The sequence below is a fragment of the Pectobacterium nicotianae genome (assembly GCF_023272715.1).
Lineage (GTDB): Bacteria > Pseudomonadota > Gammaproteobacteria > Enterobacterales > Enterobacteriaceae > Pectobacterium > Pectobacterium brasiliense.
In genome coordinates this window covers 57,672-173,014 of the sequence record NZ_CP096821.1, presented here as the reverse complement: position 1 = coordinate 173,014, position 115,343 = coordinate 57,672, and the positions used below count along the sequence as shown (strand labels likewise).

Sequence of the window (115,343 nt, the reverse complement as noted above, 5' to 3'; positions counted from 1 at the left end):
CGTATCAGGCTGATGGGCAGCTGATGAATCAGCTCTTCGGGGATAAAAGCCCGTGCGCTATCGATGACCGCCAGCGGCGAAGGCAGGATCTGTTCAGACATCCATCCGTGACGGCTGGCAAGCCACCAGCCAGCAAGGACCAGCAGTGGAACGACTAATGAAATGACCAACGCGGAATATCCCGCCGACAGCGTGGCAGTCAGCGAAACGTCAGGGGCGGAGCGTATCCGCGACGGGTATTTGGGCATCATGATCGTCGGTATCCGGCTACGTTATTTCTGCGTTAGCAGGGATAAACGCGTAATCCCCGCCTGCTCGACATCGGCCAGCAGCGCGGCGACAGCACCGTAATTCGCGTCTTTATCCGCCTGCACCTGCACCACCAAGTCCGCATTACTCGCTTTAGCCTGTTGCAGGCGCGGCACCAGCTGTTCGCGTGCCAGACTTTCTTTATTGATGAAGACGCGCTGCTCGCCATCAATGCTAATCACCACCGGATCGGCGCGATCGGCCGGAGCCACCGCCGACGTTTTCGGCAACTGAATCGGAATAGCATTCGTCAACATCGGCGCGGTAACAATAAACACCACCAGCAGCACGAGCATGACATCCACGAGCGGCGTGATATTCATTTCACTCATGACGTCTTCATCATTACGCGAGGTAAACGCCATATCAGACCACCTCTCTCAGGTTCTTCACGGAGAAGGCGGCAGGCGATGGCTCCGCGTTGACGTGGAACGAGCCGACGTGAAAATCGTGCGCCTGCATCACGCTGTAAACGTCATGGGCGAAATCATCCATATCTGCAACAGCCAGCTTGAGGCGACGTAAAAAGTAGTTGTAGATCAGTACCGCAGGAACCGCGACGACAATCCCGATTCCGGTCGCAATCAGCGCGTTGCCAATCGGCCCTGCGACGGTGTCGAGGCTGGCAGAACCAGAAAGCCCAATTTCCTGCAACGCCGCCATAATGCCCCAGACGGTACCAAACAGACCGATAAACGGCGACGTGCTGCCGATACTGGCCAGCACCGCCAGCCCGCTTTCCAGCGAGCGGCGTTCACGCTGAATCTGCTGTTGCAGCGCGCGCTCAACCCGATCGGGCAGATGAATATTCAGCGCAAGCTGCCCACTCATCTGCTCCGGCGCTTTGACCGCGGCCAGCGCCAAGTTGGCGAGGGAACCGGGCTGTTTTGCGCTGGTTTCTGGCGTCTGGCTGACGTCATCCTGCTGCCAGAATGCGGCACGAAAGCGTCGATCGCGCCGCTGCGCCCGCCCATATTGGACGAATTTCAGTAGCCCCAACCCCCAGGTGACGAGAGAAAACAACAGCAGCAACAGAATCACTGCGCCTTCCGCAGAAAAGAGTTCAATGTGTCCGAGCGTCATAACCAATACCTCATGAATTTAGCGAAAAATCGACGGGAACAACCACCCAGCCGCTAACCGGCTGACTGCCGCGGCGTGCCGGAACAAAAGACCAGCGCAGCACCGTGTCTCTGGCGGCGTCGTCCAGCGAGGGATAGCCGCTCGATTGATGGATACGAATGGTTTGCACCTTGCCGTCGGCACGCACCTGTACGTTCAACAGCACGGTGCCTTCATAACCACGGCTAATCGCCACGTCGGGATAAGACGGTGCGGGATTGTGCAGGTAGTCAGCATTCGCGAGCGGAGGCGTCAACGGCGCGTCAACGGGCTGCGCGACCGCCTTTTGCGCCACCGGAGCAGGCGTTACCGGGGCACTTGCCGATGCCGTTTCAGCCTGAGATTTTGGCGTCGGTGCGGGCGGATTCTTTTTCACCGCGACCTTTTTCGGCGCAGGTTCCGGCTTTTTCTCGGGCGCTTTTCTCTCAGGTTCTTTTTTCTCGGGCACTGGCGGCAACAGCGCGTTGTCATCCACCGGCTTGTCCACGGGCGGCGGAGCGAGTTCCGGCGGTGGCGCTACGACGTCAGGCTCAATAGGTTCAGGTTCGACAGGTTGGGGTTGGGGCTGTGGCACTGGTTCGGCAACCGCAGCAACCAGCTCGACGCTGACAGGCTGTGGCCGGGCAGGTACCGTAACGGGCGGTGTCGATGCGCTGTTGAATAACGCCAGTACCGCCGCGTGCAATAGCAACGTCGCGACCACCGCCAGCCAGCGTTCCGGTCGGGACGAAACCGTCGTATTCAACGTCGGCAAGCGCGGCTGCACGACGCCGCTCACCCGGCTGGCGTGCGGAGTCGGCTCCGGTGAATAAGACCGGGATCCTGACGCCGCTCCCGCATAGAGTAATTCCGTCATGGTATGTGCTCCTGACCGTGTTTATTTATACCCGTCATACTTCACATTGCAGGCGTCATGGATAGATGACCTGAAATAGCGTTGGAATAATCGATTCTTCTCGAGTGCTTAATAAAGTCAACGTATGTATCTGTATATCGATATTTATTTAATTGGAAAGATAATGGCATTCATCGTCTCACGACAAACTAAAGGTAATAAGTCCCGATAGGCTAATGCATAGTTGGAATAGTTTTTTTTCGTTCGCTGCATAGTGATGAAATAAGCGATGAATGCTGATTTAGCTATTTACTAAAAATAATAATGCTTTTTTTGTATTAGTCAGTTTATTGCCAAGCCTTTAAATGTGGTTCTGCAACAAGATGACGCCGTGCTAAACCGGCGCAATAACAACATTGATATTCGCACACTCACATTCAAACACCTCATCACTGGCGGGCAAGAAATGACAACATCAGGACGAAAATGGTTAGTGACCGGCTTATTGGCAATGGGTATGGCCTGGTCAGGCATCGCATCGGCGATTACTGAAATTCGTATTGCCGCACCAGACATTGGCGCAGGCACAAAACCCAGCGGCGGCGGCCTGCTTGACGTCATTCACAGCCAGAAGCTGCTGGAGCGCGAGTTTGGCAAAGACGGGATCAGCGTCCGTTGGACATTCATCAAAGGTGCAGGCCCCGTCATCAACGAAGCGTTTGGCAACCATCAGGTTGACGTGGCCTATCTGGGCGATTTAGCCAGCATTATCGGTCGCTCTCGCGGTCTGGATACGCGCGTGATCGCCGTAGCATCACGCGGCATCAACCATTATCTGGCGGTAGCGAAAGGCTCCGGTATTGAGAAAATCCCCGACTTGAAAGGCAAACGTATTGGTATCTTTCGCGGAACAGCAGGCGAGCTGTCCTTCGTTAGCGCACTCGATTCACAGGGCCTGAAGCCTTCTGATGTGAAGCTGATCAATCTCGATTTTGCGGCAGCCAGCGCGGCGTTAGCCGCTGGACAGATTGACGCTACCTGGGGCGGCAGCAATACGCTTTCGCTGCGGGATAAAGGGCTGGCTGACATTCCGCTGTCGAGCCGTGACCTCGACGGTGCAGGCCAGCTCAGCGGCTTCCTGCTGGTAGATGAGAAATTTGCCAAAGGCAACGAAGATATTTTGCGGCGCTTAGTTAAAGTTCAGCGTGAGGCGGCAAACTGGGCCAGCGATGCTAAAAATAAAGATGAATTTATTCGACTCTTAGCTACCCAATCAGGTTATCCGGAAAATATATTACGCGTCGAATGGGATACATTGCCGCCATTAACCGAGCGTCTTTCACCCGAATTGGATCCAGCCTTTGTGGAAAAATTAAAACGCGCCGTCACATTGGCCTATGAATCACGTCTTATTCGGCAGCCTTTTGATGTCGATAAATGGCTGGATGATTCTTATCTAAAAGCAACTCAGTAATTTACCCCCCCACAAATTATAGCCCACGTATTGCCGTGAATTTCACGGCAATCGGCAGCCTATTGACGATATTCGGAAGAAGCTATGTATTTTAAAAAACATCAACAGTATTTAAAAAAACACCAGCGAAAAATAACATCGGGCATTTTAATGAGCTGCGTCTTAACGCTTCCTGCTATGGCGCGAGCAGCCGATCCGCAAATCACAACGGATAGCCCATCACAGCGGGTAATACCCAGCACCGAGGCGGCAACCGCCGCTCCTGTCCAGTTGAAACGCGTGAAAGTGAATGCTCAGCGTACACCTGTTCAACCACCGACCACGCTGGCATCGGTGATCGATGGCAAAACGCTCGAAGAAGAGCGGATCTACCGCTTTGAAGAACTGTCGCAACTGGTGACAGGGCTGGATGTCGATACCGTCGATGTGATGGACACCACCGTGACCATTCGCGGGATTGGCGACGGCGGCGAGAGCGGTACGAATATCGGTATGCCGGGCAGCGTGGGACTGTTTGTCGATGGCGTTTACTTATCCCGCCCCGGCGTCATCTCTAATGATTTGCTGGATATCGACAGCACCCGCGTGTTGAAAGGCCCGCAGGGCGCGGCCTACGGCTTTAACACCACCGGCGGCGCTATTGATATTCGCACCCGCAAGCCGACCTTCACACCGGAATATTCACTGGAACAATCTTTCGGGCAGCGCGGTTATCTGCAATCCAAACTGATGGCGTCCGGGCCACTCAGCGACCACTGGGCGGGACGCATCAACCTGTCGCGCACGGAGCGTGGTGGAAACGTCACGAATATCGAAAACGGCCATAAGCTGGGAGGCAGCACCAATAACGGCGTGCGCGGCCAACTGCTTTATCAGCCGAATGACAGCTTTAGCCTCAGAATCACCGGTGACTACAGCGATTCCACCCAGCGTCCGGTCTCGGTACTGGTCAGTGCAACTAACGATTTCCGCACCCGCGCGCAACAAACTGGCCTCAAGGTCGTCGGCGGTCGTCAGGTCGCGATGGATGACGAGAATATTATTCGTGTTGCGCAAGGCGGTGGCTCGGTAGAGGCCAACTGGAAGCTGAAGAGCGGCTATAGCCTCAACTCTCTGTCATCACTGCGCTATTTCCGCGTGCTGCCCAGCACGGCGGATAACTGGAATATCCCGCTCTATCGCGACAGCGGCGCTGACGTACGCGATCGCGTCTGGTCGCAAAGTTTTTGGCTCGATTCGCCCAAAGGCAACACCTTCGATTATTCAGTGGGCGTCGATTACTGGGGTGAGAACCTCGATACCGAGGCAAACAGTCGCTACTACAACGACAACCGCGTGCGGACGTGGGTCGGAAATGGCTATCAGGGCATTAACGTTCAGCGCTTTGGCACGCTGGATGACACCGTCTATTCCGTCTATGGCCGCGGGACCTGGCATGCCGCCGATAAACTGGATGTCATTGTCGGCCTGCGCCAGACCTATGAGAAAAAGGAAGGGACGTTTGTGCGCAAAAACCGCGCAACCTTTGACTCTGGTCCGCTCTCGCAAACCAACCGCCTGCCTTCAGGCTCCATCAGCCTGAACTGGTTTGCGGCACCGAATGTGACTCCATACGTCACGCTGGGCTACGGGGAAAAATCCGGTGGCCTGAACGTATCATCTGGAGCGGCACGACAGCTGGGGATCGATTCGCTGTACGTCGATCCAGAGAAAACCCGTTCCGCGGAACTGGGGGTTAAAACCCACTGGCTACAGCGCAAAGTGGAATGGAATACCGCGCTGTTCTGGAGCGTCGTCGAAGATTTCCAGAACAATGCCTATGACGAGGAGACGGATACCAGCTATCTGATTAACGCCGGAAAGTTCCGCTCGCGCGGCGGTGAAACGCAACTGACGGTGCGCCCCGTTGACGGCCTGAGCATCAGCCTGGCCGGTACTGTTCTGGATGCCCGCTACCTGAACTTCCCTAACGCCCGCTGCCCGGCAGAAATCTCCGCCGTCTCGTGCGATATGTCTGGGAAGCGCGTCTTTAAATCCCCAACACTGAGCTACAACACGCGCGTGCGTTATCAATGGGATACGCCAAATAACCTGCAAGCCTCGGTTTCCGGTCAATGGTCATGGCGGAGCTGGGCCTACGGCACGCTCGACGACTCCGAATCCAACCGCATTCCTTCGTACGGCGTCCTTAACCTGTCTAGCGGGCTGAGCGGCAAGCAAGGTGACAACCGCTGGAACGTGTCGCTGTGGGTGAAAAACGCGCTGGATAAAAACTACTACCGCTCCGTCAGAGGCTCCAGCGCCACAACGGGCGTGATTGGTGAACCGCGCATGGTCGGGATCTCCGTCGGCTACGATTTCAAGGGCTAACGTCATGGACAAGATGCCTTACTCACGCCGACGCTTCCTGCGCGACAGCACGCTGCTGGCGCTGTCGGCCCCGTTCTGGAGATCTGCGCACGCCGCCGCGCCGCTTGCCTCTGCCTACGCTGGTGAAGTGGTGCCGCAGGTCGGCCTACGCTGGCTGGACGGACAGCCGCCCCGCGCGTTCACCGGCGTGACCTGGGGCGTCCCCTGGCCGCAGGGGGCGGTGCGCAACGACAGCGGTTTCCAACTGCATGACGCACAGCAGCGAGCTTATGACCTGCAAAGCTGGCCACTGGCTCGCTGGCCGGACGGATCGATTAAATGGTCAGCACATGCACTGGGCGGTGACACCCCGCCGGAAGACGGGCTAACGCTGCGGCCCACAGCCAAAGCAGAGGAGTCATCGGGTGCCGGGATGGTCAGCGAACATGCCCACGGCTGGACGGTGGATACCGGCCACATTCGCTGCGTTATTCCACGTTCTGGCCCCCGTCTGATCGAGGAAATCTGGCGGGATAATCGTCTGTCGTTAACCAACGGCAGGCTGGTGCTGCGCATGCAGAGAGGGACAGAGACAGATAGCACACTGACGCAGGATGCCTATCAGGGCGTGATCGAGACGGTCACGGTGGAGCAAAACGGACCGCAGCGGACGGTGATTGCACTACGCGGTACACACCACGCGCAACCGCAGGGGGTGACGCGCATCCCCTTTATTATCCGGCTTTATAGCTATGCGAACACCGATTCACTGCGTGTCCTACACACGCTGATCTATGACAACGATGATGACCTCGTCAGCCTGAAAGGACTTGGGCTGGCGTTCGACGTTCCGTTACAGGGGGAATTGCACGACCGCCACGTCCGTTTCGTCTCGGATCAGGGCGGGCTCTTCCGTGAGGCGGTACGTGGCCTGAGCGGGCTACGGCGCGATCCCGGTTCGGCCGTTATCGCAGCACAGTTGGCCGGGCAAGCCACGCCGCCGATCGCGGATTTTTCACCGGAGGTCGGAAAACGGCTGGATTATATTCCCGCGTTTGGCAGCTATCGCCTGACGCAGCACCATCCCGACGGTTTCCAGATACATAAACGCACGGCGGCCGGACAGGGCTGGCTCCTTTCTGCTACGGGCGAACGGGCAGCGGGCGTCGGCTATCTGGGTACGCCGAAAGGTGGCGTAGCGTTCGGCCTGCGTCATTTCTGGCAGAGCTACCCGGCCTGTCTGGAAATCGACAATGCCCACACCGACACCGCGACCGTCACGCTCTGGCTGTGGTCACCGTGGGCAGAACCGATGGATATGCGCTTTTATCACGACGGGCTGGGTCAGGATACCCATGACAAACAGCGCGAAGGGCTGGCAATTACCTACGAAGATTATGAACCGGGCTTCGGTTCGGCGGTCGGCGTGGCGCGCACCAGCGAACTGTTTATCGATGTACTGCCTGCAACGCCAGACGCGGAAGATCTGGTGAATCGGGCGCGGCGCATGCAGCAACCACCGCTGCTGGTGGCGGGCGCACAGGATCTGCATCGCGCGCAGGCATTTGGCACACTGTGGGCACCCGCTTCCGCCCCTTCTTCCTCTGCCACCACGCCCGGCCGCATCAGGCTGGAGAAACAGCTGGATGCGTATTTCGACGTCTATCAGCAGGAAGTCGAACAGCGCAAATGGTACGGCTTTTGGGATTTCGGCGACGTGATGCACACCTATGACAGCGACCGTCACGTCTGGCGCTACGACGTGGGCGGCTACGCGTGGGATAACTCGGAACTCAGCACCGATCTGTGGCTCTGGTATTACTTCCTGCACAGCGGGCGCGCCGAGGCGTTTCGCATGGCAGAAGCCATGACGCGCCACACGGGCGAGGTTGACGTACACCATCTGGGACGCTTTAGTCCGCTTGGGTCGCGGCATAATGTCCGCCACTGGGGCGACAGCGCCAAGCAATTGCGTATTTCTACCGTCGCCAACCGCCGCTTTCTCTACTATCTCACCGCCGATGAGCGCATCGGTGAACTGATGGACGAACAGGTCGAGGCGCTGCGCACGCTTGGCACCGTGCTGCCCGGCCGCAAAATCGGACAGACGCATCCCGATAACCCCAATCATATCAGCCTGGGTTTCGGCACTGACTGGGGTGCCGTCGCTGCCGCGTGGCTCACCGCCTGGGAGCGGCACGGCGATCCGGCAATGCGCGCACGCCTGCTCACCAGTATGCAAACCATTGCCGCCCAGCCGCACGGCTTTTTCACCGGTGGATCGGCCATTGACCCCGATACCGGCCGCTTTCTTCCCGCGCCTGCGGATCAGGTAGAAATTTCACACCTCAGCGCGGTTTTCGGTCTGACGGAAATCTGTAGCGAACTGGTTGAGGCGTTGCCCGACCCCGCCTTTACGCGCGCGTGGCTCGACTACTGCCGACTGTATAACGACCCCGTCGCGTTAAGTGTGGCAGTGGGCAAGACGGTGAAAAAGCTCAATCTGGCTCAGGGACATGCCCGACTGACCGCCTTTGCCGCCCGACAGTTGAACGATCGCGCGTTGGCACAGCGCGCCTGGGCAGAGTTTACCGCTGGTAGCGGCGGCATCGCCCATCCAACGCTCGAACAGCGGCGCTTAACGCCTCCTGTCGTGCTCTATCCCATCAACGAGCCGCTAATTGACTCCACCATTGATAAACATTCTGGCAGCACCGCAGCCGCCAATCTGGCCACCAACGCCGTCGCCCAGTGGGGATTAACGGCCATCGCCCTGCTGGCCTTGCTGGATGACATTCCCTCTTCTTAATGCCGCCACCCGGCGGCACGCTACAGGACATCATCATGACTGACCCAGGCTGTACTGAAAACACGCTCCTTCTGTCGCCGCAGGCAGACGACGCACGTGAAATTATCGATTCACCACACCGTTCAACGTTTCTCTGGTCCACGGATTCCGCCGGCCAGCCGCTACGTTGGCAGGTGGAGCAGGAAGACCCTGACCGCACAGCGATCCAGACAACGCCAGAGCATCTGACGTTGGAAAGCGCCGCTGGGCTGACGATCTGGCTGAATACCCCGCTCTCGGGCACCTATCGCATCGCTTTTACGCGGGAAGTTCTGGTCGCCGATCGCCCTTACGACCGCATATCCGACCTGAACCAGTTCTGGGCCGCGCGCGACCTGCACCACCCGAACCTATTTACCCGGTACGGCAAGCTCAACGAGTATGACAGCCTGAATCTGTACTATGTCGGGATGGGCGGTAACTGGAACAGCACCACGCGCTTTCGCTATTACGACGGTCACGGCGAGCGCCTGCTGCTCGGCGAGTACACTGATGCCGCGCATCTGCTGCGTCCTCATCATCGCTATCGCATCGTGATTGAAGTAGATCGCCGGGAAACCCGTTTTTGGGTCGACGATGTGCTCTATTTCCACGCCAGCTATCCGAATACGCCGGCTCCGGGCTATTTCGGCTTTCGGACGGTATTTTCGCGTCAGGAAATCAGCAAGTTCAGCATCACTCCGCTGTAAGCGCCACGGGTGTACCGTGCAGGTCGCTATCGACCTGCACGAAGGTTTCAATCAGCTTGCGCGCCAGCAGCGATAGGCGGGCGTCAGCCAGATAAATAATGCCGTAGTGGGTATAAAATTCATCGGTGTTGTCGTCCAAACCGGCAATCTTCAACATGTGAATACCATGCCGATCGGGCTCGTTGAAATGATTGGTCGTCCCAATGGCATCCGAATGACGTACTACGTCCAGAAGACTGTAGCCATTCTCACACTCAATGCTGGTGCGAATATCCAGCTTACCGCTCAGCTGTACCAGCGCGCGGTGCAGGTTGGGCGGGCGGATCGTTGCCGCCAGCGGGTAGGAAAAGAACTGCTCGACGGTAATCTCTTCCTGCGTCGCCAGCGGGTGTCCGCTGCGGCAGCAGAAGCCCCAGCGGTGTTGGCTCAGCGGCTGTACGCGATAGCGGGTATCAAATTCAAAGTTGCGCATATCCGCCACGATGAAATCCAGCTCTTCGGCCATCAGCCGATGGCCCAGCGCCTGCCAGTTATCGACGCGAAAGACCATCCGCACCTTTGGGTAATGTCGCGAGAAAGCCCCGATCACCTGCGGCATCAGCCAGGCGGCGGGAGCCGGGCCGCAGCCAAAATTCACTTCGCCCGCTTCTTTCTCATTGAACTGTTGAATGTCGTTAAACAGATCGTGCGTCTGATTAATCAGGCGACGCGCGTGTTCCAGCACCACCAACCCTTTCGGCGTCGGCTCCAACTGGTTCATGCGATCAATCAGACGGGCGCCAATGGTCTGCTCCAGCGACTGGATGCTGCGGCTAAAAGCGGATTGGGAAAGCTTCATCGCCTGTGCCGCCGACGTAAAATTGCGATGCTCAATCAGGGCAATAAAGTGACGCAGTTGGCGGAGATCGATATTCATAGCGGCAATCGGCGTGTCATCAAGACGGAAGGAATAGGCAGGCTAGCAGGTCTGTTGGTGCAGAAAAAATAATAAAACCGGTGTTTATATTCTCGTCGGTTATATATCTGCAACGGCTGATGTGATAAGGGAGAAACCCATATCCACTGAATGCTGTCCCTGATCATAGGTTTTATGTAATCCAGGAGATAGTTTCGTGCGCGATAATGACGTTATTTTCATGCTACCTTGTAGCACGCGCCCGACACGGGACGGCTCAAACGCCGCTCGCCCCGTGACCCCAGGCTTTCGGCGGGAAATTATGCCGCTGGCGCGGTGCCTTCGTCAGTATCAGGCTTAATCGGGCCGCTTGCGACACGTTCCCGACGTGGCGCAAGCTTTCGCCGCGTCCTGCGGCTCATCCGAAGCCTGCTATCTCCTCAGCATAATTTTTTACGCCGAATAACGGCAAGGTTGGTGTAGCCGTCAATTAGCGAAAACATCAGCTTTCGTGGATTAGAACAGTTTTTTCGCTGTATCCAACCAGTCGCCTTTGAAAGGACGCTTCATGTTCTCAATGGCATCAACGATATCGTGGTGCACCATTTTTTCATTCTGGATACCGACACAGCGGCCGCCGTAGCCCTGCTGTAACAGCTCAATAGAGTAGGCACCCATGCGTGAGGCCAGAATACGGTCGTAGGCAACCGGTGAGCCGCCGCGTTGAATGTGACCCAGTACGGTCGCACGGGTTTCGCGTCCCGTTTCTTTCTCAATGTATTTCGCGAGTTCATCGACATCGCACACCAGTTCGGTGATCGCCACAATCGCGTGTTTCTTGCCTTTCTCGATGCCCGCTTTGATTTCGCAGACCAGATCTTCCGGGCTGAACGGCACTTCTGGCAGAACGATGAACTCACAGCCGCCGGCAATCGCCGCCGCCAGCGTCAGGTCGCCGCAGTGGCGTCCCATGACTTCAACAATGGAAATACGCTGGTGTGAAGAGGAGGTATCGCGCAGGCGGTCAATCGCTTCCAGCACGGTTTCCAACGCGGTAAAGTAACCGATAGTGTAGTCCGTACCCGCGACGTCGTTATCGATCGTGCCGGGCAAGCCGATACAAGGGAAACCCATTTCGGTCAGGCGCTTGGCACCCATATAGGAACCGTCACCGCCGATAACGACCAGCGCATCCAGACCGCGTTTCTTCATGTTTTCTACGCAGACCTGGCGCACCGCTTCATCACGGAACTGCGGGAAACGCGCGGAGCCCAGAAATGTACCGCCACGGTTAATCACATCCGATACGCTGTAGCGATCCAACTGCTCCATGCGATCTTCGTACAAGCCCTGATAACCATCATAAATACCGAAAATTTCCAGCCCTTCCGATAGTGCAGCGCGAACCACACCACGAATTGCGGCATTCATACCTGGTGCATCGCCACCGCTCGTCAACACTCCGATTCTTCTAATCATGACAACCTCTGGACTTGTAGATGTAATTTTGCAGGATTCTTCTATCGTAAATTCACCGCCGCCGTGAAACAGGCAGCAACGCCTTATTCTTTTATTAGCATATTATAACAAACACCCGAAGCTGAATTGATTCAGGTCAGGCTAAATTGTGCATAAATTTTCATGGCGTATCACGTTTTTAACATAAAATGCTGAAACCTGGCCGACTACGCCGTCAATCTGCCACGCTGATTTTCCGGCACAGCAGAAACCGGATCCTGATGGATAATAATATCGGCACCCGGAAACTGTTCACGCAATGCCTGCTCCAGATCGTCTGCGATTTGATGTGCCTGAACCAGCGGCAGCGTGTCATCCATCTCCAGATGCAGTTGAATAAAGCGCGTTGGACCAGAACGTCGGGTACGCAACGCATGTGCGCCGCGAATGCCCGGCCAGTTCACAATCATCTCAGCAATAGCGCGATGCTCATCCTCCGGCAGCGCGCGATCCAACAGCGACTGCACCGCGTCATACCCCATGCGTAACGCGCTATATAAAATATAGCCGCCAATACCCAATGCAAACAGGGAGTCAGCGCGCGTAATGCCTTTCCAACTGAGCGCCAACGCCACCAGAATCGCGCCGTTCATCAACAGGTCGGACTGATAATGCAGCATATCCGCACGCACTGCCTGACTGTGCGTGCGCTTCACCACCCAGCGCTGGAACGATACCAGCAGCAGCGTAGCCACCAGCGCAATGAACGTCACCCACATGCCCACTTCTGGCGCGTGCAGCGTCTGCGGCTCCAACGAGTGTTGCAGCCCCGTCAGGATCAGGAACAGCGCTGAGCCGGAGATAAACATGCTCTGCGCCAGCGCAGCCAGCGATTCCGCTTTGCCGTGGCCGAATGCGTGTTCCGTATCCGCCGGCTGCAACGAGTAGCGCACCACCAGCAGGTTCACCAGCGACGCGGCGATATCCACCAGCGAATCAACCAGTGACGCCAGCAGGCTCACGGAGCCAGTGTGCCACCAGGCAAACACCTTCATTATGAACAGCACCAGCGCCACGGCCGTTGCGCTCACGGCGGCCAGCGTCACCAGACGCGCATAGTGTGGATTCATCATGCCCTCACACGTAAAACGGATACCTTTACAGAAAACGGAGACCTTGACGGAAAAAAGGGTCGCTTGGGTCATTACCGTATTCAGTTCGCCAATGACGTTTTTAACACACGGGAATAGCGGATAAACGTAAAAATACAGCACACGGTTGCCAGTATCGCCATTGCCGCACCAATGAAACCGATGTCGGGCAGGCCCAAATGGACAATCACCTGATTGCCAAGCAGCGCACCGCCGCCGATCCCAATGTTATAAATTCCTGAGTAGAGCGCCATCGCCACGTCAGTGGCATCCGATGCCAGCGTCAGCACCTTGACCTGCATCCCCAGACTCAGCGCCATAATAGCGATCCCCCAGACGACACACAGCGTCGACAGGCTCCAGCCGCTGAATGACAAAGGTAGCAGGAGTAGTAAACATACCGCCAGAAACGCGAACGAGACAATCAGGAAGCCTGCCGGATATTTGCTGCTGTAGCGGCTAAACAGCATGCTGCCAATGATGCCAGCACCGCCAAAAATCAGCAGCAAGATGGTCGTGAAGTTTTCACTCAACAACGCCACTTTCTGGATAAAAGGCTCGATATAACTGTAGGCGGTAAAGTGCGCGGTTACGATCATAACGGTCAGGCCATACACGCACAGCAGAGCCGGACGTTTAAGCAGAAGAGGCAAACTCTTCAACGAACCGGAATTGCTGCTCGGCAGCACGGGCAGCAGTTTCATCAGACCCAGCATAATCCCCGCGGCGAGCAGACCAATGAGGATGAACGTCACACGCCAGCCCAGATACTGCCCGACCACACGCCCCAGCGGTAACCCCAGCACCAGCGCCAGCGCCGTGCCGGTCGCCAGCAAACTTAACGCCTGCGCTTTTTTGTCCGCAGGGGCCAGACGTACCACTAGCGATGCCGTAATCGACCAGAACACCGCGTGAGCCAGCGCCACGCCGATACGAGCGATCACCAGCACCCAATAGTTCCAGGCCAGACCGGACAACACATTGCTGACGGCAAACAGGATAAAGATTTTGATCAGCAGGCTGCGTCGCTCCATATCGCTGGACATCAGCATGCAGGGCAGCGACATCAGCCCGACCACCCAGGCATAGATCGTAATGATCAGCCCGACCTGCGCGGCGCTCATGGAAAAACTGGCGGCAATGTCTGACAGGAGCGCAACGGGGGCAAATTCAGCGGTGTTAAAAATGAAGGCCGCCAGAGAAAGGCTGACGACGCGTAACCAGGCGGTCGAACGGGAAGAACGGGTCATGGTATTGATATCAAAAGTTAAAATAAAAGAATGCGCCCCCCTGTCGTGGCAGAGGCTAACGCGATGAAGCAATGGTACAGGGAAAGTATGACATCGCCGTGTAATCGGCGAGCGGCCAAGGGTGTTTCAGCGTGCTTTTATGAGGATGTCAGCCAAAATCCTGAAGACAGGTAAGGGAACATTCATGAGCATCATTTTTGGTGCTCACATTCTATGCTTTACCGCTCCCTTACGCTGTCTTTTTCGTGCCGAATTTTAGGCAAAAAAAAGCCCTCCATCATGGAGGGCAAAAAGACAGGGATGGTGTCTATGGCAAGGAAAAACAGGGTGTGTACCTACTACACATTACTACTCGGACTGCACTACGCTTACTACAAGCTACTTACTACACTCGCACTACTACTCGGGATTCTCTGTCTCGGCATGGCTTGTCATACCTGGTGCCGGCGCAGCCATCTGGTTAAACAGGGATATCTGCTGCTGCATCTCTTTCATGCGTTGCTTATGCTTCAGCTCTAATATCTCTTTCTGCGCTGGCGTCAGCAGGTTATACATTTGGTTGCGCACTCGGGTCATCTGAATCTGACGCTCAAGCTGCACACTCATCATTCGGGTTATCTGCGCTCGCACCGCCGCTTCATCAAACGTTTCTGCCGTCACCAGCTTATGCATGGCTTTAACATCTTCGGCATTAAACGCCGGTTTGTCCTGACGACTCTGGTGCATCAAATCACGCATTTGCTGACGCTGTTGCTCAGTCAGCCTCACGCCATCGAACATACCTTGCTGGCCGGGTGCGCCTTTTGTGGCGGAATCATCGATATGCCAGCCGCTCGCCGGGGCGTCTCCACTTTCTGCTGCAAAGGCGGTAAAAGTGCCTAACATAAGCAGTGAAGCAAGAGATAAGGTTGCGAACTGTTGCATCAATAACTCTCCAGAGCGGTACGTCATTTTGTGAATCAATGAACAGGAGTCTACGCATCTTGCTGCAAACATGCGTCAGAGGATGTAAAACTACGTAAAGTCATGGAATAGCGCTAATCTATGTCGTATTTTGCCCTTGGAGGTAGAGAAAACATGAATAAAATTCTGCTGGTTGATGACGATAGAGAGCTAACAGCCTTACTGAAAGAATTGCTCGAAATGGAAGGTTTTAACGTCGTTGTCGCCTACGACGGCGAGCAGGCGTTACAGGTATTAGATAACACCATTGACCTGTTATTACTGGATGTGATGATGCCGAAGAAAAACGGTATCGATACATTAAAAGAACTACGACAGCAGCATCAAACACCGGTCATTATGCTGACCGCCCGCGGCAGCGAATTAGACCGCGTTCTTGGTCTGGAACTGGGTGCCGATGATTATCTGCCGAAGCCCTTTAACGACCGAGAGCTGGTGGCGCGAATTCGCGCGATTCTCCGCCGTTCCAACTGGACCGATCAACAGCAGGCGGGTGATAACAGCGCCCCGACGCTGGAAGTCGACGGCTTGCGTCTGAACCCCGGACGGCAGGAAGCCAGCTTTGACGATATCGTGCTGGATCTGACAGGTACCGAATTCACGCTGCTCTATCTGCTGGCTCAGCGGCTGGGACAGGTGGTTTCACGCGAACATTTAAGTCAGGAAGTGCTGGGGAAACGGCTGACGCCGTTTGACCGCGCGATCGATATGCATATCTCGAACCTGCGACGTAAATTGCCAGAACGCAAGGACGGTCTGCCCTGGTTTAAAACGCTGCGTGGACGAGGCTATTTGATGGTATCGGCTGCATGATCAATAGTTTGACCGCTCGTATTTTTGCCATTTTTTGGTTAACGCTGGCGCTGGTACTCATGCTGGTTCTAATGGTGCCCAAGCTGGACTCGCGCCAGCTTACCGCCTTGCTGGAAAACGAGCAGCGGCAGGGCATCATGCTGGAGCAGCACATTGAAGCAGACCTCGCCAACACGCCAGCCAACGATCTACGCTGGTGGCTACGGCTGTTCTGGGTACTGGAGAAGTGGGCTCCACCGGGACAGCGCCTTTTTCTGGTCACCAGTGAAGGCCGGATCTTCGGCGTAGAGAAGCATGAAACGCCGATTGTGCGTAATTTTATCGGGCTGTCGGATAACGCCGATCATCCGCAGAAGAAAAATTACGGCCGCATTGAGCTTCTCGGCCCTTTTGCGATCCGCGATGGTGATGACAACTACCAGCTTTATCTGATTCGCCCTGCCAGCAGTCCGCAGTCCGATTTCATTAGTCTGCTGTTTGACCGCCCTTTGCTGCTGCTGATCTTCACCATGCTGATCAGTTCACCGTTGCTGCTTTGGCTTGCCTGGAGTCTGGCGAAACCCGCACGTAAGCTCAAACACGCGGCCGACGAAGTCGCCAAAGGCAACTTACGCCAGCACCCGGAGCTGGAGTCCGGTCCGCAGGAGTTTCAGGCGACGGGCGTCAGCTTTAACCAGATGGTTAGTGCGCTCGAGCGGATGGTTACCGCACAACAACGCCTGCTGTCGGATATCTCCCATGAACTGCGTACGCCGCTGACACGCTTGCAACTGGCAACAGCGCTACTGCGCCGGCGTCAGGGAGAAGGTAATGAGCTGAACCGCATCGAGACGGAAACGCAGCGGCTCGACAGCATGATTAACGATCTGCTGGTGCTCTCACGCAATCAGCACAAGAACGAACTGACCCGTGAGTTCCTGCGTGCCGATGAACTGTGGGGCAATGTACTAGACGATGCCGCCTTTGAAGCCGAGCAGATGGGGAAAACGCTGGAAGTGCCCTATCCTCCGGGGCCGTGGACGCTCTTTGGCAACCCTGCCTCGCTCGACAGCGCGCTGGAAAATATCGTGCGCAACGCGCTGCGTTATTCTCACAACCACATCGAAGTGGCCTTCTCGGTGGATAATCAGGGCATCACCATCAAAGTGGATGACGATGGCCCTGGTGTAAGCCCGGAAGATCGCGAACAGATTTTCCGCCCCTTCTACCGTACGGATGAAGCGCGTGACCGCGAATCCGGCGGCAGCGGTTTAGGGCTCGCCATCGTGGAAACTGCCATTACGCAGCACAAAGGCTGGGTAAAAGCGGAAGATAGTCCACTGGGCGGCTTGCGTCTGATCATCTGGCTGCCGTTGCATCAACGGTAAATCAGGCAGACACTTTCCCCATCACCGACGTTCCCTTCTATAACACGCTCTCAGGTGCCCGACATGGGCACCTGTCACTTTCTGTTTATCTTCTCAAGGTTATACTGCATTGAGTTTTTTAGGCGATTGCGTAGAGTGATCGCCACTCATGCCGAAAACAGGCAAGACCCGTGTTGAATGAAGGATACAAACCATGAAAGGAGTAACGCTGCTGGCTGGCGTACTGACCGCGTTAATGAGCAGTCAGGCATTCAGTTCCAGCGATGGAGTGTGCGGCTTTTCCGACTCGGAATGTGGCATGTCTGCCCTGCCCTATTTGCAGCCGGGAAACGACACACGAGCTAACCTGATGCTGCTGCAAAGCCGTCTCCACAGCATGTCGCTTCCGTTACCCCATCCTTTACCCGATCAAACACGTTCACGTATCGACCCTTTTACCGCCTACCGGGTCATGGGGATTGCCGCCACGGAAGGGGCTCCGACTTCTGACTCAGAAGAGGATGTCACGGCAGATGCGCCCTACCTTTCAACGCTGAATAAAGCGAAGCAGCTTAACCTCCCTTTAGCCATTCAGGGCACGATCTCCACGTTTTCGCCTGACGATAACGAAGGACGCCATATTTCCAATGAGCTTTCCACGCTGGAAGCGTTTTTTGACGTCCTGTTGGCAGACAAACAGCTCACCGAAGAACAGCGCACGGTGCTGGCACATCAGCGGGTAAATCTCCTCAACCCGCTGTACACCAAAGAGGCTCTGAACGAAGGTCTTATAACCCTGCCGGACGAAGGACATGCCGGCGCTCTCATGCAATATCTGTTCGCGGCGCTGGCGTTCTATCAGGGTCATTTTGATGAGGCGGAAAGCGGCTTTCAGGCGCTAACGTCTTCACCACAGCCGTGGGTCGCGGAAACCTCTCGTTATATGTTGATTCGCGTAGCGATCAATAAAGCGATGGAAAACGCGCTTGATGAATACAACATGTTTGATGCCAGTAAGGCCGATAAAGCGGCTGCACAGCTGGCTGTTCAGCAGATTGGCGACTATCTGAAACAGTATCCAGACGGGCACTACATCGAGTCCGCTAACGGGCTATACCGCCGCGCTTACTGGATTATGGACGATGTGAATGCCTTAGCGACAACGTACCAACACGAGCTGGACAACACCACTGACGTCGAAGCACTCCTTGAATTGAGCGACGAGATCGACAACAAGCTGCTGGAAAATCGGCAGTTCACCAGCACACTGGGCAGCCCACCGTTGACGATGGTGCAAGATCTCAAGCGCTTGCGCTCAGATGAAGGCTGGCTGGCATTACCCGCCTTATCTGTTGACGAACTGGCCGCGCAGAAGCCGCTGTTCGAGAAAGACAACATGCAGGAGGCGTTTAGCTACCTTCAGGCCGCGCAGCTGTTTTATGGTCAAAAAGATTACGCCGCCGTGGTTAACAGCGTTCCCGCGACACAGGCAAACGATCTGACCGATACCGTACGTTTCAGCCTGCAAGTCTTACGCGGTCGGGCGCTGGTGCGTCTGGAGCGCTGGGATGAGGCGGAAGCGCACTGGCGTCAGCTGTTAACGCGCAATATGGGGTACACGCAAAATCAGTTCCTGCAACTGGCACTGGCGGAAACGCTGGTCAAGGCCGGTCATCCGGAGCGGATCTTTGCCGCCGACAGCCCAGTGAAAAACCTGCGTTTCCGTTCCGCCGTGCTGAAAGTTAGCGCCAACGCCGATCTGCTGCGTCAGCAAACGGGCCCACAGCAAACCCATGAAGAACGGGCTATCGCGCTGCATACGCTGTTAACCAAGTCGCTGACCCACGGTGATTACGCCAGCTATCTCAAAGATGTTCAGTTGAGGAAAGATATCACGCCGCTGGTCAGCAGCGAAAATCAAAGCTGGAATCAGGAAGATTTGACGGCATTTGACTGGGACGGCAGCGATACCGAAGAAGACTACCAATGTCCGGCGCTGAATGACGTGGTCACGACGCTGAACCAACGCCCTAATGATGCCCGCTCGATTAACTGTCTCGGCGAATTTTTCCTACGCACCAATAACAGCGTGGGCTTCGACTGGGGTGAAGGCAGCATGTTGAGCGGACTCACCAACGCGCCAACACAGTTCGTCGGCACCGAATATAATCGTCTGGATGGTTATATGCGGGTGATTGCCGATCCGAAAGCGCCACCGGAAGACAAAACCTATGCCTTGTATCGCGCGGTCTACTGCTACGCACCGAGTGGCTATAACGACTGCGGCCCACAGGATATCAGCAAGGCAACCCGCAAAGCCTGGTTTACCCAACTAAAAACCAAGTACAAAGGCAGCGTGTGGGCAGACAAGCTCGATTATTACTGGTAACGCCGTTAATTATGTTGGCTGGCCTGCTCGCGTTCTGTACGCAGGCCGCTTCCGTTAACGTTGCACCTTCAGCCATCAACGCGGTGCCCGCCATCGTCGACGCGACACGCTATCAGGACTTCTGGCTATGGGCGGCGGTGCGGCCCCAGCCGATTCTGCATCAGGCGCAGACGCTATACCTGCATCAGGGCGAAGTGGCGCGCCGTCAGGGTAAAGTCGTGTTCCTGCGTCAGGGGATTCCGCCCAGCCAATTGCGCGTTAACCGTGTCTGGCTGGCTTTCCGCATGACCACGCTGGAGCTTTCCGATCGCCACCTAAACCGGATACTAAAGTTACGGGAAAAGTGGCGGCGTCAGGGCAATCAAGTAGTTGGGATTCAGATCGATTTTGACGCGAAAAGCTATCAGTTAGCAGGCTATGTCGCGTTCCTGACGCAGCTGCGCGCACGTTTACCCGAAGACTGTCAGCTCAGTATTACGGGGCTGCTCGACTGGTCGAAAACCGGTGATGTGTCGGCGTTGAACCGCTTACAGGGCCAGTTGGATGAAGTGGTGGTACAGACTTATCAGGGTCGCAGCACCATTACCAACTACGCTGAGTACCTGCCCGCGCTGATGAAGCTGACCCTGCCGTTCCGGGTCGGACTGGTACAACACGGCAAGTGGGAACCGCAGTGGCAGCAGCGCCTTGCCACTTCACCGTATTATCGCGGGGAAGTGGTATTTCTGGTAAATCCGCCACTGAAAAAATCCGCCAACGGCAGACTGTAGCAAGCCATAGCTACAGGCAACCGCCGAAACCATTTTGCCGCCAGGCTTCATAGCTGATGATCGCCACGGCATTCGACAGATTCAGGCTGCGGTTATTAGACTGCATGGGGATGCGGATACGGAAATCCGACGCAAAGCCGTTGCGAATCTCGTCTGGCAGGCCGGACGTTTCCGATCCAAACAGTAGTACATCATCTGGCTGGTAGGTCGGCTGATCGTAGGGGCGGCTGCCTTTGGTGGTACACGCGAAGATGCGTTTCCCGGGAACCGCCGCCAGAAAGTCCTGATAGTTTTTATGACGGCTGACGTTCGCCAGATCGTGATAATCCAGCCCCGCGCGGCGCAGCTTTTTCTCTTCAAAATCGAACCCCAGCGGTTCAATCAAATGAAGCGTACAGCCGTTGTTGGCCGCCAGTCGGATAATATTGCCGGTGTTCGGTGCAATTTGAGGCTCATAGAGCGCGATATGGAACATAAGATAGCGTCAACCACGAAGAAAAATTCCGCCGCAGTATAGCGCATTCACATCACGTGCCCAAAACCTGCGCGCACAGGATTGCGGATTACTCTGCACGACGTTTTCACCCACAGCGATTACACTTGATCTTACGGAAAAAGGCGTTCGAGCAGCGATAATGGATAGATCGTAAAGACGCTGTGAATACATCCCTGTACGCTCGGATTGCGCCATCCATGGCGCAAACGCTTTACTCTTCTATCTCATTATCGCTGTTTGCGTTTCACAAATGGCTTATCGACAGGCCGAAGGCTTGTGTGGAGGTTTAATGAAACACCCTAAGACATTATTGGCTTGTGCCGCCCTGCTCGGCCTGCCGCTTCTGGCAAGCGCTAACACGCCGCAAGCGCCCACACCTCAGCAGCAGTTTGAGAGTGGTATCAGCAGCCAGAAACAGTTGCAGCAGAATATGCAGCAGAGCCAGAAATTGCAGCAACAGCAGTTGAATCAGCAGCTCCAGCAGCGCAATCAGCAGTTGCAGCAACAGCGCCAGCAGCAGCTACAGAAGGATTTAGAGCGCTCGCAGAGAACCACAACACCGCCACCGATTAAACAGAACCCCTAATCAACGGGTCTACTCTTTTGGTTTTTTATTATCTTACGCGCGTAAAGAATTACGCTGAGGTGGGCATGACCGCCGGATGAGCGGCATGGACGCCGCGAAAGCCTGTGCCGCGCCGGGAGCGCGTCACAGGCGGTCCGGGTAGCGGGCATGAACACCGAAGGTACCGCAAAGCGGCGTGATTCCCCGCGAAAAGCCGGGGGTCACGGGGCGGCGGCGATTGAGCCGCACCGTGTCGGGCGCATGCGACAACGGTTGCAGAAAACCACGAGAGCAAACGCGCACGAAACATTACATAACACTAACGGAGTGCCTAACCACAGGCTTCCTCAGCCAAGCGTGGCTGACTATAACCGCACACCCATCAGCGTCAGAATCAACGGCGTGGTTAATGCCGCCATCGCCGTTGATAGCAGCAGGCTGGAGGCCACCGGGCCGCCCAATACATCGAACTGGCGCGACATCAGATAGACATTGACGCCCACCGCCATCGACCCCAGCAGCACGACCGCACGCGTTTCCATTTCCGGCAGGCCGAGTACAATCGCAATCCCCCAGATCACCAGCGGCTGTACCAGCAGTTTGATCACGCAAATCGCCGTGCTGATCTGCCAGCCATCACGCACGCGGTATTCCGCCAGCCCCATTCCCAGTGCCACCAGCGACAGCGGCGCGGCAATCTGCCCCAGCATGGCAAGCGGCTGATCGACATACGACGGCAGAGGCAGGCCCGTCAGGCTGAATAAGGTCCCGGACAGAATGCCGATAATCAGCGGGTTCTTCAGCACGCCCAGCGCGGTTTTGGTAAAGCCCTGTAGCGACAGCGCGCCGTTACGCGCCCATTCCACCGACACCGTCACCAGCGTCCACAAAATAAGCCCGTTGAACACGACGACCAGCGCGACCGACGGAATCGCCTCTTCGCCCAGCATCAGCGTGGCAATCGGCAGCCCCAGCATCACGTTGTTGGAGAAGATACCGCTCAGCGCAAACAGCGAACCAGATACACCATCGAGATGAAAGACCTTGCGCGCCACGATGCGGCCTAAGACAAACACCAGCAGGCAGCCGCCAAAAAAGGCGATCAGCAGTCGGGCATCCACCACCGGACGTTTGGAAAAATCCGACATCAGGCGGAACAGCATCGCGGGCATGGCGACGGAGAAGACAAAGCGTGTCATGCCGTCGGTCACGGTGGTTGGCCATTTACCATAGCGAATCAGGCTATAGCCGAGGGCGATAAGAACAAAGAGGGGTAACGACAGAAAAATCTGGTGCCAAAGCGAAACAATAAATGCGGGCATGACGCCACTTCCTTATTACCGGCACCGAGTCAGAAAGAGGATCGCCGCATTATCTTTATTGCGACGATATCAATATCGCCGCAGCACGCTATTACGGGAAAGAGGCCGACCTCAGCCGGTCGCGAAGTTAGCCCCGATTAAATCTATCCGGTCAGTACAGATACAGTCAACGCCCCAATCCAGCAAAGTTTGCGCGCGATCAGGTTGGTTGACGGTATAAACCAGAATGCGCAAACCCGCAGCTTTCAGCGACGCGACGCGTTCTGCCGTCAGCAGTTTGTGATTCAGGTGGATGGACACACAATCCAGACGCTGCGTTAACGCCAGCCAGTCTTCTTCCCACTCATCCAGCAGCAACCCACGCGGCAGTTCTGGCACCGCCTGCTGCGCCGCTTCCAGGGCTTCGATAGAGAACGATGACAGCAGTGGTGCGACCGGATGATCGGCCCACAGCTGGCGCGCCGCCAGCGCAATCACCCGTCCGGTTTCTGTTTCATATCCAGTGGTGGGCTTAATTTCGATGTTGGCCGCCATGCCGTACTGCACGCAGCGTTTTGCCACTTCCGATAGCAGCGGCAGGCGTTCGCCGACAAATTTATGACCGTACCAGCCGCCGACGTCCAGCCCGACCAGCTTGTCCCACGGCAGTTCTCCTGCAATGCCCCAGCCGTTGCTGGTGCGTTCAAGCGTGTCGTCGTGTAGGAGGAAAATCTGGCCGTCCTGCGACAGCTTGGCATCAAATTCGATCATCTTGTGACCGAGGCTGGCACCAACATCAATCGCCGCCAGCGTGTTTTCCGGTGCCAGTGAACCGCCACCGCGGTGGGCGACAATGCTCGGGTAAGGCCAGATTGTTTCCATTATTCCATCCGTAATCCGCTTTGCGAATCAAACAGGTGCCATGATGACGTCGGTAAGTGTAGCCAAAGCGTCGAGCCGATCGCGGGGCAGTGCTCATAAGAGAGCCGCGCGATCACGTTCTGCCCACCCCACTTGCCGTGCGCTAAATTGTCCGCGCCCAGCAGTTCGAGTGTTGAAATCTGCAACGGGATACCGCCGGTTTCGCTCGTCGCCAGCTGAATATGCTCTGGTCGAACCCCCAGCGTCAATGCTTTACCGCGCCATTGCGGCTTCGGTTCAGGCAGTGCCAGCGCGATGTCGCCATCGATTTCAAAGCGGCAGCCGTCATCACTAATGCGACCTGACCACAGGTTCATGGCCGGTGAACCAATAAAGCTGGCCACAAACAGCGATGCCGGGCGGCGATAAATCTCAGCCGGTGCACCGATTTGTTCGGCGATCCCTTTGTTCATGACGATAACGCGCTGTGCCAGCGTCATGGCTTCAACCTGATCGTGCGTGACGTACAGGCTGGTGGTTTTCAAACGCTGGTGCAGTTGCTGTAATTCGAGCCGCATCTGTACGCGCAGCTTGGCATCCAGATTCGACAACGGTTCGTCGAACAGGAACACCGCCGGTTCACGTACAATCGCCCGCCCCATCGCCACGCGCTGACGCTGACCGCCCGATAGCTCACGCGGTTTACGTTGCAACAGCGGCATCAGTTCCAGAATTCGCGCCGCATCTTCCACGCGCTCGCGGATCTGCGCCTTGCCGAAGCCACGAATTTTCAGGCCGTAGGCCATATTGTCGAACACGTTCATATGGGGATAAAGCGCATAGTTCTGGAACACCATCGCAATACCGCGATCTTTCGGTTCCAGATCGGTGACCCGCTGGTTATCAATGTAGATATCACCGCTGGTGGTGCGTTCGAGGCCTGCCACCATGCGCAGGAGTGTCGATTTGCCACAGCCTGACGGCCCGACCATCACCACGAATTCGCCGTCCGCGACGTCCAGATCGATGGGTTGGATAATCTGTGTTTTGCCATCGTAAGACTTGGTGACGGCCTGAAGTTTTAAACATGCCATAAGTGTTTCCGAAATTCGTCTCGATTTATTTTTCGCTGTCGACCAGACCGCGAACGAACCAGCGCTGCATCAGTAGCACGACCAGCAGCGGCGGCAACATGGTCAGCAGCATGGCTGCCATCACCTGATTCCACTGCGTGGCCCCATCGCCGGAGGCAATCATGCTTTTAATCCCGGCGACTGCGGTGCCCAGATCGGCATCGCTGACAATCAGCAGCGGCCACAGGTACTGGTTCCAGCCGTAGATGAACGTGATCACGAACAGCGCCGCCAGGTTGGTCTTCGACAGCGGTAACACCATGTCGAAAAAGAAACGCATCGGGCTGGCACCGTCGATACGCGCCGCTTCCATCAGCTCATCCGGCAGCGTCATAAAGAACTGACGGAACAGGAAGGTCGCGGTCGCCGAGGCCATCAGCGGCAGCGTTAAACCGGTGTAGCTGTCCATCATGTCCAGCCGCGCGATCACTTCCACCGTCGGGAAAATACGCACTTCCACCGGCAGCATCAGCGTCAGAAAAATCATCCAGAAGAACAGGTTGCGCAGCGGAAAACGGAAATAGACGATGGCGTAAGCGGACAGGATCGATACGGTGATTTTGCCTATCGTAATCGCCAGCGCCATCACGAAGCTGTTGAGCAGCATCAGTCCGAACGGCGTGGTGTTGTTGCCCGCACCGTGCAGCCAGATATAACGCAGGTTTTCCCACAGGTGAGAACCGGGGATGAGCGTCATCGGCGCCTGAAAGACTTCCTGATTATCCAGCGTGGCGGCCACAAACCCCACATACAGCGGAAACAGTACGGCGAGAATGCCGACAATCAGCATGACGTGGCTGAAAATATCTAACCCGCGACGATTCTCAATCATTGGCATTGACCTTGTAGATTTATCTTCATTGGTAATTCACCTTCCGCTCAACAAAACGGAACTGAATCACGGTCAGCCCGATAACCAGTATCATCAGTACCACCGACTGCGCTGCCGAACTGGACAGATCCAGCCCTGCGAAACCTTCACGATAAATTTTGTAGATCAGCGTGGTCGTCGACTGCACAGGCCCACCGGCCGTTGCGGCATCAATAATCGGGAAGGTATCGAAAAAGGCGTACACCAGATTGACCACCAGCAGGAAGAAGCTCACCGGAGAAATCATCGGCAGCACCAGATTGAAGAAGCGCCGCACGGGGCCAGCACCATCAATCGCGCCCGCTTCCACCAGCGAACGGGGGATCGATTGCAGTGCGGCAAGGAAGAACAGGAAGTTATAGCTAATCTGTTTCCAGACCGACGCCAGCACGACTAAAAACATCGCCTGGCCGCTGTTCTGTGCGTGGTTCCACGTATAGCCCAGCAGCCCGAGAAAGTGGGTGATCAGCCCCAGACCGGGGTTAAACAAGAACATCCACAGCACGGCAGCGACGGCGGGTGCCACGGCATACGGCAGGATGATCAACGTCTGGTACAGGCGGCTGGCACGGATCACGTAGTCCACCAGCGCGGCCAGAAAGAGTGAAATCAGCATGCCAAACCCTGCCACCAGAAAGCTGAATATCAGCGTGGTGTAAAACGAATCAAGGTAGTAAGGGTTATTGAACAGCTGTCTGAAGTTTTCCATGCCGACAAATTCGCTGGATAACCCAAATGGATCCAGGTTCTGCACCGAATACCACAGCGCCTGACCGGCAGGCCAGATAAAGAAAATCACGGTAATCAGCAGTTGAGGCAACACCAGCACGTAGGGCAACCAGCTGCTGCGAAAAACGGGGCGGGATGATGTCATGCGGTAACTCATTGCAAACAGAAAAGAAACAGGCCGATTCCCTTCGGCCCGATATTGCTCAACAGAAGCGTATTACTTCGTCGATTGTTCAAAGCGACGCAGCAGCGCGTTACCGCGTTCTACTGCGCTATCCAACGCCTGTTGTGGCGTCTTCTTATTTGTCCATACGCTTTCTAATTCTTCATCCACAACGGTACGAATTTGCGGCATGTTGCCCAAACGCAGACCTTTGGTGAACGGCAACGGTGGCTTGTTCAGCATCTGACGCGTGGCGATATCCGCACCAGGATTTTTCTCGTAGAAGCCCTGCTTCTGCGTCAGTTCGTACGCCGCAGTAGTGATTGGCAGGTAACCGGTTTTCTGGTGCCATTCAGCGGCATTTTCCGGCTCGGCCAGGAACTTCATAAACTCAGCGACGCCTTTGTAGGTCGCGGCATCTTTTCCACCCATCACCCACAGGCTGGCACCACCGATAATGGCGTTCTGCGGTGCACCTTTCGCATCGGCGTCATACGGCATCATGCCAACACCGTAGTTGAACTTGGCGTGTTCCCGAATGTTCGCCAGCGAACCGGAAGAGGCGGTCGTAATAGCGCAGTCGCCGTTATAGAATTTCTCGGTCGGCTCATCCTTACGCCCAAAATAGGTGAAGTCACCCTTCTTGTTCATGTCCTGCAACAGCTGAATGTGCTTAACCTGCGTTGGTTTGTTGAATTCCAACACGGCATCGGTGCCATCAAAGCCGTTATTTTTGCTCGCAACTGGCAGACCGTGCCAGGCACTGAAGTTTTCAATCTGAATCCAGCCCTGCCAGCCGCTGGCGTAGCCGCACTTCATCCCGGCTGCACGCAGTTTGGCGGTGTACTCAGCCATTTGCTGCCAGGTTTTCGGTGGCTGTTCTGGATCTAAACCGGCCTTCTTGAAGGCATCTTTGTTGTAGTACAGCACCGGCGTGGAACTGTTAAACGGCTGCGACAGCAGGTGGCCGCTCTTCGCATCGGTGTAATAACCGGAGACGGTCGGCACAAACACCGACTCATCGAAATTAATGCCTGACTCTTTGAAGACTTCATAGACAGGTTTGATGGCTTTACTTGCCATCATGGTCGCCGTACCGACTTCATAGACCTGCAAAATGGCGGGCGCATTCCCCGCGCGATAGGCCGCAATCCCAGCAGCCAGGTTTTGTTCGTAGTTGCCTTTATAGACCGGCACAATTTTTACATCGCTGTGCGCTTTGTTAAAACGGTCAGCCAGAGAATTCACTTCTTTCCCTAATTCGCCTTCCATGGAGTGCCAGAAAGGAATTTCTGTCGCGGCCTGCGCACTGGCGCTCATCAGCGCTAATGCCACACACGCCGCGGCGGTGCGAATAGCATGTGTTTTACGAATTGTGTTGTTGAACATGCCTGTCTCCTGCAATCAATTAAATGCGCCATCATCACGGCGTTTTTTATGCGAAGGTAAACATGACATGAGCGCATGACAGAAAAATAACTGGAAGATGACGGAAAAGTGACAGAGGAAGGAGGTCTTCTTATTGGCTACTAAGTAGACTGTTCTGTGCTACCATCTGTGTTAATAGATAACACAGGAGGTTTTTATGCCTAGAACGACAAGTATTACGATCGGCGAACAACTGGATGACTTTGTCTCCAAATTAATAGATAGCGGTCGCTATAGTTCTACCAGTGAAGTCATCAGGTCAGCACTTCGTCTTCTTGAACAACAAGAATCCAAAACAGAGGCTCTGAAAAAAGCGATTTATGCAGGGGAGCAAAGTGGAGAAAGTTCGTTGACGCTGCGTGAAATTGCGGCAAAAAAGAAGCGCGAACGAAATGTATAAACTCTCTAATCTTGCAGCAGAAGATTTCGCAGGCATCTTTGAGTACACATTGATCAACTACGGCATCAGTCAGGCTGACAATTATACAGAGTCGCTAGAGAATACGCTGATTCTGCTAGCAGAATCCCCTTATATAGGCCAAGAGTACCCTGAAATTAGCCAAGGTGTGCGCCGATTCGATCATAGGCAACACGCTATTTTCTACCGCATACGAGAAGAAGATCTTCTTATCATCCGAATCCTGCATCAGCAAATGGAACCTATGTGCCACTTTTTTGATATTTAAAAAGTGGCTAAATAAGGATGTATTCAATCAATAGCATGCCACCAAGAACAATTATCAGTAATGGCTCTGGTGCTGTTATTCCCATGGCGATTGACGACACATAAGATCGTTAATGCGGGCATGACGCTCTGCGGTGATAGGCGCATCCAACTCGGCCAACAATCCATCAAACTGTTCGTCGTCCAGAATAAACAAACGTTGATCCAACAAGATGTCCTGCGCCTCGCGGCAGGCTGCTTCAAGCATAAAGTCGGTACGTGATTTTGACACAAGGTTTGCAGCCATATCGATCAAATTCCGCTGGGAGGCTTTGGCCCGAATAGTGATTCGTGCTTCTTTAGTTTCAGGTTTCATCATCATGCCTGTGTAGTGAACCTCTCTACAACCCTACATGACGTGTACAAAAATGCTACATATGAGAACATCACCCATACATTCAAACGCACTGAATACCCTACTCAAGGCTATTTTCGAATGGCATCAACGATAACGGTTTTCGGATCGTTGATGATTCCTATATGTATCGTTTTATCTGAATCCATAGACTTCCAATACTCACCGGTCGTGTCTATGTAGCTCAGCGTAAAACCAAGTGACGCTAGATATCTACGTATGCTTGTCGCGTCATTGCTGTTTTGAAACGTAATATTGCTGACTTCCAATGCAGGGCCATCAACGGTTGCATAGCCAAAATCATAGATAGATAGAAGAAATGCGCGGGCAATTTTTAATGATCTCGTCCGTCAGCATTTCATATCGTCGGGTGTTATGTTCCGTGTAGCGGGAACTCCCCTCCGTCAGAATAACCATGGCAGGCCAGTAATAGATAAGTGGCAAGGCAATTAGGATCGATATACTTAACAGTATGCTTATTCTTCTTTTCATATCTCTAAAACATTCGCCTAAATAACACCCTCACGCCACCAGCACCTCAACCCCCATTTTGCTCAAGGCGTCTTTAGCAGCGGCGGGCAGGCCATCGTCGGTGATGATGCTGTCGAAGACGCTGAGCGGCGTGGCAAGATGGGTGGCGATGCGGCCGTATTTTGAGGTGTCGCACAGCAGGACGCATTTGCTGCTGGCATCCACCGCCGCGCGTTTCACGACCACTTTGTCTTCATTCGGCGTGGACAGCCCGCGCAGGCTCCAGGAAGAGGCGGAAATAAACGCAATATCGATAAACAGGTTGCGCAGCGCCTGTGCCACTGCTTCGCCAATGCAGGAGCGATTTTCCCGACACAGCGTGCCACCCGTGTGGATCATGCGGCACTGGCTGGACTCAATCAGAAAAGCAGCAATCACAAAATCGTTGGTGACAATCAGCAGATCGTCACGATCGGCCAGTTCGCGCGCCAACGATAGTGTGGTAGTGCCCGCATCCAGATAAATGCAGCTATTGAACGGGATATGCTGTGCCGCCAGTTTGCCAATTGCTTCTTTCTGCTGGCTGAACATCACCGATTTATCCTGATGCGACGGCTCAATCGCCAGCCGTTCAGGCGAGCGCACGCCGCCGGAGACACTCAGCAGCAGGCCGTCCTGCTCCAGCTTTTGCACATCGCGCCGTACCGTCATGTGCGACACGCCTAGTCGCTCGGTCAGTTCGTTGATGCTTACCGCGCCGCGCTCGGCGATCAGCGCCAGAATCTGTTGATGACGTTCTACTGGAATCACGCTGTCCGTTCCCTGTTTGGTTGTGCTGGTGTGATAAATAGGGGGGCTGATAAATATTGTGAGAAACACCCCGTTTGATGACGATAATTATCATAAATTCACGTCATAAACCACGCCAGACATAACAACCTTTCTCATCACTCAATGCCAAAATAGAAATAATCGACTGATATATAAAGATAATAATGGAGATCACCTTCCCAACGAGGTTCAACTACACTGAATCATCACGATCTCAATGTTAATTTATGTGATAAAAATCACCACAATTTGTTCTGATAGTCCTTATATTTAACACCAGAGAACAAAAAATCACTAATTTTAACAAGGCAACCACGATGAAAAAGACTTCTGATTATGCTGTCGCCGTTATCGGTCTGGGTTCCATGGGCTTTGGCGCTGCGGCGTCCTGCATCAACACTGGCCTGACGACATACGGTGTCGATATCAATCCGCAAGCACTAGAGCGGTTACGTCAGGCGGGTGCGGCGCAGGCCGACGTGCGTATTGATGCCTTCGCTGACAAGCTGGATGCGGTCGTGCTGCTGGTGGTGAACGCCGCGCAGGTGAATGGGATTCTATTCGGTGAGCCGCAGGTCGCAGCGAAACTCAAGCCCGGCACCGTGGTTATGGTGTCTTCTACTATCTCCGCGCAGGATGCCAAAAACATTGAACAGCGTCTGGCTGAGCATCAGCTCATCATGCTGGATGCACCGGTATCTGGCGGTGCAGTGAAAGCCGCCGCAGGTGACATGACGGTGATGGCATCCGGCTCCGATCTGGCGTTTGAGAAACTGAAACCCGTGCTCGACGCCGTCGCAGGCAAGGTCTATCGCATCGGTGAAGAGATCGGGTTGGGTGCGACCGTTAAAATTATCCACCAGCTGTTGGCAGGCGTACACATCGCCGCCGGCGCAGAAGCGATGGCGCTGGCCGCGCGAGCCGATATCCCGTTGGATATCATGTACGACGTGGTGACCAACGCTGCCGGGAATTCCTGGATGTTTGAGAACCGTATGCGCCACGTTGTCGATGGCGACTACACGCCAAAATCCGCCGTTGATATTTTTGTGAAAGATCTGGGACTGGTCACCGACACCGCCAAATCGCTCCATTTCCCACTACCGCTGGCCTCCACCGCGTTCAACATGTTTACCGCCGCCAGCAACGCCGGATTCGGTAAAGAAGACGATAGCGCGGTCATCAAGATTTTTAACGGCATTACGCTGCCGGAAAAGAAGGAGGCGCCATGATCAAGCTAGGTGTGATTGCCGACGATTTTACCGGTGCCACGGATATCGCCAGCTTTCTGGTGAACAACGGGCTGCCGACCGTGCAGCTCAACGGCGTACCGCCGTCAGACTTTAAGGTCGACACACAGGCTGTGGTGATTAGCCTGAAATCGCGCTCCTGCCCAGCGGAACAGGCCGTGGCGGATTCACTCAAGGCGCTGGCGTGGCTGCAACAGCAGGGCTGCCAGCAGTTCTACTTTAAATATTGCTCCACCTTCGACAGCACCGCGAAAGGCAACATCGGTCCGGTGACCGATGCGCTGTTAGAGCAGCTTGGCGAAACGCAAACCATCATCTCTCCGGCGCTGCCGGTGAACGGCAGAACCGTCTATCAGGGCCATTTATTCGTGATGGATCAGCTGCTGTCTGAATCCGGGATGCGCCACCATCCCGTCACGCCGATGACGGACAGCAACCTGATGCGCGTCATGGAACAGCAGGCAGCCGGACGCTGCGGGCTGGTGCCTTATGCGGTGATTGATCAGGGTGCAGAGGCTGTTAAGCAGCGGCTGACGCAGTTGAAAGAACAAGGCATACGCTATGTGGTGCTGGATACGCTGAACGAACAGCACCTGTTAACGCAGGGCGAGGCGCTGCGCGATATGAAGCTGGTCACCGGTGGTTCCGGCCTGGCGATTGGCCTGGCACGCCAGTGGGCAGAGCCCGCGGCACAGACTGGCTCCGCCACCGAGGCGGGCAAGCCACAATCCGGCGCAGGCGTTGTGCTATCCGGTTCCTGCTCAGTGATGACCAACAAGCAGGTCGCTCACTACCTGAAACAGGCGGCGGGTCGCGCGATTGACGTCGCTCGCTGTCTGGAAAGCGATGATGCTCAGCAAGTCTACGTGCAGGAACTGGCCGACTGGGTGAAGGCACATCGTGACGACGCACTCGCTCCGCTGCTGTACGCCACGTCGTCCCCCGACGAACTGGCGCAGATTCAGCAGCGCTGGGGCGCAGAAGCCAGCAGTCAGGCGGTGGAGAAACTGTTTGCCGCCGTCGCCCGCCAGCTTCAGCAGGACGGCTTTCAGCGCTTCATCATCGCGGGCGGGGAAACCTCCAGCATCGTGGTGCAAACGTTGGGTATTCACGCGTTCCATATCGGGCCGTCCATTTCTCCTGGCGTGCCGTGGGTGCGTTCGACCAATCATCCACTCTCGCTGGCGTTGAAATCCGGCAATTTCGGTGATGAAGACTTCTTTGCCCGCGCCCAAAAGGAGTTTGCCGCATGAGTGAAAAACACCACAGCACCGAGGCGGCGCTAAACAGCGAACAACGCGCACGTGCGGAAATGGTCAAGCTGGGCGCGTCCTTTTTCCAGCGCGGCTACGCCACTGGCTCAGCGGGCAACCTCTCGCTGCTATTGGATGACGGCACGCTGTTGGCAACGCCGACCGGCTCCTGCCTTGGCGAACTGGATGCCGAACGGCTGTCCAAAGTCAGCCTGGGCGGCGAGTGGATCTCCGGAGATAAGCCGTCGAAAGAGGTCAGCTTTCACCTGTCGATTTACCGTAACGATCCCGACTGTAAGGCGATTGTCCACCTGCACAGCACTTACCTGACGGCGCTCTCGTGTCTGGAAGGGCTGGACACGCAGGATGCCATCAAGCCGTTCACACCTTATGTGGTCATGCGCGTCGGTAAAGTGCCTGTTGTGCCTTATTACCGCCCCGGCGATGCCCGGCTCGGTGAAGATCTGGCGAAGCTGGCTTCGCGCTACAAGGCGTTCTTATTGGCTAACCACGGCCCTGTCGTCACTGGTAAAGATCTGCGAGCGGCGGCGGACAACATGGAAGAGCTGGAAGAAACCGCCAAGCTGATTTTTATTCTCGGTGATCGAAAAATTCGCTACCTCACCGCTGACGATATTGCAGAGCTCTCTTCATGAGACATTTTTGCTGAACCGAGGAGTTAACCATGCCTAAGTTTGCTGCCAATCTTTCTATGCTGTTTACCGACATGCCGTTTCTCGACCGTTTTAAAGCCGCTGCCGATGCGGGTTTCACCTCGGTTGAGTATCTGTTTCCTTATGACTATCCGGCACCGCTGCTGGCAGAAAAGCTGCGGGAAAATGGCCTGAAGCAGGTGTTATTCAATACCGCGCCCGGCAATATTGCAGCGGGTGAATGGGGTGTTTCTGCGCTGCCCGACCGTATTGAAGATGCCCGCCGGGATATCGATAACGCGCTGGAATATGCGCTGGCGCTCAACTGTCCTTCGGTGCTGGTGATGGGGGGCGTCGTGCCGCCCGGTGAAGACCGTGCAGCCTATCAGCAAACCTTCATCGATAACCTACGCTACGCCGCCGATAAATTTGCGCCGCACGGCATCAATATCATGATTGAAGCGCTGAGTGCGAAGGTGAAACCGAATTATCTGTTCGCCAGTCAGTATCAGGCGCTGGAATTAGCCAATCTGATCGATCGCACGAATGTGTATATCCAGTTGGATTTCTTCCACGCGCAGATTGTCGATGGCAACCTGACGCAAATTATTCACGATTTGGCTGGCCGTATCGGACATATACAAATTGCTTCGGTTCCTGCACGACACGAACCCGATGAAGGGGAAATTAATTATCCGTTCATCTTTGCCGAATTGGATCGCGTGAATTATTCCGGCTGGGTTGGCTGTGAATATAACCCACGCGGTAAAACGGAAGACGGATTGGGATGGGCTAAACCTTGGCTGGAGAAAAAACACTAATTCACTTATCCAGGAAATAATGTCAACACCAGAGACATCGTCGTTAGACGCGAATAAATAAAAAAGAATAGGTCAGACTCCTGTATGTATTACAGGAGTCGAGGCATCCCTTTATTCAAATAAAACAATAACCCACTACCTTTTCAGCCTCTGAATTGAAAAATGGGTCAATGAGGATAAGAACATGGCCACCTCGCTCTTACTCTGCATCGCTATCGCCGGGGTATTACTCCTGCTGCTGATGGTCATTAAATTTAAAATTCAGCCCTTTGTCGCCCTGCTGGTTGTCAGTTTACTCGTTGCCCTGGCAACGGGTATTCCGACTGGCGAAGTAATGAAGGTGATTACCTCCGGTATGGGCGGTATTCTCGGTTCGGTGGCGATTATTATCGGCCTCGGCGCCATGCTGGGTAGAATGATCGAAGTGTCCGGTGGCGCAGAATCCTTAGCACACCGCTTCGCTCAATTAATGGGACCGGGATTAATGGTGGCGGCATTAACTATCGCCGCATTCATTCTGGGTATTCCGGTCTTTTTCGATGTCGGCTTTATTATCCTTGCCCCGATTATTTACGGCTTTGCGAAAGTCGCGAAAGTTTCCCCGATTAAATTCGGCTTGCCCGTCGCGGGTGTAATGCTGACCGTGCACGTCGCGCTGCCGCCGCACCCCGGTCCGGTCGCCGCCGCTGGCCTGTTGAATGCAGATATCGGCTGGCTGACCATCATTGGCCTGCTGGTGTCGATTCCTGTCGGCATCATCAGCTACTGGGCGGCCAAGGCTATGAACCGCCGTAAATACGCGCTTTCCGTTGAAGTGTTAGAGCAATTACAGATGGCAAAGCCGGAAGATTCGACGCCGAACACGGCTCCCGTATCCGCCCCTTCGGCTGGGCTGATTGCCGCGCTGATCGCCATTCCTATCGCCATCATCATGCTTGGTACCGTGTCTGCGACCATTCTGCCTGCCGGACACCCGGTGCGTAACGTGATGTCGCTGGTCGGTTCTCCTGCCGTTGCGCTGCTGATTGCACTGGGATTAGCGTTCTGGCTGATTGCCCTGCGTCGCGGTTGGTCGCTGGAGAAAGCCAGCGGCGTGATGGGCGATGCTATGCCTGCCGCCGCAATGGTCATTATGGTGACCGGTGCCGGTGGCGTGTTCGGTAAAGTGCTGGTGGAATCGGGCATCGGTAAAGCGCTGGCGGATACGCTGACCAGCATTCACCTGCCGCTGGTGCCTGCCGCATTTATTCTGTCGCTGGCGCTGCGTGCCTCGCAAGGTTCAGCTACCGTCGCCATTCTCACCACCTGCGGCCTGTTGAGCGAAGCCGTCAGCGGCCTGAACCAGATGCAGCTAGTGCTGGTGACGCTCTCTGCCTGCTTTGGTGGACTGGGCCTGTCGCACGTCAATGACTCCGGCTTCTGGATTGTCACCAAATATCTGGGGCTGTCCGTCGCCGACGGCCTGCGCACCTGGACGGTGCTGACGACTATCCTCGGGCTGGCCGGTTTCCTCTTCACCTGGGCATTGTGGCTGGTGCTGTAATAGCGTGAAATTTCACAATGGGGAGGCTGCGGCTTCCCCATTGGTATCAACCAAATACTGCATTTACATACCTCCTTTATGCTGAAAAATGCGCCCTTTTTACTCCCATATTCCACATCTACCCGTTTTTATTCTGCCTTTATAATATCGCTTGGGTAAGAAACAACGCGTTTTCCTGCCTACTCTCGCAAATTGGCATACCGCACACATTATGTAATCAGAAGTGCACCCAATTCCTGACCTGTCGTAAAGGATGCCCAATCTATAAGGCAAAGCCTGCATCAATCAATGAAAAATAATAAAGGAACATTATGAATTTTCTATCAAAAATGAAACTTGGTGCCATGCTGGGCGCAGGTTTCGCCTCTGTCATCATTATCGGTCTGATGGTTGCCATTCTGGGACGCGTCCATCTCGCCAATCTGGGTAAAGATATTGAATCACTTTCTGAAAAAAATCTGGCCAACCTGCTTCTGATTCAGGATACCAAGAGCGGGTTTGAGGTTGTCGCCCGTGTTGTCCGTAATATCGGGCTCTCACAAGACAGCGCCCGTATCCAGGAAGAAAAACACCTGTTCGATCAGCAAATTATCCGCAATAACGACGCCCTGGCGAAAGTCTATAAACAGCTTGCCGAACCGGAGGCTAGAGCCTTGCTGGAACAGCTCGCGCAGGCACGCCCGACTTACCTAAAAGCGGTGAATAAAGCCATTGAATTAAGCCTCTCCGGGGTGCCGGAAGAAAAAATGCAGGCCGCGTTAGTCATGGTCAATGAAATGCCCCCTGCACAGGCATCGGTTTTCGCGGCGCTGGACGGACTGACAGCGTTACAGAAAGAACAGACGATGGAAACGACGACCAACGCCATGAATAAAGCCAGAGAGGATGGCAATACGCTGCTGCTGTTCGCTGCGTTCGCGGTCTTCATCGGGATTTTTATCTCCATCCTGATCACCCGCACGATAAAAAATCTGCTGGGTGGCGAAGTCGCTTATGCGGCACACATCGCGCAAGAGGTTGCACAGGGAAATCTGGCCGTCAGCGTCGATCTGCGCCCCGGCGACAGCCACAGCGTGCTGGCTGCCATGAACGGTATGCGCAAAAGCCTGAGTGGGATTGTTGAACAGGTGCGTGAGAGCAGCGAATCTATCGCAACCGGTGCCAGCGAGATTGCCGCAGGCAGTACCGATCTCAGCCAGCGCACGGAAGAGCAGGCGGCGAATCTGCAACAAACTGCCGCTTCAATGGAAGAAATAAGCCAGACCGTGCGCCAAAACACCGAGACGGTACGCAATGCCACGCAGCTGGCACAGGCCACCAGCGATACCGCCGCCAAAGGGGGCGAAGCCGTCAACAATATCGTTGTCACCATGAAAGAGATTACCGACAGCTCGCACAAAATTGGCGACATCATTAGCGTCATTGACGGCATTGCCTTCCAGACCAACATCCTGGCGCTCAACGCTGCGGTGGAAGCCGCACGGGCTGGCGAACAAGGCCGTGGTTTTGCGGTGGTTGCGGGTGAAGTGCGTTCTCTGGCGCAACGCTCCGCTTCTGCGGCGAAAGAAATCAAAGAGCTGATCGGCCACAGCGTCGAGAAGGTGGAAGCCGGTTCCGCCATGGTAGACAGCGCTGGCGCGACGATTGAAGAGCTGGTGCGTCAGGCACACAATGTTGCCGGTCTGCTCAACGAAATTGGCGTCACCACGCAGGAACAAGAATCCGGCGTCTCGCAGATTCATGATGCTGTTAATCAGCTTGATCAGGTCACGCAGCAGAACGCCGCACTCGTTGAGCAATCCGCTTCCGCCGCCGATAGCCTGAGCGATCAGGCTGCCCGTCTGGTCGAGCTGATGAAAGTGTTCGTCGTTGAAGGCGGATCGTCACAGCGTATTGCACCGCCGTTGAAACGGCCTGACAGCGCCAAACTCTCTCTCGCTAATCCTAGAAGCAGCACGGTAAGCGATAGCCAAAACTGGGAGCAGTTCTAATTCTACGCGGGGGATGGATCGCGCATCCCCCACTCTACTTTCACATCCCTTCACCGCCAGCAGCATCCATTTCCTGCGTTTCCTGTTTTTTCCTCATCCGCATGCGGCAATATCGACAATTAAAATCAATGTTTTCGCTGGTCATGCCGATATTCTAGAGTGGACTGCTTAGTTATTCATCAGAAGGATTTAGAAACTGCAGTCGTACATCGCTCCCGTCGTGCAAAAGAAAATCCGCTTAATAACAATAAACAGTGTCAATAAGTCATGAGGATAACATGCAGAATAAAAGAAAAATGAAACTGGGTACTCAGGTCGGTTCGGGTTTTGCCATTGTTATTGTTATCGGCCTATTAGTGGCCATTTTCGGCAGAATGCATCTGGTTGGCCTCGGTAATACCACTGACAGGCTGGCCAAACACCACCTCGCCAACCTCATCGTGCTACAGGAATTGAAAGATAATCTTAACGTCACGATCAAAGCCACGTTGCGTATGCTTATCGCAACCGAACAAAAGGTTCTGGAAGACAATCAAAAACTGATTGAAGCCACGAGCGCCAAAAACACGAAACTCGTCACTCAGTTGGAAGAAAATTTACGGGCAACCGAAGTCCGCAATATTCTGGGTGAGCTGCAGCAAAATCGCACTGAATTTGCCACCGTGGGCCGTCAGGCCGTCGCGTTGTCACTCAGCAACAGGCAGGCCGAGTCTATCGAGCTGGTGAAAACTCAGCTTGAACCCATACAAACCCGGCTTTTTAACAATCTGAACAACATGATTCAGTTGCAGAAAGACTACACCACGCAAACGGCAACCAACGCGATTGAAGAGTCCTACTATGATGGCAACTCACTGCTGGTTCTGGCCGTCATCGCTTCATTGTTTGGTGCAGGCATAGCCTGGCTGATTACCCGCCATATCAAGAAGCAGTTGGGGGGAGAACCCGCCTATGCCACGCAGGTCACACAAGAAATCGCACAAGGTAATCTCGCGATGCCGGTCGATCTGGCATCAGGCGACAATACCAGCCTGCTGTTCGCAATGAATAACATGCGCAAAAGCTTAAGCAGCATTGTTGAGCAAGTGCGTGAGAGCAGCGAATCGATCGCAACCGGTGCCAGCCAGATTGCCGCAGGCAGCACCGATCTCAGCCAGCGCACGGAAGAGCAGGCGGCGAATCTGCAACAAACCGCCGCCTCCACGGAAGAAATGAGCCAGACCGTGCGTCAGAATGCCGATACGGTGCGCAATGCCGCGCAGCTGGCGCAGGCAGCCAGCAATACCGCGGCGAAGGGCGGTGAAGCCGTCGGCAATATCGTTATCACCATGAAAGAGATTACCGACAGCTCGCACAAAATTGGCGACATCATTAGCGTCATTGACGGTATTGCCTTCCAGACCAACATTCTGGCGCTTAACGCCGCGGTAGAAGCCGCACGCGCAGGTGAGCAAGGTCGTGGCTTTGCGGTCGTCGCAGGCGAAGTTCGCTCGCTGGCACAGCGTTCTGCAACGGCAGCCAAAGAGATTAAAGAGCTGATCGGCCACAGCGTCGAGAAAGTCGAGGTAGGATCCAGACTGGTCAGCGATGCGGGAACGACAATTGAAGAACTGGTGCGTCAGGCGCGCCACGTTGCCGATCTGATTAACGAAATTGGCGTGACGACGCAGGAACAAGAATCCGGCGTCTCGCAGATTCATGATGCGATTAACCAGCTTGATAAGGTGACGCAGCAGAATGCCGCGCTCGTTGAGCAATCCGCTTCCGCTGCCGATAGCCTGAGCGATCAAGCAGCCCATCTGGTCGAGCTGATGAAAACCTTCACCGTAGAGGGCGGGTCGTCACCGCGCATTGCACCACAGCTGAAAAGACCGACCAGCGCCAAACTCTCTCTCGCTAATCCTAAAAGCAGCGCGGGAAGCGATAAGCAAAACTGGGAAACCTTTTAACAGCCAGCCAAAAGTCCCCCAAAACCGCTGAGCGATCGGCGGTTTTTTTATCCCTTTATGGCCTGAACGTCTCACGTTACCACGCCTCCCCTATCCACCACACATCAAGAAACGCGCGAAATTTTTTCAATAGGGAAAAACAATGAATAAAGAGAAAAACTAGCAATGCGTTTTATATTAAGCACGAGGGAATAACATCAATAAAACGAGGAATAGCTATTTTCGATGATAAAAACATCAAATATATGATGCTAAAAACATCATGTCGTTCGAAAAAAAAGAAGGAATGAAAAATAAGCCTCTTTTAGCGTTGAATAAATAAGCAAAAGAATCATAACCGCAACGTTTATTAACATGATTGTCAATTTAGCATTACAGCATGACTCCAGTTTATTTTTTCTCTAACCCATAGAGATATTGCGGCTTTTACCGCCACCTTTTATACTCCTGCGCCATCATTTACCCTTATTTGTATATGTTCCACCGCACCAGACACGACGACCGTTTACCGGAAAGCGTGACAGGAAAAAGTAAACTTAGGATAAGTTTATTAGCCAAGGAAAACAGGCAACGATTACGGGAAAGGATATACCTGTCATTCTTCAAGCCGCATGTTTATTCATCTTTCTGCGACACGAGTCTTTAGGGTATCAACGTGATGGTATTTGCGAAATAAATACATTTGCGCAACGCCTATTTCACATTTAAAGCACGCCGGCACCAACCATATTCGTTCTCAATCTATAATAAGGGACACAATGAATCTCATCAAAAATAGTAGCCTGGGTAAAATGCTAGGGACCAGCTTTACCCTGGTCATCGCTATCGGATTTCTGGTGGCGATATTTGGCCGCATCCAGCTCGACAAGCTCGGGGAAAACATCCAGCTGCTATCGCAGGTCCGCATTACCAATCTCCTGATAATGCAGGAGTTTAAAGACAACATAAACACGAATGCCCTTGCCATCAGAAACCTGACGATGCTGGAAGACAGTCGGCAGATGCAGGAAGAGAAAGCGCGTATTGAGGCGATGATCTCCCGCAATAACGCGTTACTCTCGCAAATACACGACAGCGCCGTCGATAAACATGCTCAGGAACTGGTCGCGGTACTGGAGCGCGTGCGCCCGGCCTATAGCCGTAGCTATACAGACGCCATCGCATTGGCAATGGCGAACAAGAACAGCGAGGCTCAACATCTGTTATTAACCGATGTGCGGGCCAAGCAGGATGCCGTCTTCCAGGCTCTGAATGACATGGTTAACTGGCAAGAGAAGCTTACGGTGGAAATCGCCGACCAGTCGTTAAAGAATGCCACCAGCGCAGGTACGCTGATGGTTATTATCGCCCTGCTTTCTGTTGTGCTGGGAGCAATAATCTCATGGTGGATTACTCGAACGATTAAACGTCAGCTCGGGGGAGAGCCAGCCTACACGTTGGAAGTCACGCGTCAGGTTGCGCAAGGGAATCTGGCCGTCGCGATTGAACTGCGCGACGGCGATACCACCAGTGTGCTGGCCGCGATGGAAGATATGCGTCAAAACCTGAGCAACCTCGTCGGTCAGGTGCATCAGAGCAGCGAATCTATCGCTACGGGCGCGACGCAGATTGCGATGGGTAACACCGATCTGAGCCAGCGCACGGAAGAACAGGCCGCGAATCTTCAGGAAACTGCTGCCTCAATGGAACAAATGAATACCACGGTGAAGCAGAATGCGGCGACCGTGCGCACCGCAACAGAGTTAGCCCATTCCGCCAGCACGACGGCGCAAAAAGGTGGCGATGCCGTCAATAACGTTGTGCGCACCATGGAAGATATCACCACCAGTTCGCGTAAGATCGGCGATATTATCGGCGTAATCGATAGCATTGCTTTCCAGACCAACATTCTGGCGCTCAATGCTGCTGTTGAAGCCGCCAGAGCCGGTGAACAAGGCCGTGGCTTCGCCGTGGTCGCCGGTGAAGTGCGTTCTCTGGCACAGCGTTCCGCTTCCGCCGCGCGTGAAATCAAAGATCTGATTAGCGTAAGCGTGGCTAACGTGGAAATGGGTGAGAAGCTGGTTAACGACGCGGGCATCACCATCAAAGACATTGTCGAAAAATCTCAGCAGGTTGCCAACCTGCTCAATGAGATCGGCCTGACCACGCACGAGCAGGAACAGGGTGTTTCTCAGGTGAATGATGCGGTAAATCAGCTCGACCAGGTGACCCAACAGAACGCTGCGCTGGTTGAAGAATCCGCCTCCGCCGCCGACAGCCTGAGTGAGCAAGCCAGAACGCTGCTGGAATTAATGGGCGTGTTTAAAATCAGCGGCGTTCAGGCACCAGCACCACGACTGACGTCAAAGGTGAAGCAACCGACGGCACCGAGGCTAGCTCTGGCCGGTCAGTCAAGCAGCACAGGCCGCGATAACTGGGAAACCTTTTAACGAACGCGGCCATCAATAGTTCGCAAACAAAATAAAGCCGCTGAATCTCAGCGGTTTTTTATTGCATGCAGATAATAGGAATAAATAATAAGGTTAAAAAAACCGCACTAATGAATAAATGTCACAACTTTAAATATAAAGTTACAAATTAATAGTCGATAAGAAAAAGATCTCACTCTTATTAGTTAGACAACCATTCATTAATATTTATTATCTATCCTAACTGCGACAAGAAAATAATAACAAATCCCTGCCCATCTAATAAATCAGGGGGTTTTGTTACGTTTATTCTGCCATCAATCTGTCACATTCTTGTCTACACTTTATTTGTCATTCTTTTGGCCTGTAAATATTCCCAACAGGCATTCCCTACGTGCATGAAAGTGACGATCTCATTCCTCCACCAACGCAGCGGCTGGAGTATCAGCGTCGCCAACACACCCGCATGAGAAAGTGCACTATGGGATAAATGGAATGATGAAAACCATAAAACTCGCAGGGTGAATCGCATCTGTACCATCACCCTTAAAATAACGACACCTGCAGTGTCAAGTTTCAATAATTAAAAAAGGCACATCATGAAGAATATAAGCTTGGGAAAAATGTTAGGAACGGGTTTTACGCTAATTATCGTCATTGGGTTTTTAGTCGCCATACTGGGTCGCACCCAGTTAGAAAAACTTGGAGGAAACATTCAGACCCTGTCACAGGTCCGTATTACCAATCTTCTGCTGATGCAGGAATTTAAAGACAACGTTAACGACACCGCACGCGCCATCAGAAATATTGCACTCCTAAACGATCAACAGCAGATGAAGACGGAAAAGGAGCGCATTGAGAAATCCATCGCACGTAATAACGAGTTGCTGGCGCAAATACGTAACAACGCGGTGAGCAGTGAGACTAAAGCGCTGATTGCCACATTGGAACAGGCTCTCCCCGCCTATACCAGCAACATGAGAAAAGCCATTGAACTGGCGATGAACAGCCAGCACGACGCGTTTCGCAGCTTTCTGTTGACGGAGGTACGCGCCGCGCAGGCAAACGTATTTACCGCACTGGATAAAATGGCTGAGAGACAGAAATCCCTCACAATAGATATCGCCAACCAATCCGAGAAAGACGCATTCAATTCTGGCACCTTAATGCTGATTCTCACACTGTGTGCCTCGCTATTGGGAGGCGTTGTTGCCTGGTGGATCACCCGGAAAATTAAGCGTCAACTTGGCGGAGAACCGGCCTATACGCTGGAAATCACGCGTCAGGTCGCTCAAGGGAATCTTGCCATCGCCATTGAACGGCGTACCGGAGACACCACCAGCATTCTGGCTGCGATGGAAGAGATGCGCCAAAGCCTGAGCAATATCGTCGGACAAGTTCATCAAAGCAGCGAGTCTATCGCCACCGGTGCCAGCCAGATTGCTATCGGCAATACCGATCTGAGTCAACGCACGGAAGAACAGGCCGCGAACCTACAGGAAACCGCCGCGTCCATGGAAGAGATGAATACCACGGTGAAACAGAACGCCGACACCGTGCGTAGCGCGGCACAGCTTGCCAACTCGGCCAGCGCGGCGGCCCGCAAAGGCGGAGATGTCGTTAATAACGTCGTGCGGACAATGGAAGAGATCACCGCCAGTTCGCGTAAAATTGGCGATATTATCGGCGTGATTGACGGGATTGCTTTCCAGACCAACATTCTGGCGCTCAACGCCGCTGTCGAAGCTGCCCGCGCCGGAGAACAGGGACGCGGGTTCGCGGTGGTGGCCGGAGAAGTTCGCTCACTGGCTCAACGCTCCGCCTCCGCTGCGCGTGAAATCAAGGATCTGATTAGCATCAGTGTCGGCAAAGTGGAAGCCGGAGAACTGCTGGTTAACGAAGCGGGCGTAACCATCGAGGAAGTCGTGGAGCAGTCACAGCGTGTCGCCAATCTTATCAATGAGATCGGCCTGACCACCCACGAACAGGAGCAAGGCGTTTCTCAGGTGAACGATGCGGTCAATCAGCTCGATCAGGTCACCCAGCAGAACGCGGCACTGGTTGAAGAGTCGGCTTCCGCCGCAGACAGCCTGAGTCAACAGGCCAAACATCTGGTTGAGTTGATGAGCATGTTCAAAATCGACGGCATCCAGCCACAGCGTGCTGCACAACCAGCGGCGAGACTGTCCAGACCCAAACTGGCGCTGGCCGGTAGTTCGAGTCACACAAACTGGGAAACCTTTTAAACACACAAGCGATTAACGCGACGTTAAAAAAGAAAAACCGCTGAGATATCAGCGGTTTTTTCACATTAACGGGCAATGCATTATTGGCGATTACAGCGCCCGACGCAGGCGAGCCACCGCTTCATGCATTTGCTCATCCGTTGCTGTCGCAAAGGACAGACGCAGCGTTGAGTAATCGATATTGTCTGGGAAGAAGAACTCGCCCGGCACGAAGACCACACCCTGATCCAGCGTCTTCTTCAGCCATTCCGTCGTGTTGAAATCGTCCTGACGGAACTTCGCCCACAGGAACATCCCACCTTTCGGTTGGTTGAAGGTGATGACATCACCCAGTTCCTTCTCGACCAGCTGTGCCAGCAGTTCGCCTTTGTGCTTATACGCGTGGCGAATTTTCTCGATCTGCGTATCCAGACGTCCCAACCCCAGATAGCATTCCGCGACGGTCTGCGACAATGCGCTGGCATGCAGGTCAGCGGCCTGTTTGATAATCGCTACTTTGTGCAACAGCCAATCCGGCAGAATCGCCCAGCCGAGACGTAGTCCCGGTGCCAGCACCTTCGAGAACGTAGAGGTATACAGCACGTATTCCGTGCTACCCAGTTGCTCTTGCGCCAGTTGGAACAGCGTCGGGTTGCGCTCTTCGGTGAAGCGCAGCTCGCCATACGGATCGTCTTCGATAATGACAAAACCGTAGCGCTCTGCCAGCTGAATCAATTTCAGGCGACGTTCATAGCTCAGCGTCACGCCGCTCGGGTTACCAAAGTTCGGAACGATATAAACGCCTTTGATGCGCTGTTTCGTCAGCAGTTCTTCCAGCTCGTCGACGACCATGCCGTCGGCATCGGATGACACAGACATCACCTGCGCCTGCGCCAGTTCCAGCGTTTGCAGCGCTGCCAGATAGGTCGGACGTTCAACAACGAACACGTCGCCCGGATCGACCATCGAGCGCATGATCAAGTCCAGCGCCTGCTGCGAACCGGCCGTTACGACAATATCGTCACCGCGCGTTTTTACGCCGCGTACGGCGCACAGCTCGGCAATGCGATCGCGCAGCACGCCGCTGCCTTCGGTCAAGCCATACTGGAATGCCGTTTTCGGCTGTTCGGTAATCGCTAACTGCGTGGCCTGACTTAACCCTTCGAAATCAAATAATGCATCTGACGGAATCCCGCCAGCCAGCGAGATAATATTTTCCATCTTGCTGTGTTTCAGCAGTTCACGGATGGCGGAACTTTTTAACTGAGCGATGCGGTGCGCTAACAACCCTTCAATGGCCATCTCTTATTAACCTTTCAACAAAACTTTAATTATCCGCCCAGATAGGCCGAACGTACCGCTTCATTAGCTAACAATGCCGCACCGGTATCTTCCAACACGACATGGCCGTTTTCAAGTACATAACCTCGGTCAGCCAATTTCAGCGCCTGATTGGCGTTTTGCTCCACCAGGAAGATGGTCATACCCTCTTCACGCAGTTGCTGGATCGTGTCGAAAATTTGCAGGATGATGATCGGTGCCAGACCCAGCGACGGCTCGTCCAGCAGCAGTAAACGCGGCTGGCTCATCAGCGCACGGCCAATCGCCAGCATCTGCTGCTCACCGCCGGACATCGTGCCGGAACGCTGGGCGCGTCGCTCATACAGACGCGGGAACAGATCGTAAACGCGTGCAATGCGCTCCTGATACTGATCGCGCTCGGCAAAGAACCCGCCCATCGCCAGATTTTCTTCTACCGTCATGCGGGAAAAGACGCGACGCCCTTCCGGCACAATCGCGATAGCTTCACGCATAATCTGCGCAGTCTGCCAGTTTGTGATGTCCTTACCGTCAAACGTGATAGTGCCTTCCGTCGCGCGTGGGTCACCGCATAGCGTACCCAGCAGCGTGGTTTTACCGGCACCGTTCGCGCCGATCAGCGTAACAATCTCGCCCTGATTAATATGCAGGCTTACCTGATGCAGCGCCTGAATTTTTCCGTAGTGGGCCGAAACCTGATGTAATGACAGCATAAACGTTATCCTTCACCCAGATATGCACGGATGACATCCGGGTTGTTACGAATTTCAGCTGGGGTGCCTTGTGCCAGCGGCGTTCCCTGATTGACGACATAAATCCGGTCGGAAATGCCCATGACCAGCTTCATATCATGTTCAATCAACAACACAGACACCTGATGGCTATCGCGCAGTTCCGCAATCAGCTGATTTAACTCGTCAGTTTCTTTCGGGTTCAGACCAGCCGCAGGCTCATCCAGCATCAGCAGCTCAGGGCGCGTCACCATGCAGCGGGCAATTTCCAGACGGCGCTGCTGGCCGTAAGCCAGATTCCCCGCCTGACGGTTCGCTAAATCTAACAGACCGATACGCTCCAGCCACACCGCAGCGCGCTCTTGCGCATCGGCTTCCGCACGACGAAAGCCCGGCGTTTTCAACAGCCCGGCAAACACGCCGCTTTTCAGGTGCTGATGTTGCGCGACCAGCAGGTTCTCGATCACCGTCATTTCACGGAACAGACGAACGTGCTGGAATGTGCGCACCACGCCCATACGGGCAATGGCCTGTCCGGGTAACCCTTCCAGATGACGATCGCGCAGCATGATGGTGCCGCCGCTTGGGCGATAAAAACCGGTCAGGCAGTTAAAGACTGTAGTCTTCCCCGCCCCGTTCGGGCCGATCAGCGAGACAATTTCGCCCGCATGAATATCCATTTCAACGTTGTTGACCGCCAGCAGGCCGCCAAAACGCATCATCAGACCTCTGACTGATAATAGTGGCTGCGTGCTCATGCTTGCTCTTCCTTCTTCGCGACTTTCAACTTCATCTCAGGACGCTTCATCGGCAGCAGGCCTTGCGGACGCCAAATCATCATCAGAACCATCAACGCACCCAGCAGCAGCATGCTGTATTCATTCAGATCGCGCATCAGCTCGCGGGACACGACCAGCAAGATTGCCGCAAGAATGACCGCAAACTGCGAGCCCATTCCGCCCAGTACGACGATGGCCAGTACAAAGGCAGACTCAGCGAACGTGAATGATTCCGGGCTGACAAAGCCCTGACGCGCGGCAAACAGCGTACCGGCAAAACCCGCGAATGCGGCGCTGATGGTAAACGCGGTCAGCTTGATGCGTGTTGGGCTCAGCCCCAGAGAGCGGCAGGCGATTTCATCATCGCGCAGCGCTTCCCAGGCACGTCCTAACGGCATCCGCAGTAGACGGTTAATCACAAACAGGGTCAACACAACCAGCAGCAGCGCGACCAGATACAAGAAGATGACGCGATCGCTCGGGTCATATTGCAGACCGAAGAAATTATGGAACGTATCCCAGCCGCCATCGCGCGCGCTGCGGCCAAATTCCAGACCAAAGAAAGTCGGTTTAGGGATCTGGCTGATGCCGTTCGGGCCACCGGTAATTTCAGTGTTGTTCAGCAGCAGGATACGAACAATTTCACCGAACCCGAGCGTCACAATCGCCAGGTAGTCGCCGCGCAAACGCAGCACCGGGAACCCCAGCAGGAAGCCGGACAGCGCTGCCGCCATGCCCGCCAGCGGCAGACTTTCCCAGAAGCCCAATCCGTAATAGTGATTCAGCAACGCATAGGTATACGCACCAATGGCGTAAAACCCGCCGTAGCCCAATACCAGCAGACCGGACAAGCCAACCACGACGTTCAAACCCAGGCCCAGCATCACGTAAATCAGCGTGAGGGTGGCGATATCCACCGTACCGCGCGACACCAGAAACGGCCAGGCGATAGCGGCGATAATCAATGCCGCCGCTACTATCTTCTGCCGTGGCGTACTGCCATCAAAGCTCGGCAGCACCAGCGACGGTGCAGAGAATTTCTTGATGCTTTGCTGGAAGAACGGGCGAATCAACTGGAAGAAAAACACCACGATGCAGCCCGCGCCAATCCAGTACCAACGGACTTCATCAGCACCGCGCACCACCAGTTTGGTGCCATCCAGCGCCAGCTGCATGCCCATTAAGAACGAGGCCAGCACCAGCAGCATGAGCGCGGAAACCAACGCATTAAACAGGTTGAGCTGTTTCATACTTTCTCAACCTCCGGGCGACCCAAAATACCGGTTGGCATCACCAGCAGCACCACAATCAGCAGCGCAAACGACACCGCATCTTTGTATTCCGTGCTCAGGTAAGCGGACGTCAGCGCTTCGGCTACGCCCAAAATCAGCCCACCGATCATCGCACCAGGGATGCTGCCGATTCCGCCCAGCACCGCCGCCGTAAAGGCTTTCATCCCGGCCATAAAGCCGATATAGGGGTTGATGACGCCGTAGAATTGCCCCAACAGCACGCCAGCAACAGCAGCCATAAGCGCGCCAATGACGAAGGTCAGGGAGATCACACGATCGGTGCTGATACCCAGCAGGCTTGCCATTTTCAGGTCTTCCGCACAGGCGCGACAGGCGCGCCCCATACGGGAATAGCGAATAAATAGCGTCAGCGCCAGCATGGCGAGGAACGTCACGATCCAGATGGTCAACTGCATGGTGCTAATCGTCGCGGCAAAGCCATTGCTTTCGCCCAGCACCCACTGACCGGTCACCAGACTCGGCAGCGCAACATCACGCGAGCCCTGATTCAGGCTGACGTAGTTTTGCAGGAAAATTGACATCCCGATGGCAGAAATCAGTGCGATCAGGCGCTTTGACGTTCGAACCGGTCGGTAGGCCACCCGTTCGATACTCCAGCCGTAGGCGCTGGAAATGACCACGGCGGCAATGAAGGCGGCGCCAATCAGGAGCCAGCCAGCATCGATGCCCATCATCATCAGGGCCGCAATCACAATAAAGGAGACGTAGCTACCGATCATATACACTTCGCCATGTGCGAAGTTAATCATGCCGATAATGCCGTAAACCATGGTGTAGCCAATGGCGATCAGCGCATAGGTGCTGCCCAACGTCAGGCCGTTGAACATCTGCTGAAAAAAGTAAAGGAACTGCTCGGACATACCTTAAACCTTAAATGCTGCCCCCGCGCCTTGCGGCAACGGGGGCTTCGGTATTGAGGGATTATTATTGGTACACACTCAGCGGGCCGAGAATGCTCTCCACGCCGAAGAGGCAGACAACGGTGTCTTCAACCGTTCCCCGCCTCGGGCATGATGATTATTTCACTGCGCTGGAAGTACCGTCTTTGTGCCACTCAAATACGCCAAATTCAAACCCTTTCAGGTCGCCTTTTGCATCCCAGCTTAATGGTCCCATTACCGTCTCCACAGGGTTCGCTTTCAGATCTGCGACCAGTTTTTCCGGTTCATCGCTATTGGTACGTGCCATCGCGGTGGTCAGCGATTGCAGTGCTGCGTAGGTCGTCCAGACGAACGGACCGGTTGGATCCAGTTTCTTGGCTTTCAGCGCATCAACAATCGGCTGGTTAGCAGGAACCTGATCGTAACGCTTCGGCAACGTCACCAGCATGCCTTCAGACGCATCGCCTGCGATGTTGGACAGCGATGAGTTACCCACGCCTTCTGGACCCATGAATTTGGTGGTCATGCCAGCCTGACGCGCCTGACGCAGAATCTGCCCCATTTCCGGGTAGTAGCCGCCGAAATAGACGAAATCAACGTTCTCTTTCTTCAGACGCGCAACCAGCGTAGAGAAATCTTTATCACCCGCCGTCACACCTTCAAACAGCACAACATTCGCACCGGCTTTTTTCAGGCTATCCTGAACAGAGCGGGCCAGGCCTTCACCATATTGCTGTTTGTCATGAACCACGGCGATACGCTGCGGTTTGATGGTTTCGACAATGTATTTCGCTGAGGTTGGCCCCTGATCGGAATCCAGCCCCGTCGTGCGCAGTACCATTTTGTAGCCGCGCGTGGTCAAGTCGGCGTTGGTTGCCGCAGGCGTAATCATGATCACGCCTTCTTCTTCATAGATATCAGACGCAGGCTGCGTGGAGGAGGAACACAGATGGCCAATCACATAACGGATACCGTCATTGATGACTTTGTTCGCGACGGCAACCGCCTGCTTAGGGTCGCACGCGTCATCATATTCAACGCCAACCAGTTTGTTACCGTTTACGCCGCCTTTTGCGTTAATGTCTTCAATGGCCTGACGCGCGCCAATGAACTCCATATCGCCATACTGTGCAACCGGGCCAGACATTGCACCCACAACCGCAACCTTAATATCGGCAGCGCTGACCGCGTGACTCAACGCCGCAGCCATACAACCCATCAGCAATACTTTACCTTTACTGAATTTCATTCTTTTTACCCCATCTGTCATTATGGATATTGCCGAAAACCTGACCGCCTTCTGCCATAACCTGCTATTTTCTTATAAGTAAGAAAGGCTTAGGTTATTATTAGTAATCTTTTCTAATAAGGCTTTATTTTTCATATTATTAAACAGGAATTTTATGCTGCAAATCAACTCACACTGTCAGAAACAAGCGGAGCAAACAGCACAAAACACCAGATGCAAAAACCAGCATTCAATTTATATATAGTCAGATATTCTACTTTGTGCATTAATTGTTGATGGATTACTCGAAAAACAAAGAATGAGAAAAACATTTGCCCTATTAACCATAACGCTCAAATTACACAACTGATCCACTACAAAACAACTACATTATTCTTCACTCATATGATGGAGTGCCGATAAAAATGAAACTAGCCGTTGAATGCCTCACCCAATTCAGCCCTCAGGATAAAATTGATTTGGCAAAAATCTGGCCACATCAGAACATTGATTTATTAGAAGCGGGACTAAAACCGACTCGACGACTCTTTGCCGCGCGTTTTAACGATCGGTTACTCGGGGGAATGCTAGTCGAAATTGCGGGGGACTATGCAGAGCTGAGCGATCTGATGGTACGTGAAGTGACGCGCCGCCGGGGAGTAGGACAACTTTTGGTTGATGAGGCGCGCCGTCAGCTTCCTGAAGTGAACGAGTGGTGGCTGGCCACAGCGAATCATGCCGCGATCAAAGAGGACGTGCTGGCACGGTTTATGGTGTCCTGCGGATTCTCACCCGTATCCGGCGGCTGGCGCTATATTCGCAGAAAAGAAACGACGCTGATTCTTGACGAACTTAACCCAGATAAGCCGGACTGACCCCAGACAAAAACAAAACGACCGGGCATTACCCGGTCGCTACAGAAAGAGACGATGAGAGCGATTAGGCTTCTATCGCCGCTCGCAGTTTTTTCATCGCATTCTTTTCTAACTGACGCACACGCTCGGCGGAAACGCCGTATTGATCGGCCAGTTCCTGCAAGGTGGATTTGTTGTCATCATCCAACCAGCGGGCGCGAATAATGTGCTGGCTACGTTCATCCAGCCCTTCCAGCGCGTAGGTGAGCTTATCGGCCGCGTGCGTTTCCCAGTTATCTTCTTCAATGCCATCGGCAAAGTCAGACGATTTATCCTGTAGGTAAAGCATCGGCGACATCGCCTTGCCGTCGTGCGAATCTTCTTCCGGCGTCGGATCGAACGTCATGTCCTGCGCCGCCATGCGGGATTCCATCTCGCGCACGTCTTTGCTCGTCACGCCAAGCTCACGCGCGACCAATTCGACTTCATCCTGATTAAACCAGCCGAGGCGCGTTTTCGACTTACGCAGGTTAAAGAACAGCTTACGCTGTGCTTTAGTGGTCGCGACTTTCACGATACGCCAGTTACGCAGCACGTATTCATGAATTTCGGCTTTGATCCAATGCACGGCGAAAGAAACCAGACGCACGCCAACTTCAGGGTTAAAGCGACGTACCGCTTTCATCAGGCCGATGTTCCCTTCCTGAATCAGGTCCGCCTGCGGCAGGCCGTAGCCGGAATAGTTACGGGCAACATGAATAACAAAACGCAGGTGTGACAGAATCAGGTGCTTAGCCGCATCCAGATCGCCCTGATAATGCAGCCGTTCAGCCAGCGCCCGCTCTTCCTCCGCCGTCAGCATCGGATAGGCATTGGCGGCACGAATATACCCTTCCAGACTGCCCTGGGGAACTAAGGTGAAAGTTTGCATATCTTTGGTCATTCAACCCTCTCAGTTGCTCTACTCGTCATATTGCAGTTGGCTATCTTAGCACTGCTTCACCGCATCGTTCTGCGCGAAGATGGCAAAACACGGCACCTTAACGCTTATTTTATGAAAAACCCTAAAACCAGATTAATCAAATCCTAAAATCTGTCTATTCAGACTGTGATTTCGCTCGCAAGTTCCTCTCATTTTATTCACCTCATGCCAGAGATCAAGCAGGAGAAAAACGCATCACTCACACACGAGAAACCAAGGGGAAAACACAGCGGGGAGAACAAAGAAGAGATGTCGCTGAGGAGATTTCCCCTGCAATACGGTCTGAATTACAGGGGATAATTATACCAGAAAACGCTTACTGTGGTGTAAAACGGCGTAAATGTTGCACCGTTGCCAGCCAGGCGGCCAACCAGCCAATCATACCGGCGATTAACAGCAGCAGCAGGGATTCATCCCAGCTTAATCCTTTGACGGCAAACGTCGTACCGAAGACGGACGCCACCTGCGCCACCACGGCACCCAGCTTCCAGACCAGCGCCTGCGATAAAATCAGTGACAGCACCGCGCCGCCTACACCCATTGCCGCCCCACCATTCAGGAACGGACGCAGAATAAAGCCGTCTGTCGCCCCAATCAGCTTCATCACGTTGATGGTTTCACGGCGGCTGAAAATACTCAGGCGCACGCTGTTGCCGATCACCAAAAAGACGGCAACCACCATCAGGACGCCAATCGTCACGGAAATTTGTCCAACCAGATTGGTCAATGCCACCAGCCGCGCAAACCAGCTGTCATCCATCCGTACTTCATCCACGCCCTGCGTCGCCGCCACTCGGTCGCGCAGCGTCGTCAGCGTGGTGGAATCCTGAAAACTCATTTTCGGCGTGATAATCGCTACAGCTGGCAGCGGATTCTCTTCCAGCATATCGAGCGCGCCGCCAAAACCGGACCAGTTGCGGAATTCGCCCATCGCTTCATTGCGCGACAGGTAATTGACTTTATCAACGCCCTCTTCAGATTGAAGCTGCGTGATCACCGCCTGCGCCGCGTTGTCATCCAGCGATTTATCCAGATACACCGTCAGCTGCGGCGAGGGATACCACTGTGTGGCTGCCTGACTGACGTTTTTCCATACCAGATAGCAGATGCTGGGCAACGCCAACGAAATAGCGATGACCATGATAGTCAGAAAGGTCGCCAGCGGCTGCCGCAGCATATCAGCCAGCGTATTCATCCAGGCATAGCGCCACTGTTCCTGCCAGCCGCCGCGCAGCGCTTTGGCTTTTGCGACAGGCTTTTTCGCATTACGGACGTTATTCGCCATTGTGGTTTCCCCCCACCATGCGGCCATCCGACAACGTCAGCACACGGTAATTACGGCGGGCGATCAGCCCAGTGTCATGCGTCGCCATCAGAACGGTAACGCCAACGCGATTGAATTCTTCAAACAGGCGCAAAATGCCTTCTGACAGCGCTTCGTCCAGGTTGCCGGTCGGTTCATCCGCCAGCAATACGGCGGGTTTGTTCACCACCGCGCGCGCAATGCCAACGCGCTGCTGCTCACCACCGGACAGCTGGATAGGGTAGTTTTTCGCTTTATCCAGCAGGCCAACCTTGTCCAGCGCGGCGGATACCCGACGACGGATATCCTCACTGCTGGCACCCGCGATGATGAGCGGCATCGCGACGTTGTCATAGACCGTGCGTTCCATCAGCAGGTGGTGATCCTGAAAGATCATGCCGATCTGGCGCCGCAGGAACGGAACTTCGCGTTTTTTCAGGCGGCTGATATTGTGGCCGCCAAAAAAAATCTGACCCGCGCTGGGACGTTCAATGCCACAAATCAGTTTCAGCAGGGTACTTTTCCCTGCGCCGGAATGGCCGGTCAGGAACGCCATTTCCGCGGGGCGCAGATGGAAATCCACCCCTTGTAATGCCTGACGCCCACCGAGGTAAGCTTTACTGACCTGTTCAAAACGAATCATCCGTTTTAATCCTCTCGGGCAAAAAGTGCCTCAATAAAATCGTCGGCCTTGAATGGCCGTAAATCTTCAATACCTTCACCTACCCCAATATAGCGGATAGGAATAGCGAACTGGTCGGCAATGGCGAAAATCACCCCGCCTTTCGCGGTACCGTCCAGCTTAGTTAAGGTAATACCCGTCAGCCCAACCGCTTCATTAAACAGCTTGGCCTGACTCACTGCGTTCTGCCCGGTGCTCGCATCCAGCGTCAGCATCACTTCATGCGGCGCGTCTTCGTCCAGCTTCTTCATCACGCGCACAATCTTTTTCAGCTCTTCCATCAGGTGCGCTTTGTTCTGCAAGCGGCCGGCGGTGTCCGCGATCAGGACATCAACGCCGCGCGCTTTCGCTGCCTGAATCGCATCGAAAATCACCGATGCCGAATCCGCACCCGTATGCTGTGCGACCACCGCCACGTTATTGCGCTGTCCCCAGACCTGAAGCTGCTCGACCGCCGCCGCACGGAAGGTATCCCCCGCTGCCAGCATCACGGATTTGCCCTGCGCCTGGAACTGACGTGCCATTTTCCCGATGGTGGTGGTTTTACCCACGCCATTAACGCCAACCATCAGAATGACATACGGCGTTTTGCCTTCGATATTCAGCGGGGCGTCCACCTTAGCAAGAATCTCCGCCATTTCTTCTTTCAGCTTCACAAAAAGCGTATCAGCATCTTTCAGTTGGCGGCGGCTGGCGTGTTCTGTCAGGCTGCCGATGATCTTACGGGTCGTCTCGACCCCGACATCCGCAACCAGCAGTTGTTCTTCCAGTTCATCAAACAGATCGTCGTCGATTTTCTTACCGCGAAACAATCCGATAAATCCTGAACCGAGGTTCTGGCGCGTTTTTACCAGACTGCGTTTCAGGCGAGCGAAGAAACCTTCTTTCGTTGGACGTTCCTGCTCTTGCGCCACAGCAGGCACATCATCTGGCTGCGCAGGTTCTGGTTCTTCGTATTCTTGCTCTTCCTGCTGCGCAACGTCCGGCTCAGCATTAGCCACCACCGCGCTGTCGGCGATCTCGGTCTGTACGATCGGATCGACGACATCCCGATCGAGAACGTCATGATCGATCGCGTCACGATCGTCTGTTTCAGAAATAATGGGGGCCGATACAGCTGATTCAGCCACAGCGACGGTCGGTTCGTCAGTCGCTGCGGTAACGTCACGCTCGGCGGCAGGTTGGATCAGCTCTTCCGCTTCAACCTTGATCTCTTCTTCAACGACAGGCGCTTCCGGCAGCGGTTTCTCTACCTGCTCCGGCGCGTGCTCAACGGTCTGGTGAGCCGATGCAGCAGCATCCGACTCCGTCGCTGACGGCTGCTCTTGCGGCTGTTCCTGTTGTTTCTCTTCCTGTTTCCCTAATCCCAGCCAGGAAAAAAAACCGCGCTTCTTTTCTTTTGACATGTGCGATCGCGCTCCACGCTGCTCACCGCAGCGAATCAATCAATGAAAATCATATTTAAACAATAAGTTTAACACTTTCCTGCCGACAGCAACACGCAGCCAACGGGGGCAATGACGGACAATTCTCGGCGCTGCCGACAATCTTCGTAACGAAAGGCAATGTCCGTAACGAAGTGTGTCAAACGCTGCGCGTTATCGAAAGCCCGTAGATAGCACAAAATTTTGGGTTAAGCGCTTTAACACCCATCTTAACATTCCCTCTACACGTAACCGCCGCTAGAATAGCGCCAGAAATTTCCTGCCCGTATCCACACCACGATGATGCGGCACAACAATAACCCTGTGAGCTATGGCTAAAAAAAATGCATCGTCAGCCGCCGGACAAATCCGAATCATCGGTGGTCAATGGCGCGGCAGAAAACTTCCGGTTCCTGATAGCCCCGGTTTACGTCCCACTACCGATCGCGTGCGGGAAACGCTGTTTAACTGGCTGGCTCCCGTCATTCAACAGGCACGCTGTCTGGACTGCTTTGCCGGCAGCGGCGCGCTCGGGCTGGAAGCCTTATCCCGTTATGCCGCACACGCCACGTTATTGGAGATGGATCGTGCAGTCGCGCAGCAGTTAACGCAAAATCTGGCACTGCTTCGGGCGGAACACGCCGAGGTGGTCAATACGGATGCCCTGAGCTGGCTGGCGAAGCCGGGCACGCCGTTTGACGTCGTGTTTCTCGATCCACCGTTTCGCAAAGAGCTGCTGAACAACACGCTCGCGCTGCTGGAACAACAGGGTTGGCTGGCACCCGATGCATGGATTTACGTAGAAACCGAGGCGGAAAATGCGCAGCTGACTATCCCGGAAAATTGGCAACTGCACCGTGAGAAAATTGCGGGTCAGGTCGCCTACCGTTTATACATTCGTCAATGAGCTTCTCAGCAACGTAAGGGTAAGAGATGATTTTGATTAACCTTGGCAGGCTATTGATGCTGGGCGTGTGGGGATTTCTGCTGCTTAACCTGATTCAGCCATTTCCCAAGCCGTTGAATATTTTCATGACCGTGGCGATGGTGTTTATGATCCTGATGCATGGTTTTCAGCTGCTGCTGTTAAAATCCAGCCAGCCGAAGGACAGCCCCGCGCTGAGCCGCGCGCTTCAGGCACGCATTTTCCTTTTTGGCGTGTTTGAACTGCTGGCGTGGCAGAAAAAGCAGCCTAAGCCACCGAAGTCGTAATCGCTACCTCTGCTGGGGCACAATCCGAATTGAGGCACAATGCGAATAAAGCGTGTGCCCTTTCGCTCAAAGGACACGCGCCGCAAAATCAGGGTTTCTTGCCGGGAAGATAGGGGAATGCGGTAACGTTGTCGCCTAAATCAGAAATGCGCGCGCTGCCTTTTTCCGTCACGGCATCAATGCGAATGATCGCCTGTAGAGGAATGAAGCTGCGGCTAACGCCGGAGAATTCCGTTTTCAGTTTCTCGGTTGACGGGTCAACCAGCACCGTAGACTGGCTATCAAACACGAAGTCGGCAATTTCAATAAAACCGAAAAGGCTGCTCTGCACCAACTCACGCACGTAAAGCTGGTAATTCTTACCGTTATTTATAAATTGAATACGATAAAGCGCGGATTCATTACTCATTCAACACAATGCTCCCTTCGAGACTTCACGGCGCCCATTTACAATAAAAACAGGCGATAACATACCATGAAGCTCACAGAAGTCGCATCCGTCTCGCCCTGTGTTGTTTAACTTCCCCACAATCCCCTACACTGAATAAAGAACGGTTTATTTTTATCCTGACACAAACAAAAACACAAAAAGGACACGCTATGCTTTGGTCATTTATTGCTGTGCTTTTTTCTGGTTGGTTGTATGTGGACGCCAGCTACCGTGGTCCAACGTGGCAACGTTGGTTATTCAAACCGGTCACGATGCTACTGCTGCTGGCTCTGGCCTGGCAGACACCGCTGCTTGGCGTGCCGGGCTATCTGATTGTGCTGGGGCTACTGGCAACGCTGGTCGCAGACACCCTGCTGTTGCTGCCAACTCAGCGCCTGCTTTACGCGTTTGGCGCTTATTTCCTCTCCCATCTGCTGTACACCATTAGCTTTTTTACCGGACAGATTTCACTCACGTTCTTTTGGCCGCTGGCATTAACGCTCGTCATTCTGGCCGCGATCCTGATCGCGATTATCTGGGGACGATTGGAAGCACAGCGTTGGCCCGCCTGCGCATTCATCATCATGACGACGTTAATGGTCTGGATTGCTGGCGAGCGGTATTTTGCGCTGGGGACAAACGCGAATTTCTCCCTGCTGACGGGCACCGTGCTGCTGTTTATCGCCCATGCGGCCTGGCTGATTCACCATTACCGTTTTCCATTCCGTGCCCATCAGGCGATTGTGGCAGCGGGCTATTTTGGCGGCCATTTCCTGATCGTTCGCTCCCTCTATTTCTGACGTTGACGCCGCTCACGAAAATCTGGCTAAGCATTGAGCGGCGGTGTAAAGTTCCTGATGAGAATGGCTATCACTAATAACCCAGGAGGAAGACATGCACTCTCATCAGCACCACAGCACTGAGAAATCAGCCTGCTGCAATAACAGCGTTCACCACGCGCCACGCAGTGCGCCATCCCGTACTAAAAGCTGCTGCAACGAGCACACCCAGCATTCAAACCACGCCGACCACAGCTGTTGTTCAACCAAACACACGTCTGACGCCGTAGTACAGAGCGCGTGTGGCACAGATCAGTCGTCGTCAGACAGCGGCGGTAGCGCGGATTCAGACGACCCCGACGGCGGAGACAGCGACAGGCCCCGATCCCACCAGCGTTTCAGCTGGAAAATCAGCGGGATGGATTGTCCCAGCTGCGCACGTAAAATCGAAAATGCAGTAAAAAATCTCACCGGAATTGAACAAGCTAAAGTGCTGTTCGCCACCGAAAAATTGGTTGTTGATGCCAACACCGATATTCGATTTCAGGTTCAACATGCCGTTCAGCAAGCGGGCTTCGCCTTGCAGGACACAGAACTCCCCCTCGCGCCACCCGACACCTCGACCGTACGTCGTTTCGTGCATGAATATGGTTTCTTAATACTTTTCACTCTGCTGGCTGCTGCAAGCTGGGGACTTTCCCTGCTAAGCGAGCGCGGCGGGCAGATCGCGTTTATCGCGACCACCATTATCGGGCTGATTCCGATACTGAAGAAAACGGTGCAGCTCATTCGCACGGGTACACCCTTCGCGATTGAAACGCTGATGAGCGTGGCTTCCATCGGGGCGCTCTTGATTGGCGCCACCACCGAAGCCACCGTCATCCTGCTGCTGTTTATGCTGGGCGAACATCTGGAATCTTACGCGGCAAACCGCGCGCGACGTGGCGTAACGGCGCTGATGGCGCTGCTTCCCGAAGATGCCACGGTCGTCGGCAACGGGCAGCGACGCCTCGTTCCCGTCGCCAGTCTGGTTCCCGGTGACGTGATTGAAGTCGCCCCCGGTGGGCGGCTCCCCGCCGATGCGGAGCTCTTAAACAGCGACGCCAGCTTTGATGAAAGCGCGCTGACCGGTGAATCAGTTCCCGTTGAACGTACGCCCGGTGAGAAAATTGCCGCAGGCAGCCTGTGCGTCGATCGGGTCGTGCAGCTGCGGGTGGTGTCGCAGCCGGGCAACAGCGCGATCGACCGCATTCTGCAACTGATCGAAGAAGCGGAAGAGCGCCGTGCGCCGATAGAGCGCTTCCTCGATAAATTTAGCCGCTATTACACGCCAGCCATCATGCTGCTGTCGCTGCTGGTGATTCTGGTGCCGCCGTTGCTGCTGGCGCAGCCGTGGCAAGAGTGGATTTATCGCGGCCTGACGCTGTTGTTAATCGGCTGTCCGTGTGCGCTGGTGATCTCAACGCCTGCGGCGATTACGTCCGGGCTAGCCGCCGCAACGCGCCGTGGAGCGCTGATTAAAGGTGGCGCGGCGCTGGAATCGCTGGGCAGCATCAAGACTATCGCGTTCGATAAAACGGGCACGCTGACGGAAGGCAAGCCGCAGGTGACGGACGTATTGCCCGCCGAGGGCGTGAGCGCAACGGCGCTGCTGATGCGCACCGCTGCCGTGGAGTCCGGTTCGCACCATCCGCTTGCCAAAGCGATCGTCCAGCATGCGCGATCCAGCAGCACGTTCCTGCCAATGGCGGAAAACCGCAAAGCACTGGCAGGGGTCGGCGTGGAAGGCACGATTGGCGGCAAGCGGATTCAGGTCAGCGCGCCGACTCGTGTCGCGTCCGATCTGCTTGATGCCGACTGGTTGCAACGGGTTGAGGCGCTGGAAAACGAAGGGAAAACCGTCGTAGTGGTGCAAGAGGACGATAACCTGCTCGGCGTGCTGGCGTTGAGCGATACGCTACGTCACGATGCGCGTGAAGCGCTGGATGCCTTACAGCAGTTGGGGATTCGTGGCGTGATGCTCACGGGCGATAATCCCCGCGCGGCGGCGGCGATTGCGGCGACATTAGGGATCGATTACCGCGCCAGCCTGCTCCCCGCCGATAAGGTCACGGCGGTCAGCGAATTGAGTCAGCAGCATCCCGTGGCGATGGTCGGCGACGGCATCAACGACGCACCGGCGATGAAAGCCGCAACGATCGGGATTGCGATGGGAAGCGGTACGGATGTGGCACTGGAGACGGCCGATGCAGCCTTAACGCACAGCCGTCTGACCGGGCTGGCGGCAATGATTAGCCTGTCGCGGGCGACGCAACGCAATATTCGCCAGAACATTACCATCGCACTGGGGCTGAAAGCGGTATTTCTGGTCACCAGTATTCTTGGCATTACCGGGCTGTGGCTCGCCGTGCTGGCGGATTCCGGCGCAACCGCGCTGGTCACCGCTAACGCGTTGCGGCTCTTGAGAAAACAGGACTAATCGTAGTCTACGGTGCGCGGTGCAACGCCGCGCACCTGCGGCTGGAAGTATGACGAGTATTACCCTTTGCGCAGCAGATACCGATAGGGAAGCTGTTCGGTCTCCTGCGCCAGAAGCTCATGCTCCATGAACACGCAAAAACCGGGAATATCGCGGGTGGTGGCCGGATCGTCGGCAATAATCAGCAGCGTTTGCCCGGTTTCCATCTGGCGTACCGTCTTACGCACCATCATTACAGGTTCAGGGCAGCGCAGTCCCTGTGCATCAAGGGTTTTATCCGGGTTGGTAAAGGGATCGGTCATCAACGTTCTCAGTACAGGAATCAAAAAACCGCCTTAGTTTACGCTGAGGATTTCCCGACGCAAGCGACGACAACGTTTGCGCAGAAAACAACCATCTTTTCCTGGCAAAACACATTGCATTAACGAAGCAATTGCGTATTATGCCGCCGCGTTGCAGCATAAATCTGCACGTTATCTCTTGGGTTCCCTAACCCCAATAACCAAAAAGGTCACATTATGTATCGTTTTACTCCCCAGCAGCGGCTTACGGCGCTGATCTGGCTATCGTTGTTCCATGTCCTGATCATTACGTCGAGTAATTATCTGGTCCAGCTCCCGGTATTGATTTTCGGTTTTCATACCACCTGGGGCGCGTTTACCTTCCCGTTTATTTTTCTGGCAACTGACCTGACGGTACGGGTTTTCGGTGCGCCGCTGGCGCGTCGTATCATTCTGACCGTGATGGTGCCCGCTCTGGTCATTTCCTATCTGGTGTCGAGCCTGTTTTATCAGGGATCGTGGCAGTCGTTCGAGGCATTAAGTCAGGTGAATATCGTCGTGGCGCGCATCGCCTGCGCCAGCTTCATGGCTTATGTTCTCGGCCAGATTCTGGATGTTCACGTCTTCAACCGCCTGCGCCAGAAACGCGCGTGGTGGGTCGCGCCGGCTGTGTCGACCGTATTTGGTAATTTCAGCGATACGCTGGCCTTTTTCTTCATTGCGTTTTACCGCAGCACCGATGCCTTCATGGCGGCAAACTGGGTTGAAATCGCGATGGTGGATTATGCCTTCAAGCTGTTGATCAGCCTGGCCTTCTTCCTGCCGATGTACGGCGTCATGCTGAACATGGTGCTCAAACGTCTGAGCGAGCAGAAAGGCACACCCGACTATCACTCCGTCAGCAGCCACCATTAATGCCAATCAGGCGGCCATTTGCGCCGCCTTTTCTCATCAAGTCACTCATCGTTTTGTAAAAATAACGCAGGTACTAACAACGGTTTGCAACAACAAAATGCTTGTTTTTGCTATCTGAATAGGGTGCCATACTGTTATTACCTGTTTAAAACGATTATCTGTTTCAAAAACGAGAGAAAGGGATCCCATGTCGAATGTAATCAAATACCTCGGTGTCGGCTTGCTTGTCGGCCTGCTTGCTGCCTGTGATGGCAAAACGGATGACGCTGCAAAAGCGGGCGCACAAGATAAACCTGCCGCAGAAGCCAGCGCAGGTCAGAATATTGAATTAATGGAAGGCAAGATCGCGTTTACTCTGCCGGCTGACATGCGTGACCAGAGTGGAAAAGTGGGAACGCAGGCGAACAACATGCACGTTTACGCCAATGATAATGGGCAGAAAGCGGTCATCGTGATTCTGGGCGACAACACCACAGAAGAGTTGACCGTGCTGACGCAGCGCCTGGAAGATCAACAGCGCACGCGTGATGCCAACCTCCAGGTTGTCACCAACAAGACCATCGATGTTGACGGTAAGAAGCTGCAACAGCTCGACAGCATTATCACCAGCAGTGGACAACAGGCTTATTCCTCTGTCGTGCTGGGCAAAGTGGAAAACCAACTGCTGACCCTACAGATCACACTGCCAGCCAGCAATCAACAGCAGGCACAGAGTGAAGCTGAAGGCATCATCCACACCCTGAAGCTGAAATAATCGGTGTTATCGTCGGACAGTAGCCACCAAGGTGGTTACTGTCATTCTCTATACGTTAACGATCCTCTGGGTCAGCCGCCACGTCAGTGCCAGACCGCATAGCCCTAGCAGCGCCGCCGCCAGATAAATAGAGGCGATGCCGGTATAGGCCATCAGCACGCCCGCCACCGGTCCGACGATGCCCAGCGATAAATCGAGAAATATCGTATAGGTTGCCAGTGCGCTACCCTGATTCTGCGGCGATACGGCCTGAACGGCGACAACACCTAATGCCGGGAACACCAGAGAGAAACCCGCCCCCGCGAGGAATGCACCAACTTCCGCCATCAGCGGCTGCGTCGCTCCCCAGACCAGCAATAACCCGACGATCTCAACCACGAAGCACGCCATCGCCACGCGCAGCCCACCAAACCGTTGAATACTGTTAGGAAACACCAATCGTGCACCGACAAAGGCACAGCTGAAAATGGTTAGCGTCAGCGCCGCGCCTTCCCAATTCCGGTCAGCATAAAACAGCGTGATGAAGGTGGCGATCACACCAAAACCCGCAGAGGCGATCGCCAGAATAATGCCGTAAACCCAGACTTTCCCCAGCACTTCGCGGAAGGGAATCTTTTTCCCCGGTGCGACCTGCACCGCCGGACGCGGCAGCGCGAGGACAATCGCCACGGCTGCGATCAGGATAATGCATACGGAAAGCAGTTTTAGCCCACCGATATGGTTGAGCCAGACGCCGAGCGGTGCGCCAATCGCCATCGCGCCATAGGTGGCAATGCCATTCCATGAAATCACACGCCCGATGTGTCGGGAACCAACCACACCGACGCCCCAGAGCGTTGCACCGGTACCGGCAAAGCTCTGTCCGGCTCCCAGCACGATACGCCCGAGACACAACAACAGCAGCGTGATTGCAGGCGAGGCGTCGCTAAAGGCGGCAATCAGGTAGAACACCCCGCTCAGCATGACGCCAGCCAACCCCCAGACGACGATTTTCTTCGGTCCTTTTTCGTCGGCGCTGCGGCCCGCATGCGGGCGGCTCAGTAGCGTGGAGAAGTATTGCAGGCTGATCACCAGCCCGGCCCAGAATGCACTGTAGCCAAGGTGATCGTGCACATACCCCGGCAGCACCGCCAACGGCAGGCCGATATTCAGATAGCTGGCGAAGTTGAACGCCACAATCGAAACGATGCGCAGATTAAGGCGCAGACCGCTCAGCGCCGGTTCGGATGGGGAAGGTGTTGGCATGGAAAATTCACTCGCTTAACGTCCGTGTATGACGTACGTTCAGAAAAACATCGAAAAGTAACATTCTTATATTGTTGGTTATAATCAAACTTATAATCCCGAACACAGGAGAAACGCAATGCCTGTACCGGCAGATCCGGAGCGCCAGTCAACATCGTCAACCCCAGAAGGGGATAAATCACCACAGAAACCCCTTTCGTTTCTGGGCAAGAGTAAGCGTCTGGTCGCCCGTATTCAGGCGATCCCCAGCGTGGCGCACCTGATTCGCGCAGGCGAACGTTTCAACGATCGGATGGGCAACCAGTTTGGCGCGGCCATTACCTATTTTTCCTTTCTGTCGCTGATCCCGATTCTCATGGTGTCTTTTGCCGCCGTGGGTTTCGTGCTGGCCTCCAACCCTGACCTGCTGACGGAGTTGATTAACCGTATCGTCAACAGTATCAGCGATCCTAACCTGGCCAATACGCTGAAAAGTACCGTTAACACCGCCGTACAGCAGCGTACTACCGTGGGGATTACCGGTTTGCTGATCGCACTCTATTCCGGCATCAGTTGGATGGGAAACCTGCGTGAGGCGATTCGCGCCCAGTCGCGTGACGTATGGGAACGGAACCCGAAAGATGAAGAGAAGATTTACTTTCAGTACACGCGGGATTTCCTGTCTCTGACCGGTCTGGTCATTGCGCTGATCATTACACTTTTCCTGACCTCCGTTGCTGGCACCGCGCAGAACATGATTGTGACCGCGCTGGGGCTGGATGGCATCGAGTGGTTGCGCCCCGCGTTGACGCTGATTGCCCTGTCCATCTCCATCTTCGCCAACTATCTGTTATTCCTGTGGATATTTTTCGTTTTACCGCGCCATAAACCCAAACGCAAAGCGCTCTTTCGCGGCACGCTAATCGCCGCCGTGGGCTTTGAAGTGATCAAGTTCGCGATGACCGTCGCGCTGCCTAAACTGGCCAGCTCACCTTCCGGTGCCGCGTTCGGTTCGGTCATTGGCCTGATGGCGTTCTTCTATTTCTTCGCGCGTTTGACGCTCTTCTGCGCCGCCTGGATCGCCACGGCGAACTACAAAGGCGACACCTCGACGGATAAGAATGAGCAAGAGAAAGCGCCCCCCTCCGATCGCTAAAAGCAGCGTGAAAGCACTGGTTTTCCGATCTGCGTCATGAAAAAATAAAACATCGTTTCAAGGCTATTGACTCAGTCTCGCGTAATGTTGAGACTGACGTTAATTTCCGCATTTTTTATACCCAATAAACATCAGGTGCAGGGTACCTTTTCAAACAGGCCAAAAGTGATGACAACTACTAACATTGCCGTAATCGGCGAATGCATGATCGAACTGTCGCAGAAGGGCACGGATCTTAACCGTGGATTTGGCGGCGATACGCTGAACACTGCCGTTTACATTGCCCGTCAGGTAAACGCTGATAAGCTGGGCGTACATTACGTGACCGCGCTCGGCACCGATAGCTTCAGTACCGAGATGGTTGCCGCCTGGCAGAAAGAAGGGGTGAAAACCGACCTGATTCAGCGACTGGACAACAAGCTGCCCGGTTTATACTTCATTGAAACCGACGATAGCGGCGAGCGTACATTCTACTATTGGCGTAATGATGCCGCAGCCCGCTACTGGCTGGACAGCCCGGAAGCAGAAAAAATCGGTCAGTCGCTGGCACAGTTTGACTATCTCTACCTGAGTGGTATCAGTCTGGCGATTCTGAACCCAGAAAGCCGTCAGCGTCTTCTCGCCCTGCTGCGCGCCTGCCGCGCCAACGGCGGTAAAGTGATTTTTGATAACAACTACCGCCCGCGTCTGTGGCAGAGCAAAGAAGAAACGCAGCAGGCCTACACCGACATCCTGTCCTGTACCGATATCGCTTTCCTGACACTGGATGACGAAGACATGCTGTGGGGCACGCAGCCGCTGGAAGCGGTGCTGGATCGGACGCACGGTTTGGGCGTTAACGAAGTGGTCATCAAACGCGGTGCCGATTCCTGTATTGTGTCTGAACGCGGACAAGAGCTGGTTGATGTCCCGGCGATCAAATTGCCAAAAGAGAAAGTGGTCGATACTACCGCCGCAGGCGACTCTTTCAGCGCAGGTTATCTGGCAGTACGTCTGAACGGCGGCAGCACGCAGGAAGCCGCACAGCGCGGTCACCTGACAGCCAGCACGGTCATTCAATACCGTGGCGCAATTATCCCGCTAGAGGCAATGCCTGCATAAACAGGCTGTCGCGTAATAATAAGTAAAAGGCCGCAATTGCGGCCTTTTCTATTTACTGATTAATGAGTTACTGATTAACGAATTACTGTGCGGCGGGTGCCGTTTCCTGCGGTTTCGTTCCTTCAGGAATGGCCCCTTCCGGCGCAGCCGCGGCGCTGGCAACCGGCTCGGTCGCCGGTGTCATAATCCGGTCGTAGGCTTCCTGTAACGCTTTCATATTCGCTTCCGGTTCACCGGGCTGTTGAATCAACATCAGCGTCGTATCCTGTACCAGCTGCTGGTGCAGTTCCTGATTCAGCATATCGAGCGTCAACGCGGACAGATAGGTCTGGCGCAGTTTCTGATACTGCTCGGGAGAAATATCTACGACGCCATTCTGCTGGGAGCGCAGTCGCTGATCCATCAGGATGTCCGTGCTGGTCCGCGCATAGGTCGCAAACAGCTTGTTCAGCTCGTCCGTCTTGCGCGCAATCAGCGCATCAAACTCTTGCTGCGTCAGCCCTTTTTCACGCAGCGTCGCCAACTCACGCGCCATAAACGTCACGCCCGGCTCAACGCCCTCACTATTCGGGACATCCATATGAATCGCGCACTGAGAACGGGTATAAAACACATTGCAGTCGAAGCGGAGATTGTTGCTCTTCAGCGGGCTCTTCTCCAGCGCCTGCTGTAGGTGCCAGAACATCGCTTCCCGCGTCATATCGCCCAGCCAGTAGCGAACCAGCGCCTGCGATTCACGAATCGGGTGCCACGGAGCATCCCACATCAGCGACAGCGTATCCTGCTGGACGTTGTTATTCATCAGGCTGATCGCCTGCGGCGGTAGCGGGCTCAGTGTCGGCAACGGCGCGGGCGCTTCACGTTTCCCTTCCAGCGGGGAGAAGGCTTTCCCGATCTGCTCGATCACGCTGCGGTTATCCACATGACCGACGATGTAGAGCGTCATCGCATCTGGCGTGTACCAGGTTTTATAAAACTGCTGGAGCTGCTCGCCATTCAACGGCGGTTTGACGTCCTGAGCAGGATCGTGCGCCAACAGAGGCGAGCCTTTCAGACGATAGCGCCAGCTCGGATCCTGTGGATTAATCGGAAAGGTTGCTACCTGATCGGGCACCTTCAGCGCGGCCTGTAGGCTTTTTTCGTCGAACGTCATCTGCCCTGCGCTTTCCGCAAGCCACGTCAGCGCTTCTTTCAGCAGTTCGGGGCGATTATTCGGCAAACTCAGGTTATACGACGTGAAGTCATACGAGACAATGACCGGAGGCAGGACGCGTGAGCTGTTAGCATCCCGCATCCACATAGAAGGCTGCTGGGCGGCAGACAGCTTATCGCCGGGCGCTAAGGCCAGACGGGGAAGAAAATGAGCAAAACCTACCTGCTGGGCGTTTTCCAGCAGCGACCCGGCATTCACAACCAGACGCAGCTCAACCCGATCGCCGGGGCGCTGTGGTGTGGTTAATAACTGCCAGGTAAAACCATTATCAAGCTTACCCTGCTGCCAGGCAGGATCGGGCTGTAGTGCTTCAGCCTGCACGCCGCTGCTGACCACAGCCAGCAACAAACCACCAACGAAAAGCGCCTTTTTGGTGCCCTGCATGTGAACCCCTACTCATAGCTATCCAACATAATAATGTGGTTATTGTTGATCATTATGGTGGCCTTGCGTCTGCCACCGCACACTCTCGTGGATATATCACGGAAAAAATTAAAGACGCGAAGTGTACCATTCCCTTGGACAGCGCGCTTTTGTCTATGTCACTCCAGAAGACGAAATAATCTGCAAAAAAGGTAAAAATAGTCATATTTAACAATATTTTTACGTTTCAGGGCGGGTAAGAAAAGGAAGGGAAACGGTTTGGTTCGAGGTGTTGGCAGACAAAAAATTCCCCACGGGGCGTTAACGCCGTGGGGAACTGATTTAGAAAACCGTATCGGAATTATGACTGTGCAGTCGGTGTAATCCCATTATCGTTCTTGTTGGTGCCAGACAGCTCAGCATCCAGTTTCTTCTCGTCCAGCTCGCGGCAGTATTTTGCTACCACGATGGTCGCCACACCGTTACCAATCAGGTTGGTCAGCGCACGGGCTTCTGACATAAAGCGGTCAATACCCAGAATCAACGCCAGACCGGCAACTGGCAGGTGGCCCACGGCAGACAGCGTTGCCGCCAGCACGATGAATCCACTTCCCGTCACGCCCGCTGCACCTTTAGAGGACAGCAGCAGTACCACCAGCAGGGTAATCTGATGCCAGATATCCATGTGGCTATTGGTCGCCTGAGCGATAAATACCGCGGCCATTGTCAGATAGATGGAGGTGCCATCCAGGTTGAACGAGTAGCCGGTAGGAATAACCAGACCAACGACCGATTTTTTACAACCGACCTTCTCCATCTTCTCCAGCATACGTGGCAGCACGGATTCAGAAGAGGATGTGCCCAGTACGATCAGCAGTTCTTCACGGATGTAGCGAATGAATTTGAAGATACTGAAGCCCGTCGCTCTGGCAATACTGCCCAACACCAGGAACACAAACAGAACACAGGTGATGTAGAAGCAAGCGATCAGTTGCCCCAGTTGTATCAGCGTACCGACACCATATTTACCGATGGTGAAGGCCATTGCACCGAACGCACCCAGCGGAGCCAGTTTCATGATCATGTTAATGACGCCGAAAATGACCTTGGAGAAGCTGTCGATCACGTCAAAAATCACTTTGCCTTTTGGCCCTAAGCGGTGCAGCGCAAAGCCAAACATCACAGCAAACAGCAGAACCTGCAAGATATTACCGCTGGCAAACGCACCGACCACACTCGCCGGAATCACGTCCATCAGGAACGGAATAAGACCCTGTTGCGAAGCCTGTTGGGTATAAACCGCCACCGCAGACGCATCAAGCGTACTTGGGTCGATGTTCATGCCCACGCCAGGTTGCACCACGTTAACCACGACCAGGCCGATAATCAGCGCAATCGTACTCACGATTTCAAAATACAGCAGGGCGACCGCACCAGTACGACCGACCGACTTCATACTTTCCATGCCTGCGATACCGGTGACTACCGTACAGAAGATAACCGGCGCAATAATCATTTTAATTAATTTAACAAACCCATCGCCCAGCGGCTTCATTTGCTCGCCAAGCTGGGGGTAGAAATGCCCCAACAGTATCCCTATTGTAATGGCGGCAAGAACTTGAAAATAAAGACTTTTAAAAATTGATGTTTTCATACATACGTCCTATGGTGGGGAAAACACAGGAGGGGAATAGGGTACGAAAATGCCGCCTGTGATTGCGCCGGAAAGTAACATTGCAATAACAAGCTGAGAATGTTTTATAAGTTTAGTTTGTGAACGACAGGTTAAAAACAAGAGCTGAATCACGTCAGCAGGAATTATAAAGAAACATCAGTGCAATTTACTTGTAACAGATGCACATTTTTTCGGCAGAAATGTTGCCTTGAAAAGCCCTCAAACGCCCGTCATACGGGGAATGTGCCGTTCAGGAAACATTTCTATGAAAAGTAACATTTGCGTTACCTGCAAATACTCAGGAAGGCACCGTGAGAGGATGAATCCCGGATTTTTTATCACGCCGCGCCAGCTGCATAGCAAAACGTGCCTGTGATAAAAGCAGTGCCGCATCCTCGGGTCGAGGATCGGTAATGGTAAGGATTCCGGCGCTGACAGCCCGCGCAGGCTGGGAGCCCGCCGGTAAAAAGGGAGAATTAATCGCCAGCATCACGTTTTGCGCCCAATCTTGCGCCTGTCCGGCGGATTGCAGCTGCTTCCCGATGATAGCGAACTCATCACAGTCGAGACGCGCCAGATAGATGAGCCCAGCCTCGTTCTGTTCTTCAATCACCACGCTGAGCTGCTTCGCCAGCATGTCTACCTTGCCCTGCTTGCTGGCGGACGAATCAAGCCCGAAAACCAGCAGACTGAACGGTGTCGCATCGGCCAGACGCTGTTCAAGGCGTCGCATGAAGTGCGCCTTGTCCGGCAGCTCCGCGCCTTCCGTTCCGACAGACAGCGACTGCGCCAGCAGTTGTTGATTGCGGTTATAGCTGCGCACCAGCGCGCCCAGCTCATCGTCCTGATGCCAGGGCGGCAGCGTAAGTTGGCGGTGGAGCATGTCATCCGGCGGGAGATTCTGTAACTCGACAATAATCCCACGCAGCGGGTGTATCAGCAGGCGGTTAATACACCAGGTAATGGCGATCGACATAATCAGCGCCAGCAGCAGATACGTCGCCAGCATGGTTGAAAAGGTGCTGACGATAAATTGATACATCCGGTAGGAATCCGCCTGCAACACCAGATGTGCCAGTGGAGCCGAATACTGCGTCTGCGGCGGCGAATAAAGCGGAATAGAGATGCGGATAGGCAGCTTAAAGACCCGTGCGATCCAGTCTGGCACCGGACGCTCTTTCGGGAAATTCGCGTGCAGCGTCTGGAAATCATCCGGCAGCAGCACATCGGCCCGGCTCAGAAAGGCAACGGGTAATAAGCTGTCCAGAATATTGCCCGCACGCTGCACTTCCCCTTGTAACACCGCATCCGTCAGCGGTTGACGCACGGAATAGGCGATGCTCTCCAACTGCTTGGCATAATCTTCACGGCGCTGATGAACGAAGTGAAAGAGCTGTATGACGATAAACAGGCTGATCGTCACCAGTGCCACGGCAGACACGGCTGTCATCTGTTTAATCGTTAATGAACGTCTGAGCCGCAAGCGCTTTCTCCGTCAACCTTTTATGCAGACCTGAATACCTGGCCCACCAAACAACAAACAGGTGAGCAATATACAACGCGAAAAATGCGCACGCGTTACACACAGCAACACGATTTACACGCGGCAAATAGTATAAGGCAGCTTATCGCCGCCTTAACGCTGTTTTCTGCTGATGTTCGGGGGATTTCATCTTAATCCTAGGCGACCTTTGGCAACAGCGGTAACGCGGCCTCAGAATAGGGGATATCCCCTGCATAAGCCAGTATCGCTATTCGGGGAGCAGACTGAAGAATCGGGCAGGATTCTCGCCTGCCCGATAAAGTGATGGGGTGAGATTATTGCGGGTAAGGCACCCAGTCTCCGCCGTTCAGACGAATGTAAGGTTTTCCCTGATATTGCATCACGATAGCGTTCTCATTCTCCGAGATCGCTTCCGTTTGCGGCAGTGCGCTCGTCAGTGCTTGCCAGTCAACAGAAGGCGCGGTGAACACTTTGCCGTCGACCATGCGCGCCACCAGCTCCGAAATCGCCAGATAGCTGCTCGGCGACGCAATCTCCAGCGCATTGCCCTGATGCGGTGCCTGTAGGCCAAACAGTTTCACGCCAACAGGAATATGCGTGATGCTCGGACTGGGAATATCGCGCAGACCAGACATTTGCATCTTATCCCCAGCCAGCGCCGCGCCGTGCTCCGGCACCACAATCACCATGACTTTACGGCCGGATTTTTGCAACTCATCAAAAAACGCATCCAGTTGATCAAACAGAATCTTCGCGCGTGGCGCATAGTCCGCCGACTGGTTGCTGCCGACAAAGCGGTTGCCGTCATGCAGCGGAATCAGGTTAAAGAAGGTCGCGTTACGGGTTGTCGTCGCTTTACCCCGCTCACCCAGCCAGCGATTTAACAGCTCCAGATCGTTATAAATCGGCTCACCGTCGAACGACGTAATCTGGTGACTGATGCCCTCCTGCGACAGCATTGGGATCTGAATGTCGCCCTCTTCACGCACCTCACGCAGGTAATTGCCAAAGACGCCGGAATGGTCGAGCATCAGCTGTTCTTCAAAGCCCAGCTTCACCAGATTACTGAACAGGTAACATTGCTGGTTCACCGGCTGATACAAATCGGTGTGGGACTGCTGGCCGCAGCTTGCACGCAGCAGGCGAATGGATGCCGGCCCGCTATACGCGGTGGCAGAGTTAAACTGACGGAACAGAATATCGAACTTCTTCCACAGCGGATGGTTTTCCAACTGTGCCACTTCCAAATCCGACCACGACAGCGAACAGATATTGATAATCAGGAGGTCAAAAGGCTGCGCATCCTGCGGCAATGTAGCCGGGAACGCCGTGGTTCGCGCTTTTTCTCGTGTATAAAATTGGTTCAGATAAGCCGTGAGATTGGCATTCGTTGGCGGTAAGGTGGCCTCGGGTAGCGCAGTATCTCCGCCCGTTGGGGATGCCGCCGACGACGGTGTGGACGCCGTTGATACCGCGGGCATCAGCGATACCGCCGGGCCTGCCAGGTTGACGATGTTTAACCACGCCAGCGCCGCCACGGTAAACACCGTAATACGAATCCACTGCGCGAAGAACAGATAGGCCACGGTAATGACCACCGCTGCACCGACCATTTGCCAGTTAATAAAGCGATTGAACAGCTCCAGCAAATAGGCTGCGCTAAAGCCCGCAACCTGAGACCCCTGACTGAGAATGCTGTTGATACCCGGCAACCAGGTATCGTGGTAAAACAGCCCGATACCGAGCGGGATGGCAATAATATGACGCCAGCGGTGCAGCGTGACATTGGGGATCGGAAACAGTAGAAACGCCAGAAAGACCAGATTAAGCAGCGGATGAAAATTCAGGTAGCCAAACCATAACAGGGCAAATTTCAGCAAAAAATACACATTCCAGGCACCGAGCCCACGCCAGTAGCGCCATATATTTTGCTGTTTTTGCGTATCCTGTTGCTGCGTAGGTTTTTTTTCGTCCATTTTATTTTTTAGTCTCTGCTGAAGTCGGCTTGGTTGAGACCGTCTTTGTTGAAGAAGAGCTGCGCATCCAGACACTCGCAGGTTTCAGGTAACGCGGTGACAACAGCCTGTTTTTCCAATACTGAAGCCAGTGGGGGATCACACGGTGCGCCAGATAGCCAAGCGTAAAGAAAACGACCGCGCTCAATAACACCAGTTGCACAATATCAATCAGGTTCATGACGGCTCTCCCGGTGCGCGGGCCCGCAAATTGGAACCCAATAGATCGGGTGCCAATAGATCGATGGCAATAGGTTCACGCCGCGTCACCTGGCTGCGCGGTGCAGATTCGGTCTGCTGCAATTGCACATAGTCGTTAATCTGCCGCTCTTGCTCCAGCGTATCGCCCTGCACCAGCGATTTAACTTCTGCCAGAATCTGTAAGTCTTGTGACCAGACAATCCGATTGCTGAACGCTTCATCCACCGGCAGGCGGAAAATGGATTTCAGCGCGATATCCAGCTCATTCAGGCGGCAATTGGACAGGAACAAAAACAGGCGACCCTGCGCGATCGTGACGACATCACCAAAGCGTCGCAGCGTGCACAGCGTCAACGCCTGCGCCGCCCGCACGCCCGGTACGGGGCGCAAGGCGACCAGCACGCCCTTGCTGCCTTCCGGCATCAGCGTGCTATCAATCAACATCTGCACAGACTGCCGAAAGATATCAGGGGGCTGGTAGCCCTTAATCTGTAGCGGCCGCATGGTGGTCAGCAAGACCTCAACATCGACAGGAACGTGTTTGGTAAAGCGCTGCCCTTGCACGCTTTCAATCCGCGTCAGGAAACGGGATAGCGGTTCTGAATGAGAGACAATAATATTCGCGCCACATGCCAATAGCAGACGCTCGTCGCTGGCGCGCAGACAAGGCTTCATTTCCCGCACCACAATCTTCAGCAATTCACCACGCTGCCGCCGCAGGCTATGCACCTGTTTAACGAGCGTATCCACCTGGCTGGTTTGATTGAGCGCAAAAACGAGGGTAGCCGCATGGGTCAGCATGCCGGTTTGTACCAAAAGATCGTTGTCGTCCAATAGCTGCCAGTTTTCTGACAGCGCAGGCGCGCCTTCCATCACGCTCTTTTCCATCAGGAAGAGCCCGTCATCATCCAGAGACGGCGTGAGGATCGGCTCCTCTTCCTTCAGCATGTACCACCCGTCACTGTCGGATTGCAGCATCTGCACCTTATTCGCCCGCACGCCTCTTTCCGTTGCCCACCATGACACCAGATACTGCGCGCGATCCTGCTGCCATTGCAGACTGGCTAAACCATAGAGTCCACGATGTTGAGAAATCAGCATATTCCTCAGGCGGGTTACGCCGCTGCTGTGGCTGATCACTACCAGCGTACACTGGCGCTGATGCAGCCATGCCGCGGTGTCATCGATCCAGCGCTGGAGCCTTTCTGGCGAGATATCCCGCCACAGGCTGGCTGGGGCATAAAGCACTAACAGACGATTTTTGGGGCGCAATGCGCGCATTAAGTCATCGGTTAAATTCAGCAACGCGGCTTTATTTTCCGGAAATGCATAGCAGGATAATTGTTTCTTTCCGGCGTTATTATTTTCTGTCGTAAACAATGCCGTCAGAAGAGAATCAGATCGTTCCCCACAGCCTATTAACGCCACTCTCGCGTCGTTATTTTGGCCGTGCATGATTTGCTGGCAAAATAAGGCGGCATCAACCTGCCGATCAATATTCACCCAATAAAAGCCCGCCTGCTGGAGCGTAACCAGCTCATCCCAAAGGTCACGAATACCTAATGAAAAGTTCTGCTTCATAGACTGATTTCTTTTCCGTTAATGGCAGCGTTCCACCTTAATAACACAGTCAAAATAAACTCTAGCAGCCCCCCGAAGGATCACAACTTTGCGCTATAAATTATTCCTATCCCTTGATAAATCACCCGTTACTATTTTTTCCTATTCACATTGCAATCATCAATTCATTGCTATAGTTAACGGGCACACCTGACTCCTTATTAAAGACAGCAAAGGCGTAACCCTTCATCTGCCAGACTGTCTGTTATGGGTGCAGTAAAAGACGCACCACATCTGTTATTTGGATGTTTTCCCTTTATCGATATCAATGATAATGGATAGCCTATTTCAGAGGCATGGGATGAATAACGAACCGACTCGTATAGATACCAGCGCACGCGCCGATTTAACCGAAAATGCAAGAACCGACGACGATCTACGGGTTCTCAGTCAGGCTTTTTCTTTACCTGAAATAAACTATATCGATATCGCCCGTCAGGCGCGTCTCAGCCAAATGATGGCTCGCTGGCCGCTGCTGGATGAATTAAAAGAACCGGCCGGGAGTGACTGACGATGCCCGTGATTGCTTTGCAGGGAATCCGTGGAGGCGTAGGCACCACCTCAATCGCCGCCGCGCTGGGTTGGGCCTTCCAACGGCTGGGCGAATCCGCGCTGGTGATTGATTTTTCGCCGGACAACTTGCTGCGCATTAATTTTAATATGCCGTTTGAACAGCGCCGCGGCTGGGCGCGAGCGGAAGCCGATGGCACGCCGTGGCAAACGGGCGCCATGCAATATCTCCCTGGACTGGATTTCCTGCCGTTTGGTCGCCTGAATACACATGAGATCGCGACGCTTCAACAGCATTACCACCAGCACCCCGCACTCTGGCAAAACAATCTGGCACAGCTCAGCGCGGCGGGTCGCCATCGCTGGATACTGATCGATGTACCGGCAGACAATAGCCCGCTCACGCGGCAGGCGTTAGCCACCGCGAATACCGTTTTTCAGGTGGTGGTGGCCGATGCCAACTGCCATTCGCGCTTACATCAGCAGGCGTTGCCGCGTCAGTGCCATTTTCTGGTGAATCAATTTTCTACTCTCAGCACACTTCAACAGGATTTGCACCAGCTCTGGCTGCACACGCTGTCACACCTGCTGCCGCTGGTGGTACACCGTGACGAGGCCTTGGCAGAATCGCTGATGCTGAAGCAGCCGCTGGGCGAATGTCGCCCGGACAGCGTGGCAGCGGAAGAGATCATGACGCTGGCAAACTGGTGCCTGATTCACGTTAAGGAAAGCGGCGTATGAGTGGAATCCTGCGCTTGTTCCTTGTTCCGCCCGCCAGACAGGCGATACAGCAGCGCTATCGCGGCTATCGTCAGCAGGGTGCCTCCGCCTTTGCCGCCTTTTTCGCCACGCTGTTTGCGATACTCGGCTGGATCTTCCTGCGGCTGGAGTCTGAGGGCTGGCAACAGATTCGCGCGCAGCGAACCTACTGGTTCCCACACATTTCGCCTCAACGCCCGCGTCCGGCCGATATTCTTCGCTATCTGACGCAGGGTATTTGGCTGCTAACCATCAAAAATGGCCAGTTGCCGACATCGCGCCGCAATTACTTCTCCGCACTGCCGCGCTGGCGGCAACGCTACATGAACGCGCAGCAAGCGCTGTTCGCCCGCTTTAGCCACGCAAATACTGACGATCGCGAAGACGATGAGTCAGGTTCAGTCAAGACAAGCCGCCTTCAGAGGCTGGTGACGGTCGCGCTGAGCCTGCTGTGTGCAGCGCTGGCGCTGCTGTGCATCACGCAGCCGTTTGATTTGCTGTCGCAGTTTATTTTCATGACGCTGCTGTGGTGCATCGCCATGCTCGTGCGCAACATGCCGGGACGCATGCCGACGCTCATGATGATCGCCCTTTCCTTCACGGTTTCCTGCCGTTACCTGTGGTGGCGCTACACTGAAACACTGAACTGGGACGATCCGCTGAGTCTGATTTGTGGCCTGCTGCTGCTGGCAGCGGAAACCTATGCCTGGGTCGTGTTGGTTCTGGGCTATTTCCAGACAATTTGGCCGCTGAACCGCCACCCAGTTTCACTGCCGGAAGACAGCAAAACGTGGCCGACCGTCGATCTCATGATCCCGACCTACAATGAACCGTTGAGCGTCGTGAAACCGACGGTGTATGCCGCGCTAGGCATCGACTGGCCTAAAGATAAGCTCAACATCTATATTCTGGATGACGGCGGCCGCGCCGAATTTAAGGCCTTCGCAGAAGAAGTCGGCGTCCATTACATCGCCCGCGTCACACACGAACATGCCAAAGCCGGGAACATCAACAACGCCCTGAAACAGGCGAAAGGCGAGTTCGTCGCCATTTTCGACTGCGACCACGTCCCTACCCGCTCTTTCCTGCAATTAACCATGGGCTGGTTCTTCAAAGACAAAAAGCTGGCGATGCTGCAAACGCCGCACCATTTCTTCTCGCCCGATCCATTCGAACGCAATCTGGGACGCTTCCGCCGTACGCCCAATGAAGGCACGCTGTTCTACGGTCTGGTTCAGGACGGTAACGATATGTGGGACGCCACGTTCTTCTGCGGATCCTGCGCCATCCTGCGGCGTAAACCGCTGGATGAGATTGGCGGGATTGCGGTCGAAACGGTGACGGAAGATGCCCACACCTCACTGCGCCTGCATCGCCTTGGCTACAGCTCGGCGTATATCCGCATTCCACAGGCCGCCGGACTGGCAACCGAGAGCCTCTCGGCGCACATCGGGCAACGTATTCGCTGGGCGCGCGGCATGGTGCAAATCTTCCGGCTGGATAATCCGCTGTTCGGCAAGGGGCTGAAACTGGGGCAACGGCTATGTTATGCCAACGCCATGATGCACTTTCTGTCCGGTATTCCGCGGCTGATCTTCCTGACTGCGCCGCTGGCGTTCCTCCTGCTGCATGCCTACATCATCTTCGCCCCGGCGCTGGCCATCGCGCTCTACGTGCTGCCGCACATGGTACACGCCAGCCTGACCAACTCGCGCATTCAGGGACGCTACCGCCACTCGTTCTGGAGTGAGATCTATGAAACCGTGCTGGCGTGGTACATCGCCCGCCCGACTACCGTCGCGCTGTTTAACCCGCACAAAGGGAAATTCAACGTGACGGCCAAAGGCGGACTGGTGGAAGAACAGCATGTCGACTGGGTGATTACGCGGCCTTATCTGGTGCTGGTGCTGCTGAATATCGCCGGTGTGGTGTATGGCCTCTGGCGTCTGATTTACGGGCCGCCGGAAGAGATCATGACGGTGCTCATCAGCCTGCTGTGGGTCGTGTACAACATGACCATTTTAGGCGGAGCCGTCGCGGTTGCCGTAGAAGCCAAGCAGGTACGTCAGGCCCACCGGGTGGAAATGTCGATGTCCGCCGCCATTCTCCGTGCCGATGGTCATCTTTTCCCCTGTGTCCTGCGCGACTATTCCGATGGCGGCGTCGGCGTTGAAGCCCGCGAGTCGGGCATTCTTCAGGTCGGGGACAACGTCTCACTGTTGCTAAAACGCGGTCAGCAGGAATACGCCTTCCCGTTCAGCGTCACCCGCGCGTTCGACAACAAGATTGGCCTGCGCATGACCAACCTGACCATCCGCCAGCATATTGATTTTATTCAGTGTACGTTTGCCCGCGCAGACACCTGGGCACTCTGGCAAGACAGCTTCCCGCAGGATAAACCGGTCGAAAGTCTGGTTGATGTGCTGGCACTCGGTTTTCGCGGCTACCTGCGTCTGGCCGATTACGCGCCGCCTGTCATACGCAACATTATCCTGGCCTTCCTCAACATCGTGGTGTGGGTGGTGTCATTCATCCCACGCTATGTAGGGAAACGCACCGTCACAACCCCGTCGGGTGCTGCGCTGCCGGAAAAAGCCGTACATCAGGGCAAAACGCCGTCTGCCCATGAAACGCGATTTGCACAAGAGAACCTGTTTACAGAAAAGACAGTGGCTTGATTGCCATTCACAGGCCGTGATCAACGGTCTTTCTCCTGACAACGAGAAAGACCCTTAACATTGATGATGACACGATGACGAAAAAAATAATCTGGTTCACCGCATTGGCTTTAGGCGTCAGCTCATTATCTCAGGCTGTCACCGCGCCGTACGCACAAACACTGGCAGAAGGGGGCGCAACTCAGCCGCCTGCCACCGCAACGCCAGCGATGACGATGCCAGCGATTCCTCTGGGGCAACCGGCAACCAACACCGCCGTGCGCAACGTGGTGATGCCCTTTGCGCAAATCGCGCCTGCGCCGGGCACCTTTGCGCTACGCGGTATCAATCCCGACGGACAGATTGAGTTTGGCGTTCGCAGCGATGAAGTGGTCACGCTGGCTTCCCTCGATCTCGAGTTTACCCCGTCACCGGCGCTGATCCCCACCGAGTCGCATATCAAGGTTTACCTGAACAATGAGCTCATGGGCGTCACCACGATTAGCAAAGAGCAGATGGGGAAATCCAACCGCGTTCGCATTCCTATCGATCCTCGCTACATCACGGACTTTAACCGTATGCAGTTGGTGTTCGTCGGCCATTATCAGAACATCTGCGAAAACCCAGCCAGCACCAGTCTGTGGCTGGATATCAGCAAAGCCAGTGCGCTCAATCTACAATTCCAGAAATTGACGCTGAAAGACGATCTGTCGCCGTTCCCAGCACCGTTTTTTGACAGCCGCGATACCCGCCCACTGACGCTGCCTATCGTCTTTGCCGACCAGCCGGATCTGGTGCAACAGCGTGCCGCTGCGGTGCTCGCCTCGTGGTTTGGCAGCAAAGCACAATGGCGCGGGCAGTCTTTCCCTGCCCTCTTCAACCAACTGCCGAATAGCCACGGTATTGTGTTCGCTACCAACGATAAGCGGCCGGATTTCCTGCGCGATACTCCCGCCGTGAAAGGGCCAACGGTATCGATCATCAGCCACCCTAACGATCCTCATGTGAAACTACTGCTGGTTCAGGGACGTGATGACAATGAACTGCTCACCGCCGTGCAGGGCATCGCACAGGGGAATGCGCTGTTCCGTGGGCAAAGCGTCACCATCGATAAGGTCGAACAGCTCGCCCCACGTCAGCCGTATGATGCGCCAAACTGGGTTCGCACCGACCGCCCGATGACCTTCGCCGAACTACAGCAATATAACGAACAGCTGCAAACCGACGGTATCGTGCCCCGACCGATTTCGCTGACCATGAATCTGCCGCCCGACCTGTTCCTGATCCGCAGTCAGGGCATCGATATGCGCCTGAAATATCGCTACACCGCGCCACAGATTCAGGACGGCTCGCGCCTGAGCATCAACCTGAACAACCAGTTCGTACAGGCCTTCTCGCTGGCACCAGAACAGGACCAGAACTCCCTGTTGATGCGCCTGCCGCTCACGCAGGGGCTACGGGATTCCGACAAGACCCTGTCTATTCCGGCGCTGAAACTGGGCACGACCAACGAGCTGCGCTTTGATTTCAACTACACTACGTTACTCTCCAGCGGCACCGCCGACCGCTGCGAAACTTATACGCCAGTCGTGAATCACGCCGTCATCGACGGCAGCTCGACGGTTAACTTCTCTGGTTACCGACACTTTATGGCAATGCCGGATCTACGTGCTTTTGCCAATGCCGGCTATCCGTTCAGCCGACTGGCTGACCTGTCACAAACCTTGGTGCTGGTGAACAAGCAGCCACAACCGGCTCAGCTCAGCGCCATGCTGAACGCCATCGGTAACATTGGGGCGCAAACCGGCTATCCGGCGTTAGCGATGCAGCTCAGCGATGACTGGGCGCAGGTAGACAAGCAGGACCGCGATATTTTGATGATCGGCGCTATCCCGCCTGAACTGCACGACAGTAGTAAAATTAACCTACTGGTCGAACAAACAAAAAGCTGGATCAAACAGCCGCTACGCCAGACCGCAATGCCGGACATGGGCTCCCCCGAATCTGACGCGAAGCCAGACAGTAAAACCACCGTCAGCAGTGACGGAGCGATGTCGGCGATTATCGGCTTCCAGTCCCCGTATCACGACCAGCGCAGCGTTGTCGCGCTGCTAGCCGATAGTCCGCAGGGTTATACGCTGCTCAACAACGCGCTGATCGACAGTGAAAAAAGAGCCTCGCTGTTCGGTTCCGTTTCCGTCATCCGCGAATCGGGCATCAATAATCTGCGCGTCGGCGATGTTTATTACGTCGGCCACCTGCCGTGGTGGGAACGTATCTGGCACGTACTGGCGCAACATCCCGTCTGGCTGGCGATCATGTCCACCGTCAGCGTCATTATTATTGCCTGGCTGCTGTGGCGAGGTCTGAGACTCTTCAGCCGCCGTCGCCTGTCGCCGGATGAAAGGGATTAACGCACCATGCCACGCGTGCTGCGCTATCTGACTCCCACGCTGCTGTGGCTATGGGCTTCCCTGGCCACCGCCGCCGTCTGCGACTGGCCAGCTTGGGAGCAGTACAAGCAGTATTACATCAGCGAACAAGGAAGGGTGATTGATACCTCAACGCCCAATAAAATCACCACGTCCGAAGGGCAAAGCTACGCCCTGTTCTTTGCGCTGGTCGCCAACGATCGCGTGATGTTTGATCGGCTGCTGAAATGGACAGAGGACAACCTGTCCGCAGGCGATTTGCGCGCGAATCTGCCCGCCTGGCTGTGGGGAGAGAACACGGATAAACAGTGGACGGTGCTGGATCCGAACTCCGCTTCCGATGCCGATCTGTGGATTGCCTATAGCCTGCTGGAAGCTGGTCGGCTGTGGAAAGAGACACGCTATCAGACGCTAGGCACCGCGCTGCTCGCGCGCATCGCCAAAGAAGAGGTGGTGACGATTCCGGGGCTGGGCGTGATGCTATTGCCCGGCAAAGTGGGCTTCGCAGAGAAAGAGAGCTGGCGCTTGAACCCCAGCTACCTGCCGCCGCAACTTCTGGCCCGATTTGCGCCGCTGGACGAGAAGTGGAAAGCCATGCAGCGCACCACGCAGCGCCTGCTGTTGGAAACCGCGCCGAAAGGGTTTTCGCCTGATTGGGTCATCTGGCAAAAAGGCAAAGGCTGGCAGCCCGATACCACCAAACCCAATGTCGGCAGCTATGACGCCATCCGCGTCTATCTGTGGGCGGGGATGATGGCCGACAGCAGCAGAGGGAAAACCGATTTGCTCAAACAGTTTCAGCCGATGGTTCAGCAGACGATCCGGCAAGGGCTACCGCCCGAAAAAGCGGACACCGCGACAGGCACCGTCACCGGACAGGGATCGGTAGGGTTTTCCGCCTCACTGCTGCCGATGCTATCCCGCCAGCCGGATGCCCTGGCCGCCCAGCGGCAGCGGCTCGCCGCCAATCCACCGGGTGACGATGCGTATTTCTCCGCCTCTCTGACGCTCTTTGGTCAGGGATGGGATCAGAAGCGCTATCGCTTCACTTCACAAGGCCAACTTTTACCGTCTCGGGGCAGCCAATGCACAACCACACCGTAAACTGGCTGCGCCTCCTGCCGTTATTGCTGATTGCGGCACCGCAGGCAACCAGCGCGGAAACCGCATCGCCAGAACAATTTCTGATGGAACAGGTGCGTCTGGGAGAAGCCAGCAACAAAGACGATCTCGTGCGTCAGTCGCTTTATCGGCTGGAGCTGATTAACCCGGATAATCCCGACGTTATCGCCGCCCGACTGCGGCTGGCGCTGCGCCAAGGCGATCAGGCGCAGGCGCGCCAGCAGTTGGACAAACTGAAAGCCGTGGCACCCGATTCCGCCCTCTATCGGCAGGCAGAGATGACGCTGGCGCTGACGCAGGAAGCCGCACGTCAGCAATTACAGCAGGCGCGTTTGCTGTCTACCGCCGGACGTTACGCGGAAGCCAAAGCGCAGTACGACACGCTCTTTCACGGCGAACCGCCCACGCTCGATCTCGCCGTGGAGTATTGGCGTCTGGTTTCTCGTTTGCCGAATCAGGAACCCGTCGCGATTAAGCAACTGGAAGCGCTGGATCAGGTTTATCCTGACAACGTTCCGCTGCGCATGGCGCTGTCACGCTTGCTCTTCAGTCAGGATCGCAACGAGCAGGCCTACCCTTTACTGAAACAGCTGTCTAACGATCCCGTCGGACGTAGTCAGGCGGCGTCGCTATGGCTGGAAATTATTGGCCGGATGCCGGTCACGCCGCAGAGCGTGGCGGAACTCAACCGCTTCCTGACGGTATTTGATGACGGTGAACAGGCAGAAACCGCGCGCAAAGAGCTCAACCGCCAGCAGGGAATGTTGGCCGACCCTACGTATCAGGCCCGTCTCCGCAGCCTGGCGGTGGTGGAAAGCGGCGGGGGCAACCGCGCCACGCTCGGTGAACTCAATCAAGCGCTGGCCGCCACACCCAACGACCCTGAGCTGATCGGCGCTGTGGGTCTGGTTTACCTGCGCGAAGGCGATCGGGTAAAAGCGCTGGCACAGTTCCAGAAGGCACTACAGGCGGATGTGAATCGCCTGAACAGCGGCAAATGGGAAGGACTTATCCAAAGTACGCAATATTGGACCACCATTGCGGAAGGCGACAACGCGCTGAAAGCCAATAACCTGCCGCTGGCGCGCCAGAAGTATCAACAGGCACGCCAGATGGATAACACCAATCCCTATGCGCTGATTGGTCTGGGTGATGTCGCCGTTGCCAGCCAAAACGATACCGCCGCCCAGCCGCTCTATCAGCAGGCTTTACACCTTGAGCCCGGCAACGATAACGCCCTGCGCGGTCTGGTCGGGATTTATCAGCGGCAGTCGCCGGAGAAAGCACTCACTTACCTCAACAGCCTGTCGCGCAGCCAGCAGAACACGATGCGGGAGACACTTACTGCGCTACAACTCAATATCCTAAAACAACAAGCAGACCAACTTGCGGAACAGCAGCAGTGGACGCAGGCTGAAGAGAAGTATCGTCAGGCGAGCCAGCAGGATCCGAACGATATCTGGTTTGCCTATCGCTATGCCCAGACGCTGCGCCAGTTGGGGCAAATGCAGCAGGCCGACAGCGTGGTACAACGCGCGACTGCCGTGCCACCCACCGACGCACAGAAGAACTACGTTTACTCACTTTACCTGTCATCGACCAATCGCGATGAGCAAGCACTCGCTCACCTGAACACGCTTCCCGTGGCGCAGTGGAGCGACGACATGCGCGATTTATCTCAGCGTCTGACGATACAAACTACGCTGGCGAAAGCAGAAGCCATGCGCGATGCGGGGGACGAATCCGCCGCTATCGCTTTCCTGCGTCAGCAGCCGGCGAACACCCGTATCGATCTGCTGCTAGCAGACTGGGCGCTGGCACGGGGCGAATACGCGACGGCGCTGGCGGATTATCAACGCATTCGCACACAAGAACCGCAGAACCCCGACGCACAATTGGGTGAGATCGACGCGTTTATCGCGCAGGGTCGGCAAGATGACGCACGTCAGCGTCTGAACCAGCTCCCGACGCAGGCGGCTGATACCCTCAACGCGCAGCGGCGCGTCGCCAACGCCTGGCAAGCGGTAGGAAATCCGCAAAAATCGACGGCGCTTTTCCGTCAGCTAAAAATCGACGCGCAAAAAGAACCCATCGGTCAGGGCAAAGCATTGGTCTACCGCGATGCGGCACGCGTTGAACAACAGCAGTCTCAACCAGAGCAGGCACAGCAGGACTATAAACAGGCGATGGTTGCTAGCGGCATCACGCCCGCGTTACCACAAAGCGACGATGACTACACCCGACTGACGCGCAATCAGGTAGGAGACGACTGGCTGCAACGCAGCATCCGTGCCGATGCCGGGGACCTGTATCGCAAACAAGATATTACCGTCACGCTTGACCACGATTACGGGAGTTCGAGCGGTACAGGTGGGATTTCCGACCTGAGCGCCCACAACACCATGCTGCAAGTGGATATGCCGCTGTACGACGGTCGCGCCTTCTTCCGCACCGATACCGTACAGATGGACGCTGGCTCCTTCTCTACGGACAGCAACGGTGCCTATCGGGAAACCTTCGGCACCTGCGCCACGCGGGACTGTTTCGACGGTAAATCACAGAAAGCCACCGGCACCAGCGTCGCCGCAGGCTGGAAGAACGATCGCTGGTCGGCGGATATCGGCACCACGCCGCTCGGCTTCGACGTGGTCGATATCGTCGGTGGCGCAAGCTACAGCGGCGACTGGCGGCAAATCGGCTGGACCGCGACAGCATCGCGCCGCCCAATCTCCAGCTCATTACTCGCCTTCGGCGGCACCAAAGACCCGGGCACCGGCATTACCTGGGGCGGCGTGCGTACCACAGGCGTCAGTCTCGGGCTGAGCTACGATCGGGGCGAAGCGCACGGCGTGTGGAGTGATTTCAGCGTCCACCAAATTACGGGTAAAAACGTGGCCGATAATGACCGCGCTCGCGCTATGGCAGGTTATTACTACAAACTGATTAATGAGGATAACCGACGCGTCACGGTCGGCCTGAACAGCATGTGGTGGCGCTACCAGAAAGATTTAAGCGGTTATTCGCTCGGTCAGGGCGGTTACTACAGCCCGCAGCAATACTTCTCACTGGGCGTGCCGGTGAACTACCGGCAGCGGACGGAAAACTGGTCGTGGGAACTCGGCGGCTCGCTGTCGTGGTCACGTTCGTCTACCAAAGATCAGCGTCGCTATCCGTTGACCGGCCTGTTGGGCAACGCTGCGATCACCGACCGAGACGCCATCGAACAGGGCAGCAGCAGTTCCGGCTTCGGCTATACGGCGCGAGCACTTGTCGAACGCCGCCTCAGCTCACACTGGACGCTGGGCGTCGGTATCGACATTCAGCAAGCGAAGGACTACACCCCAAGCCACGGCCTCATCTACCTGCGCTACTCCGCCTCCGGCTGGCAGGGCGATCTCGACAGCCCACCGCAGCCGCTTACGCCGTACGCAGACTTTAAGTAACCGTCCCCACTTCAGACCTCATTGGGTTTCCATCGCAGCGGAAACCCAATGATAAATATAAAAATTACTCTGACTTACGATATAGTTACCTGCCTATCTATATAAAAATGATAATGACTATCATTTTTATTCTCAAAAATTAAATTTCTCAACGTATTCTGTCGAATTTCTATTGGCTATCGATTTTACCTAGTCACGAAATGAAGCATTTGTGTATATAAGCGCAAAATGTAAATCAACGTAAGGAACGCGTTCATTTTGTGTAAAACCCTTTCTTTTATAAGCCTTATTTTTTTGAGTCTCAGCAGCTCAACCTTTGCCGCCACCGCCATCAGCCCAACAGATCGCGATGCGCTGGAGCTCCAGCAAAAGTCATTACTGGAGCAGGCCAAACAGCAGCGTTTATCGCTGGAAAACAGCACCACCTTAACGATACCCACGGTCACTGCACCAACAGTAAAAGATGCCGTCTGCTTCCCCATCCAAAACATTGTCTTTCACGATGCAGATGCGCTTTCGACAAAAGATCGGACTGCCATTCAGGGACGCTACCAAAACCGCTGCCTTGATTTAGCCACAATCCATAACGCCGTGAGGGAAACCACCAACACCTACCTCAATCGCGGCTTTGTCACCAGCCAAGCCTATTTGCAGGAACAAGATCTCTCCAGCGGCACGCTCATCATCAGCGTCAGCGAGGGAAAGATAGAAGCCATTCGCATGGAAGGGGAAACGCCACTCGCAATCAAGATGGCCTTCCCCGGTCTGGAAGGGCGCATTCTTAATCTGCGCGATATCGAACAAGGGATGGAACAACTTAATCGCCTGCCTTCACGACAGGTTACGATTGATATTCAGCCGGGAAAACAAGCCGGAAGTTCGATTGTTTATCTCAAACGCACCACGCACTCCCGCCCTGTCACACTGTCGATTAGCACTGATAACAGTGGACAAAAAAGCACGGGTCGCGAACAGCTTTCTACCCACCTCACGTTCGATAACCCGCTGCAGCTCGCCGATCGCTGGTGGCTCACCGCCAGCCGTGATAGCGCATTCAGCCATAACTACGGCAGCAAAGCCTTATCGGGCGGGATGTCCTTGCCTTATGGCTACTGGACGCTCGGCTATCAATATGCCTGGAATGACTTTTTCCAACCGATCCCGATTGGCAGCAGTGCATATCGTTATGAAGGGCAAAGTAATACCCATCGGCTCAGCCTCAACAGAACGCTCTATCGGGATGGGAAGCAGAAGCTGGCGCTGGATGGCGCGCTCTCTCGTCGACGCACCGAGAACCGGATGGCGGGTGAGCGCCTTGAGGTCAGCAGCCCTACGGTCAGTAGCGCTAGCCTTGGGCTCAGCTATAGCACCACGCTGGCGGGCGGATATTTTACGCTCAACCCGATGTTAAGCCATGGCGTAAGGAGTTGGGGCGCGACAAATGATACAAAGGAAAATAGTGGCCTGCCACGCAGCGAGTTCCGCAAATTTAGCGTCAGCAGCAGCTACTTCTACCCACTTACACCCTCGTTGTACTTTCTGACTTCCCTTTACGGCCAAACCACGCCGGACAACCTGTATACCAGCGAACGCATCTCGCTCGGCGGCGAGTATTCCGTACGGGGATTTAAGGAACAGACACTAACTGGCAATCGGGGATTCTACTGGCGTAATGAACTGAATTGGCAATTCACTACCCTACCGTTTCTGGGTGATATCGCCTTAACCACCGCGCTGGATAGCGGGTGGATTGCGGGGAAAGCCGGCAAAGTCGATGGAGGCAATATGACCGGTGCTGCCGTCGGCCTGTCCGCATCTTCACGTTGGGTCAGCCAGTCGGTGTCACTCGGCGTGCCGCTGCACTTCCCAGACGATCTCCATCCCGACAACGTCGTCGTTTACTGGCAAGTCTCCCTCCCCGTTACGGCACTTTTTGATTAAGTCATCGATTCACAGCAAAAGGAAAACAAGGAAAGTCACATGGAAAAATTCAATAACCGCACCACTCGTGGACTTAGCTATCTGCTGATCTACCTGACCGCAATTCAACCGTTACACCCCGCGTTCGCGGCACTCACACCAGACGGTCCACGCACGCAGGTCAACAACGCGGGTGCCGTCCCGGTCATCAATATCGCGACGCCAAACGCAGCGGGTGTTTCTCACAATACCTATAAAGATTTCAGCGTCGGGACACCCGGTGCCGTGCTAAACAACAGCATTGCCGCGGGGCAATCGCAGTTGGCTGGGCAGTTAAACGCTAACGCCAACCTCAATGGCAAAGCGGCCGATCTGATTATCAACGAGGTGACGGGCTCCACCCGCTCAGACCTGCAAGGGAAGATCGAAGTCTTCGGGAATAAAGCCAACGTATTGATTGCTAACCCGAACGGCATCACCTGTGATGGATGTGGGTTCATCAATACACCTTCAGCTACGCTGACAACCGGTAAACCGGTGTTGGATCAGCAAGGTGCACTTGAAGCGTTGGAAGTGAAAAAAGGCAGCATCACCATTGGTGGCAAAGGCCTGGACGGTTCAGCAACGGATTATGTCGATATCCTCAGCCGGGCAACCGAGCTGAACGGCAAAATCAATGCGAAAAACCTGACGCTGACTCAAGGCAGCAATAGGGTCGATTTCAAAACCGGCACAATCGCCCCCATCACCGGAGAAGGTGCCAAACCGCTATTGGCGGTTGATACCAAAGCGCTCGGCGGTATGTATGCAGAACGCATCCGGCTCGTGGCAACCGAGGACGGAGTCGGCGCTAACGTCGCTAACCTGACCAGCACTCAGCAAGGCATTACGCTGGACAGCAAAGGTAAAATCCAGCTCGGTAATGTACAAGCGAAAACCGACCTTAATCTGAATGCACAGCAGGTCGATATTGCTGCTGGCAATACGGTGAAAAGCGACCGCGATATCACGCTTGCCAGTACCGTATTGAATAACCGAGGGAATATCATCGCGGGCGAAGATATGCGCCTGTTCAACGATAGCCTGACCAACACACAGGCCACCATTCAGGCCAACAACAACCTGTGGATTCAAAAAGACGCGACGGGGAACAAAGGCGTTAAAGTCGAAAACCGCTCTGGGACGATTAAAACCAATACCGGGGATTTGGTGATTCGGACGGAGCAGTTGGATAATATCGTCGATCAGTTCTCGGTTAATAAAATCAGCACGCCAGCCAATTCAACATCAATTGATGGTCAATTTGGAATAATTATTGATGGCACAGGACCTGATTCATTCGTTAGCATCTATATGGGTGTAGTAGATGATAAAAATTTACGTTGGATTGGCAATTTTAAATTTACGGAAAACCCTTATGCCAATACAGAAAAAAACAAATACACCTTTTTTTCCAGCAGAGAAGGGATCATTTCATCAGGAAAAAACGCCTATATAAATTCATCTACACTGAATAACAAAAACAGTACTATCTCCGCCATTGGGAATATTATTTCCACTGGGAAAAATGCAAATATAATCAATCATTCCATAGGTGATTCAAATAGCTATGTTAAACTAGCGCTTAAGTTCGACGAGAGGGATTCTGGCATTGACATCTCACCAATCCCTGCTGGTTTTAATATTGATGAGTATCCGTTATGGGGGGACATCCCGATTCCATTAGTTCGGGTAGATAATAAAAAAACCTGGTCTGAAAAAGAATATTTGAGCAGCAAAATAAATGCAGGTGGCAGTCTTGTTTTAGATTTCATTGATACGATAAATATCGAGGATAACGCCCCTGAGAATCTTACTGAACTTTCTGAGAAAATTTACTCAACACCACATCCCTATAGCATCACAGGGAAAGAAATTATCTTTAAGTCCAAAGATATAAAAAACCAAAGTTCTGTAAAGTCAACAGGGGATCTGAGTCTATTATCTGAAGGAAATATAAAACTAACTGGTGGTGAGCTGAACTCAGCAGGTGATCTTTCTATTCTCGCAAGTAATGGCATTGATGCAAATCAAAATAAATTCTTAGGAAAAAATATTACAATTCTAAGTCGTGAAGGAGATACTTCACTTTATACCGACAGCGCCGCAAAGCATTTCTCTTCTGATGGCATTCGTCAATTAAGCATACTAAACGCCACAGAAAACCTATCTATTCAGTCGGGAAAAGACATTCTATTAAATGGCATTAATATAGGAAAAACAAACAATGTTTCATTTATTTCTAGTAATAACATTACGATTAAAAATGATGAGTTCATATTAGACCCTCAAAAAATTAGCGGTACGTTAACCGATACCGGAAAACAAAAGATCTTTAACGACACATTTAGCCTACTTGGCCGTATTAATTCAACAGGCAGTATTACGTTAAATGCCGGGAACACGCTGGATATCGCTGGTGTTTCGCTGAGTGCAACGAAAGATATCAACCTGACAGCAGGGGCTGATATCAATCTGAATCCAAGGGTGCTCAACACGATTCCCGAAGCGTTATTTACCAACTCACGACAGGCAGAACTCAGCAGTACAATTAGTGCCGGAAATCAATTGTTGGTTTCTAGCGGAAAAGACTTACTTGCACAATCAGCTAACTTGTCCGCCAATGGCAATGCAGCCCTGCTCGCAGGCAATAGCCTAAAATTGCTCGCTACAGCCTACTCCGCGATTGACAGCCAGAATGATAATAATAAAGACGACCGAAATGTTACCGCCAGAGTCCATGCGGGAAAAAATCTGACGATCGCTTCCAACGGCGAATTTATTGCAGCCGGAACCGATTTCTCTTCCGGCGGTGATATGACATTAAGTTCCGGCGGAAAAATGGAATTTAACACGGTCGCTAACCATATCTACCGGGAAGGGAACAACGAATATAGCGAGTCCGTCACGCAAAAAAATGCCGTCTTGAACAGCAGCGGAATACTCACTCTGTTATCCAATGGCAGCATTCTTTTCCAGGCCACCCAGCTTATCGCTAAAGGAGCGTTAGATGCGGCAGCCAAAGGTGGTTTTCTTTATGCGCAAGCAGCGGAAGAAAGTAGCCATTACGAAAAAACAACCACTAAACGCAAATGGTACGGCAAGAAAACCACCATTCGGCAAACCAGCCACAATGTCACAAACAAAGTGACAGAATTCACCGCAGGCGGTGATATCAATCTGCTCAGCCGTGATGACAGCACCTATGAAGCCAGCAAAATCAACGCGGGCAAGAATGCCAAGCTGACCAGCACACAAGGAAACATTAACTTCAAGGCGGTCAAAGACACTGCATTCGAGCAGACGATCACCACCTCAAAAGGGTTCTTCATCAAGAGCAATGACAAAGGCTATACCAAAGACACTTGGTTACTTCCAAGCATTCACTCTGGCGGACAACTCACTCTTGATGCCGCTACTGGTATTACCGCTGATGCAAAAACCCAGAATGCGCAGTCCCTGCAAAATGCTCTTTTGGTGCTGAGCAACAACCCCGGCACTGCCTGGCTTAAGGATTTAAACAGCCGCACAGATGTGCAATGGAACACGGTACAGGATGCCTATAGCACCTGGAACCACACAACACAAAGCCTGAACCCTGTTGTTGGAGCCGTGATTGCGATTGCCGTTGCGGCGGTAACCGCAGGAGCAGGCCTGGCTGCTGCTGCAGGTAACATGGCAGTTGGTGCTGTGGGAACGGGAGCCAGCGCGACAACAATTGCTGTCGTAAACGGTGCAGCTTATTCAGGAATGACGGCACTGACCTCGCAGGCAGCAGTCGCGCTGGTGGATAACAAAGGCAACCTGTCCAAAACGTTCCAGGCCATGAGCAGCAGTGACTCGGTCAAATCACTGGTTACCTCAATGGTGATCGGCGGTGCATTAGCAGGCTTCGATGAAGTTATGCAATTTAGCAAGGCTGCTAACGGCACAACCGTCATCGATCCTGCCAAGGCCAAACTGCCCATGCTCAGCAACGGTGACTGGAGCAAGGTCGCGCAGCGTGTCGCTGGACAGTCAGTGATCAGTTCCAGCATCGGTACTGCGATTAACGGCGGTAGCTTCAAAGATAATTTCACCACAGCACTCCTGAGTAATATCGGCAGTCAGATCAATGCGGAAGGGGCTAAGTTTATTGGGGATAAGGGAGAAGTCCTCGGCTTGCCGATAGATGACCCTAGACGAGTAATCAGCCATGCGGTTATTGCGGGTGTTGCAGCAGAAATCGGAGGGGGCAACGCTAAAGGGGCTGCGGCCGGTGCGTTGGCCGCAGAGCTAGCTGCAATCAGTTTAGGCAACACTTTCGTTGACCCAGCCTTAAGAGAAATACAGATAACCTCTACTGGCAGAATTATTGGTGCTTTGGCGGGAGCCGCTATTACCGGCAAAGCCAGTGGTGTTAATAGTGGTGCTAGTGCTGCCGAAAGTGTCCTGCTATATAATTTCTTAATGCATGAGGAACCAAAAATACTCGCCGAGAAGTACGCTGCATGTAAAGACAGTGGTTGTGAGAGTAATGTACGCAAGGAGATGAATCAAATATCAGTAAAGAACCAAGAGATATTTGAAGGATGCCGAGCTGCGGGTAATACCACCTGTATTAATGATATGCTTTATGGAATTTCTACAGCTTCTGGATATAATGAGTTGGAAAAACAGATTGGATTCGATTTGTCTAATCAGTTTAGAGATATGGGTTTAAATGCTTACGAACGATTTAACAGTTGCGGCATGGATATTAGCTATAGCTGTGGTTTAACTCTTTTTGCTAAAGACGCTGCAGGGGAGTTAGCAGGTTATGCGCTATTCGGCTTAGCAGGAAAATATTTATCACCTGTGATAAAAGGTTATATATCAGAAATAGGATCTTTATCATCAAGAGGTTCTTTGCCAAACATAAAAAGTCTTCAGGTCGGCCTAAGGGAACCTCATCAGATCGATTTTATAAAAAATGATATGCAAAATGGAAAATACTTATACTCAGATCCGAAGGGTATAATCGCTGGTTTCGTAGATAACAATGGTAGATACTATATTTCTGAGGGGAATCACAGGATGGCTGCAGCCCTAGAACTCTATAAAGAAACTGGAGATGCAACTTTTGTAAATAGTTTATTGAAAAATGGTGTGTGGACTAAAACAAATACAGTTCCTGCAGACGCAAAACCTATGCCAAAAAGGAAATAAAATGAACAAATTAAAAAAGAACGAAATATATATAAAAATGTTGTTACTTTCTATTCCTTATATCAGGAACATGCAACAACATAAAAAATCATCTGATTTATCATGCTACTATGAAGCGGAACTTGTCCATAATTTAGCTTACACGATCTTGACGCCAGATTTTGAAGATCACGATATTTACTTTCTAAACAATCAGGCAAGATATTATATTGAAAACTGTAGCGATGATATTTCAATAGCTTATAGCGGTCAAAAAGAACTTATATCATCTCTTTTTGAAATGGTTCCACAGGAAATGAAGTCGAAGCTCCTGTGGGAAGGTCCAAAATAAGAGATTAAGAGTAATTAAGACAACATCCATGATGTTTAATTCATGGATGTTGTTAATAGTTAAAAATAATCCATAGGTAGGGGGAAGTAAACCGCTTCTCCTGACGTGCATTCAAATCAATACCCTATCGCTGCCCCGGCCGGGCGGCGGATATCATTTGCGCCGTACAGGTAGCCTTCGCGCACTTTGCCAGATACCGCCGAGTCATTGCCCGAATCCGCAGGCGTCACGCCCGCCGCACCCGGTAAGCCGACCAGAATCAGCTCCGCTGCCCCCCAAGGCGTTTGTTCCACCATCTTGTAGCCGCGCTGCTTCAGCAGGTTCAGCGTATCGGCAGACAGCCCGCGCTGTTCGTAATACACCTCATCCGGCAGCCACTGATGATGGATGCGCGGTGCATCCACCGCTTCCTGCGGCGCCATGCCGTGGTCGATAATATTCAGCGCCGTTTGCAGCGTGATGGTGATAATACGCGAACCGCCGGGTGAACCGAGCACCATGAAGACTTTGCCGTCTTTCGTCACCAGCGACGGGCTCATGGACGAAAGTGGGCGCTTACCGGGGGCGATTGAATTACGTTCTCCTTGCACCAATCCGTACAGGTTTTTCTCGCCAACCTTCACGGTAAAATCATCCATTTCGTTATTGAGGAAGAAGCCCGTACCCGGCGCGATCACCACCGAACCAAAACGCCCATTCACGGTATACGTGGTGGACACCGCATTGCCCTGATTATCTACGATAGAGTAGTGCGTGGTTTCCGGTCGCTCGTGCGGGCCAATCCCCGGCTGCACGTTTTTGGACGGCGTCGCGTTCTCCGGTTCGATTTGTTTGCGAATTTCAGCGGCGTAGTCCTTACTCAACAAGCGCTCGACGGGGTTGCTCACAAACGCCGGATCGCCAAGATACGTGTTGCGATCCATGTACGCATGGCGCATCGCTTCCGTCAGCACATGCACGGTGGCTGCCGAATTGAAGCCCGTCGATTTAATGTCGTAACCTTCGACAATATTGAGAATTTCACACATCGTGACGCCACCGGAGCTAGGTGGTGGCGAAGAGACAAACTGATATCCACGATAGTTACAGGTTACCGGTGCCGTTTCGGTAATACGGTAATCGGCAAAATCAGCCGCCGTTAGAATGCCGCCGCCCTGCTTTGCCGCCTTCTCCACCGCCTGTGGGATCATGCCCTTGTAGAAAGCATCCGGCCCTTTAGCGGCAATCGCCGCCAGCGTATTCGCCAGATCGGTTTGCACCAGCTTATCGCCGGGCTGCAACGCGCTGCCGTCAGGGCGCAGGAAAATACGCGCCGCCTCAGGATCGGCTTTGAAGCGCTTGACGGTGGTGTCCAGAATATCGGTATCCGCTCGCGTAAGTTCAAAGCCTTCACGCGCCAGTTTAATCGCCGGTGCCATCACCTGTTCACGCGTCAATTTGCCGTATTTTTGCAGCGCGGTATCCAGCCCCAGCACCGTTCCCGGTACGCCAGCGGCCAGATAGCCGTACAGGCTCGCGTCTTTTTTCACGCTCCCATCAGCGTTCAGATACATGTTGGCGCTGGCTGCCGCAGGTGCCGTTTCACGGAAGTTGATAAAGGTGTCTTTCCCATCGGCCAGGTGCAGCGTCATAAATCCACCGCCGCCGATATTGCCACAGCAGGGGTTTACCACCGCCTGCGCGTAACCTACGGCCACGGCGGCATCAATCGCATTGCCGCCCATTTTCAGGATATCGACGCCAATCTGCGAAGCCAGATACTGTGAACTAACCACCATACCGTTTTTCGCTTCCACCGCAGGGGCAGACGCCGCCTGCACGGTTCCACTCACTAGCAGCGCCGTCACGCTCAGTGACAACAACCATTTTCCCGATGTTGTGTTTTTTATTCTCATGCAGACCCCTTTATCCCGTTGATTTCACTCACTGCTTTTATTTCCTACCCTCTTGCCTGGCTAACTTGCAAAGTCCACGCCAATAAACAGACACGGCTTAACGGATTCACCAGCAACAGTAAGAAGCGTAGGAAAGGCATGAAAAATTGCGAAAATAGCCGCTTATCTTTGCGACGCTGCACGATAAATACGCCCCATAACGAGACATAGGGTTTACGACTGCCGCACGGGTAGCCATGAACGTAACCGCGCGCCAAACACATTCACCAGCAGGCCGACCATAATCAGTACTGCGCCCACAACCTGCAATAGTGAAAGAGATTCGCCGAGGAACGCGGCGGCGCTAACCAACCCAACCACCGGCACCAGCAGCGACAGGGGTGCCACACGCCAGGTTTCATAGCGCGCCAGCAGGCTTCCCCAAATCCCGTAGCCGATGATGGTTGCCGCAAATGCCAGATAAACCAGAGATAATATCGTCGGCAGTTGGATGGTCGTTAAACTATGGACAATCGCGTCCCGACCTTCAAACAGCCAGGAGCTGATGAAAAACGGCACGACAGGCACCAGCGCCCCCCACACCACCAGTGACATGATGCGCACGTCGCTGTTTTGGCTCATGATCACTTTATTGGTAATGTTGCCCACCGCCCATGACAGCGCCGCCGCAAGCGTCAGTAGCAGCGTGGTGGTGGTCATTCCGGACGACATTTGCAGCGCTGTACGACCTTCTGCCAGCACCACCATCCCTAGCGCCGCCACCAGAATGCCGACAACGTGATTCCAACGTAGCTTTTCCGACAGCAAAACCGCGCCAACCAGCAGTGTAAAAAAGGCCTGCGCCTGTAACACCAGCGAGGCAATCCCCGCAGGCATGCCCAGCTTGATGGCGAGAAACAGAAAGCCAAACTGGCCAAAGCTGATTGTCATGCCATAGGCGAGCAGCCATTTCAGGGGAATACGTGGGAAAGGAACAAAGAAAATTGCCGGGAGCGCCACCAGCGAAAAACGTAGCCCTGCCAGTAAGAAAGGCGGCATGTCGTTCAGCCCAACCTTGATCACCACGAAGTTCACGCCCCATAGCACGACAACACAAAGCGCAAGCAGCGCATCTTTCAACGACATCCTCATCCCCTGATCAAATACGTAACAAATACCTTCTTCAAGGTACGCGTAAAATGAAAAAACGGATAAGAAAAGATAATTATGGCGTTACGTGACAATGACTCAGCGTAACCATGACGTGAGATGGCCGACCACCAGATTCTGTGGCCGGCATAGATAGCGTTACTCGATGGCGATGGGTTTTTCCGTCAGCGTGGTTTTGTTGTCACCCTGAATGGCTTTCACTTTCTGCTCCGTTTTCTGTACCGCATCGGCGCTACTCAACAGGCTGTATGTCAGCTCAAATGTCGTGCTCTGGCCGGGCTGTAACTTTTTGACCCGCCCTTGTTCGCGTTCAATCGTAACCGGATAGGCGTAGTTAGTACCGGGCTCGATTCCCGTGACGTAGCCCTGTTTTTCCGTATCCGTGTTTTTCCACAGCGTCAGCAGCGGCAGTTGATGGGTGTCAAAGGCAATCGACACGCCCTTATCTCCCGCCTTGTTCACCAGCGCCGCCAGCGTTTTACCCTGTGCATCCGTATATGGCGTGATGTTGAACACCATTTCATCGAAGTCTTTTGTCGGCCCTTTGTAGGTTTGCCAGGTTGCCAGACCTGCTTTGGCATGGTCATTAAACGGAGAAATGTCTTTTACCGGCGCAATGAAACGCGCGCCTTCTTCCAGAATCGGCGTACCGAAATTGCTGTGATAGATAATCTGATAGTCGCGCGCGTAGTCGGCTTTGTTGGTCAACACATCGTGCACGGTAAACGACTCGCTACCGGGGACGTAGCGCAGCTCGGTCCAGGTTTCCAGATTCGACTTCTTGAAGCTGTTTTCCTTCAGCAGGCCTCGCACCGTAATGGTGTGCGGTGCTGTATCGCTGACTTCCACCACCACTTTTGAAGCTGGCGTGTTGCCCGCGCGGCCGTGCAGGGTATAGATCATGCCCTCGCTGACAACCGGGTGCCCCGTCCATTCGAAGCCGCAGCGCACCATCATCTCATTGAAACCTTCCAGCCAGCCCAGTCCGTTACGGCTTTCCAGATTGATGGTATTCGGGTTGACGACCTCATCAACCGGCGAATCCCACCCCAAACGGATGTTTTTTCCCGTCACATGCAGCAAGTTCATCCCTCGCGTCGGGCTGAGGGCAATTTTCAGGCCGTCCTGACTGGTAATTGTGATCACTTTACTGCCTTCCTGACGTCCGCCGTGCAGGACTTTTTGCTCAATGCTGAAATGCTGATTTTTTATCTTCAGGGCATCACTGCCAATTTGCCAGTTTCCCTTCTCCACACTGCTTTCAGCATCTGTCAGCACAAACGTCTGCGCCGATAGTTGCCATGATGTCAGCGCCAGTGTAATGCCTATAGCCAGTAATTTTTTCATGTTAACCATCCCTCTCTGCTGAATTGTTTTAGCTAATGCGAGCTAAAGACTACAAATCAGCGGATGGTCAGAATGTGATAGCTATCACCAGATGGAAAAATTCGGCATTGTCGCGTTATTTATCCGATTAGCATCACTAATTCACCATGAATGACATCTATAATTGCAGAATTATTGAGACATCGATCGGTAAAAGCTGAAACCGTTTCAGCAAAATAAAACCGACTGTCTGAAATCATTTCCACGCTCAGGTTAGAGTCAGCAAGTTATTCTGAATATTAAACACTACGCGGGATAAAAAATTACCAGTCTGTTTTTTGACCACATTGCACCCTATTGGCGCAAGCGCTATGGTTGCCGGTAACCTGTGTAAGACCACTGATAAATAAACTATGAACTTTTCTCTTTTCGGCAAGAAATTCACGCGCCACGCTGGCATCACCCAATTAATGGACGACCTGAACGAAGGGCTGCGTACGCCAGGCGCAATCATGCTGGGCGGCGGCAATCCGGCGCATATTCCGGAGATGGACAGCTACTTCAAACAGCTGTGTCAGGATATGCTGGAACAAGGGAAATTAACGGAAGCACTCTGCAACTACGACGGCCCGCAAGGTAAGGATACGCTGCTTAAGGCGCTGGCCGAGCTGCTGAGTAATGAATTAGGCTGGCAGATTGGACCACAGAATATTGCGCTGACAAATGGCAGCCAGAGTGCGTTTTTCTACTTATTTAACCTGTTTGCTGGTCGCCACAGCGATGGCAGCCTGAAAAAGGTGCTGTTCCCGCTCGCGCCGGAATATATCGGCTATTCGGATTCCGGGCTGGACGACAATATGTTCGTCTCTGTTCGTCCGCAGATCGAACTGCTGCCCGAAGGGCAATTCAAATATCACGTCGATTTCGATCACCTGTCGATTACCGATGAGATCGGGCTGGTGTGCGTATCCCGCCCGACCAATCCAACCGGTAACGTGCTGACCGACGACGAGCTGATGCGTCTGGATATTCTGGCGCAGCAGCACAACATTCCCCTGCTGATTGATAACGCCTACGGCGTGCCTTTCCCTGGCATCATCTTCAGCGATGCCACACCGCTGTGGAACCCGAATATCATCCTGTGCATGAGCCTGTCCAAGCTCGGTCTGCCCGGCTCACGCTGCGGTATCGTGATTGCGGATGAAAAGGTGATTTCAGCAATCGGTAACATGAACGGCATCATTAGCTTGTCTCCCGGCGCAATCGGCCCAGCGCTGGCGCACGAGATGATTCAGCGTGGCGATCTGCTGCGCTTATCTAATGACGTCGTACGCCCGTTCTACCAACAGCGCGTAACGGAAACCATCGCAATTATTCGCCGCTACCTGTCACCCGAGCAGTGCCTGATTCATAAGCCGGAAGGTGCGATCTTCCTGTGGCTGTGGTTCAAGGATCTGCCTATCACGACAGAAATTCTGTACCAACGCCTGAAAAAACGCGGCGTCCTCATGGTGCCGGGTCACTATTTCTTCCCTGGCTTAGATCAGGACTGGCCGCACGCTCACCAGTGCATGCGCATGAACTATGTGCCAGAGCCGGAAAAAATCGAACGCGGTATTGCGATTCTGGCTGAAGAAGTGGAAAAGGCGATGCAGGAAGGCTAACTCACCGCAAGAATAGATGCGTCATTGAACGAAATATGGTTGGGGCAACGCACCGCCCCACTATTTTTACCGACCACTTGCAGCATGCCAAGGTCAGACATTCTCCTCTTTGTTATTTACTCTCCCGTTTCTGTCATCCCGTTCTTACCACCCACAACATCAGATGACTAACGATTAGCTGATTGAATTATTTTCTGCATTTTTAATCGGCAATAACATTGATTATCACCCAATCAATAGCTAATTCATTCCAAAAAGACGGCCATCTCATAGCCCTAACCAAAACTTTCAGCATAACTGCACATTCTGCGCAATTTCTTGCTCACTTTCTGGTTTAAATCACTTTTTGCGCAATGTCTGCAAACGATTCAGGAAGTCTGCGCAACTTCTTGCTCAAATTTTGCTTAGTAAAAATTTGAATTAGGTAAATTTCCTTATAAAACAAATAGATGAAATTTGGCATGTGAATTGCTATGTGAACGGCGAAGTACTAACCCCGTTCAACAACTCATTCCGTTTAACAACAAGGAGCAAGACTATGCCAACTCCATGCTATATCAGCATCGAAGGTAAAACGCAGGGCAACATCACCGCGGGTGCTTTCACTTCTGATTCTGTCGGCAACATCTATGTGGAAGGCCACGAAGACGAAATGCTGGTTCAGGAATTCAAACACATCGTCACCGTACCGACCGACCCACAGTCTGGTCAGCCGTCCGGCCAACGTGTACACAAACCGTTCAAATTCACCGTCGCGCTGAACAAAGCGGTTCCACTGATGTACAACGCCCTGGCTTCCGGCGAAATGCTGCCGACCGTGACCCTGAAATGGTACCGCACGTCGGTTGAAGGTAAGCAAGAGCACTTTTTCTCTACCGTGCTGACCGATGCCACCATCGTTGACGTTAACTGCCAGATGCCACACTGCCAGGATCCGGCGAAGCTGGACTACACCCAGCTGATCGAAGTATCGCTGGCCTACCGCAAAATCGATTGGGAACACACCGTTGCAGGAACCTCTGGTTCCGATGACTGGCGTGCGCCGGTCGAAGCGTAATTCCTATTTAACCCGGGCTTGCCCGGGTTTTCTGCATTGAGCCATGGCCCACGCCATGCCTGAGTGTGGATGACAGCATCAGGAGGACGGATGGCAAACAGTACAGGATTACAGTTCACCGTTAAGGTCGGCGCATTACCTGCATCGACCTTTGCCGTGGTGGATTTTCAGCTCAGCGAGGCGCTTAACCAGCCGTTTGCCCTGTCGCTGAATCTGGCCAGCCCCTTACCGGGGATCGATTTTGGTGCTGTTCTCGACCAGCCCTGTGAACTCCTGGTGTGGTACGAAGGCGAACTCCAAAGACGCGTGAGCGGCATTGTCAGCGCGTTCGCGCAGGGCGACACCGGCTTTCGCCACACGCGCTATCAGGCGGAAGTCCGTCCGGCGCTGTGGCGTTTAGGGCTACGCACTAACGCCCGTATTTTTCAGGCACAGAAACCGGAAGCCATTATTGGCGCGCTGCTCGAAGAATCCGGCATCACCGACTACGCCTTTGCGCTGCGTAACGAGCACGCGGTGCGGGAATACTGCGTGCAGTATCGGGAAAGCGATTTAGCCTTTATTACCCGGCTGGCCGCAGAGGAAGGTCTGTACTTCTTCCATGAATTTGAAGAAGGCAAACATCGGCTGGTTTTTGCCGACGATGCCGGCGCGCTGGCCAAAGGCCCTGAGCTGTTTTTCAACCTTGCCACACAGGGGCTGAGCGAAGGGGCATATGTACGCCGTTTCCGCTATGCCGAGGCGGTGCGAACTGCCGAGGTGGCGCTGAAGGATTACAGCTTCAAAACCCCCGCCTACGGATTGCTGCACAACAAGATGAGTGGTGAGTTGGAGCACCAGCGCGAAAGCTATCAACACTTCGACTACCCCGGTCGTTTTAAACAAGATCCGAGCGGCAAAGCCTTTACTGGCTATCGGCTGGACGCGCTGCGAGCAGGGGCGATGACCGGCTCGGGCGAATCCAATGCCGCCGAACTGATGCCGGGCAGCAGTTTTACCTTAACTGAACACCCCAATCTGGCACTCAATATCGCCTGGCAACTGGTTGCCATTACCCACAGCGGGCAGCAGCCGCAGGCGCTGGAAGAGGAAAGCGGCGGCGAACCGACCACCTACAGCAACAGCTTCGAGGTCGTGAAAGCCAGCACCACCTGGCGCGCCGATCTGCCGTACAAACCGATGGTAGACGGCCCACAAATCGCCACCGTTGTCGGCCCGGCGGGTGAAGAGATTTACTGCGACCAGTACGGCCGGGTGAAACTGCAATTCCCATGGGACCGCTACGGCGCGAGCGATGACCAGAGCTCCTGCTGGGTTCGCGTCAGCCAGGGCTGGGCCGGTGGTCAGTACGGCCTGATCGCTATTCCGCGCATCGGCCATGAAGTCATTGTGAGTTTCCTCGAAGGCGACCCGGATCAGCCCATCGTGACGGGCAGAACCTTCCATGCCACTAATCCATCGCCCTACCCGCTGCCCGCCAACAAAACACGCACCACGCTGCGCACCACAACCCACAAAGGCGCTGGGTTCAACGAGCTGCGCTTTGAGGATCAGGCTGGTCAGGAAGAAGTGTTTATCCATGCTCAGAAAGACATGAACACCGTAGTACTGAATAACCGCAGTACGGGTGTAGGCGTCGACCATGCAGAGAACGTCGGACGAGATCAGATCAGTGTCATAGGCCGCCATCAAATTCTTAACGTCGTCGAGAATCAGGGAACGGAGATTCAGGGTGCCCAGAAAGTCATCATCGGGGCAGGCCGAGAAACCGAGATCACGATGAACGAGAAGCTGACGGTAACGGGAAATATCACCATCACCTCGACCGGCGGCAATATCGAACTGACGACGGGAGCAGGATCGCTGACCATTTATCAGAATGGCAATATCGACATCAAGGGCGTGAAGGTCAACGTGGTTGGCAGTGAACGTATTGATTTAAATAAATAATCAGAGAATGAGTCACCATGCTACAGGTGTGGTGGCTTAGGGCTTACAACCACACCATTACTCGAGACATTTTATCGTGACGACGACATCTTCTTCCCACTGCATCTTCACCGAAGGCCGTATCACGTTGCCCGACAGCTACCGCGATCGCACTGTGAATGCATTTACGCCCAGCCAGGAAGGCGAACCTGCTTTTACGGTTTCACGCGATGTACTGAACGACGGAGAAGTATTGAGCGGCTACATCGATAGACAGTTGGATCTGATGACCCAGCATTTTAAAGGCTGGAAAACACAGGCCCGTGAAGCAATTTGGTTAGGCAATAACATCCTGGAAGGTGAAAGCCTCCAGGCGAGTTATATACGTGATGGTCAACGCATTTGGCAGCAGCAGGCGGTATTCGCATTAGATAGCGTACAGATTCTGGTTTTCACCCTATCGAAAACCGCCGCGCCTTCTGCTGCCGATGAATCTCGATTCAACGCCCTGCTCGGGAGCTTTACGTTTAACCAATAACGATAAGGAATATTGTTATGTTTGAAGCCGCACGCGTTGGCGATGGGATCGGACATTCAGGTGCGTTAGCAGGCATGATTGCGGGCACCATTGTCGGTGGGTTGATTGCCGCAGTCGGTGGCATTGCTGCCGGTGCCTTATTTGTGGCGGGTCTCGCCTCCTCTTGCCTGGGCGTTGGCGTGCTGTTGATTGGCCTCAGTTTTGCTGTGGGTTGGGCGACTGGCGTGCTGGCAGAAAAAGCGCGTGATGGCATTGCCGAGGCGGGTGCCAGCAGCATGTCAAAAGCCGGAACCATTGATACAGGCTCACGCAATGTGTTCATCAACGGTATGAAGGCCGCCCTCGCCACCCTGAGTGTGGCCAGCTGTAGCAAAGATGGGCCTTCCATGCAGGTGGCGCAGGGCTCGGAAACGGTATACATCAACAACCAGCCCGCATCCCGCCTTGGCGATAAAGTGAACTGTAGCGCCACTATCACGGAAGGTTCTTCCAATGTTTTCATCGGTGGGAAAGCCAAATCCACATTACCCATCAAACCGGAAGTTCCTGAGTGGCTCTATAAAGTTTCTGATTTAACGCTGCTTTTCGCCGGACTGATTGGTGGCGTCGGCGGCGCAGCGAGCAAGCTCGGAAAACTGGGTCAGCTTTTACAAAAACTCCCCGGTATCAATAAGATCCAACGCATTGCATGCCGCTTTGGTGTGCTCATGACCGGTGTCGCGGCTGGGGGCATTATCGCCCGTCCGATAGACATCGTGAGCGGCCAAAAATTTCTGTCAGATGAAGATGAGCTGGATTTTATCCTTCCCTCTCGCTTATCCGTTTATTGGCAACGCTACTGGCGTAGCGGTAACCCCAGCGATAGCGTACTGGGAAAAGGATGGAGCCTGTTCTGGGAAACGACGCTAACGCGCTATCAGGACGGTCTGGTTTGGCGCGCGCCGTCAGGCGATCTGATTTCCTTCCCTTTCGTTCCCATCGGCCAGCGCACCTACTGCCCGGCGGAAAAACGCTGGCTGGAGCACCATCAGGATGAGAGCTGGTCGGTTTATGGGCCAGACGGTGAAGTGTGGTATTACACTGCGCTGTCTTCGCAGGGAAAAGCGGTGCTGGCACGCGTTGCCGAGTCATGTGGCAATGACATGCTCCTTTTCTGGAACGATGACGACACGCTTAACGCACTGACGGACAGCGCCGGGCGGCACATCACATGTCGATATCTTGATGGGCGGCTGGAAAGCGTCTGGCTGGATGAATCGACCTGTCTCGTGCACTATACCTACAATACGCAAAAGCAGCTTGTCACCGTCACCGGGCGGGGCGGTAGCGTGCGTCGTCGTTTTACCTGGCAGGATGACGGGCTGATGGCCAGCCATGAAGATGCCAACGGTCTGCTCAGCGAATATCAGTGGCAGGAGATTGCCGATTTACCTCGCGTGGTGGCATACCGGAATAGCGCGGGTGAACAACTCACGCTGGAGTACGACTTTGCTGGCCAGCGGAGAACCGCCCGCCGGGAGGATGGCCTCGTTGCACAGTGGGCGCTTGACGGTGATGACCACGTCGTTCGCTTTATCGATTACGACGGTCGCGAAACCAACCTGAATTATACCGACGGCGAGCTGTGTGAAGTCATCCTTCCCGGCGGAGCAAGTCGCAAGACCATATGGGACAGCTATGGTCGTTTACTCAGTGAAATTGACCCGCTAGGTCGGGAAACACACTACCAGTGGTATCGACTGACGGATAACGTTGCGCTGGTGACGTATGCCGACGGTAGCCAGGAGCGAATGCAGTATGACGACTTCAACCGGTTGGTTGAGGAGGTCGATGCACTGGGGAATTCAACACGTTATCATTATCCCAATACACAGGAGCGTTTACCGGACAGCGTGATCGACGCTCTGGGCGGCACCGTGACACTCGCCTGGAATCACCAGGGGCTGCTGACGGCACGTACTGACTGTTCGGGGCAATGCAGCACCTTTGAGTATGACCATTACGGACAACTGCTGGCTTCTGTCGATGCAGAAGGCCACACTACCCGCCGGGAATGGGATGCCTGCGGGCAACTGACTGGCGTTATCTACCCGGATGGTCGCCGGGAAACGCTACGCTGGAATACCCGAGGTCAGTTACAGACATGGCGTGATGCCCAGAACAGCGAAGTACGCTGGCAGTATAACGTATTGGGCCAGCCCGTCAGTGTGACAGACCGCCTCCGCCGGACAAAACGCTGGCACTATGACACGCGCGGGCTGTTGTTGCGGTTAGAGAATGGCAACGGCGCGGAATACCAATTTGGCTATGATGCCGTCGGCCGACTGGTTAAAGAACGGCGCGTAGATGGCGTCGAGCTAACCTTCTGCTACGACGACGCAGGCCATCTGTGTCAGCGAGCACAACGCGGAAATGCGGCGAATGATGCAGCCATCACGCACATTTATCAGCATGATGCGGCTGGGCAACTGGTGCGTCGAGCACATGCACACGCCGAGTTTCACTACCAGCACAGTGACAGAGGGCGGCTGGTTGCGCTAAAACGCGAGCCTACCGAGGAAGGCCTCGCGCTGGGACTCATCGCCGATGAGGTCAGATTGACCTATGATGCCGCAGGCTATCTGTCGGGAGAGTACGGCAGTGAGGGAGACATTTGCTATACGCGGGACGTACTGGGGAATGTGAGTACCCTGTCTCTGCCGGATGGCGACGCGTTGCACTGGCTGCGCTACGGTTCCGGGCATGTCAGCGCAGTAAAATTCAATCATCAGGTCATCAGCGAGTTTACCCGTGACCGCTTGCACCGGGAAATCACCCGCACTCAGGGACGGCGCGAACAGCGACGGGACTATGACCGTTTAGGCCGCCTGACTTCACAACGCAGCGGGCTTTGGGATGTCGCAGAGCCGGAGCAGCAAATATTATCGCGGGCCCTAAGCTACACCGCATCCGGTGAACTGGCCTCGGTCAATGACAGTCTGCGCGGGGACGTGCAGTACGATTACGATGCAGAAGGCCGTCTGCTGAAGCGCATTGACGTGCACTGGCAGGTGCATCACCGGGCCTACGGCTACGATGCGGCGGACAATATACAGGATGCGGGCCATTCACGTTCAGCCCCGCTTCCGCTGCCGGACAACCGCCTGCTGAACTGGCGTAACCTGTGGAATCAGTATGACAGTCAAGGCAACCTGACGCGGCGGCGTGACGGCGAAACAGAGCAATTTTACAAGTACGATGCTGATAATCGACTGCTGGAAGCACGAGGCCGAGGTCTGCAGGGCGAGTTTGTCGCCTGCTATAACTATGACGCCCTGGGTAGACGCACTCGTAAAACCGTTATTTGGGGCGAAGACGGAAAGCAGGAAGAAACACGTTTCCTGTGGGAAGGCTTCCGATTGTTGCAGGCCAGACACGCTGACCGAACAGAAAGCTATATTTATGACCCGAACGTCTGGTGGTCACCGTTAGCGCGTATCACCCAGCGCCCAGGTGATAACGAAGGCGATATCCGCTGGTTCAACACGGACCTGAACGGCGCACCGCTGGAGATGACCGATGCGGATGGCGCGGTCCGCTGGAGCGGAGACTACGGCAGCTTCGGGGCCCTCAACGGGCAGACGCAGGACAGCGAAGGGTTCCGCAACGGTAAACCGGTGGAATCCCAGCCGTTACGCTACGCCGGACAATACGCGGATGAAGAAACCGGTTTGCACTACAACCTGTTCCGCTACTATGATCCCACTGTAGGCAGGTTTACTACGCAAGATCCGATTGGACTGGCGGGTGGAATTAACCTTTATCAGTATGCACCTAATCCGTTGGGGTGGGTGGATCCGTTGGGATTAAGTTCGTTAATGCTAGATCCAAAGGATATCAACTTCTCACAAACATCTGTTAATAAGAATTTTGATATCCCGAAAGAAGTTGCTGATCAACTTGGACTGTCTAAGCAAAAAATTAATATTGATAAGTACGCTAAGGTTGTTAAAGAAGCTAATCTTCCTGATGGTAGCAATCCTGTTATGGATAATATGAAACCGATTCGAGTTGTTAATGTGAAGGGACAATACGTCGTTAGGGATGGGAATAGCAGGCTATATATAGCTAGAAATGCTAAGGTTGGTAGTATCCCTGTCGAGGTAGTCAAGGATATTGACGAATTAAGAGAGTTTAATTCAAGGCTAAAAAGAAACGGTTTACCTAATAATGGAACCAATAAATTACCATCTTGTAGGTGATAAAATGAAAAATAATATTGTTGTTAAGCCAATAGATATGGTGTGGCAAGATCCTCAATCGTTTTGCATAACAGAGTTTATAAGAGATGAGCTTTTTTATTACTTCAAATGTTGGGATTATCAATCAATGCTTGATGGAGAAATTAAGGATGCCGATTTTTTAGGTTGCTTTAATGTGGAAAACATATTAGCTGTAAAACATATTCGATTTACAAAATCAGAAACTTATCCAATTGATTTTGAAAATAACTTCAAATGTTATTACTATGAAGTAAATGATTCATCATGGCTAAACGATGTGCTTAAAGAAAGAAAAACTAACGATGAAGGTTGGAGAAAATACGATACCAATAATTATAGACACTTTGTATTAGAAAATGCAAAATATTGGATTGAAGTTATTGGCTCTAACTTAATATTCGAAAAGAAAGAAAAAGATAAAAATAGAATGGAACTTTGGGAAGATTTTTAAATTAAAGAAATTTTAATTAATATGGGAATAGAAGTGCGTATGGTTTTTATGTAACCGTGCTATTCTCTGAATATATTTATTATAGGATATTAAAAAATAGGGTTCAGAAAAGTAGTGTATCAAAGCGATAGCACTACAACCTGTTCCGCTACTATGATCCCACTGTAGGCCGATTCACCACGTAAGACCCGATTGGGCTGGCGGGTGGGATTAACCTCTATCAGTATGCGCCGAACCCGTTATCTTGGGTTGATCCGCTGGGGTTGGAGAAAATAGTAAGAGGAATGACTAATGATAATGGCTCGCCTAAAGTTGGTCCTTCTGCAAGAGAATTAGGTGCTAGACCTGGAACAGATATTAAGGTTGACCCTAACGGAAATGTTCATCCGAATAGTGGGGGCGTATCAGTTTCCCCAAATACTGATGGTTTACCTAACCATCGGAAGCCGCCAGAATTCGGTGGAACAGGAAAAGATCCGGTATGGGAACTTGATACATCTGATTTAGGTAAGGATTTAAAACATGTCCCTGATTCGCGTACTCACGGAACGATCCAACCCAGCCGTACGATGAGTATGGATGAATATCAAAGAGCATTAGCCTCGACAAAAGGGAAGTGGAAATTATGCCAATAAAAGAAGAGTTTATTGATATATTATCGAGTGAAATAGTCTTTGGCTCTAATCTTATGAAATTAAGAGAGTTGCTTGTTTCTTTCAAGGTTAGAGGTGTGTCTAAAAATGAAATGCTCTTATATCTTAATGAACTTAGGCTAGTTTCAAATGAAGACGTTGTTTTAGAATTAATGGACTTTGTTGAAGGATATTGTAATCCTCAATTATCTATATATTAAAAATAAAGCATAAAGCCGAGAGTCAGCTAGCAGCAACTTCTCTCGCGGGCGTTACGCTACACGGCTTCCGGCGAACTAGCTTCCGCCAGGGACGGCCTGCGAGGTGACGTGCACTGGCAGGTGCATCACCGGGCCTACGGCTACGATGCGGCGGACAATATATAGGATGCGGGCCACTCACGTTCAGCCACGCTTCCGCTGCCGGACAACCGCCTGCTGAACTGGCGTAACCTGTGGAATCAGTATGACAGTCAAGGCAACCTGACGCGGCGGCGTGACGGCGAAACAGAGCAATTTTACAAGTACGATGCTGATAATCGACTGCTGGAAGCACGGGGCCGGGGTCCGCAGGGCGAGTTTGTCGCCTGCTATAACTATGACGCACTGGGCAGACGCACTCGTAAAACCGTTATTTGGGGCGAAGACGGAAAGCAGGAAGAAACACGTTTCCTGTGGGAAGGCTTCCGATTGTTGCAGGCCAAACACGCTGACCGAACAGAAAGTTATATTTATGACCCGAACGTCTGGTGGTCGCCGTTAGCGCGTATCACCCAGCGCCCGGGTGATAACGAAGGCGATATCCGCTGGTTCAACACGGACCTGAACGGCGCACCGCTGGAAATGACCGATGCGGATGGCGCGGTCCGCTGGAGCGGAGACTACGGCAGCTTCGGGGCCCTCAACGGGCAGACGCAGGACAGCGAAGGGTTCCGCAACGGCAAACCGGTGGAATCCCAGCCGTTACGCTACGCCGGACAATACGCCGATGACGAAACCGGTTTGCACTACAACCTGTTCCGCTACTATGATCCCACCGTCGGACGCTTCACCACGCAGGACCCGATTGGGCTGGCGGGCGGGCTGAATCTTTATCAGTATGCACCGAATCCGCTGGGGTGGGTTGATCCGCTGGGGCTATCTCCTAAAGTATTACCGGATGAAGCTATAGTTTGCCGAGGTGGTGCATGTCTTGCCGATTCGTTTAAGAATGGTAGTGGTGTTATTGTAGATGGCGGTGGTAAGTTGGATGGTGTTTCGGTTAATAGTGCAGCGGGTAAGACATTAGACCAACTAACAGAAGGCATACCTCATAATAAAGTAGGAGTTACAACAGTTGGGGATATTCGGGCTAAAGGAGGAGATGTTGTTTCGTCTCCTACGAGAAATAATCCCAATCATGCCACCTTATCTGGCATTACAGCAGATCAGGCACAGGATTTAATGACGCCAACTCAAAAAAATCCGTCAGCGAAGCCAAAATTGAAAGGTGGGGGAAGTTGCTAATGCAGTACGATAAAATTTTGGATGAAGAATTAAATTTGATAAAAGAGCGTTGTGTTAAAACGACACCGGGACCATGGATTTCTTATGTTGAAGGGAGGGATCATACTAGTGGTTCTAATTTTATTATGACAGGAGAGGGAGAGAATAGAGGTGAAGATCTTGAGCTTATTGGCGCTACGATAGAAGATCAAGATTTCATAGCTCATGCAAAACAGGATATACCTAGATTACTTGATGAAATAGAAAGATTAAAGAAGCTGATACAGGTGGTTGGCGAGAAATAATAGTATGATTTATACACATTATATTAATAGGAAGATAAGAATTGTGTAGATAAACGAATTTATCAAGTTCTGGTTGTGATATATGAACTACGATCCAGTAGTATTATTTATGTATGAACCAAACCATCAGTATGATCCGTGATCGAGTAAATTTCATCACCTTGACCCGATAGGGCTGGCGGGGGATAAATCTTTATCAGTATGCGCCTAATCCGTTGGGGTGGATTGATCAGCTGGGGTTGACTCCAGACGAAGTTATTCGTTACATGGGGAAAGATGAGGCAATATCTTCCGTTGCTGAACGTAATGGCCTAGGGGGACTAGTTCCTAATAATCGTGGAGATAAGGCTGTTTGGGTCAACCATGACAGTAAACCTGGATTCAATCCGGGTAATGAGAAATATAGAGCTGTAATGACAGTGGATAAAAATGGCGTCGATATGCTTAATAAGCATCAAGATATTTCTGCTGTAAATTATAAAGAAACAGGATTAAAAAATGGTGTGCTTTCTAAGCAGAATGAGCCCAAAGCTAGAGGTATTGGGCGAAATGTGATTGATAAATTTAATAATTCGATAAAATCCTTTAGGATTGAGAAAAAGGGTAAGGACGGAAAATGGAAATCGTGCGGAAAGAAAGTCACATGAACATTATTGATGTTTTTTTTTATAAGCTTGAAAACTTCATCAATCCAAGATGTTACAGAAAAGATTTCCTCCCCTATTCTTACAAAGAGGATGAAAGAGATCTTCATTTAATTTCTGTTAAAGGAGTAAATGGCAGACTGTATCCTTTGACAAGATGGTATGATATTTTCCCAAAAGGTAAAGTGGATAAGATAATACATAGCCTAGGCTTTAGTGAAAACGATTGTTATGCTATGAAAATAATGCTTTCCAGATTTGGGTATTTATTTCAAATAGATAACAGACAACGAATAAACAAAGATATTCATATTATTTTCTATGTTTTTCAATTGATTTTTCTAAAGAAAAAAACAAAAAATGAGACAGATATAAATTATTTTTTTAAATTTTTATGCTTTGAGCTTGGTATTGGTGATGATGTATACGATAAGTTTTATGTTCATGATAACAAATTATTTATGAAATCAGAAAATTTAGGTGATATTGATTTTTATGAATATATTATTGAATTTTATGATAGAATTAAAAAAACGGATATCATTGAAAATATAAAATTATTTCAACTTTCCGTCATTGAGTTATTATTTTCCAAAAAACACAAAATAAAAGAAATACCTATTAATGATATTAACAAAGATCTTATTAATCCTGAGTTTTTTTTATTAAGTTATAAAAAATCAAAAAAAATAATATTTGATTCGTTAATTGATTGCTTTAATAAATATCAATCAAGTGAAAATTTATTTATTTCAAACTCTATATTGATGAATTATTCTTACTACATATTAAAAAACAATAAAAGAAAAATAATGTCACTTAAAAAATACGTTGGCGATGATACTATTTTCTCTTCAATAATATCGTCTATAGCATTCAGGGGGATTGCAGTTAATGAAGGTTTTTTCATTAACATGGGGCTTGGTGAATATTTGAATTTACCTGATAGGGAAGAAACTACTCTATATAATCTTATATACTCTATATGATATATTTAAAATATACGATTATATCGCTATGAATTAAGAACGGCTCGGTCCGCTGGAGCGGAGACTACAGCAGCTTCGGCGCCGTCAACGGGCAGACGCAGGACAGCGAAGGGTTCCGCAACGGCAAACCGGTGGAATCCCAGCCGTTACGCTACTATGACCCCATCGTCGGACGCTTCACCACTCAGGATCCGATTGGGCTGGTAGACGGGGAAAATTTGTATGCTTATGCGCCGAATACCAATGGAATAAGCACACAATCAACGCCCCACGCTCTGGCAAAGCGGCGTGGGGGCATCGAAGGCAAACTAGGCTACAGCGGTGCCCTGTTCGTCTTGATCGACGGCGAAGCAAGCGACCTGCTGTTCGCCGTAGGTTTTCAACTGCGGTTGGAACTGTGTACAGGTACTGAAGCAGCGCTGGCAGCGAGCGTTGAACGCGCAGCCCGGCGGTGGGTTCAGCGGGCTGGGCAGTTCACCCGTCAGCTTGATGCGTTCGCGGCGTAAATCCGGGTTCAGGCGCGGCGTCGCGGAAAGTAACGCCTGCGTATACGGGTGGCGCGGGTTGTTGAAAATGGCATCTTTACTGCCCTTCTCCACACAGCGGCCCAAATACATCACCATCACTTCATCAGCGATATGTTCGACCACGGACAGATCGTGCGAGATGAAGACGTAAGACAGCCCCAAGTCCTGCTGCAAATCCATCATCAGGTTCAGCACCTGCGCACGAACCGACACGTCCAGCGCTGAAACGGGTTCATCAGCAATCACCACGTCAGGATCCAGCATCAATCCACGGGCGATAGCGATACGTTGACGCTGACCGCCAGAGAACATATGCGGATAACGGTCGTAATGCTCCGTTTTCAGCCCCACTTTTGCCATCATCGCCAACGCTTTTTCACGACGTTCAGCTTTTGACAGTTCCGTGTTGATCTGGAGTGGTTCCTCCAGGATCTGGCCGACTTTCTTACGCGGGTTAAGCGATCCGTACGGATTCTGGAAAACGATCTGGATCTTCTGCCGACGCAGCTTCTGTGCTTCAGGATCGTGCTTCAGCAGATCCTGTCCCTGATAGTACAGCTCGCCATCAGACGGGGTTTCGATCATCGTCAGCAGGCGACCCAGCGTGGATTTTCCACAACCGGACTCTCCGACCACCGCCAGCGTTTTACCGCGTTCCAGCGTAAAGGAAACGCCGTCCAGCGCTTTCACCATCCGCTCTGGCGCAAAAAAGCCCTTTTTCACCGGATAGTGTTTTTTCAAATCAATCGCATGCAGCAAATACGGCTGCGATGGTGCGTTCAGTTCACTCATAGGGTTGGCCTCCCCGCATCATCCAGCGGTGTATGACATTTCACCTGACGACCAGGAATATCGCGCAGAACAGGTTCTTCCTGACGGCAGCGGTCTTGCGCATAGGGGCAACGCGGGTTTAACAGACAGCCGTTCGGGCGGTCATATTTACCCGGTACCACGCCCGGCAACGATGCCAGTCGGGATTTATCCGCCGCAAACTCCGGTAGCGCACGCAGCAATGCCTGGGTATACGGATGACGGGGCGCGCTGAAAATATCCGCCGCCTTGCCTGATTCCACGACCTGCCCGGCATACATCACGATGATGTGGTGTGCCGCTTCAGCCACCAGCGCCAAATCGTGCGTAATCAGGATCAGCGCCATGTTTTCTCGCTGCTGCAATTCGAGCAGCAGTTCGATGATCTGCGCCTGAATGGTTACATCGAGCGCCGTGGTCGGTTCATCGGCAATCAGCAACTTCGGCCGACAGGCAATCGCCATCGCGATCATCACGCGCTGACTCATCCCGCCGGAAAGCTGGTGCGGATACACGTCAAGACGCGAACCCGGATCGGGAATCCCAACCAGCGTCAGCAGGTCAATCGCACGCTGACGGCGGGTTTTGCGATTACCGCCCTGATGCACCTTGATAGCTTCCATGATCTGGTAGCCCACGGTGTAACACGGGTTCAGGCTGGTCATCGGGTCCTGGAAAATCATCGCGACTTCAGAACCCACCAGATTACGCCGTTCTTTCTCAGAAATTTTTGTTAAATCACGCTGGTTAAATTCCAGCTTGTCGGCCATCACTTTGCCGGGGTAATCAATCAGCCCCATAATCGCCAGCGAGCTGACGGACTTACCGGAGCCGGATTCCCCGACGATACCGACGACCTGACCTTGTTCAACCTGGTAGCTGATACGATCGACCGCACGAAACGGCAGATCCTCATCACCAAAGTGAACCGACAGTTTATCTACATTGAGCAACGCCATCTCTCTACCTCTACTACTGCTTGAGTTTGGGGTCGAGAGCGTCACGCAAACCGTCCCCCATCAGGTTAAACGCCAATACCGTCAGTAAGATTGCCAGACCGGGGAACGTCACCACCCACCAGGCGCTTTGCGCAAACTGCAAAACGTCCGACAGCATGGTGCCCCACTCTGGCGTTGGCGGCTGTGCGCCCATACCGAGGAAACCCAAAGCAGCCATATCGAGAATGGCATTAGAAAAACCGAGAGAAGCCTGCACAATCAACGGTGCCAGACAGTTAGGCAGAATGTTGACGAACATCTGACGCACCGAACTGGCTCCCGCCACGCGTGAAGCCGTGACGTAATCGCGATTAACTTCCACCAGCACCGCCGCGCGGGTCAAACGGACATAGTGCGGCAATGCCACGAAGGTCAGCGCCAGCGAGGCATTCACAATCGAAGGTCCGAAGACGGCCACCAGCACCAGCGCCAGCAGCAGGCTCGGCAGTGCCAGCATGATATCGACGATACGCATGATGAGCGCATCGACCACGCCGCCGTAATATCCGGCCAGCAGGCCGAAGATCACCCCCAGCACCAGCGACAGTGCGACGACCAGACAGCCAACTAGCAGCGACAGACGCGCGCCGTACATCAGACGGGACAGGACATCACGCCCGACGTCGTCCGTTCCCAGAATAAACTGCCAGCTTCCGCCCTCTTGCCAGACCGGCGGACGCAGCAGCGCATCACGGAACTGCTCAGCGGGCGCATGCGGAGCCAACACATTGGCGCCAATGGCGATAATCAGCATCAGCACGACATACACCATGCCAACAACCGCCCCTTTGTTACGTTTAAAATAGTGCCAGAATTCCTGTAGCGGGGTCATCGGCTTCGGTGCGCTATTTACAACAGGTTCAGTGACGTGTGTCATCTTAGCCTTCCCCTTATTTCTTGTGACGGATGCGTGGGTTAACCACGCCGTAGAGCACATCTACCAGCAGGTTCACCAGAATGATCATGGTGGCCACCAGCAGTACGCCGCCCTGCACCACCGGATAGTCACGACGCTGCAACGCATCGATTAACCACCGTCCCAGCCCCGGCCAAGAGAAAATGGTTTCCGTCAGGATCGCCCCGGCCAGCATGGTACCGACCTGTAAACCAATTACCGTTACCACCGGCAGCATCGCATTACGCAACGCGTGCACGACAATCACACGCAGACGGCTCAGCCCT

General features: G+C 53.6%; 92 protein-coding genes and 5 pseudogenes (2 of these 97 cut by a window edge). 52 read left to right on the top strand and 45 right to left on the bottom strand.

Annotated elements, in window-relative coordinates; all coding sequences use genetic code 11:
* The 4 genes in view from MYB54_RS00725 to MYB54_RS00710 are tightly spaced (at most 21 nt apart) and all read right to left on the bottom strand, a layout consistent with a single transcriptional unit that may run on beyond the window.
* A protein-coding gene (locus MYB54_RS00725) for an ABC transporter permease (protein WP_248721395.1) crosses the window boundary here: on the bottom strand, nt 1–251 show its start. It extends 1,345 nt beyond the left edge of the window; the window shows 251 of its 1,596 coding nt (coding positions 1–251); its start codon is at nt 249–251; the stop codon falls past the left edge of the window.
* A gap of 21 nt (nt 252–272) precedes the next feature.
* Entirely contained in the window at nt 273–674 is a 402-nt protein-coding gene (locus MYB54_RS00720; RefSeq protein ID WP_100017945.1) for an ExbD/TolR family protein, read from the bottom strand.
* Nucleotide 675: 1 nt separating this feature from the next.
* Complete coding sequence (locus MYB54_RS00715) at nt 676–1,392, bottom strand: MotA/TolQ/ExbB proton channel family protein (protein WP_248721394.1); 717 nt, start codon at nt 1,390–1,392, stop codon at nt 676–678.
* 10 nt (nt 1,393–1,402) lie between these two features.
* Nucleotides 1,403–2,287 (bottom strand): energy transducer TonB, encoded by an 885-nt coding sequence (locus MYB54_RS00710; protein WP_248721393.1) that lies wholly within the window; start codon nt 2,285–2,287, stop codon nt 1,403–1,405.
* Between the two features lie 445 nt (nt 2,288–2,732).
* Here MYB54_RS00710 and MYB54_RS00705 point away from each other — a divergent pair, with 445 nt between their 5' ends.
* The 4 genes from MYB54_RS00705 (at nt 2,733) to MYB54_RS00690 (ending at nt 9,626) form a co-directional block, all read left to right on the top strand.
* Entirely contained in the window at nt 2,733–3,740 is a 1,008-nt protein-coding gene (locus tag MYB54_RS00705) for an ABC transporter substrate-binding protein (RefSeq protein WP_248721392.1), read from the top strand.
* Between the two features lie 84 nt (nt 3,741–3,824).
* Nucleotides 3,825–6,110 carry a TonB-dependent receptor gene (locus tag MYB54_RS00700; RefSeq protein WP_248721391.1) on the top strand — a complete coding sequence of 762 codons (2,286 nt, stop codon included), beginning with the start codon at nt 3,825–3,827 and terminating at the stop codon, nt 6,108–6,110.
* Between the two features lie 4 nt (nt 6,111–6,114).
* Nucleotides 6,115–8,898: an exo-rhamnogalacturonan lyase family protein gene (locus tag MYB54_RS00695; RefSeq protein WP_248721390.1), complete on the top strand. Its 2,784-nt coding sequence runs from the start codon at nt 6,115–6,117 to the stop codon at nt 8,896–8,898.
* The gene (locus tag MYB54_RS00690; RefSeq protein WP_248721389.1) at nt 8,898–9,626 is read left to right on the top strand and encodes a DUF6250 domain-containing protein; all 729 of its coding nucleotides are present in this window, start codon (nt 8,898–8,900) and stop codon (nt 9,624–9,626) included. The genes MYB54_RS00695 and MYB54_RS00690 overlap by 1 nt, the downstream gene beginning before the upstream one ends.
* Here the strand turns inward: MYB54_RS00690 and MYB54_RS00685 are convergent.
* From MYB54_RS00685 to cpxP, 5 genes are all read right to left on the bottom strand, one after another.
* Nucleotides 9,613–10,542: a LysR family transcriptional regulator gene (locus MYB54_RS00685; RefSeq protein WP_248721388.1), complete on the bottom strand. Its 930-nt coding sequence runs from the start codon at nt 10,540–10,542 to the stop codon at nt 9,613–9,615. The two genes, MYB54_RS00690 and MYB54_RS00685, sit on opposite strands and share 14 nt — an antisense overlap.
* Before the next feature lie 495 nt (nt 10,543–11,037).
* The gene (pfkA, locus tag MYB54_RS00680) at nt 11,038–12,000 is read right to left on the bottom strand and encodes a 6-phosphofructokinase (RefSeq protein WP_010281567.1); all 963 of its coding nucleotides are present in this window, start codon (nt 11,998–12,000) and stop codon (nt 11,038–11,040) included.
* Nucleotides 12,001–12,206: 206 nt separating this feature from the next.
* Complete coding sequence (fieF, locus tag MYB54_RS00675; protein ID WP_248721995.1) at nt 12,207–13,109, bottom strand: CDF family cation-efflux transporter FieF; 903 nt, start codon at nt 13,107–13,109, stop codon at nt 12,207–12,209.
* Nucleotides 13,110–13,192: 83 nt separating this feature from the next.
* Complete coding sequence (locus tag MYB54_RS00670) at nt 13,193–14,380, bottom strand: sugar transporter (RefSeq protein WP_248721387.1); 1,188 nt, start codon at nt 14,378–14,380, stop codon at nt 13,193–13,195.
* Between the two features lie 399 nt (nt 14,381–14,779).
* Nucleotides 14,780–15,304, bottom strand: coding sequence for a cell-envelope stress modulator CpxP (gene cpxP / locus MYB54_RS00665; protein ID WP_010281573.1), 525 nt, complete (start codon nt 15,302–15,304; stop codon nt 14,780–14,782).
* Nucleotides 15,305–15,457: 153 nt separating this feature from the next.
* Here cpxP and cpxR point away from each other — a divergent pair, with 153 nt between their 5' ends.
* The 4 genes from cpxR (at nt 15,458) to MYB54_RS00645 (ending at nt 20,661) form a co-directional block, all read left to right on the top strand.
* Nucleotides 15,458–16,156 (top strand): envelope stress response regulator transcription factor CpxR, encoded by a 699-nt coding sequence (cpxR, locus tag MYB54_RS00660; protein ID WP_010281574.1) that lies wholly within the window; start codon nt 15,458–15,460, stop codon nt 16,154–16,156.
* Entirely contained in the window at nt 16,153–17,523 is a 1,371-nt protein-coding gene (gene cpxA, locus MYB54_RS00655) for an envelope stress sensor histidine kinase CpxA (RefSeq protein WP_010281575.1), read from the top strand. Before cpxR ends, cpxA begins: the two co-directional genes overlap by 4 nt.
* A 193-nt stretch (nt 17,524–17,716) precedes the next feature.
* Nucleotides 17,717–19,891 (top strand): PA5441 family protein, encoded by a 2,175-nt coding sequence (locus MYB54_RS00650; RefSeq protein WP_248721386.1) that lies wholly within the window; start codon nt 17,717–17,719, stop codon nt 19,889–19,891.
* On the top strand, nt 19,861–20,661 hold the full coding sequence (locus MYB54_RS00645; protein ID WP_205594858.1) for a DUF3142 domain-containing protein: 801 nt from the start codon (nt 19,861–19,863) through the stop codon (nt 20,659–20,661). Before MYB54_RS00650 ends, MYB54_RS00645 begins: the two co-directional genes overlap by 31 nt.
* A gap of 10 nt (nt 20,662–20,671) precedes the next feature.
* On the opposite strand, the gene MYB54_RS00640 is transcribed toward MYB54_RS00645, so the two are convergent.
* Nucleotides 20,672–21,136: a tRNA (cytidine(34)-2'-O)-methyltransferase gene (locus MYB54_RS00640; RefSeq protein ID WP_039281616.1), complete on the bottom strand. Its 465-nt coding sequence runs from the start codon at nt 21,134–21,136 to the stop codon at nt 20,672–20,674.
* A 310-nt stretch (nt 21,137–21,446) separates the two neighbouring features.
* On the opposite strand from MYB54_RS00640, the gene MYB54_RS00635 reads away from it, so the two are divergent.
* Nucleotides 21,447–21,743 carry a hypothetical protein gene (locus MYB54_RS00635; protein WP_039528826.1) on the top strand — a complete coding sequence of 99 codons (297 nt, stop codon included), beginning with the start codon at nt 21,447–21,449 and terminating at the stop codon, nt 21,741–21,743.
* Nucleotides 21,744–22,087: 344 nt separating this feature from the next.
* Here the strand turns inward: MYB54_RS00635 and MYB54_RS00630 are convergent, their stop codons facing one another.
* The 6 genes from MYB54_RS00630 to ugpB form a co-directional block, all read right to left on the bottom strand.
* Nucleotides 22,088–23,044, bottom strand: coding sequence for an AEC family transporter (locus MYB54_RS00630; protein ID WP_248721385.1), 957 nt, complete (start codon nt 23,042–23,044; stop codon nt 22,088–22,090).
* A gap of 111 nt (nt 23,045–23,155) precedes the next feature.
* Nucleotides 23,156–23,905, bottom strand: coding sequence for a glycerophosphodiester phosphodiesterase (ugpQ, locus tag MYB54_RS00625; protein WP_116164071.1), 750 nt, complete (start codon nt 23,903–23,905; stop codon nt 23,156–23,158).
* Nucleotides 23,905–24,978 (bottom strand): sn-glycerol-3-phosphate import ATP-binding protein UgpC, encoded by a 1,074-nt coding sequence (locus tag MYB54_RS00620; protein WP_010281596.1) that lies wholly within the window; start codon nt 24,976–24,978, stop codon nt 23,905–23,907. Before MYB54_RS00620 ends, ugpQ begins: the two co-directional genes overlap by 1 nt.
* A 25-nt stretch (nt 24,979–25,003) precedes the next feature.
* Nucleotides 25,004–25,849, bottom strand: a complete 846-nt coding sequence (gene ugpE / locus MYB54_RS00615) for a sn-glycerol-3-phosphate ABC transporter permease UgpE (protein WP_010281598.1) — start codon at nt 25,847–25,849, stop codon at nt 25,004–25,006.
* A 25-nt stretch (nt 25,850–25,874) separates the two neighbouring features.
* A complete protein-coding gene (gene ugpA / locus MYB54_RS00610; RefSeq protein WP_010281599.1) occupies nt 25,875–26,762 on the bottom strand; it encodes a sn-glycerol-3-phosphate ABC transporter permease UgpA in 888 nt (295 codons plus the stop codon).
* Between the two features lie 72 nt (nt 26,763–26,834).
* Nucleotides 26,835–28,169 carry a sn-glycerol-3-phosphate ABC transporter substrate-binding protein UgpB gene (ugpB, locus tag MYB54_RS00605; RefSeq protein ID WP_039275837.1) on the bottom strand — a complete coding sequence of 445 codons (1,335 nt, stop codon included), beginning with the start codon at nt 28,167–28,169 and terminating at the stop codon, nt 26,835–26,837.
* A 196-nt stretch (nt 28,170–28,365) separates the two neighbouring features.
* Here ugpB and MYB54_RS00600 point away from each other — a divergent pair, with 196 nt between their 5' ends.
* Together MYB54_RS00600 and MYB54_RS00595 are read left to right on the top strand one after the other, a co-directional pair.
* A complete protein-coding gene (locus MYB54_RS00600; protein ID WP_012772867.1) occupies nt 28,366–28,608 on the top strand; it encodes a type II toxin-antitoxin system ParD family antitoxin in 243 nt (80 codons plus the stop codon).
* The gene (locus MYB54_RS00595) at nt 28,601–28,894 is read left to right on the top strand and encodes a type II toxin-antitoxin system RelE/ParE family toxin (protein WP_012772866.1); all 294 of its coding nucleotides are present in this window, start codon (nt 28,601–28,603) and stop codon (nt 28,892–28,894) included. The genes MYB54_RS00600 and MYB54_RS00595 overlap by 8 nt, the downstream gene beginning before the upstream one ends.
* Before the next feature lie 75 nt (nt 28,895–28,969).
* On the opposite strand, the gene MYB54_RS00590 is transcribed toward MYB54_RS00595, so the two are convergent.
* The 3 genes and pseudogenes from MYB54_RS00590 to ygbI all read right to left on the bottom strand — a co-directional run bounded on the left by MYB54_RS00590 (nt 28,970) and on the right by ygbI (nt 30,568).
* Nucleotides 28,970–29,248 (bottom strand): type II toxin-antitoxin system TacA family antitoxin, encoded by a 279-nt coding sequence (locus MYB54_RS00590; protein ID WP_248721994.1) that lies wholly within the window; start codon nt 29,246–29,248, stop codon nt 28,970–28,972.
* A gap of 110 nt (nt 29,249–29,358) precedes the next feature.
* Nucleotides 29,359–29,779, bottom strand: a pseudogene (locus MYB54_RS21995) (hypothetical protein).
* A gap of 30 nt (nt 29,780–29,809) precedes the next feature.
* On the bottom strand, nt 29,810–30,568 hold the full coding sequence (gene ygbI, locus MYB54_RS00585; RefSeq protein WP_100017937.1) for a DNA-binding transcriptional repressor YgbI: 759 nt from the start codon (nt 30,566–30,568) through the stop codon (nt 29,810–29,812).
* Nucleotides 30,569–30,906: 338 nt separating this feature from the next.
* Between ygbI and ltnD the strand changes: the two genes are divergently transcribed.
* The 9 genes from ltnD to MYB54_RS00540 all read left to right on the top strand — a co-directional run bounded on the left by ltnD (nt 30,907) and on the right by MYB54_RS00540 (nt 44,703).
* A complete protein-coding gene (gene ltnD, locus MYB54_RS00580; protein WP_248721384.1) occupies nt 30,907–31,821 on the top strand; it encodes an L-threonate dehydrogenase in 915 nt (304 codons plus the stop codon).
* Nucleotides 31,818–33,092, top strand: a complete 1,275-nt coding sequence (gene otnK / locus MYB54_RS00575; RefSeq protein ID WP_248721383.1) for a 3-oxo-tetronate kinase — start codon at nt 31,818–31,820, stop codon at nt 33,090–33,092. The genes ltnD and otnK overlap by 4 nt, the downstream gene beginning before the upstream one ends.
* Nucleotides 33,089–33,748, top strand: a complete 660-nt coding sequence (gene otnC / locus MYB54_RS00570; RefSeq protein ID WP_039557563.1) for a 3-oxo-tetronate 4-phosphate decarboxylase — start codon at nt 33,089–33,091, stop codon at nt 33,746–33,748. Before otnK ends, otnC begins: the two co-directional genes overlap by 4 nt.
* A 29-nt stretch (nt 33,749–33,777) precedes the next feature.
* Nucleotides 33,778–34,566, top strand: a complete 789-nt coding sequence (gene otnI, locus MYB54_RS00565) for a 2-oxo-tetronate isomerase (RefSeq protein ID WP_248721382.1) — start codon at nt 33,778–33,780, stop codon at nt 34,564–34,566.
* 184 nt (nt 34,567–34,750) lie between these two features.
* Nucleotides 34,751–36,109 (top strand): GntP family transporter, encoded by a 1,359-nt coding sequence (locus MYB54_RS00560; protein WP_039275920.1) that lies wholly within the window; start codon nt 34,751–34,753, stop codon nt 36,107–36,109.
* 311 nt (nt 36,110–36,420) lie between these two features.
* Complete coding sequence (locus MYB54_RS00555) at nt 36,421–38,100, top strand: methyl-accepting chemotaxis protein (protein ID WP_248721381.1); 1,680 nt, start codon at nt 36,421–36,423, stop codon at nt 38,098–38,100.
* Nucleotides 38,101–38,378: 278 nt separating this feature from the next.
* Complete coding sequence (locus MYB54_RS00550) at nt 38,379–40,049, top strand: methyl-accepting chemotaxis protein (RefSeq protein ID WP_039281588.1); 1,671 nt, start codon at nt 38,379–38,381, stop codon at nt 40,047–40,049.
* A 758-nt stretch (nt 40,050–40,807) separates the two neighbouring features.
* Nucleotides 40,808–42,478, top strand: coding sequence for a methyl-accepting chemotaxis protein (locus tag MYB54_RS00545; protein WP_014917043.1), 1,671 nt, complete (start codon nt 40,808–40,810; stop codon nt 42,476–42,478).
* A gap of 578 nt (nt 42,479–43,056) precedes the next feature.
* Entirely contained in the window at nt 43,057–44,703 is a 1,647-nt protein-coding gene (locus MYB54_RS00540; protein WP_248721380.1) for a methyl-accepting chemotaxis protein, read from the top strand.
* 90 nt (nt 44,704–44,793) lie between these two features.
* On the opposite strand, the gene MYB54_RS00535 is transcribed toward MYB54_RS00540, so the two are convergent.
* The 6 genes from MYB54_RS00535 to MYB54_RS00510 form a co-directional block, all read right to left on the bottom strand.
* A complete protein-coding gene (locus MYB54_RS00535; RefSeq protein WP_039275915.1) occupies nt 44,794–45,984 on the bottom strand; it encodes an aminotransferase-like domain-containing protein in 1,191 nt (396 codons plus the stop codon).
* 29 nt (nt 45,985–46,013) lie between these two features.
* Entirely contained in the window at nt 46,014–46,715 is a 702-nt protein-coding gene (livF, locus tag MYB54_RS00530) for a high-affinity branched-chain amino acid ABC transporter ATP-binding protein LivF (RefSeq protein ID WP_010306529.1), read from the bottom strand.
* 5 nt (nt 46,716–46,720) lie between these two features.
* On the bottom strand, nt 46,721–47,491 hold the full coding sequence (gene livG / locus MYB54_RS00525; protein WP_014917046.1) for a high-affinity branched-chain amino acid ABC transporter ATP-binding protein LivG: 771 nt from the start codon (nt 47,489–47,491) through the stop codon (nt 46,721–46,723).
* On the bottom strand, nt 47,488–48,762 hold the full coding sequence (locus MYB54_RS00520) for a high-affinity branched-chain amino acid ABC transporter permease LivM (protein ID WP_248721379.1): 1,275 nt from the start codon (nt 48,760–48,762) through the stop codon (nt 47,488–47,490). The genes livG and MYB54_RS00520 overlap by 4 nt, the downstream gene beginning before the upstream one ends.
* Nucleotides 48,759–49,685, bottom strand: a complete 927-nt coding sequence (gene livH / locus MYB54_RS00515; RefSeq protein ID WP_039275912.1) for a high-affinity branched-chain amino acid ABC transporter permease LivH — start codon at nt 49,683–49,685, stop codon at nt 48,759–48,761. The genes MYB54_RS00520 and livH overlap by 4 nt, the downstream gene beginning before the upstream one ends.
* Nucleotides 49,686–49,842: 157 nt before the next feature.
* Entirely contained in the window at nt 49,843–50,955 is a 1,113-nt protein-coding gene (locus MYB54_RS00510) for a branched-chain amino acid ABC transporter substrate-binding protein (RefSeq protein ID WP_014917048.1), read from the bottom strand.
* 404 nt (nt 50,956–51,359) lie between these two features.
* Here MYB54_RS00510 and panM point away from each other — a divergent pair, with 404 nt between their 5' ends.
* Nucleotides 51,360–51,809 carry an aspartate 1-decarboxylase autocleavage activator PanM gene (gene panM, locus MYB54_RS00505; RefSeq protein WP_039551671.1) on the top strand — a complete coding sequence of 150 codons (450 nt, stop codon included), beginning with the start codon at nt 51,360–51,362 and terminating at the stop codon, nt 51,807–51,809.
* A gap of 64 nt (nt 51,810–51,873) precedes the next feature.
* Here the strand turns inward: panM and rpoH are convergent, their stop codons facing one another.
* The 4 genes from rpoH to ftsY form a co-directional block, all read right to left on the bottom strand.
* Nucleotides 51,874–52,731: an RNA polymerase sigma factor RpoH gene (gene rpoH, locus MYB54_RS00500; RefSeq protein ID WP_039275909.1), complete on the bottom strand. Its 858-nt coding sequence runs from the start codon at nt 52,729–52,731 to the stop codon at nt 51,874–51,876.
* A 355-nt stretch (nt 52,732–53,086) separates the two neighbouring features.
* Entirely contained in the window at nt 53,087–54,055 is a 969-nt protein-coding gene (gene ftsX, locus MYB54_RS00495) for a permease-like cell division protein FtsX (RefSeq protein WP_039281575.1), read from the bottom strand.
* Entirely contained in the window at nt 54,045–54,716 is a 672-nt protein-coding gene (gene ftsE / locus MYB54_RS00490) for a cell division ATP-binding protein FtsE (protein WP_039281573.1), read from the bottom strand. Before ftsE ends, ftsX begins: the two co-directional genes overlap by 11 nt.
* A 5-nt stretch (nt 54,717–54,721) precedes the next feature.
* A complete protein-coding gene (gene ftsY, locus MYB54_RS00485; protein ID WP_248721378.1) occupies nt 54,722–56,161 on the bottom strand; it encodes a signal recognition particle-docking protein FtsY in 1,440 nt (479 codons plus the stop codon).
* Between the two features lie 349 nt (nt 56,162–56,510).
* On the opposite strand from ftsY, the gene rsmD reads away from it, so the two are divergent.
* Together rsmD and MYB54_RS00475 are read left to right on the top strand one after the other, a co-directional pair.
* Complete coding sequence (gene rsmD / locus MYB54_RS00480; protein ID WP_248721377.1) at nt 56,511–57,086, top strand: 16S rRNA (guanine(966)-N(2))-methyltransferase; 576 nt, start codon at nt 56,511–56,513, stop codon at nt 57,084–57,086.
* A gap of 29 nt (nt 57,087–57,115) precedes the next feature.
* A complete protein-coding gene (locus tag MYB54_RS00475; RefSeq protein ID WP_162274786.1) occupies nt 57,116–57,391 on the top strand; it encodes a DUF1145 family protein in 276 nt (91 codons plus the stop codon).
* 88 nt (nt 57,392–57,479) lie between these two features.
* On the opposite strand, the gene MYB54_RS00470 is transcribed toward MYB54_RS00475, so the two are convergent.
* Nucleotides 57,480–57,800 (bottom strand): DUF1820 family protein, encoded by a 321-nt coding sequence (locus MYB54_RS00470; RefSeq protein ID WP_010681394.1) that lies wholly within the window; start codon nt 57,798–57,800, stop codon nt 57,480–57,482.
* A 191-nt stretch (nt 57,801–57,991) separates the two neighbouring features.
* Here MYB54_RS00470 and MYB54_RS00465 point away from each other — a divergent pair, with 191 nt between their 5' ends.
* Together MYB54_RS00465 and MYB54_RS00460 are read left to right on the top strand one after the other, a co-directional pair.
* A complete protein-coding gene (locus MYB54_RS00465) occupies nt 57,992–58,621 on the top strand; it encodes a lysoplasmalogenase (protein WP_010306582.1) in 630 nt (209 codons plus the stop codon).
* 94 nt (nt 58,622–58,715) lie between these two features.
* Nucleotides 58,716–61,079 (top strand): zinc/cadmium/mercury/lead-transporting ATPase, encoded by a 2,364-nt coding sequence (locus MYB54_RS00460; protein WP_248721376.1) that lies wholly within the window; start codon nt 58,716–58,718, stop codon nt 61,077–61,079.
* A gap of 59 nt (nt 61,080–61,138) precedes the next feature.
* On the opposite strand, the gene tusA is transcribed toward MYB54_RS00460, so the two are convergent.
* Entirely contained in the window at nt 61,139–61,381 is a 243-nt protein-coding gene (gene tusA, locus MYB54_RS00455; RefSeq protein ID WP_012772835.1) for a sulfurtransferase TusA, read from the bottom strand.
* A gap of 216 nt (nt 61,382–61,597) precedes the next feature.
* Between tusA and MYB54_RS00450 the strand changes: the two genes are divergently transcribed.
* Together MYB54_RS00450 and MYB54_RS00445 are read left to right on the top strand one after the other, a co-directional pair.
* Nucleotides 61,598–62,275 carry a 7-cyano-7-deazaguanine/7-aminomethyl-7-deazaguanine transporter gene (locus tag MYB54_RS00450; protein WP_039281561.1) on the top strand — a complete coding sequence of 226 codons (678 nt, stop codon included), beginning with the start codon at nt 61,598–61,600 and terminating at the stop codon, nt 62,273–62,275.
* A 187-nt stretch (nt 62,276–62,462) separates the two neighbouring features.
* Nucleotides 62,463–63,029: a DcrB family lipoprotein gene (locus tag MYB54_RS00445; RefSeq protein WP_014917056.1), complete on the top strand. Its 567-nt coding sequence runs from the start codon at nt 62,463–62,465 to the stop codon at nt 63,027–63,029.
* A gap of 48 nt (nt 63,030–63,077) precedes the next feature.
* Here MYB54_RS00445 and MYB54_RS00440 read toward each other — a convergent pair whose 3' ends face one another.
* Nucleotides 63,078–64,274, bottom strand: coding sequence for an MFS transporter (locus MYB54_RS00440; protein WP_039465471.1), 1,197 nt, complete (start codon nt 64,272–64,274; stop codon nt 63,078–63,080).
* A 118-nt stretch (nt 64,275–64,392) separates the two neighbouring features.
* On the opposite strand from MYB54_RS00440, the gene yhjD reads away from it, so the two are divergent.
* On the top strand, nt 64,393–65,409 hold the full coding sequence (gene yhjD, locus MYB54_RS00435) for an inner membrane protein YhjD (protein WP_039465473.1): 1,017 nt from the start codon (nt 64,393–64,395) through the stop codon (nt 65,407–65,409).
* Nucleotides 65,410–65,577: 168 nt separating this feature from the next.
* Nucleotides 65,578–66,510, top strand: a complete 933-nt coding sequence (gene kdgK, locus MYB54_RS00430) for a 2-dehydro-3-deoxygluconokinase (RefSeq protein ID WP_039281551.1) — start codon at nt 65,578–65,580, stop codon at nt 66,508–66,510.
* An 82-nt stretch (nt 66,511–66,592) separates the two neighbouring features.
* On the opposite strand, the gene MYB54_RS00425 is transcribed toward kdgK, so the two are convergent.
* The 6 genes from MYB54_RS00425 to bcsE form a co-directional block, all read right to left on the bottom strand.
* On the bottom strand, nt 66,593–68,107 hold the full coding sequence (locus MYB54_RS00425) for a M16 family metallopeptidase (RefSeq protein ID WP_248721375.1): 1,515 nt from the start codon (nt 68,105–68,107) through the stop codon (nt 66,593–66,595).
* A gap of 340 nt (nt 68,108–68,447) precedes the next feature.
* Nucleotides 68,448–69,740, bottom strand: a complete 1,293-nt coding sequence (locus MYB54_RS00420) for a dicarboxylate/amino acid:cation symporter (RefSeq protein ID WP_205594844.1) — start codon at nt 69,738–69,740, stop codon at nt 68,448–68,450.
* A 319-nt stretch (nt 69,741–70,059) separates the two neighbouring features.
* A complete protein-coding gene (locus MYB54_RS00415) occupies nt 70,060–71,211 on the bottom strand; it encodes a diguanylate cyclase domain-containing protein (protein WP_039528884.1) in 1,152 nt (383 codons plus the stop codon).
* Between the two features lie 368 nt (nt 71,212–71,579).
* Complete coding sequence (gene bcsG, locus MYB54_RS00410; RefSeq protein WP_248721374.1) at nt 71,580–73,241, bottom strand: cellulose biosynthesis protein BcsG; 1,662 nt, start codon at nt 73,239–73,241, stop codon at nt 71,580–71,582.
* A 1-nt stretch (nt 73,242) separates the two neighbouring features.
* Nucleotides 73,243–73,461 (bottom strand): cellulose biosynthesis protein BcsF, encoded by a 219-nt coding sequence (gene bcsF, locus MYB54_RS00405; protein WP_039465487.1) that lies wholly within the window; start codon nt 73,459–73,461, stop codon nt 73,243–73,245.
* Nucleotides 73,458–75,062 (bottom strand): cellulose biosynthesis protein BcsE, encoded by a 1,605-nt coding sequence (bcsE, locus tag MYB54_RS00400; RefSeq protein WP_014917064.1) that lies wholly within the window; start codon nt 75,060–75,062, stop codon nt 73,458–73,460. Before bcsE ends, bcsF begins: the two co-directional genes overlap by 4 nt.
* 340 nt (nt 75,063–75,402) lie before the next feature.
* On the opposite strand from bcsE, the gene bcsR reads away from it, so the two are divergent.
* The 9 genes from bcsR (at nt 75,403) to MYB54_RS00355 (ending at nt 93,501) form a co-directional block, all read left to right on the top strand.
* Nucleotides 75,403–75,612 carry a cellulose biosynthesis protein BcsR gene (gene bcsR / locus MYB54_RS00395; protein ID WP_014917065.1) on the top strand — a complete coding sequence of 70 codons (210 nt, stop codon included), beginning with the start codon at nt 75,403–75,405 and terminating at the stop codon, nt 75,610–75,612.
* A gap of 2 nt (nt 75,613–75,614) precedes the next feature.
* Nucleotides 75,615–76,352, top strand: a complete 738-nt coding sequence (bcsQ, locus tag MYB54_RS00390; protein ID WP_248721373.1) for a cellulose biosynthesis protein BcsQ — start codon at nt 75,615–75,617, stop codon at nt 76,350–76,352.
* Entirely contained in the window at nt 76,349–79,048 is a 2,700-nt protein-coding gene (gene bcsA, locus MYB54_RS00385) for a UDP-forming cellulose synthase catalytic subunit (protein ID WP_248721372.1), read from the top strand. The genes bcsQ and bcsA overlap by 4 nt, the downstream gene beginning before the upstream one ends.
* A gap of 74 nt (nt 79,049–79,122) precedes the next feature.
* Complete coding sequence (gene bcsB, locus MYB54_RS00380) at nt 79,123–81,441, top strand: cellulose biosynthesis cyclic di-GMP-binding regulatory protein BcsB (protein WP_248721371.1); 2,319 nt, start codon at nt 79,123–79,125, stop codon at nt 81,439–81,441.
* A gap of 6 nt (nt 81,442–81,447) precedes the next feature.
* Nucleotides 81,448–82,563, top strand: coding sequence for a cellulose synthase complex periplasmic endoglucanase BcsZ (gene bcsZ / locus MYB54_RS00375; protein WP_248721370.1), 1,116 nt, complete (start codon nt 81,448–81,450; stop codon nt 82,561–82,563).
* Entirely contained in the window at nt 82,545–86,024 is a 3,480-nt protein-coding gene (gene bcsC / locus MYB54_RS00370; protein WP_248721369.1) for a cellulose synthase complex outer membrane protein BcsC, read from the top strand. Before bcsZ ends, bcsC begins: the two co-directional genes overlap by 19 nt.
* A 258-nt stretch (nt 86,025–86,282) precedes the next feature.
* On the top strand, nt 86,283–87,965 hold the full coding sequence (locus tag MYB54_RS00365; RefSeq protein ID WP_119870790.1) for a ShlB/FhaC/HecB family hemolysin secretion/activation protein: 1,683 nt from the start codon (nt 86,283–86,285) through the stop codon (nt 87,963–87,965).
* A 39-nt stretch (nt 87,966–88,004) separates the two neighbouring features.
* Nucleotides 88,005–93,170 (top strand): DUF637 domain-containing protein, encoded by a 5,166-nt coding sequence (locus tag MYB54_RS00360; protein WP_248721368.1) that lies wholly within the window; start codon nt 88,005–88,007, stop codon nt 93,168–93,170.
* A gap of 1 nt (nt 93,171) precedes the next feature.
* Complete coding sequence (locus MYB54_RS00355; protein WP_103157840.1) at nt 93,172–93,501, top strand: zinc ABC transporter substrate-binding protein; 330 nt, start codon at nt 93,172–93,174, stop codon at nt 93,499–93,501.
* A gap of 116 nt (nt 93,502–93,617) precedes the next feature.
* Here MYB54_RS00355 and ggt read toward each other — a convergent pair whose 3' ends face one another.
* From ggt to MYB54_RS00340, 3 genes are all read right to left on the bottom strand, one after another.
* Nucleotides 93,618–95,396 (bottom strand): gamma-glutamyltransferase, encoded by a 1,779-nt coding sequence (ggt, locus tag MYB54_RS00350; RefSeq protein WP_039502435.1) that lies wholly within the window; start codon nt 95,394–95,396, stop codon nt 93,618–93,620.
* A gap of 213 nt (nt 95,397–95,609) precedes the next feature.
* A complete protein-coding gene (locus tag MYB54_RS00345) occupies nt 95,610–96,521 on the bottom strand; it encodes an O-acetylserine/cysteine exporter (protein ID WP_014917072.1) in 912 nt (303 codons plus the stop codon).
* A gap of 162 nt (nt 96,522–96,683) precedes the next feature.
* On the bottom strand, nt 96,684–97,892 hold the full coding sequence (locus MYB54_RS00340; protein ID WP_014917073.1) for an aldose 1-epimerase family protein: 1,209 nt from the start codon (nt 97,890–97,892) through the stop codon (nt 96,684–96,686).
* Between the two features lie 392 nt (nt 97,893–98,284).
* Here MYB54_RS00340 and MYB54_RS00335 point away from each other — a divergent pair, with 392 nt between their 5' ends.
* The 14 genes and pseudogenes from MYB54_RS00335 to MYB54_RS21985 all read left to right on the top strand — a co-directional run.
* Nucleotides 98,285–99,535 carry a valine--pyruvate transaminase gene (locus MYB54_RS00335; RefSeq protein WP_014917074.1) on the top strand — a complete coding sequence of 417 codons (1,251 nt, stop codon included), beginning with the start codon at nt 98,285–98,287 and terminating at the stop codon, nt 99,533–99,535.
* Nucleotides 99,536–100,073: 538 nt separating this feature from the next.
* Entirely contained in the window at nt 100,074–100,592 is a 519-nt protein-coding gene (locus MYB54_RS00330) for an Hcp family type VI secretion system effector (protein ID WP_012822145.1), read from the top strand.
* 90 nt (nt 100,593–100,682) lie between these two features.
* A complete protein-coding gene (locus MYB54_RS00325; RefSeq protein ID WP_248721367.1) occupies nt 100,683–102,542 on the top strand; it encodes a type VI secretion system Vgr family protein in 1,860 nt (619 codons plus the stop codon).
* Nucleotides 102,543–102,618: 76 nt separating this feature from the next.
* Complete coding sequence (locus MYB54_RS00320; RefSeq protein ID WP_014917076.1) at nt 102,619–103,059, top strand: DcrB-related protein; 441 nt, start codon at nt 102,619–102,621, stop codon at nt 103,057–103,059.
* A gap of 17 nt (nt 103,060–103,076) precedes the next feature.
* Nucleotides 103,077–107,300, top strand: coding sequence for an RHS repeat-associated core domain-containing protein (locus MYB54_RS00315; RefSeq protein ID WP_014917077.1), 4,224 nt, complete (start codon nt 103,077–103,079; stop codon nt 107,298–107,300).
* A gap of 4 nt (nt 107,301–107,304) precedes the next feature.
* Nucleotides 107,305–107,772 (top strand): hypothetical protein, encoded by a 468-nt coding sequence (locus MYB54_RS00310; protein ID WP_014917078.1) that lies wholly within the window; start codon nt 107,305–107,307, stop codon nt 107,770–107,772.
* 131 nt (nt 107,773–107,903) lie between these two features.
* A pseudogene (locus MYB54_RS00300) lies at nt 107,904–108,407 on the top strand (RHS repeat-associated core domain-containing protein); the annotation flags it as partial.
* On the top strand, nt 108,398–108,625 hold the full coding sequence (locus tag MYB54_RS00295) for a hypothetical protein (RefSeq protein WP_014917080.1): 228 nt from the start codon (nt 108,398–108,400) through the stop codon (nt 108,623–108,625). The pseudogene MYB54_RS00300 and the gene MYB54_RS00295, both read left to right, overlap by 10 nt.
* Before the next feature lie 54 nt (nt 108,626–108,679).
* A pseudogene (locus MYB54_RS00290) lies at nt 108,680–109,573 on the top strand (RHS repeat-associated core domain-containing protein); the annotation flags it as partial.
* 335 nt (nt 109,574–109,908) lie between these two features.
* Complete coding sequence (locus MYB54_RS00285; RefSeq protein ID WP_014917082.1) at nt 109,909–110,193, top strand: hypothetical protein; 285 nt, start codon at nt 109,909–109,911, stop codon at nt 110,191–110,193.
* Nucleotides 110,194–110,341: 148 nt separating this feature from the next.
* Nucleotides 110,342–110,439, top strand: a pseudogene (locus tag MYB54_RS21990) (RHS repeat-associated core domain-containing protein); the annotation flags it as partial.
* A 20-nt stretch (nt 110,440–110,459) separates the two neighbouring features.
* A complete protein-coding gene (locus MYB54_RS00280) occupies nt 110,460–110,840 on the top strand; it encodes a hypothetical protein (protein ID WP_043901932.1) in 381 nt (126 codons plus the stop codon).
* Nucleotides 110,837–111,826, top strand: a complete 990-nt coding sequence (locus MYB54_RS00275; protein WP_248721366.1) for a hypothetical protein — start codon at nt 110,837–110,839, stop codon at nt 111,824–111,826. Before MYB54_RS00280 ends, MYB54_RS00275 begins: the two co-directional genes overlap by 4 nt.
* Nucleotides 111,827–111,864: 38 nt before the next feature.
* A pseudogene (locus MYB54_RS21985) lies at nt 111,865–112,074 on the top strand (RHS repeat-associated core domain-containing protein); the annotation flags it as partial.
* Between the two features lie 60 nt (nt 112,075–112,134).
* Here the strand turns inward: MYB54_RS21985 and dppF are convergent.
* The 4 genes in view from dppF to dppB are tightly spaced (at most 13 nt apart) and all read right to left on the bottom strand, a layout consistent with a single transcriptional unit that may run on beyond the window.
* Nucleotides 112,135–113,145: a dipeptide ABC transporter ATP-binding subunit DppF gene (gene dppF, locus MYB54_RS00270; protein ID WP_010281080.1), complete on the bottom strand. Its 1,011-nt coding sequence runs from the start codon at nt 113,143–113,145 to the stop codon at nt 112,135–112,137.
* Complete coding sequence (dppD, locus tag MYB54_RS00265; protein ID WP_014917083.1) at nt 113,142–114,122, bottom strand: dipeptide ABC transporter ATP-binding protein; 981 nt, start codon at nt 114,120–114,122, stop codon at nt 113,142–113,144. The genes dppF and dppD overlap by 4 nt, the downstream gene beginning before the upstream one ends.
* A 13-nt stretch (nt 114,123–114,135) precedes the next feature.
* Nucleotides 114,136–115,038: a dipeptide ABC transporter permease DppC gene (gene dppC, locus MYB54_RS00260; protein WP_248721365.1), complete on the bottom strand. Its 903-nt coding sequence runs from the start codon at nt 115,036–115,038 to the stop codon at nt 114,136–114,138.
* A 13-nt stretch (nt 115,039–115,051) separates the two neighbouring features.
* A protein-coding gene (dppB, locus tag MYB54_RS00255) for a dipeptide ABC transporter permease DppB (RefSeq protein ID WP_010281089.1) crosses the window boundary here: on the bottom strand, nt 115,052–115,343 show its 3' portion. 728 nt of this gene lie beyond the right edge of the window; the window shows 292 of its 1,020 coding nt (coding positions 729–1,020); its start codon lies off the right edge, out of view; the stop codon is at nt 115,052–115,054.

What these genes read in the sequence shown, in the direction of transcription:
- MYB54_RS00720 (WP_100017945.1), bottom strand. Translation starts at nt 674, where the DNA reads ATGGCGTTTACCTCGCGTAATGATGAAGACGTCATGAGTGAAATGAAT.
- MYB54_RS00715 (WP_248721394.1), bottom strand. Translation starts at nt 1,392, where the DNA reads ATGACGCTCGGACACATTGAACTCTTTTCTGCGGAAGGCGCAGTGATT.
- MYB54_RS00710 (WP_248721393.1), bottom strand. Translation starts at nt 2,287, where the DNA reads ATGACGGAATTACTCTATGCGGGAGCGGCGTCAGGATCCCGGTCTTAT.
- MYB54_RS00705 (WP_248721392.1), top strand. Translation starts at nt 2,733, where the DNA reads ATGACAACATCAGGACGAAAATGGTTAGTGACCGGCTTATTGGCAATG.
- MYB54_RS00700 (WP_248721391.1), top strand. Translation starts at nt 3,825, where the DNA reads ATGTATTTTAAAAAACATCAACAGTATTTAAAAAAACACCAGCGAAAA.
- MYB54_RS00695 (WP_248721390.1), top strand. Translation starts at nt 6,115, where the DNA reads ATGGACAAGATGCCTTACTCACGCCGACGCTTCCTGCGCGACAGCACG.
- MYB54_RS00690 (WP_248721389.1), top strand. Translation starts at nt 8,898, where the DNA reads ATGCCGCCACCCGGCGGCACGCTACAGGACATCATCATGACTGACCCA.
- MYB54_RS00685 (WP_248721388.1), bottom strand. Translation starts at nt 10,542, where the DNA reads ATGAATATCGATCTCCGCCAACTGCGTCACTTTATTGCCCTGATTGAG.
- pfkA (WP_010281567.1), bottom strand. Translation starts at nt 12,000, where the DNA reads ATGATTAGAAGAATCGGAGTGTTGACGAGCGGTGGCGATGCACCAGGT.
- fieF (WP_248721995.1), bottom strand. Translation starts at nt 13,109, where the DNA reads ATGAATCCACACTATGCGCGTCTGGTGACGCTGGCCGCCGTGAGCGCA.
- MYB54_RS00670 (WP_248721387.1), bottom strand. Translation starts at nt 14,380, where the DNA reads ATGACCCGTTCTTCCCGTTCGACCGCCTGGTTACGCGTCGTCAGCCTT.
- cpxP (WP_010281573.1), bottom strand. Translation starts at nt 15,304, where the DNA reads ATGCAACAGTTCGCAACCTTATCTCTTGCTTCACTGCTTATGTTAGGC.
- cpxR (WP_010281574.1), top strand. Translation starts at nt 15,458, where the DNA reads ATGAATAAAATTCTGCTGGTTGATGACGATAGAGAGCTAACAGCCTTA.
- cpxA (WP_010281575.1), top strand. Translation starts at nt 16,153, where the DNA reads ATGATCAATAGTTTGACCGCTCGTATTTTTGCCATTTTTTGGTTAACG.
- MYB54_RS00650 (WP_248721386.1), top strand. Translation starts at nt 17,717, where the DNA reads ATGAAAGGAGTAACGCTGCTGGCTGGCGTACTGACCGCGTTAATGAGC.
- MYB54_RS00640 (WP_039281616.1), bottom strand. Translation starts at nt 21,136, where the DNA reads ATGTTCCATATCGCGCTCTATGAGCCTCAAATTGCACCGAACACCGGC.
- MYB54_RS00635 (WP_039528826.1), top strand. Translation starts at nt 21,447, where the DNA reads ATGAAACACCCTAAGACATTATTGGCTTGTGCCGCCCTGCTCGGCCTG.
- MYB54_RS00630 (WP_248721385.1), bottom strand. Translation starts at nt 23,044, where the DNA reads ATGCCCGCATTTATTGTTTCGCTTTGGCACCAGATTTTTCTGTCGTTA.
- ugpQ (WP_116164071.1), bottom strand. Translation starts at nt 23,905, where the DNA reads ATGGAAACAATCTGGCCTTACCCGAGCATTGTCGCCCACCGCGGTGGC.
- MYB54_RS00620 (WP_010281596.1), bottom strand. Translation starts at nt 24,978, where the DNA reads ATGGCATGTTTAAAACTTCAGGCCGTCACCAAGTCTTACGATGGCAAA.
- ugpE (WP_010281598.1), bottom strand. Translation starts at nt 25,849, where the DNA reads ATGATTGAGAATCGTCGCGGGTTAGATATTTTCAGCCACGTCATGCTG.
- ugpA (WP_010281599.1), bottom strand. Translation starts at nt 26,762, where the DNA reads ATGACATCATCCCGCCCCGTTTTTCGCAGCAGCTGGTTGCCCTACGTG.
- ugpB (WP_039275837.1), bottom strand. Translation starts at nt 28,169, where the DNA reads ATGTTCAACAACACAATTCGTAAAACACATGCTATTCGCACCGCCGCG.
- MYB54_RS00600 (WP_012772867.1), top strand. Translation starts at nt 28,366, where the DNA reads ATGCCTAGAACGACAAGTATTACGATCGGCGAACAACTGGATGACTTT.
- MYB54_RS00595 (WP_012772866.1), top strand. Translation starts at nt 28,601, where the DNA reads ATGTATAAACTCTCTAATCTTGCAGCAGAAGATTTCGCAGGCATCTTT.
- MYB54_RS00590 (WP_248721994.1), bottom strand. Translation starts at nt 29,248, where the DNA reads ATGAAACCTGAAACTAAAGAAGCACGAATCACTATTCGGGCCAAAGCC.
- ltnD (WP_248721384.1), top strand. Translation starts at nt 30,907, where the DNA reads ATGAAAAAGACTTCTGATTATGCTGTCGCCGTTATCGGTCTGGGTTCC.
- otnK (WP_248721383.1), top strand. Translation starts at nt 31,818, where the DNA reads ATGATCAAGCTAGGTGTGATTGCCGACGATTTTACCGGTGCCACGGAT.
- otnC (WP_039557563.1), top strand. Translation starts at nt 33,089, where the DNA reads ATGAGTGAAAAACACCACAGCACCGAGGCGGCGCTAAACAGCGAACAA.
- otnI (WP_248721382.1), top strand. Translation starts at nt 33,778, where the DNA reads ATGCCTAAGTTTGCTGCCAATCTTTCTATGCTGTTTACCGACATGCCG.
- MYB54_RS00560 (WP_039275920.1), top strand. Translation starts at nt 34,751, where the DNA reads ATGGCCACCTCGCTCTTACTCTGCATCGCTATCGCCGGGGTATTACTC.
- MYB54_RS00555 (WP_248721381.1), top strand. Translation starts at nt 36,421, where the DNA reads ATGAATTTTCTATCAAAAATGAAACTTGGTGCCATGCTGGGCGCAGGT.
- MYB54_RS00550 (WP_039281588.1), top strand. Translation starts at nt 38,379, where the DNA reads ATGCAGAATAAAAGAAAAATGAAACTGGGTACTCAGGTCGGTTCGGGT.
- MYB54_RS00545 (WP_014917043.1), top strand. Translation starts at nt 40,808, where the DNA reads ATGAATCTCATCAAAAATAGTAGCCTGGGTAAAATGCTAGGGACCAGC.
- MYB54_RS00540 (WP_248721380.1), top strand. Translation starts at nt 43,057, where the DNA reads ATGAAGAATATAAGCTTGGGAAAAATGTTAGGAACGGGTTTTACGCTA.
- MYB54_RS00535 (WP_039275915.1), bottom strand. Translation starts at nt 45,984, where the DNA reads ATGGCCATTGAAGGGTTGTTAGCGCACCGCATCGCTCAGTTAAAAAGT.
- livF (WP_010306529.1), bottom strand. Translation starts at nt 46,715, where the DNA reads ATGCTGTCATTACATCAGGTTTCGGCCCACTACGGAAAAATTCAGGCG.
- livG (WP_014917046.1), bottom strand. Translation starts at nt 47,491, where the DNA reads ATGAGCACGCAGCCACTATTATCAGTCAGAGGTCTGATGATGCGTTTT.
- MYB54_RS00520 (WP_248721379.1), bottom strand. Translation starts at nt 48,762, where the DNA reads ATGAAACAGCTCAACCTGTTTAATGCGTTGGTTTCCGCGCTCATGCTG.
- livH (WP_039275912.1), bottom strand. Translation starts at nt 49,685, where the DNA reads ATGTCCGAGCAGTTCCTTTACTTTTTTCAGCAGATGTTCAACGGCCTG.
- MYB54_RS00510 (WP_014917048.1), bottom strand. Translation starts at nt 50,955, where the DNA reads ATGAAATTCAGTAAAGGTAAAGTATTGCTGATGGGTTGTATGGCTGCG.
- panM (WP_039551671.1), top strand. Translation starts at nt 51,360, where the DNA reads ATGAAACTAGCCGTTGAATGCCTCACCCAATTCAGCCCTCAGGATAAA.
- rpoH (WP_039275909.1), bottom strand. Translation starts at nt 52,731, where the DNA reads ATGACCAAAGATATGCAAACTTTCACCTTAGTTCCCCAGGGCAGTCTG.
- ftsX (WP_039281575.1), bottom strand. Translation starts at nt 54,055, where the DNA reads ATGGCGAATAACGTCCGTAATGCGAAAAAGCCTGTCGCAAAAGCCAAA.
- ftsE (WP_039281573.1), bottom strand. Translation starts at nt 54,716, where the DNA reads ATGATTCGTTTTGAACAGGTCAGTAAAGCTTACCTCGGTGGGCGTCAG.
- ftsY (WP_248721378.1), bottom strand. Translation starts at nt 56,161, where the DNA reads ATGTCAAAAGAAAAGAAGCGCGGTTTTTTTTCCTGGCTGGGATTAGGG.
- rsmD (WP_248721377.1), top strand. Translation starts at nt 56,511, where the DNA reads ATGGCTAAAAAAAATGCATCGTCAGCCGCCGGACAAATCCGAATCATC.
- MYB54_RS00470 (WP_010681394.1), bottom strand. Translation starts at nt 57,800, where the DNA reads ATGAGTAATGAATCCGCGCTTTATCGTATTCAATTTATAAATAACGGT.
- MYB54_RS00465 (WP_010306582.1), top strand. Translation starts at nt 57,992, where the DNA reads ATGCTTTGGTCATTTATTGCTGTGCTTTTTTCTGGTTGGTTGTATGTG.
- MYB54_RS00460 (WP_248721376.1), top strand. Translation starts at nt 58,716, where the DNA reads ATGCACTCTCATCAGCACCACAGCACTGAGAAATCAGCCTGCTGCAAT.
- tusA (WP_012772835.1), bottom strand. Translation starts at nt 61,381, where the DNA reads ATGACCGATCCCTTTACCAACCCGGATAAAACCCTTGATGCACAGGGA.
- MYB54_RS00450 (WP_039281561.1), top strand. Translation starts at nt 61,598, where the DNA reads ATGTATCGTTTTACTCCCCAGCAGCGGCTTACGGCGCTGATCTGGCTA.
- MYB54_RS00445 (WP_014917056.1), top strand. Translation starts at nt 62,463, where the DNA reads ATGTCGAATGTAATCAAATACCTCGGTGTCGGCTTGCTTGTCGGCCTG.
- MYB54_RS00440 (WP_039465471.1), bottom strand. Translation starts at nt 64,274, where the DNA reads ATGCCAACACCTTCCCCATCCGAACCGGCGCTGAGCGGTCTGCGCCTT.
- yhjD (WP_039465473.1), top strand. Translation starts at nt 64,393, where the DNA reads ATGCCTGTACCGGCAGATCCGGAGCGCCAGTCAACATCGTCAACCCCA.
- kdgK (WP_039281551.1), top strand. Translation starts at nt 65,578, where the DNA reads ATGACAACTACTAACATTGCCGTAATCGGCGAATGCATGATCGAACTG.
- MYB54_RS00425 (WP_248721375.1), bottom strand. Translation starts at nt 68,107, where the DNA reads ATGCAGGGCACCAAAAAGGCGCTTTTCGTTGGTGGTTTGTTGCTGGCT.
- MYB54_RS00420 (WP_205594844.1), bottom strand. Translation starts at nt 69,740, where the DNA reads ATGAAAACATCAATTTTTAAAAGTCTTTATTTTCAAGTTCTTGCCGCC.
- MYB54_RS00415 (WP_039528884.1), bottom strand. Translation starts at nt 71,211, where the DNA reads ATGACAGCCGTGTCTGCCGTGGCACTGGTGACGATCAGCCTGTTTATC.
- bcsG (WP_248721374.1), bottom strand. Translation starts at nt 73,241, where the DNA reads ATGGACGAAAAAAAACCTACGCAGCAACAGGATACGCAAAAACAGCAA.
- bcsF (WP_039465487.1), bottom strand. Translation starts at nt 73,461, where the DNA reads ATGAACCTGATTGATATTGTGCAACTGGTGTTATTGAGCGCGGTCGTT.
- bcsE (WP_014917064.1), bottom strand. Translation starts at nt 75,062, where the DNA reads ATGAAGCAGAACTTTTCATTAGGTATTCGTGACCTTTGGGATGAGCTG.
- bcsR (WP_014917065.1), top strand. Translation starts at nt 75,403, where the DNA reads ATGAATAACGAACCGACTCGTATAGATACCAGCGCACGCGCCGATTTA.
- bcsQ (WP_248721373.1), top strand. Translation starts at nt 75,615, where the DNA reads ATGCCCGTGATTGCTTTGCAGGGAATCCGTGGAGGCGTAGGCACCACC.
- bcsA (WP_248721372.1), top strand. Translation starts at nt 76,349, where the DNA reads ATGAGTGGAATCCTGCGCTTGTTCCTTGTTCCGCCCGCCAGACAGGCG.
- bcsB (WP_248721371.1), top strand. Translation starts at nt 79,123, where the DNA reads ATGACGAAAAAAATAATCTGGTTCACCGCATTGGCTTTAGGCGTCAGC.
- bcsZ (WP_248721370.1), top strand. Translation starts at nt 81,448, where the DNA reads ATGCCACGCGTGCTGCGCTATCTGACTCCCACGCTGCTGTGGCTATGG.
- bcsC (WP_248721369.1), top strand. Translation starts at nt 82,545, where the DNA reads ATGCACAACCACACCGTAAACTGGCTGCGCCTCCTGCCGTTATTGCTG.
- MYB54_RS00360 (WP_248721368.1), top strand. Translation starts at nt 88,005, where the DNA reads ATGGAAAAATTCAATAACCGCACCACTCGTGGACTTAGCTATCTGCTG.
- MYB54_RS00355 (WP_103157840.1), top strand. Translation starts at nt 93,172, where the DNA reads ATGAACAAATTAAAAAAGAACGAAATATATATAAAAATGTTGTTACTT.
- ggt (WP_039502435.1), bottom strand. Translation starts at nt 95,396, where the DNA reads ATGAGAATAAAAAACACAACATCGGGAAAATGGTTGTTGTCACTGAGC.
- MYB54_RS00345 (WP_014917072.1), bottom strand. Translation starts at nt 96,521, where the DNA reads ATGTCGTTGAAAGATGCGCTGCTTGCGCTTTGTGTTGTCGTGCTATGG.
- MYB54_RS00340 (WP_014917073.1), bottom strand. Translation starts at nt 97,892, where the DNA reads ATGAAAAAATTACTGGCTATAGGCATTACACTGGCGCTGACATCATGG.
- MYB54_RS00335 (WP_014917074.1), top strand. Translation starts at nt 98,285, where the DNA reads ATGAACTTTTCTCTTTTCGGCAAGAAATTCACGCGCCACGCTGGCATC.
- MYB54_RS00330 (WP_012822145.1), top strand. Translation starts at nt 100,074, where the DNA reads ATGCCAACTCCATGCTATATCAGCATCGAAGGTAAAACGCAGGGCAAC.
- MYB54_RS00325 (WP_248721367.1), top strand. Translation starts at nt 100,683, where the DNA reads ATGGCAAACAGTACAGGATTACAGTTCACCGTTAAGGTCGGCGCATTA.
- MYB54_RS00315 (WP_014917077.1), top strand. Translation starts at nt 103,077, where the DNA reads ATGTTTGAAGCCGCACGCGTTGGCGATGGGATCGGACATTCAGGTGCG.
- MYB54_RS00310 (WP_014917078.1), top strand. Translation starts at nt 107,305, where the DNA reads ATGAAAAATAATATTGTTGTTAAGCCAATAGATATGGTGTGGCAAGAT.
- MYB54_RS00295 (WP_014917080.1), top strand. Translation starts at nt 108,398, where the DNA reads ATGCCAATAAAAGAAGAGTTTATTGATATATTATCGAGTGAAATAGTC.
- MYB54_RS00285 (WP_014917082.1), top strand. Translation starts at nt 109,909, where the DNA reads ATGCAGTACGATAAAATTTTGGATGAAGAATTAAATTTGATAAAAGAG.
- MYB54_RS00280 (WP_043901932.1), top strand. Translation starts at nt 110,460, where the DNA reads ATGGGGAAAGATGAGGCAATATCTTCCGTTGCTGAACGTAATGGCCTA.
- MYB54_RS00275 (WP_248721366.1), top strand. Translation starts at nt 110,837, where the DNA reads ATGAACATTATTGATGTTTTTTTTTATAAGCTTGAAAACTTCATCAAT.
- dppF (WP_010281080.1), bottom strand. Translation starts at nt 113,145, where the DNA reads ATGAGTGAACTGAACGCACCATCGCAGCCGTATTTGCTGCATGCGATT.
- dppD (WP_014917083.1), bottom strand. Translation starts at nt 114,122, where the DNA reads ATGGCGTTGCTCAATGTAGATAAACTGTCGGTTCACTTTGGTGATGAG.
- dppC (WP_248721365.1), bottom strand. Translation starts at nt 115,038, where the DNA reads ATGACACACGTCACTGAACCTGTTGTAAATAGCGCACCGAAGCCGATG.